We start from the raw sequence: 111,693 nt of genomic DNA, 5'->3' as shown, positions 1-111,693 counted from the left end.
CCGCCCGCGTGGTGGCTGACGAGCAGACCTTGCCATGTGATCGTCGGGCGCGCCAGGGGCCCCCGCCGTGGCACGGCGCGGCGCTGCGGCACCGCGGCGGCGGTCGGCGGCCGGAGGTCAGACCAGGTGGGCGTAGTCGCCGTTGAACCAGGCGTGGGCCACCCGGGTGTGGAAGGGGAAGGCCAGCCGGGACGGGGTGGGGAGGAACTGCCAGCCCTCGGTCTCGGATGTGGGGACGGAGGGCGGGAGGTCGTCGAGGCGACGGGCGGGGAGCATGCCGAAGAGGCAGAGGAATCCGCCCGCGGTGTCGGAGTCGGTGGCGACCAGGGTGACCCGGTCGTGGTCGGCCTCGATGCCGGTCTCCTCGCGGAGTTCGCGGACGCAGGCCTGCTGCCAGCTCTCGCCGTAGTCGATGTAGCCGCCGGGGAGGGCGAGCTCGCCGCAGCCCGGTTCGATGGTGCGGCGGATGACGACCAGGCCGTCGGCCTCGGGTGAGACGACGGGGAGCAGGGTGACGACCACGGGCAGCGGGTTGCGGTAGCTGATCTCGTTGCAGCCGGGGCACGTCCGGGGCCAGAGGGCGGTGCCGGGGCTGTAGGGGGTGCCGCACCAGTGGCAGTGCGAGCCGGGGCCGTAGGTCTTCCGGTCGGCCTGGTCTGTGGTCATGGGGTGGATGGTACTGCGGTGGGCGACGGCTCGACGGAGGTGTTTCTGACGGGACGTCGGGCCGTGGGACTCCAGGAGGACGGGGGTGCCGAGCCGGTCGGCGATCGCGTCGGACCAGTCCTGCGGGTCGGGGCCCGGGTCGGTGAGGGTGCCGGGTCGGGCGCGGAGCAGGGCGTCGGTGAGGCGGGCCTGGGCGTCGAGGTCGCCGGCCGTGCCGGTGGTGACGGCGTGCAGGGGTGCGCCGTCCAGTTCGTAGTCGTCGCAGAGGCGCAGCCCGCGGTGGCGGGCGGGGGTGTCGAGGTGGGTGAGGGCGAGGGCGTGGGCCCCGCCGGCGGCGGTGAGGGCGTAGCGGTGGCCGGGGGTGTCGAAGTGGCCGAGGCGGAAGGCGCCCTGCCAGCGGCCGGTGGTGTTGTGCGGCTCGGGGAGGTCGAGGGCCTTGTCCTCGGTGGGGAGCGGGCCGGGGCCGTGGCGGGTGGTGTAGGTGCGCAGGACGCCGAGCCGGAGGGCGGCGGGGGCGCCGGACTCGGCGAGGAGGGTCTCGGCGTTGGCGAAGGTGGTGGTGGACCAGGTGGTGTGGGGGTGGAAGCCGTGCTGTTCGTCGAGCAGGACGCCCTGGGCGCCTTCGAAGATCACCGGCCCGGTGCGGAGCAGCCGGGCGAGGTGGGCGGCGTCGGTGAGGCGGACGCGGGCGGCGAAGGCGGTGAAGGCCTCGGCGCAGTCGGCGGGCGGTGGGGCGGGGAGGTCGGCGGGGGCGATGCCGAGGTGGTCGGCGAGGCGGTCGCGGAGCCGGGTGAGGAGGGTGAGGAGGCGGGTGGGGCGGGTGCAGTCGTCGGCGGTCGGGGCGTCCTCGGGGTGGTCCAGGGCGTAGCTCGCGGTCTCGCCGATGCCGAGGCCGCAGGAGCCGTGGCGGTCGGGGCCGCGGCGCTGTTCGCGGATGCGGTTGGCGGCGGCGTGGTACGGGGTGGTGAGCAGGGCGCGGCGGTCGACGGTGAGCAGGGCGAACGGGTCGGGGACGCCGAGGGCGGTGAGGTGGCGGGCCTCGGCGGCGAGGGCGAGCGGGTCGACCAGCATGAACCGGGAGAGGTGGGTGGGGACGCCGGCGAGGGTGCCCGAGCCGAACTGGGCGAAGGTGTGGTGGCGGCCGTCGTCGGTGACCACGTTGTGGGCGGCCTGGGCGCCGCCGTTGTGGCGGACGACGGCGCGGGCCGGGTGGCGGCTGTCGGGGCCGAGCGGGCCGCGGCAGAGGTGGTCGACGACGGTGCCCTTGCCGGCGTCGCCGAATCCGAGGTCGCAGACGATGACGTGGCCGTCGAGTCGGGGGTGCGTCACGGCGGTGCCCGTTCTGTGCGCGGTGGGGCGGTCGGTGGTGAGGCGCTCGGTCGCGGGACGGTCGGTCACGGGACGGTCCGTCGCGGGGCGCTCCCGGCCCGTGCCGCGGCCGGCCGGGAGGGGGCGCGGCCGCGGCACGGGTGGGGCGGTGGCGGTCAGAGGCGGGTGGTGCCGGCTGCCGAGCGGTCGTCGGGGGCGAGCAGGGAGGCGCCGGGGACGGCGGCCGCCCTGCTGTGCCGGGCGAGCGGGTCGAGGGCCTTGCCGACGCTGGCGACGGCGCCGGACCCGATGTCGGCGAGGTCGTCGAGGCCCTCCTGGAGGTCGATGGCCTCCTCGCCGAGGCCGATGGTCAGTGCGATGGTTTCGCAGACGGCGTCGAGGTCGTCGAGTTCGAGGACGTTCTGGCCGAGCAGCTTGCGCCAGGTTTCGAGGACCTCGGTGTTGCCGGCGTGGGCGGCGCCCGCAGGGAGGATGAAGTAGACGTGGAAGAGCTGCCGGAGTTCGGCGAGGATCGCGGTGACCGGGACGTCCTCGGGGATGTCCTCGCCGAGGACGGCGCGGACCTCGCGGGCCTTGACCTTGCCGTAGGGCAGTTCGTCGCCGATGAGGAAGAGGTAGCCCTTGCGGCCGCGGCGCTCGACGCAGTCGAGGGCGGTGTGGCGGGCCATGGCGTACATGGCGAGCTCGTAGGACTCGGTCATCTGCCCGCCGCCACCGCCCTCCAGCAGGATGTTGCCGAGGTCGTCGTCCATCCGGTTGTCGGATTCGAACTGGCCGAGCTGGAGCGGGACGCGGTCGCAGGTGGCGTCACCGACGGCGCCGAAGAGGATCTGCGGGTCCTCGGTGTAGCCCTTGCGCAGGAGCAGGCCGAAGAGCTCGGGGAGCTTGGTCTGCAGCGTCCGCGGGACGGTCTGCATGGAGCCGGTGACGTCGAAGAGGACGGCGACGGCCAGTGAGGCGGGGTGCTCCGCGGAGTCGCGGCTCTCGCGGACGGTGAGGCCGTGCGGGTCGAGGGTGGGGTGGGCCTTCCAGCCGGAGCGGGCGCCGCGGGTGGTGGCGTCGCTGTAGGCGAAGGCGCTGGCGCCGGTGCCGGCGCGGTAGTGCGCGGCGGCGTCGTAGACGTCGGTGGACCAGGTGCCGCTGCCCATCGGGGCCTCCTCAGGCGGTGGGTGGTAGGTGGAACGGCCGGAAGGTGCGCGGGCCGTAGAGGGTGTGGAGCAGGTCGTCGAGCTCGGCGAGGAGCTTCCAGGCGTCGTGCGGTCGGCGGGGCTCGGCGGGCAGGGTGCAGCCGGCGACGAAGGCGCGGATCTGCCGCGGGGCGCGCTCGCCCATGAGCAGCTGGACGCAGCGGGTGGCGAGGTGGATGTCGGTGGCCTCGGTGACAGCCTGTCGGGCGGGGACCTCCGCCGGGTAGAGCGCGCGGTGGCGCTCCACCAGAGCGGGAGCGGGGCCGGGCGCGCCGGTGCCCGCGTAGCACCAGTCGACGAGGACCAGGCCGTGGTCGGCGGGGTGGACGAGGACGTGCTCGGGGAGGACCGCGCCGTGCCGGACGCCGGCGCGGTGGGCGTACCCGAGGGCGACGAGCAGGCGGCGCCAGATCCAGGCGGTGTCCCGCGGGTCGAGGCCGTCGGGGTGGGCCGCGAGGACGTCGGTCAGCGGGCGCAGGCCCTCGCGGCGGACGAGTGCGTTGACCTGGCGCGGGGCGCCGGCCGGGTCGGCGGTGTCCTGGTGGCGGAAGGTCTCCAGCAGGGTGGGGGCGTAGGCGTGGAAGCGGCGGTCGCCGTGGCGGGCGAGCCGGGTGAGGGCCTCGGCCTCGCGTTCGAGGAGGTCGTTGTCGACGGCGCTGCGCGGGATCTTGAGCAGCACCTCGGTGCCGGACCCGGTGGTGGCGGCGCGCAGGACGGCGATGTCGCCCGTGGCGGCGACCGGCCCCAGCCGGTAGGTGTGCCGGCCGGTGCGCAGCTCGGCGGCGGCACCGGCGGGCCCCTGGTACTGCTCCCAGAGCCGGCCGAGCGCGAGGAAGGCGGTGGTGGCGCGGGCCCGGTCGGCGGTGGACGCGGTGTCCGGGTGGAGGAGGCGGGCGAGGCGGCGGTACCGCCGGGCCGCCTCGGCCGGGTCGGCGGGGAGGACGTCCGCCGGGTCGGTGGCGGCGAGCACCGCGGCGGCCGCGTCCGCGAAGGTGCGCGGTGCGGGGCCCGGTCCGGTGGGCGGCCGGGCGGTGCGGGGTGCCGTCATCGGATGTCCTCCTCGTGGGAGGGGCGCAGCAGCGGCGGGTGGAGGAGGCGGGCGTCGCCCGCGTGGTAGGTGCGGGCGCGGGGGCCGCCCCGGGTGCCGCCGCGTTCGGTGGTGGCGCCGGTGGACTCGACGAAGCCGGGCACGGAGAGCACCTTGCGGTGGAAGTTGCCGGCGTGCAGCCGCTCGCCCCAGACGGCCTCGTAGACGGCGCGCAGCTCGGGGATGGTGAAGTCGTGGTGGAGGAAGGCGGTGGCCAGCGGGCTGTACTCGATCTTGGCGCGGGCGCGGTCCAGGCCGTCGGCGAGGATCACGGCGTGGTCGAAGGCGAGCCGGATGCCGGGCGGCCCGCCGACGCCACCCCCGTGGGTGTCGGCGGGCGGCCCGGCCGTTCGGGAGGCGGTCGGTTCGAGGGCGGAGACCGGGTGCCAGGCGGCGGCCGCGGCGTCGGTGCCGGCCTGCGGGTCGGGCAGGTCGGGGGCGAAGGCCAGGTAGGCCACGGAGACCACGTGCATGCGCGGGTCCCGCTCCGGGGCGCCGTAGCTGCCGAGCTGCTCCAGGTGGATCCGGCTGAGGGCCGCGGCGGCCTCCAGGGTGCCCTGCAGGCCGGTCTCCTCGGCGAGTTCGCGGACGGCGGCACCGGGGAGGTCCTCCTCGCCGGCGCGGAGGAAGCCGCCGGGCAGGGCCCAGCAGCCGCGGTAGGGCGGCTCGCCGCGCTCGACCAGCAGGACCTGCAGTTCGCCGGCGCGCAGCGTCAGGGCGACCACGTCGACGGTGACCGCGACGGGGGTGTAGGCGCGCGGGTCGTACTCGGCGAGCCAGTCGCGCTCGGCGCCGTGCCCGGCCTCGGCGGTGCGCCCCGCCGAGCCCTGGGTCGTGCCGTCGTTCCCGTGGTCGTCCTCGGCCGCCATGGTGCTCCTGCCTCCGGGTCGGTGCCGTTGTGCCGCCGCCGCGCTGCGCCCCGGAGTTGTTCTCCGAGTGAGAAGAACGTAGCGCAACCGGCGGACGCCCGCCAGCGGATATCGATCACTCGTACGGGTGGATCCGTCGGGACGGTCCCGTCGGCGCCCGTTCTCCGACCCCTGGCCACCGGACCCGCCGCAGCGGCTCTACAGTTCAGGCATCCACCCCCTTTCGGGCTTCCGCGCCGCGCCCCGCGGCAGCGCCGGAGCCCCACCGCAGCAGGAGGGACCGTGCCCGCCGCTCCCCCGCCCGCGGCCGCCCGGCCGGGCTTCGCCGCCGCCCTGGCGGCGGGGCCGCTGGTCCTCGACGGCGGCCTGTCGAACCAGCTGGCCGACGCCGGGCACGACCTCTCGGACGCGCTCTGGTCGGCCCGGCTGCTGGCGGACGCGCCGGAGGCGGTGACGGCGGCGCACCTGGGGTACTTCCGGGCCGGCGCGCAGGTCGCGATCACCGCCAGCTACCAGGCCTCCTTCGAGGGGTTCGCGCGCCGCGGGACGGGCCGGGCGGAGGCGGAGCGGCTGCTCGCCCTGAGCGTGCGGCTGGCCCGGGAGGCCGCCCGGCGGGCCGGGGAGGAACGCGCCGAACAGGAACGCGCCGAGGGGGAACGGGCCGGGGAGGAGCAGGACGGCACGTCCCGGGCCGGGGCCGGGCCGCGGGGCACGATCGCGGCCGGCCCGCTGTTCGTGGCGGCGTCCGTGGGCCCGTACGGGGCGGTGCTGGCGGACGGGTCGGAGTACCGCGGCCGGTACGGCCTGAGCGTGGCGGAGCTGGAGCGCTTCCACCGGCCGCGGCTGGAGGTGCTGGCGGCGGCAGGTCCGGACGTGCTGGCACTGGAGACCGTCCCGGACGCGGTGGAGGCGGAGGCGCTGCTGCGGGCGATCGACGGGCTCGGGGTTCCGGTGTGGCTGTCGTTCAGTGTCGAGGGCGGCCGGACCCGGGCGGGGCAGCCGCTGGAGGACGCGCTGCGGACGGCCGCGGGGGTGGACGGCGTGGTGGCGGTCGGGGTGAACTGCTGCAGCCCGGCCGACGCGGACGCGGCGGTGCCGGTGGCCGCGCGGACGACGGGCCTGCCGGTGGTGGTGTACCCCAACAGCGGCGAGGCGTGGGACGCGGCGGCCCGGGACTGGCGGGGCGGGTCGACGTTCCGTCCGGAGCGGGTGGCGGGCTGGCTGGCGGACGGGGCGCGGCTGGTCGGCGGCTGCTGCCGGGTCGGCGAGCGGGAGATCGCGGGGCTCGCCCGTGCGGTGCGCGGTGCGGGGTGAACGGGTCCGCGCGGGGTGCGGAGCGGTCGGAAAGGTGCGCGCCCGGCCGTCGGCCTGGCAGACTCGTGCCGTCAACACTTCGGTCGACAATGTCGACCGCCTGTCAGGGGAGGTAGCCAATGCCCGGCCCGATCCAGTCGCTCTCCCGGGCCGCCGCGATCATGCGCCTGCTCGCCGGCGGTGAGCGCCGGCTCGGGCTGTCCGAGGTCGCGACCGCGCTCGACCTCGCCAAGGGGACGGCCCACGGCATCCTGCGCACGCTGCAGCAGGAGGGGTTCGTCGAGCAGGACCCCGAGAGCGGGAAGTACCAGCTCGGCGCCGAGCTGCTGCGGCTCGGCCAGAGCTACCTCGACGTGCACGAGCTGCGGGCGCGCGCCCTGGTGTGGGCGGACGACCTGGCCAGGGCCAGCGGCGAGACGGTCTACCTGGGCGTGCTGCACCAGCAGGGCGTGCTGATCGTGCACCACGTCTTCCGCCCGGACGACACCCGGCAGGTGCTGGAGGTCGGCTCGATGCAGCCGCTGCACTCCACCGCGCTGGGCAAGGTGCTGCTGGCGTACGACCCGGTCGCCCGCGGGCAGCTGGACGACGGGCCGCTGCAGTCCTACACGCTGCGCACACTGACCGATCCGTCGGACGTGGACGCGGAGTGCGCGCTGATCCGCGAGCGGGGCTGGGCGGACTCGATCGAGGAGACCTGGGAGGGCGTGGCGTCGATCGGCGCGCTGATCCAGGACCGGCGGCGCAACCCGGTCGGCGCGGTCTGCGTGAGCGGCCCGGTGGAGACCGTCACCGAGGACGGCTTCGTCAAGCCGTCGCTGGTCGCCTCGGTGCGCAGCGCGGCCCGGGCGATCTCCCGGGACCTGGGCGCCGGACGGTTCTGACCCCTCCGGGGCCCTGCGGGGCACCGGGGACGTACGCGCGGGGCGCGGACGGGCGAGCGGCCCGTCCGCGCCCCTTTCGCATGCCCCGGGGCCTCGGGCACGTCCCCTCCGCGCGCCCGGAGGGCCCCGGTTCGCCCGTTCCACGGACTGTGCGGGCGCGTCCGGCGCGTCCCTGCGCCCTCGTCCGTCACAGGTGCGTAACCCTGCCTTGACGTGGAGGGTGACCGCGGTGGAAGCTTCCGCATGTCGGTCGACATTGTCGAACGGCGGCCGGGAAGATCCGCTCCCACTGCGCTCACCCGCACCGGATCGACCCGGCACACCTGCCCCCACCCGCACACGCACGTCCGGGCCATCAGGACAAGGGAGTCTCTGTGTCCGCTTTCTCCAACGGCGACATCTTCGTCGGCGAAACCCTCGGCACCGCCGCTCTGATACTCCTCGGCGGCGGCGTCTGCGCCGCGGTCACGCTGAAGAAGTCGAAGGCGATCAACGCCGGCTGGCTCGCCATCACCTTCGGCTGGGGATTCGCCGTCCTCATCGCCGCCTACATGTCGGCCCCCAAGTCCGGCGCCCACCTCAACCCGGCGGTCACCCTGGCCATCGCCGCCGACACCGGCGACTGGAGCAAGGTCCCGCTCTACATCGGCTCCCAGATGCTCGGCGCGTTCATCGGCGCCGTCCTGGTGTGGGTCACCTACCTCGGCCAGTTCCAGGCCAACGAGGAGCCCACCCTCGGCATCTTCTCGACCGGTCCCGAGATCCGGAACCCGATCCAGAACATGCTCACCGAGATCATCGGCACCTTCGTGCTCTGCCTCGCGATCCTCACCCAGGGCCTGAACAAGGGCCTCGGCCTCTCCGGCACCGGCATCCTGATCGTCGCCCTCACCGTGGTCGGCATCGGCCTGTCGCTCGGCGGCCCGACCGGCTACGCGATCAACCCGGCCCGCGACCTCGGCCCGCGCATCGCCCACAGCCTGCTGCCGATCCCGCACAAGGGCAGCTCGGACTGGTCGTACGCCTGGATCCCGGTCGCCGGTCCGGCCGTCGGCGGCCTGCTGGCCGGCGGTTTCTACCACCTCGTCTTCTGAGCCCGACCGGGGTTTGCCCCGCACCCGCCCACGGGGACTGACCCCACGTCAGGCCCGCCCGTCCCTGAAGCCCTCATCCAGATCCGAGGACCCCATGACTTCTGGCACCACGCCCACCGGGAACTACATCGCCGCGATCGACCAGGGCACCACGTCCAGCCGCTGCATCATCTTCGGCGCCGACGGCCGGATCGTCGCCGTCGACCAGCAGGAGCACTCGCAGATCTTCCCGCAGCCGGGCTGGGTCGAGCACGACGCCTCGGAGATCTGGACCCGCGTCCAGTCGGTGATCCGCGGCGCCCTCGAGAAGGCCGGCCTCACCAAGGACGACATCCGCGCCATCGGCATCACCAACCAGCGCGAGACCACCGTGCTGTGGGACAAGAACACCGGTGAGCCCGTCCACAACGCGCTGGTCTGGCAGGACACCCGGACCGAGGGGCTCTGCCGCGAGCTCGGCCGCAACGTCGGCCAGGACCGCTACCGCCGCGAGACCGGCCTGCCGCTGGCCAGCTACTTCGCCGGCCCGAAGATCCGCTGGCTGCTGGACAACGTCGAGGGCCTGCGCGAGCGCGCCGAGTCCGGCGACATCCTCTTCGGCACCATGGACACCTGGGTCATCTGGAACCTGACCGGCGGCGTCAACGGCGGCAGGCACGTCACCGACGTGACCAACGCCAGCCGCACCATGCTGATGAACCTCCACACGCTGGAGTGGGACGAGAAGATCGCCGAGTCCATGGAGGTGCCGATGACGGTCCTCCCGGAGATCCGCTCCTCCGCCGAGGTCTACGGCCACGCCGTCGGCGACCTGGAGGGCGTGCCCGTCGCCTCCGCGCTCGGCGACCAGCAGGCCGCGCTGTTCGGCCAGACCTGCTTCGACGAGGGCGAGGCCAAGTCGACCTACGGCACCGGCACCTTCCTGCTGCTGAACACCGGCGAGAAGGTCGTCAACTCCTACCACGGCCTGCTGACCACGGTCGGCTACCGGATCGGCGACCAGAAGCCGGTCTACGCCCTGGAGGGGTCGATCGCCGTCACCGGTTCGCTGGTGCAGTGGCTCCGCGACCAGCTGGGCATCATCTCGACCGCGGCCGAGATCGAGACCCTCGCCTCCACCGTCGAGGACAACGGCGGCGCCTACTTCGTCCCGGCCTTCTCCGGCCTGTTCGCCCCGTACTGGCGCTCCGACGCCCGCGGTGTGATCGCCGGCCTGACCCGGTACGTGACCAAGGGCCACCTGGCCCGGGCCGTCCTGGAGGCCACCGCCTGGCAGACCCGCGAGGTCGTCGACGCCATGCAGAAGGACTCCGGCGTCGAGCTGACCGCCCTCAAGGTCGACGGCGGCATGACCTCCAACAACCTGCTGATGCAGAACATCGCGGACGTCCTGGACGCCCCGGTCGAGCGCCCCTACGTCGCCGAGACCACGGCACTGGGTGCGGCCTACGCGGCGGGCCTCGCGGTCGGCTTCTGGAGCGACCTCGACACCCTGCGGGCCAACTGGCACCGCGCCGCCGAGTGGACCCCGCGGATGGACGAGGCCACCCGCGACCGCGAGTACAAGAAGTGGCTCAAGGCCGTGGAGCGCACCATGGGCTGGGTCGAGGAGGACGAGCAGGTCTGACGAACAGCCGGCCGGGGCAGCGCCGCCCCGGCCGGCCTTCGTGACGTTCCGGCCCGCCGCACCGGGCCGGCCCCGGTCTCCCCCGCGGAGACCGCACCGCACACCCCGAGAGGAGACACGGCAGCCCCGACCCGGGCCGCCGTACACACACCATGGCAACCATTCCGACTCTGGGCGCCGGCTACACCACCGGCCGCACCGCCTCCCGCGCCGAGACCCGCGAGCTGCTCGGCAAGGCCACCTACGACCTGCTGGTGATCGGCGGCGGCATCCTCGGCACCGCAACCGCCTGGACGGCGGCGCAGGCGGGTCTGAAGGTCGCCATGGTCGACGCCGGCGACTTCGCCGGCGCCACCTCCAGTGCCTCCTCCAAGCTCGTCCACGGCGGTCTGCGCTACCTGCAGACCGGCGCGGTCAAGCTGGTCGCCGAGAACCACAAGGAGCGCCGCGCGCTCGCCACCGACGTCGCCCCGCACCTGGTCAACCCGCTGACCTTCTTCGTGCCGGTGTACAAGGGCGGCCCGCACAGCGCCCCGAAGCTCGGCGCCGGCGTGTTCCTGTACTCGGCGCTCTCCGCCTTCCGCGACGGCATGGGCCGGGTCTCCACCGCCGCGCACGCCGCCCAGCAGGTGCCGGCGCTGCGCACCGAGGGCCTGCGCTCGGTCGCGGTCTACGGCGACCACCAGATGAACGACTCCCGGGTCGCCGTGATGACGGTGCGCGCCGCGGTCGAGTCCGGCGCGGTCGTGCTCAACCACGCCGAGGTCACCGGTCTGCGCTTCACCAGCGGCCGGGTCTCCGGCGCCGAGCTGCGGGACCGCCTGGACGGCACCGAGTTCGGCGTCTCCGCCCGCCTGGTGCTCAACGCCACCGGCCCGTGGGTCGACCACCTGCGAAAGATGGAGGACGCGGGCGCCGCCCCGTCCATCCGCCTCTCCAAGGGCGCGCACGTCGTCGTCAAGCGCCGCACCCCGTGGCGCGCCGCGCTCACCATCCCGATCGACAAGTACCGCGTGTCCTTCGCGATCCCGTGGGAGGACCACGTCCTGCTCGGCACCACGGACGAGGAGTACACCGGCGACCCGCTGGACGTCCGCGCCACCGAGGCCGACATCGACCAGATCATGGACGAGGCCGGCCACGCCATCCGCGACGAGCACCTCGACCGCGACCTGATCACCTACGCCTTCGCGGGCCTGCGGGTGCTGCCCGGCGGCCCCGGCGACACCGCAGCTGCGAAGCGCGAGACCGTCGTCAGCGAGGGCCGCGGCGGCATGCTGTCGGTCGCCGGTGGCAAGTGGACGACCTACCGGCACATCGGCCGCGCCGTGCTGGAGAAGCTCAAGCACGTGCCCGGCACCGGCCTGGCCGAGGACATGTCGCCCTTCCCGGCGACCGTCCCACTGCCCGGCGTCGGCGCGCCGAACGCCGTCGCGCACCGCCTGCTGGTCGACCGCGAGCCCGGCTCCCGGATGGAGCCGCTGGTCGCCAAGCACCTGGCGAGCCACTACGGCACGCTCTCCTTCGAGATCGCCCACCTGATCGCGCAGGACCCGGAGCTCGGCCGGCCGATCCACGCCGACGGCCCGGACGTCTGGGCGCAGGTCGCCTACGCCGCCGACAGCGAGTGGGCGTACACCGTGGACGACGTGCTGCGCCGCCGCACCACCATGACGGTGCGCGGTCTGGACACCCCGGAGGTCCGCCAGGAGGTCGAGGCCTTCCTCGGGAAGCGCGGGAAGAAGTAGGCAGTACCGGTAAAAGCGTTCGCCCCCTTCGCCGCCCGGCGCCTAGCGTCGGTGCGGGGAAGGGGGCGATGTGCATGGTGCGCAGGACGCCGCGGGAGAAGAAGCGGCTGAGCTACCTGAAGGACCGTCGGAACGCCTACGGCGAGAACGACAAGGGCTCGCGCACGAGCATCCGGCGCCGCAAGCGGGCGGTGAACAGCGCCAACCGCCGGCTGCACCGGACGGTGCTGGCGACGCTGAACGGCCGGCCGGCCGGTGACCGGGCTGCCGAGGTGGCGGAGCGGGCGGCCGGCCGGCGGCCGAAGCGGTGGCGCAAGGTGCCGGACGCGCCGCTCGGCGAGCTGCTCGCACAGCGGGCGGCAGCGGACGGCGGGCGCCGCTGACCGACGCGCCGGGGCCGGCGCACCCACCGGATCGACGGTGGTGTGCGTGGGCCCCGGCGCGTCCGCGGACGGGTCCTAGACGATCAGGCCGAGCGGCAGGATCAGGGCGATCGCGACCACCGAGATCACCGTCTCCATCACCGACCAGGACTTCACGGTCTGGCCGACGCTCATCCCGAAGTACTCCTTGACCAGCCAGAAGCCCGCGTCGTTGACGTGCGAGAAGAAGAGCGAGCCGGCGCCGATCGCGAGGACCAGCAGGGCGGAGTGGCTGCTCGACATGCCGGCGGCCAGCGGGGCGACGATGCCGGCCGCGGTGATGGTGGCCACCGTGGCGGAGCCGGTGGCCAGCCGGATCAGGACGGCGATCAGCCAGCCGAGCAGCAGCGCGGAGACGTGCCAGTCGGTGGCCCACTCGCTGACGGCCCGGCCGACGCCGACGTCGATCAGGGTCTGCTTGAAGCCGCCGCCCGCGCCGACGATGAACACGATGCCGGCGATCGGGCCGAGCGACTTGGCGACGCTGTCGGAGACCTGGCCCTTGGTGAAGCCGGCGGCCCGGCCGAGGGTGACCATGCCGAGCAGCACCGCGGCGAGCAGCGCGATCAGCGGCGAGCCGATGAAGTCGAAGAACCGCTGGACGCCGGCCTTCGGGTCGTCGACGACGACGTCCACCAGCGCCTTGCCGAGCATCAGCACGACGGGCAGCAGGATGGTGCCGAGCACCGCGCCGAACCGCGGGGCGTGCTCGGGGCGGACGGCCGCGGGCAGGGCCGTGCGGGTGGCGGTGGCCGTGCCGGTGCCGCCCGCGGTGGTCCCGTGCGGGGTGCCGTCGGCGGCGGGCCCGCCGGAGTCGGTACCGGACGCGGAGTCGGTGCCGGGGGCTGAGTCGGTGCCGGGGGCGGCGGGCACGTCGAGCGGGCCCACCCAGCGCTCGGCGATCCGGGCGAACAGCGGACCGGCGACGATCAGCGTGGGGACGGCGATCAGCAGGCCGAAGGCGAGGGTGACGCCGAGGTCGGCCTTGAGCGCGTCGACCGCGACCAGCGGGCCGGGGTGCGGGGGCACCAGGCCGTGCAGGACGGAGAGTCCGGCGAGCGCGGGGATGCCGATCCGCATCAGCGGGACGTTCCCGCGGCGGGCCACCAGCAGCACGATCGGGACCAGCAGGACGACGCCGACCTCGAAGAAGAGCGGCAGGCCGAGCACGGCCGCGATCAGCGCCATCGCCCAGGGCAGTCCGCGCTTGCCCGTCCGGGCCAGCACGGTGTCCGCGACGGTGTTGGCGCCGCCCGAGTCGGCGAGCAGCTTGCCCAGCATCGCGCCGAGGCCGATGAGCAGGCCGACGCCGGCGACGGTGCTGCCGAAGCCGGTGGAGAAGCTGGTGAGCAGCTTGTCGAAGGGGACGGCGGCGACGGCGGCGAGCAGGCCGGAGCCGAGGGTGAGGGCGAGGAAGGGGTGCAGCTTCAGCTTGGTGATCAGCAGCACGATGGTGCCGATGCTGAGCAGGACCGCGAGCAGCAGTCTGCCGTTGCTGTCGGTGTGCGGCAGGGCCGGTGCGGCGGCCGCGAGCAGGGAGGTGGGGGTCACGCGAGGTCTCCGTTGACATGGCCCAGCAGGGCTGCGGCCGACTCGACGAGGGTTGCGGGGGTGGCGCCGACGTCCAGTACGGCACCGTGCTCGTCCGGCTGGAGGGGTTCGAGCAGGGCGTACTGGGAGTCGAGGAGGGAGGTCGGCATGAAGTGGCCGACGCGGTGGGCGATCCGGTCCTGGACCAGTTCGTGACCGCCGCTGAGGTGCAGGAAGAAGGCGTCCGGGCAGTGCGCGCGCAGGGTGTCGCGGTACTGCCGTTTCAGGGCCGAGCAGGTGACGACCCCGCCGGTGCCGGCGGTGGCCCGGTCGCCGAGCCAGCGGCCGAGGGCGTGCAGCCACGGCTCGCGGTCCCGGTCGTCGAGCGGGACGCCGGCGCTCATCTTGGCGATGTTCTCCGCCGGGTGGAAGTCGTCGGCCTCGGCACCGGGCAGGCCGAGCCGCTCGGCGAGCAGCCGGGCGACGGTGGTCTTGCCGACGCCCGACACGCCCATCACGACGACGACGGGCGGCCGGGTCTCGACGCTGAGAGCCATGGGGTGGTGCTCCTCTTCTGCCTGTTCCGCGCTCACCTTCGCGCAAAGGTATGACTTATTCAAGCGGCCGCAACGCAATCGTCATACTTTTACTTCCCGATAGTCTGACCCGATGGAGATCCAGGGCCTGCCCGGCCGACTGCTCGCCGACCTCGGCCCCGCCATCGCCGGCGGCGAGATCCCCGAGGGGGCCGTGCTGCGCGGCGAGGAGCTGGAGGAGCGCTTCCGGGTCTCCCGCACCGTCGTCCGCGAGGCCGTCCGCATCCTGGAGTCGATGCGCATGGTCGCCCCGAAGCGGCGGGTCGGGATCACCGTCCGCCCGAAGTCCGAGTGGGACGTCTTCGACCCGCTGGTGATCCGCTGGCGGCTGGCCGGCGCCGACCGGGCGGCCCAGCTGCGCTCGCTCGGCTCGCTGCGGGTCGCGGTGGAGCCGGCCGCGGCCGCCCTGGCCGCCGTGCACGCCAGCGACGACGACCGGCGCGAGCTGAGCGCCCTGGCGGTGGAGCTGACCGTCACCGCGCGCGCCGCGGACCTGGAGACCTTCCTCGCGCACGACATCGCCTTCCACGCGATCGTGCTGCGCGCCTCCGGCAACGAGATGTTCGCCCACCTGAAGGACACCGTCGGCGCGGTGCTGACCGGCCGCACCGAGCACCACCTGATGCCGCACCAGCCCCGGCCCTACGCCGTGCAGTTGCACCGGGAGGTGGCCGAGGCGATCTGCGCCGGCGACGCGGAGCTCGCGGAACGGTCCATGCGCACGATCGTCGCGGGGGCGCTCGACGAGCTCAACGCAACACTGGACTGACGGTCCGCCACGGGCGGAGTGCCGGATTCCGGGGTGAATCGGGGATTTCCGGGCATGGCGGGCCGGAGGCGGGGCAGGGTGGTGGATACCGGTCGGGGTGCGCCGGAGCACGCCCGCCGCGCTCGTCACGTCCGCCGCGCCGGGGAGGCCCGCCGATGTCCGCCGTTGACCGCCGTCCGCCCCACGAGGTGCGCGCCGCCGCCGTCCGCGCCCTCTTCAGCCTCGCGCTGACGCTGGTGGCGCTGATCGTCGCGACGCTGGCCTCGTACGCGGGCAGCGGACTGCTGGCGCCCGCACTGCTGCTGATGGCCCTCGGGGTGTTCGGGACGGCGTGGAGCCTGTTGGAGATCCTGATCTCGCGCCAGATCGCGGCGCAGCGCCTGCGCGGCCCGAACTCCGCCTCGCCGCTCGCGGGCAGCCGGGAACCGCGGCGGCGCCCGGCGGGTCGCCGGGCGCCGCTGGAGAGCAGCCGGGTCTGGCGCTGACGGCCGGTCAGCCGCGCGGGCCGACCGCGTAGCCGTACTGGCGGGGCCAGGTGCGCTCGGCGCCCAGCTCGCGGGCGGCGTGCAGCGGCCAGTACGGGTCGCGCAGCAGCTCGCGGCCGAGCATCACGGCGTCGGCGCGACCGGCGACGACGACCTCCTCGGCCTGTGCGGGCTCGACGATCAGGCCGACCGCGCTGACCGGGACGCCCGCCTCGCTGCGGACCTGCTCGGCGAACGGCACCTGGTAGCCGGGGCCCGGCGCGATGGCGGCGTTCTGGACGTTGCCGCCGCTGGAGACGTCGACCAGGTCGATGCCGACGGCCTGCAGCTCCTTGGCGAGCAGCACCGTCTCCTCGGGCGTCCAGCCCGGCTCGCCGTCCAGCCAGTCGGTGGCGGAGACCCGGAAGAACACCGGCAGCTCCTCGGGCCAGACCGCGCGGACGGCGGCCGCCACCTCCAGCGCGAACCGGGCGCGGCCGGCGAAGGAGCCGCCGTAGCCGTCGGTGCGGTGGTTGGAGTGCGGCGAGAGGAAGGAGTGGATCAGGTAGCCGTGGGCGCCGTGCACCTCGGCGACCCGGAAGCCGGCCTCGCGGGCGCGGACCGCCGCGGCGGCGAAGTCCCGGACGAGTTCGGCGATCTGCTCGACGGTCAGCTCGTCCGGCACCGGGTAGCCGGCACCGAAGGCGACCGGCGAGGCGCCGACCGGCTGCCAGCCGCCGTCCGCGGCGGCCAGCGGCCTGGAGCCGTCGTTCGGGCGGCCGGTGGAGGCCTTGCGGCCGGCGTGGGCGAGCTGGATCGCGGGCACCGCGCCGTGGGCGGTGATCAGTGCGGCGACCCGGGCCAGCGCCTCCTGCTGCCGGTCGTTCCACAGGCCGAGGTCGTAGGGCGAGATCCGGCCGTCGGCGCGGACGGCGGTGGCCTCGGTCATCACCAGGCCGGCGCCGCCCGCGGCGCGCGCCCCGAGGTGGGCGAGGTGGAAGTCGGTGGCGACGCCCTGCTCGGGGCCGTCGGGCGCCGCGGAGTACATGCACATCGGGGCGAGCCACACCCGGTTGGGCACGGTCAGCGAGCGGAGGGTGATCGGCTCGAACAGGGCGCTCACGGCAGCTCCTTCGGCGGTGGCCCCGACGGGCCTGCGGGCTGATGCTGCTCAGTACGATAACTCTCGTACTACGAGAACTGTCAAACTACGATGATCCTCGTACCATGAGGGGGTGACCGAAACCCGCCACGACGCCTGCGTGCCCCTCCCGGAACCCGCCGTCGGCGAGATCCGCCTGGAGGCCGTGCTGCACGCGCTCGCCGACCCCGTCCGCCTGCGGATCGTCTCCTCGCTGGCGGGCTGCACCGACCAGGTCAACTGCCTCGCCTTCGACGTGCCGGTCGCCAAGTCCACGCTCACGCACCACTTCCGGGTGCTGCGGGAGGCCGGGGTGATCCGGCAGGTGCGGCGCGGCACGTCCAGGATGAACTCGCTGCGCGGCGAGGACCTGGCCGCGCGCTTCCCCGGCCTGCTCGACAGCGTGGTGGCCGGCCACCGGGCGTCCCACCGGCAGCCGGTCTGACGTCCCGCCCGCGCGGACCGGGCCTCAGGCGGTCGGGACGCGCCCGCCGCCGCGCAGTTCGGCCAGCAGCACGCCCTGGTCGGCGATCATCTCGGTGAGGATCCGCCGCGCCGCGCGCAGCAGGTCGGCGACGTCCGGGGTGCTCAGCTCGTAGACCACGGTGTTGCCCTCGCGGGTCGCCTTGACCAGGTTGGTGCGGCGCAGCACGGCCAGTTGCTGGGAGAGGTTCGAGGGCTCGATGTCCATCTCGGCGAGCAGCTCGCGGACGGGACGCGGACCCTCCTGGAGGAGTTCGAGGACACGGATGCGGGCCGGGTGGCCGAGGGTCCGGAAGAACTCCGCCTTGGCCTGGTAGAGCGGGACCGGCATGCTCAGTCGTCCTCGTCTTCCTCTTCGTCCGGCGTGTGGGGCAGCTCGACGCCGTGGCGCGCCGCGATCCGCAGCAGGCTCGCGATCCGCCCCCGGTAGGCCTGCACGCCGTCGTCGTCGCCCGCCTCCAGGGCGGCGGCGAGGTCGCCCCGGGCCCGGACCAGCTGCGCCCCGAGCTCCTCGCGGAACAGGTCCGTCACGGCTGACCTCCGATGCCGGCAGCGGCGCCGGCCCACCGCCCGGGTCAGGCCCGGGGGGTCCAGCATCCAAGACTGGGAAGACTTCTTCAAGTTTCCGACCGAGTACGACACCTCGCCCATCGGACGGTGTATCGGCCCGGCCGCACCGGCCACCGGCGGCCGGCGCGGCAGCCGCGCCGTCAGCCGCGGAAGCGGTGCGCGGCCCGGCCGCGGACCCCCGGGGTGCAGGCGAAGATCCCGCCGGCCAGCGGCTGCTCGGCAAGCTGGGCGGGGGTGAGGTTCTCGGTGGCGGTGGTGATGTACAGCGTGTCCAGGTCGGGGCCGCCGAAGGCGCAGCTGGTGGTCACGGTGGCAGGGACGGCGACGACCGTGTCGAGGGTGCCGTCCGGCAGGTAGCGGCGGACCGTGCCGGAGAAGGCCACGGCGACCCACACCCCGCCCTCGGCGTCGACCGCGAGGCCGTCCGGGACGCCGCCCTCGGTGGTCACGAAGGGGCGGGGGTCGAGCAGCCTCCCCTCCCGGTAGCGGTAGGCGCGGACCTCGCCGGTCGGGCTGTCCGCGTAGTAGGCGGTGGCGCCGTCCGCCGTCCAGTCGAGGCCGTTGGAGATGGTGACCCCGGACAGTGCGGTGTGCACAGTGTGGTCAGGGTCCAGCCGGTGCAGGGTGCCGCGGCCCGGCTCGTGCGAGTAGGCCATGGTGCCGGCGAGCAGGCGGCCCTCGGGGTCGCAGACGGCGTCGTTCATGCGCAGTTCGCCGCCCTCGGAGTCGAGGTCGGCGATCCGGGTCGTCCGCTCGCCGTCGAACAGCGCGAAGCCGTCGGCGACGGCCAGGACGAGCCCGCCGGACTCGCGCAGCGCCACCGCGCCGACCGGCAGGCCGGCCTCGAAGAGGGTCCGCCGGCCGGTCGCCGGGTCCCAGCCGTGCACCCGTCCGGCCAGGATGTCGACCCAGCGCAGGACCTGGTGGCGGTCGTCCCAGAGCGGGCTCTCGTTGAGGTGGGCGCGGTCGCGGACGACCGGCTCGGCGTGCAGGGTGCGGGGCATGGGGGCTCCTGGTCGGGCGGGTGCGGTGGCCGGTGGGGGCGGCCCGGTGTCAGGAGAGAACGATGCGGTGGTGCGTGGTCAGCCTGCGCTGCGCGTCCAGGATGTGGAAGGAAACCATCGGCGGGTGGTCGAATGCCAGCTCCTCGCCGCTCTCGAAGGGCAGCAGGGCGGTGGAGACCACGCCGGGCGCGACCGCCAGCGGCAGGCCGGCGAAGCGAGTGGCCGCCGGGGTGTGCGCGTGGCCGCAGAGGACGGCGGCGACCTGCGGGTGGCAGCGCAGCACCGCGGCGAGGCGCTCCTCGTCGAGGAGCCGGATCGGGTCGACGACCGGCACGTGCAGCTCCACCGGCGGGTGGTGGAAGGCGACCACGGCGGGGACGTCCCGGCGGGCGTGGCTGAGGGTGGTGTCCAGCCAGCCGAGGGTCTCCTCGTCGAACCGGCCCTCGTTCCGGCCGGGGACGCTGGAGTCGCACATCAGCACGGTGAGGCCGGGCAGTTCGTGCAGCCGGTTCACCGGCGCCGCGGACGGCTCCTCGCCGAGCAGCGCCGTCCGGTAGGTCGCGCGGTCGTCGTGGTTGCCCGGGCAGGTCAGCACCGGCCACCGGTCGGAGGCGAGCACCCGGGCGGCCGTGCGGTACTCCTCGGCGCTGCCGTGGTCGGCGATGTCGCCGGTGACCAGCACGGCGTCGATCGGGCCGGGCAGCGCCTCCAGGTGGGCCATCACCCGGGCGGCCCGGGCCTCGGCGCGGGCACCGCCGTCCGGCCCGTCGGGACCGGGCCGGTCCTGGCCGAGGTGGATGTCGCTGAGGTGGGCGATCACCGGCATGCGGCGCCTCCGGGCGTGGGTGCGAGGACGTCGGGCCCGCGGGCGGGCAGGTCGGGGCGGTGCGGCGGCCGCCGGGACGGGCGCCCGCGGACGGCGCGGACCGGGCGGGACGGCACAGCGGGTCCCGGCGCCCGTGATCCGGGACGGGCGACGCCTCCGTCTGCGCCGGCCGGTGCGGTGCCACCTGACGGACCTCCCCTGATCCCGCCGGACGGAAACCCGCGCCCGCACCCGGCCGGCACGGGCCCGCAGCACCGTCGCCGGCCCGACGCGGGGTCGGGCCGGCGGCCGTGGTCGCGCCCAGAAGGGGCCGACCGGAGACCGGGGTCAGCCGGCCGGGACCTCGGCGGGGCGCTTGAACATCCGGGTCGCGGTGATCTCGCCGTGGACGGTCGGGCCGTCCGGGTCCTGCGGGGCGGGCAGGCCGGGGCGCAGGTGCTCCTCGACCGAGATGTACTTCAGGCCGGCCCGCAGGTCGGCGTCGTTGCGCAGCCGGATGACCAGCGGGAACTCGGCGAGCGCGGTGGTGTCGAACAGGCCGGTGGTGTAGATCAGCTGGACGCCGAGCGCGTCGGCGACGGCCCGCTGCAGCTCCAGCAGGTAGGTGGCGTTGGCCCGGCCGATCGGGTTGTCGAGGAACAGCGTGCCGGCGTGCCGCAGCTGCGACTGGCCGCGGTCGTTGGCGCGCAGCGCGGCCATCGTGCAGTAGAGCGCGATGGCGGCGGTGAGCAGCTGGCCGCCGGAGAAGACGTCCGACATCTGGCCGACGCCGACGCGTTCGGCGCGCAGCACCGCGTCCGGCTTGAGGATCTCGACGCTGACGCCCTTCGGGCCGATCGCCGCGGCGACTCCGCGCAGCAGCAGCGACATGCCGTCGCGGCGCAGGTCGGAGTTCTTCTTCACGGCCGCGCGGGTGGCCTCGTCGATGACCTCGCCGAGGCGCTCGACCAGGACGGCGTGGTCCGGGTCCTCGAAGCGGATCCGGAGGAACTCCTGGCCGGACCACTCCCCCAGGCCCTCCGGGAGGCGGGAGAGCCGCTGGGCGGCGCGCAGCGTGGTGAGCGAGGACTCGACCATGCCGCGCAGCCGGTCGACGATCGAGCCGCGGTTGCGGTCCAGCTGGGCGAGCTCGTCCGTCAGCACGCGCAGCCGGGGAGCGAAGGCCGCGGCCCAGGCCGCGGCGTGCTCGGGCAGTGCGGCGGTGGGCAGTTCGCGGATCTGCTGGCGCGCCGGGGTGCGGACGGCCTCGTAACGGGCCGCGTTGGCGTGCCGGATCAGCGCGTCGGAGGCGTCGCGGACGGAGAGTTCGGCGCCGCTCAGCTCGGCGGCCGCCGTCCGCAGGGTGCGGCGGCTGTCGGTCGCGGCGGTGCGGGCCTCGGCGAGGTTGCCGAGGTACGGCTCGGTCTGCGGCTCGGCCTCGTCCGGGGTGTCGCGCAGGCCGTCGCGGAGCTGCGCCGCGGCCTCGTCGAAGTTCGCCGCGGCGGTCTGCGCGGCCTCGAAGGTGCGCAGCAGGTCGGCGTGTTCGGTGCGGGCCGTCTCCAGCCGCTCGCGGCGCTCGGCGAGCCGGGTGGTGGCGGTGCGCAGCAGCGTCTGGGCGTGCTCCGGGTCGGCGGGGACGAGGTCCTCGGGGAGTTCGGTGTGGGCCTCGCCGTCGGCCGGGGCGGAGCGCTCGGCGTCGCCGCGGAGCCGGCCGAGCTGTTCGCTGGCGGTGGCGGAGCGGGCCTCGATGGTGGCGACCAGTTCCTCCGCGCGGGCGGCGGCGGCCTGCCGGGCGGGGCCGTCGGCGCCGTCCGGGCTGGCGAGGAGCTCCTCGGCGCGGGTGCGGACCTTGTTGGTGAGCCGGTCGAGCTCGGCCGCGGCGGCGGCCTCGTCGCCCTCGGCGCGGGCCTGCTCGGCGCGCAGGTCGGCGCCGACGCCGACCTTCTCGTACACCTGGGAGGCCGCGCGGTAGGCCTCGCGGAGGGCGGGCAGCGAGGCGGGGGTACCGGTCGGCTCGGGGGCGTCCTCGGCGAGGGCGGAGAGTTCGACTCGCTCGGCGCGCAGGGTGCGGGCGGTGCGGCGGGCGTCGTCGGCGGCCCGCTGGGCGGCGCGGCGGTCCTCGTCGCAGGTGCGGGCGCGTTCGGCGCAGACGGCCTGGCGGCGGTCGCACTCGGCGGCGTCCTCGGCGAGTTCGCGCTGCCGGCGCGTCCAGGTGGCGCGCTCGCGGAGCCGGAAGGCCAGGCCGGCCAGGGCGTCGGCGCGGCGGCGGGCCTGCTGGGCGGCCTCGCGGCGTTCCTCGTGCGCGCCGGCCGCGGCGGCGTGGTCGCTCTCCGCCTCGGCGTGCTCGGCACGGGCGGCGGCGAGCACCGCGGCGGCGGTCTCGGCCTGCTCGCCGGCAGCGCTCACGGCGTCGGCGAGCTCGCCGAGGGTGCCGGGCGGGCACTGGGCGTGCCAGGAGGCCAGCCGGGCGGCGAGCGCCCGGTCGTGGCCGAGCCGGGCGGCGAGTTCGCGGATGTGCTCCTCGCGGGCGGTGGCGCGGCCGCGCAGCTCGCGGCGCTCGTCGTCGGCGGCCCGCTCGTCGTGCATGGCCGGGTTCGGCGGGACCAGGAAGAACGGCGGCTCGTCCTGGATCGGGGCGATCAGCGCGGCGGAGGTGCCGACGGCGACGGTGGAGCGCGGCAGCAGGGCGGCCGCCTGCAGCGCCTCGCGGGCGCGGTCGAGCGAGGACGGGTCGGTGACCACCACGCCGTCGACCAGCTCGGGCCGGGCGGCGAGTATCGCGTCGTGGTCGGCCGGGTCGACGGACTGCGCGAGGTAGCGCCAGCCGGGCAGCGCCGGGATGCCGTGCTCGCCGAGGTACTCGACGGTGGCGAGCACGTCGGGGCCGGGCGGCAGCAGGCCGCCGTCGCCGAGCGCGGCGAGGATCCGGGAGTCGTCGGCGGCCGCGGTGCGCAGGTCGAACAGCGTGCGCTCGGCGGTGGCGACGGCCCGGTCGAGCTGCTCGCGCAGGTCCTCCGCGCTGCGGTCCAGGACGGCGGGGGTGAGGAAGCCCTCGTCCTCCGCGGCGCCCTCCTGGTAGGGCGTCAGGGCGAGCAGTTCGGCGAGCCGGGGCTCGGCGGCGAGCAGCGCGGCGGTGCGCCGCTCGGCGGCGAGGGCGCGTTCGGCGGCGGCGCGGGCGTCCGTGGCGCGGGCGGCGGCGAGTTCGGCGCGGGCCTCGGCGGCGGCGGACTCGCGGAGCCGGGCGGCGGCCTGCTCGGCGGCGCCCCGGACCTGCTCCAGTGCGGCGGTCGCGGCCTTCTCGGCGTCGGAGGCGTGCAGGGCGGCGCGGGCCGGGTCACCCAGAGGATTGGACGCGGTTTCGGAGGCGTCGATCCAGCCGGCCTCCACGGCGGCGGCGGTCTCCTGCTCGACCTCGGCGAGGCGCTGGCGCAGGTGCTCGGCCTCGCTGCGGGCCTTCTGCGCGGCGGTGGCGGCGGCGGTCGCCTCGGACTGGGCGGTGGAGCCGTCCTCCTGGAGTTCGCCGGCGCGCAGCTCCTCCTGGTCGGCGCGGGCCTCGGCGGCGAGCGCGGCGGTCTCCAGGGCGCGGGCGAGGGCGCCGGCGGCCTGGGCGCGGGCGGCGAGGGCCGGGGCGGCATCCAGCTCGGCCTCGCGGATCGCGGCGGACACCCGGGCCGCCCGGTCGGCGGCGGCGCGGTGCCGCAGCACGGCCTCGGCGGCCTGCCAGGCGGAGTGCAGGGTGCGGGCCTCGGTCAGCTCGCGGCGCAGGGCGGCGGCCTCGCCGGTGGCGGCGGCCAGGGCCAGGGTGGCGTGCCGGTGGGTGAGTTCGGCGGTGATCAGGGAGTGCCGGGTGCGGTCGGACTCGGCGGCGGTGACGGCGCTCGCGGCGGCGGCGACCTCCACGGCGAGGTCCTGGGCGCGGTCCCGTTCGGCGCCGGCCCGGGCGCCGAGCGCGCCGGCCAGGCGGCGGGTGCGGCGCTCGGCGGAGCGGTGCGTCTCGCGGACGGTCTCCCGGGCGGCCGTGGCGTCGACGATCCGCTGCAGCAGGTCCAGCGAGCCGGCGGTGAAGTCGCGTTCGGCGGTGAGTTCGGCGCGGCGGCCGAGCTTGGCGGCGAAGCCGTGGACGAGGTCGGCGAGGCCGTCGGTGTCCCGGGTGTCCGTGACGGCGCGCAGCAGCAGGTCGGTGAAGTCGGCGTCGTGCTTCACCGCGAACAGGCCGGCCGCCTCGCCCTCGTCGGCGTTCATCTCCCGCTGGTAGCGGAAGAGTTCGGGGTCGAGGCCGAGGTCGCCGAGGTGCTCGTTCCAGCGGTCGTGGATCTCCTCGAAGGTGAGGTCGAGGTACGGGTAGGCCTTGCCGGCCTCCGTCATGGCGTCCCGGAAGCCCTTCATGGTGCGGCGGCGGCCGCGGGCCTTCTGGTCACCGGCCAGGCTCACCCGCTCGGCGACCGGCAGGGAGTCCAGGGTCAGCCCGGGGCCGGGCCGGAAGGAGTACCAGAGCTCGGCGAACTTCCGCGGGTCGGAGGAGACCTGGCGGCCGCGCCACTCGCTGACCTTGCCGACGACGATCAGCTCGCCGGTCACCGTGTGCTGCCACTCCAGGGCGACGTGGCCGCAGTCGTCCGCGAGCAGGAACTTGCGCAGCACGCCGGAGCTGGCGCCGCCCAGGGTGTTGCGGTGGCCGGGCAGCATCACCGAGAAGATCAGCTTCAGCAGGACGGACTTGCCGCCGCCGTTCTCCAGGAAGAGCACGCCGGCCGGGGCCGGGCGGCGGCGCGGCCCGTCCGGCTCGGCGCCGAACAGGCCGATCTGCTGCGGAACGGGCTCCGCCACCGGCTCGCCGACCCCGCGCAGGTCGAGGACCGTGTCGGCGTACCGGGCACCGGCCGGTCCGATCGAGTACAGGCGGACCCGGTTGAGCTCGTACATGGTGCTGCGGTTCTCCAGAGTGGGTGCCGGTCGGCGGGGACCGGCGCGGAGTGTCGGGGACGGGGTGTCGTCGGTGGGGTGTCGGGGTGGGCTCGGGCGGCGGGTCAGAGGGAGTGGAACGGCAGGCCGGCGTCGGCGACGAGTTCGTCGGAGTCGTCGGCGGGCATGAGCGTCGCCGTGCCGTCCGTCACCGGGACGACGCCGAGGTCGGTGAGCTCCGCCATCGCGGCCGAACCGGCCAGGTCGCGGACCTGCAACTGATAACGCGCCGTGGTGCGGAAGGTGCCGCCGGCGTCGTCCGAGGTCTTCTGCAGGAACCCGGAGTCGACCAGGAACAGCACCGCCTTGGAGACGATGCCGGTGGTGGAACCCGCCAGGCGGCGGGCGTCCTTCGTCGCACCGGTGGACGAGCGGCGGGCCCACACCCGCCAGGCCGCCTCCAGGCCGGGGGCGTCGCTGGCCGGGTCGGTGACCTCGCCCTGCGCCTCGGCCCGCTCCTCCAGCCGGCGGCACGCCTGCCGGACGAAGGCGTCCACGCCGTTGACCGTGACCCGGCCCAGGTAGCCGTCGTCGGCGAGGTCCTCGGGACGGGGGAAGGCCAGCGCCGCCACCGCGAGGTGCGCGAGGCCGTGCAGGAAGCGGTCGGCGGACTCGGAGGCCGCCCGGCGGGAGTAGTCGCCCATCCGCACCGCGAAGACCGAGTCCTCGGCGGCGGCCACGGCCATGCCGGCACGCGGCGACACCTCCAGGACCACCAGGCCCATGCCGGTGGCGACGGCGTCGGCGAGCCGCGCGAACGGAGGGTCCTCGCGGAAGCGGCGGACCAGCTCGGCGTACTCGGCGTCCCGCGCGGGGAGCAGCTTGGCCTGCAGCCCGAACGAGACCAGCCGGGCGGCATCGGCGACGTCGGCGGGGGTGACGGGCGCCGCCACCGGCTCGGCCTCGGGGGCCCACGCCGCATCGTGGTTGATCGTCACGGACGGGACTCCTTGCGGGAACGGGACACGAGCTGTCGAGGGGCAGGCGCCAGGGGCGCGGGAAACTGCGCAACCCGGGAGTGGCGCAGTCCGGGGGCAGGGGCAGCCGATGGTGGGGCGGGTGCGGGATGGGGGCCTTCCGCTTCGCGCGGTTCTCCCCCGGCCTGGCGGCCGGGAGGCGCCCCCACACGCCCCTGGAGGCGGGCCGTGCCCGTACGGTCGGCCACGGCCGAGTTGCGCGGTTCTCCCCCGGCCTGGCGGCCGGGAGGTGCCCCCACACGCCCCCGGGGGTGTCCCGCTCGTGTCAGCCGTGGCATCAGCCGGCCTCCTTGCGGTCGGCGGCCATGCCGGCGGCGTCGAGGAGGGCGCTGCCGACGATGAGGTCGGCGCCGCCGAATTCGGGGTCGTCGAGGTGGGTGCCGTCGTCGACGGCGAAGAGCAGGCGCTCCTCGCCCTGGCGGTAGGCGGTGCCGACCGGCGGGCTGGCGGCGTGGACGGCGAGCAGGGCGACCAGGTACGGCAGGTCCGGGTCCTGGCGGCGGGCGTCGGCGAGCAGTCCGGAGAGCCGGCGGGGTGCGTCCGCGGGCAGGTCGAGCAGGTCGAGCGCGGCTTCGAGCTGGGCCTCGCTGAAGCGGCTGTCGTCCGGGGTGGCGACCAGGTCCGGCTCCGGCAGCTCCGCGCCGAGGTGCTCGCGTTCGACGGGCGGGGTGAGCAGCAGGTCGACGAGGTCGGCGACCCGGACGGAGACGGGTGTCCGCAGTCCGGCGCCGCGCGCGAAGAAGGCGTCGGTGGGCCGGACGGCCTGCTCGACGGGCAGCTCCAGCAGCGGGGCGAGCAGGTGGCCGTACAGGTCGATGCCGCTGCGGGCGCTGGGGGCGGCGAAGGCCTGGCGGTCCTGTTCGGCGCGGAAGAGCGGGCCGGCCTCCAGCAGGCGGGTCTGCAGCTGGGTGTGCCGGCGGATGCAGTCCTTGACGATGTCGACGAGTTCGGCGGCGCGCCGCTTGTGCTCGGGGTCGATGCTCTCGTCGCGGGCCTTGCGGATGTTGGTGAGGATCGCGTTCTCGTGCCGGTACCGGTCGGCGATGTGGTCCAGGGCCTCGTCGATGAGGTCGGGGACGGTCTCCATCCAGTCGACGGCGCGGACGTTGCGGCGGGTGGCCTCCAGGGCGCGGCGCAGCGTCTCGGCGTACTGGACGGTGCGGTAGCGGGCCTGTTCGGCGGCGAGCTGGGCGTCGGCGAGGCGGCCGCGGCGGATCAGCACCTCCAGTTTGACCTCGGCGGCGATCTGGGCGGAGGTGACGTCGGTGTCGAGGGCGCCGACGAGGACGTTGACGGCCTCGTCGGTGGTGCGCAGGTAGACGCCGCCGTCGGGCCCGGGCACCTCTTCGACGAGCTTGAAGTCGTAGTCGCGGCGGACGTAGGCGCCGTCCGGGGCGAAGGTGCCGTAGACCGCGCGGAAGCCGCGGTCGACGCTGCCGACGTTGATCAGCGACTCCAGCACCCAGCGGCCGACCCGCTCGTGCTCGGCGGTGCTGCGGGTCGGGTTCTGCGCGGCGATCCGGGGGTGGAGGCGGCCGAGCACTATGTCGCGGTCGGCGCCGGTGTCGAAGTCCATGTTGAGCGTGACGAGGTCGATCACCGCGAGGCCGACCTCGGCCATGGTGTACGAGCTGTACTCGCCGGCCAGGTTGACCTTGCGTGCGTCGAGGTCGTGCAGCGGTGCGGTGCAGGCCAGCGCCTTGAGCCGGCGGGCGAGGCCCTCGTCGGCGGCCGGGCCGGGTGCGGGCCGGGCGGCTGCGGCGGGCGGCCGGAGCTCGTACTCGGCGGACTGGTCTGCGATGGCGGTCACGGTGGACAAGGTTAGAGGTTCGCACCGACAACATCCGAAACGAGCCTGCTTGCCCCGGTTCCGACGGCCCCGGGCGCCGCCCGCCGCCATGTTGAACATGTTCAGTTTCCTACTTGAACGTGTTCAATTCCCGGGTCTAGAGTCGGGCCATGACCAAGGACACCGACCCGGCGGTGGACCGGGACGCCGCGCTGCGGCGTATCCGCACCTGGCTGTGGATCTTCATCGTCTGCCTCGTCCTGAGCGGCCTGACCGCCTTCCCGCTGGAGTCCGAGGCCCGCTGGCTGGCCTCCGCGGTCGACGGCAGCGGCCTCGGCGGGCACTGGCCGGCCCTCGCCGAGCGGGCGGGCCTAGTCCGCGACGGCATCGCCGACACCAACGCGCGCTACCCCTTCCTCGCCTACGGCACCGACTGGCTCGCCTTCGCGCACCTGGTGATCGCGGCCGCGTTCTGGGGGCCGCTGCGCGACCCGGTGCGCAACGTCTGGGTGATCCGGTGGGCGCTGCTGGCCTGCGCCGGGATCCTGCCCCTGGCGCTGATCTGCGGCCCGCTGCGCGGCATCCCGCTGTACTGGCGATTCGTCGACATGTCGTTCGGAGTGGTGGGTGCCGTTCCGCTGCTGATCGTGCTGCGGGAGATCCGCCGCCTGGAGTGGTCCCGGGCCGTCACCGCGCCCAACGGCTTCACCGCCCCGGCGGCCGTCCGATGACCGCCGCCCCCACCGGCACCGGCACCGGCGCCGGCTCCCCGACCGGTCTCGACCGCCTGGACTTCGCCTGCTGGGTGGCGCACTTCACCGCCGAGGCGGCCTGGCGCGCCGGGCTGGGCGACCCGGACTGGTCCCGGGGCGCCCGGGCCTCCGCGGCCCTGCTGCGCAGCCTGCAGAAGTTCCAGGTCGGCGAGGACGGCGACGGGACCCGGCTGATCGCCAAGGCCGAGGCCGCGGGCGACCCCGACTACGCCGCCGCCGTCCGGCTGTTCGTCGCCGAGGAGCAGAACCACGCCCGGCTGCTGGCCGCACTCCTGGCGGCCGCCGGGACCCCGCTGCTCGGCTCGCACTGGAGCGACGCCCTCTTCGTCCGCTTCCGGCGGATGCTCGGCCTGCGGCTGGAGCTCATGGTGCTGCTGGTGGCCGAGGTGGTCGCCGTGCCGTACTACCGGGCCGTCCGGGACGGGGCCGCGGACGGGCTGGTCGCCGAGGTGGCCGGCCGGATCGCCGCGGACGAGCTGCGGCACATCCCGTTCCACTGCCTGCGGCTGCGGGAGTCGATCGGCCTGCTGCCCACCCCGCTGCACTCCCCCGCCATCGCCTTCTGGCGGCTGCTCGCCACCGCCGCGGCCGGGTTCGTCGCGCTGGACCACGGCCCGGCCCTGCGGGCGCTGGGCGTCGGCCGGCTGCACTTCGTCCTGCGGTCCGCCGCGGTGGCGGCCGAGGCGGCCCGGGCCCTGGGGCCGGCCCGGTGACGGTGCAGCCGGGCGGTCCGCCGCCCCGGGCACTCGGCGTGCTGGCCGCCGGCCTGGCGGTCCAGGTCGCGCTGTACATCGCCTGGTCGGCGGTGCCCTGGGTGGGAGCGTTCGCGCAGTCGCCGGTCGGTGTCCTGATGTGGTGGCTGTCGGTCTGGCTCGGCCCCGTGGCGAACGCGGTGCTGTCCCGGCGGTGGATCCGCGAGGGCGGCGGGCTCGGCCCCCTCGGGGTGGGGCTGTGGACCGTGCGGGCCTGCGCCACGGGCACCGCGGCGTGGGTCGTCGCCGTCGTGCCCCTGTTCGTCCTCGCGATCGTCCTGCTGTGACCGCGCGGCGCCGGCGGCCGGCGTCGTGCGCCCCAACTCCCCGGCGCCGCGGGCCCGTCCGGCGCTGTGGAGCACCGCCGGACGCGAACGGGTGACGACCGTTCGGCAAATCCCTGCACCCGGGTGACGGGCCCGTCACCGGGGCAAACGATCAGGCCCTACGATCACCACCAGGAGCTGCTGGAAGGCGGACGGACGCGTGGCGGACGCGGTGATCGATCTCAATGCGGACCTCGGCGAGGGGTTCGGGCGCTGGACCCTGACCGACGACGAGGCCCTGCTGTCCGTGGTGACGAGCGCCAACGTGGCGTGCGGCTTCCACGCCGGGGACCCGTCGACGATGCGCCGGGTCTGCGCGCTGGCCGCGGAGCGCGGCGTCCGGATCGGCGCCCAGGTCTCGTACCGGGACCTCGCCGGTTTCGGCCGGCGGGCGATGGACGTGCCGCCGGACGAGCTCGCCGACGAAATCGCCTACCAGATCGGCGCCTTGCAGGTCTTCGCGCGGGCGGCCGGCTCCCGGGTGTCGTACGTGAAGCCGCACGGGGCGCTGTACAACCGGGTGGTGGCCGACGACGAGCAGGCCGAGGCGGTGGTGTCCGGGGTGCTGCGGGCGGGTGCGGTCTGTGACGGCCCTCTGCCGGTGCTGGGCCTGCCGGGCTCCAAACTGCTGGCCGTGGCCGAGGGGGTGGGCCTGCCGGTGGTCGCCGAGGCCTTCGCCGACCGGGCCTACACGACGGCGGGGACGCTGGTGCCCCGGCGGGAGGCGGGCGCCGTGGTGCACGACCCGGAGGCGGTGATCACCCGCGCCGTGGGGCTGGCCCGGGACGGCTCGGTGGTGGCCGCCGACGGCGGGACGGTGTCCGTCAGCGCCCGTTCGCTCTGCGTCCACGGGGACACCCCGGGCGCCGCGCAGCTGGCCTGGCGGGTGCGCGGGGCGCTCGCCTCGGCCGGGGTGCGGGTGGAGGCGTTCACCTGATGGCCGGTCAGCGATCCGAGGAGCACGCACCACCGGCCCGGCCGGTGGTGCGCCCGGTCGGCGAGGACGCCCTGCTGGTCACCGCGGGCGGCGCCGCACAGGTCGCCGCCCTGTACGCCGAACTGCTGGCCCGTCGCGAGGAGTTGCCCGACATCGCCGAGATCGTGCCGGCCGCCCGCACCGTGCTGCTGGACGGGGTCGCCGACCGCGCCGCGCTCGCCCGGACACTGGCCGGCTGGGAACTGCCCGACCGGCCGCCCGCCGACGGGCCGTCGGTGACCGTGCCGACGGTGTACGACGGCGCGGACCTGGCCGAGGTCGCCGCCCTCTGGGACGTCTCCCCGGAGGCCGCGGTGCGGATCCACACCGGCGCCGAGTACCGGGTGGCGTTCTGCGGCTTCGCCCCCGGCTTCGGCTACCTCACCGGGCTGTCCGAGCGGTACCGCGTGCCGCGCCGGGCGACCCCGCGCAGCGCCGTCCCGGCCGGGTCGGTGGCCCTCGCCGGCCCGTACACCGGCGTCTACCCGCGGTCCTCCCCCGGCGGCTGGCAGCTGATCGGGCGCACCGCGCTGCGGCTGTGGGACACCGCGCGCGAGCCGGCCGCGCTGCTGGCACCGGGGACCCGGGTCCGCTTCGAGGCGGTGGCCGGTGGCTGAGCTGCTGGTGGTGCGGCCGGGCCCGCTGACGACCGTGCAGGACCTCGGGCGGCGGGGCGTCGCCCACCTCGGCGTGCCCCGGGCGGGCGCCCTGGACGAGCCGGCGCTGCGGGCCGCGAACCGGCTGCTGGGCAATCCGGTGGACGCGGCCGGGCTGGAGACCACCCTCGGCGGGACGGCCCTGCGGCCGTCGGAGCCGGTGCTGGTGGCGGTGACCGGCGCGCCCGCGCCCGTCCGGGTGGACGGGCGGCCGGCCGCCTGGGGTGCGGCGGTCAGGGTGCCCGCCGGCGCGCTGCTGGAGGTGGGCGCGGCGACCGCGGGGGTACGCAGCTACCTGGCGGTGGCCGGCGGCATCGCGGTGCCGCCGGTGCTGGGCAGCCGGTCGGCCGACCTGCTCTCGGGGCTCGGCCCGGCGCCGCTGGCCGAGGGCGACCGGCTGCCGGTGGGGGCGTTCCACCCGGGGCCGGCCGCAGAGCTGGTGCCGCTGCCCGGCCCGCCGCGGGAACTGGTGCTGGGCCTGCTGCCGGGGCCGCACGCCGACTGGTTCGCCGGACCGCCGCCGGGCGCCGGGTACCGGGTGGCGGGGGCCTCCAACCGCATCGCGCTGCGCACCGAGGGGCCGCCGGTGGCCCGTCTGCGCGGCGGCGAACTCCCCAGCGAGGGCATGCTGCTGGGCGCGGTGCAGGTGCCGCCGGACGGTCTCCCGGTGGTCTTCCTCGCGGACCACCCCACCACCGGCGGGTACCCCGTGATCGGTGTCGTGCCGCGGGCCGACCTGGCCGCGGCGGCGCAGGCCCGGCCGGGTACGCCGGTGCGCTTCGCGCCCCGCCGCGGCTGATCCGCGCGGACGGCGGGAGGGTCACCGGGCGAGGTAGCCGCCGTCCACCGGCAGCACCGCGCCGGTGACGAAGGAGGCCTCGTCGGAGGCGAGGAAGAGGATCGCCCGGGCGACCTCCTCGGGCTCGCCGAGGCGGCCCATCGGGTGCTGCTGGACGATCGCCTCCAGGTACTCCGGCCCGCCGGGCTCGTCCGGGAGCTGCCGGACCCGGTCGGTGCGGATGGTGCCCGGGGCCACCGCGTTGACCCGGACGCCCTGCGGGGCGCACTCCACGGCGAGGTGCTTGGTCAGCCCGGTGGCGACGAACTTCGCCGGGCCGTACACGGCCTGGCCGGCCTGGCCGGCGAGGCCGGAGATCGAGGAGAGGCAGACGATCGAGCCGCCGCCCGCGGCGGCCATCCGCTCGATCGCGTACTTGCAGGTGAGGAACATGCCGCGGCCGTCCACGGCCATGACGGCGTCCCAGTCCTCGGGCGTGGCCTCGGCGACGGTGTGCAGCGGGATCACCCCGGCGTTGGCGACGAGCACGTCGATCCGGCCGTAGGAGCTCACCGCCGCCTCGATCATCGCCCGGGCGTCCGCCGGCACCGAGACGTCGCCGGCCACCGGCACCGCTTCGGCGCCGTCGGCGGAGAGTTCGGTGCAGAGCGCCTCGACCGCGGGACCGTCGATGTCGGTCAGTACCAGCCGCGCGCCCTCGTCGGCGAAGAGTTCCGCGGTGGCGCGTCCGATCCCGCGGGCCGCGCCCGTGACCACCGCCGCCCTGCCAGCCAGCCGTCCGCCCATGCCGTCCGCTCCCGTCCGTGTGGTGACCCGGGGCCAGCATGCCGCAGCCCGCCGGCCGCACCGAGTCTGACATGCCGTCACGCCGGTGGGCGGGCGGGCGGACGGGCGGGCGCAGGCGGGGTTGCGGGGCGGCACCGGATCTTGACCCTGCGGAAAGCTGCCGGTCATCTTGAATGCCTATTCTCCAGCTGCGCCGGAGGGGGCCGGGCGCCGCAGCAGGCGGCGCCGCGGAACGGCAGGACCCGGCAGCCGCACCCGACCGCGTCGCGCCATCGGCGGACCGCGCACACCACGAACGAACAGGACAGCCCCCATGCACACCCACCGACGGACGCCCCAGGCGGGTGCCCGGTGATCGACTGGTTCCACGCGGCCGTGCTCGGCCTCGTCCAGGGGCTCACCGAGTTCCTGCCCGTCTCCTCCAGCGCGCACCTGCGCGTGTTCTCGGCGCTGGCGGGCTGGGACGACCCGGGGGCGGCGTTCACGGCGGTGACCCAGCTGGGCACCGAGTCGGCCGTGCTGATCTACTTCCGCCGGGACATCGCCGCGATCGTCGGCGCCTGGGCGGCCTCGCTGTTCAGCCCCGCGCGGCGCAGCGACCCGAACGCCCGGCTGGGCTGGTTCGTCATCGTCGGCACGCTGCCGATCGGCGTCTTCGGCGCGGCCTTCCAGGACACCATCGAGACCTCGCTGCGCGACCTGCGGGTCATCGGCACCACACTGATCGTGTTCGGCCTGATCCTGGCGGTCGCGGACCGCTCGCGGGCGGTCCGCAACGCCCGCCCGATCAGCGATCTGACGCTCCCCCACGCGGTGGCGTACGGCCTGGCGCAGTCGCTGGCCCTGATCCCGGGGGTGTCCCGCTCGGGCGGCACGATCAGCGCGGGCCTGCTGATGGGGTACAGCCGGGAGGCGGCGGCCCGCTACTCGTTCCTGCTGGCGATCCCGGCCGTGCTGGCCTCCGGCACGCTGGAGCTGTTCAAGATCGGCGAGGGCCCGGCGCCGGCCTGGGGGCCGACCCTGCTGGCCACCGCGATCGCCTTCGCGGTCGGCTACGCCGCCATCGCCTGGTTCCTGAGGTACATCTCGCACAACAGCTTCATGCCGTTCGTGGTGTACCGGGTGGCACTCGGCGTGGTGATCATCGGACTGGTCACCACGGGGGTGCTGGCCCCGGACGCCGGCACCGGCGGGTAGCCCCGCCCGGCAGACGCACGGGGCCCGGTCCGCTCGCCGGACCGGGCCCCGTGTCGTGCGCGGGTCGTACGGGTCGTCCGCGGGACCTGCGCGGTCAGTCGCGCGGGGCGGCCCGGCGGCGCCACACCACGACACCGATGATGGCCGCGGCCAGCAGGGCGACGACGACCACGGTGGCCGTGCCGCTGCCGGAGCCCTTGTCGGAGGCGGCCGGGGCGGTGGCCTCGGGGCTCGCCGAGGAGGGTGCGGCACTGGGCGTGTCCGAGGGGGCGGCGGACGCGGTGGTCGGCGCGGCCGAAGGGGTCGCGGACGGCGAGGCGGGCAGCGGCTTGGCCCCGGGCGAGGCGGCGGCGAGCTTCAGGACGGGTGCGGGCTTCGCGGGCTCGGCGCCGCCCTGCGGCAGCTCGATCCAGCGGTCGACGTGGCCGTCGGAGTAGGTGACCAGGGTCTTGAAGGCGACCGACTTCTCGTTCGGCAGCTGGCGCACCTTGATCGTGTACGCGGCGTTCTTGCCGGGGGCGAGCGCGGCGCCGGCCACCTGGTAGCCGTCCTCGGACGGGGTGAAGGTCCAGCCCTTGGGCGCCTCGACCAGTGCGACGTCGGACGGCGCGATCCCGGCCGGCAGCACCACCTTGACCTGCTTGATGCCCGCGCTCGACGACTCGCCCTCGGCGTCGAAGGCGACCACCGCGTCGGTCGCCAGCGCCTGCGCCGTCGCGGACTCGACCTCGACGTGGGCGAGGGCAGGCGCCGCCAGGGCGAGCACACCTGCTGCGGCGGCCAGCGGAACGGCGGCGCGGGCAAGGAGGCGGGATCGGTTCATCGCGGCGGTGCTCCCCGGGGTGGACGGCCGGCCTGCGGCCGGCTCGGCGTCCTGCCCATGATGCCGCAACGGGACGGGCCTCCCGTTCCCGATCGCCGATTCCGATGATCTAGTGGCGCTCGCGCGAAGTGAGCCGTACCCTCACGGCGGCGTGCACCTCGGCCTCTTCCGCCGGGTCGGCGGCGAGCCGGCGCAGCCGCTCCAGCACCCGCACATCACCCGTTGTGGTGACGTGGCGGGCGGCGAGTTCACGGGTCGACTCCTCGCAGTCCCAGAGGCATTCGACCGCGGGGCCCTCGGCGAAGTGCGGGTCGGTCGCGGCCAGCGCCCGGGCGGCCCGGCCGCGGAGCTCGGAGGAGACCGTCTCGCCGTACACGTGGCGCAGGGCGGGGACGGCAGCGGCGGCGGCCAGCCGCCCCGCGCCGTCGACCAGGGTCGCCAGACCCGCGCCGTCGGTGCCGCGCACGGAGATCCAGCGGCGCAGCGCGTCCACCACGAGCGGACCGTCGGCGGGCTCGCCGGCGTCGGCCAGGAGCTGCACGGCGGCCTCGCCGAGCGCGCTGTCGGCGCCGCCGGTCGCCGGGTCGGCCCAGCGCCGGGCGTGCGCCAGTGCCTCCGGTCCGCGCATCCGGCCGAGCACCTCCAGGGCGGCGGTGACGATCCGCTCGTCGACGTCGGCGGCGGCGGCCTCGATCAGGCCGGCCGCGGCCGGATCGTTCCGGTCGACGAGGTGGCGCAGGGCGGCGCCGCGTGCGCCGGGCGCGCCGTTCCGGGCGGCGTCCAGCACGGCCGGACGGTCCTCGGGGCGGACGACGGCGGCGAGGCAGCGGGCGGCCGCGGCGGCGCGGCGGGCGGCGGCGACAGGGTCCCGGCCCGGTCCGGCGGGGTCGGCCGGCTCCTGCTGGTCGGCCCAGGCGAGCACGTCGGCGGTGCTCCAGCCCGGGGTGACGCCGCCGCGGTTCATCTGGCGCTGCCACAGGTCGAAGGGGGACTGCTCGCTCGCCGCGGCGATCCGCGGGTGGTGCGCGGCCCACAGCCGCCAGGGCCGCGGCTCGTACGCGCCGCGGACGGCGGCGCGCAGCTCCGCGTCGCCCTCCGGGCCGGCGGGGAAGCGGCCGAGGACGGCGGGGGCGAGCGAGAGCAGGGAGCGGTCGTCGTCGCGCAGCGCGAGTTCGTCGAGCGCCCAGGCCCAGTTCCAGCCGGTGGCGGTGTAACCGCGCAGCAGGTCGAGGGCGTCGCGGCGGCCGTAGGCGGCGAGGTGGCCGAGCACGGACAGGGCGAGACCGGTACGGGCCTCGTCCTGGTCGAGGACGTCCTCGGGGGAGCGCAGGTGGGCCTCGATGCCGGCGAGCGGCGCCTCCAGCTCCATGTAGAGGCGTGCGTAGTAGAGCGAGCGGTTCTCGACCTGCCAGTCGGCACGGGGGTCGTGGGTGACGCAGGACTCGAGGGCGGCGATCGCCTCGGTGCGGTCGGCGGCCAGGGCATGCAGTTGTCCGTCGCCGCGGCCCCTCTGCAGGAGGCCGACGAGACTGGCACTGGGCGCTATCACTGGCTCGAACATGAGGTCAGCATCCGTTGCGGCGGTCGTCGAGGCAACGGCTTTTCCGTCGCCGGGGGTGGATCGGTCCTGGACAGGCGCCCGGGCGCCGGAATCACCGAAGGCTACCGCTTGGGGCCGTTATCTGCACACAGGGCAACGGATCGGCGGCGGAAAGCCGCCCCTGCCCGCCCTGCCCCGCAGCCGCTCCGGCATATGCCTCCGGAAAGTCCACGGACGATGTCCGCAAATCCCCCACATCGGACGGAACGCTGTGGCAGGCTCGGGGAACGGCCCCGCGCGGGCCGCACCCTCACCCTCCTCCGAACACGCAGCGAGCCCCGATGAGCCTGACCGCCGGCCACGCACCAGCCGTGAGCCGTCCGGGAGACGTCGCCGCCGCCGAGTGGGACCTGCTCACCGACGACGTGCACTGGTCGGACGGCGCCTACCGCCTGCTCGGCCGCGACCGCGGGCTGGGCCCGCTCACCCTGGACGCGCTCCCCGCCCTCCTGCACGCCGAGGACCGGCCGCAGCTCTGCCGCCTGGTCACCCGGATCCTGGTGCACGGGCAGACCGGGGCGGCGACCGTCCGAATACGCCGCCCCGACGGCCGCACCACCACGGTGCGCTGCAGCGGCACGCCCCTGCTCGGCCGGGACGGCCGGGCCACCGCGCTGCGCATGCTGATCCGCCCCGTCCGCACCTGACTCCCCGGAGGGCACGGCACCGTTGTCAGGGGGCCGTTGTCAGAGCGCCGTTGTCAGGGCACCCGGGAGACCGGTCCAGGGGGCGCGACCACCGCGGGCCGCCGAACACGACTCCTGGACCTGCCGGCGGCTAGACCTGCCGGCGGCGCTGCGGCATCACCGCGTCGATCTCCTCGCGCAGCTCCGCGACCTCCGGTACGCCTTGGTAGCGGCCCGCCAGCCGGTACATCTCGCGCAGCCGGTCCCAGGTCCGCAGCGAGGACGTCTGGTTGATCGCGTTCATCGCCAGCTTGGCCTGCAGGCAGGCCTCGTCCGGCTCGCCGGAGATCCAGTAGACCGAGGCCAGCGTGATCTGGTCGAGCAGCGCCGAGCGCTCCCGGCCGGCCGGCCGCAGGTCGATCGCGCGGCGGGCGTGCTGCTCGGCGAGCCGCACCGCGCCGGGGTCGTGCTCGGCCAGGGTGCGGTAGACCAGCGCCTGCATGCCGTGCAGCTCGGCCTCGTTGAAGAGCTGCATCCAGCTCGGCGGCGCCTCGTCGGTGTCCTGCACGAAGAGGTCCTCGGCCTCGCCCAGCACCCGCCTGGTCGCCTCGGAGCGGCCGAGCGAGGCCTGCGCCCAGGCCTCGACGGTGTGCAGCATGGCGCGCGTCCGCGGCTGGGCGCGGTCGCCGGCGCTGGCCTGGGCGAGCTGCATGAGCTCCAGGGCGTCGTCGGCGCGGCCGAGGTGGAGCATCTGGCGGGCGGCGCGGGAGATCGCCTCGCCGGCCCGGGGCCGGTCGTCGGCCTCCTTGGCGGCCTGCGCGGCGATCACGAAGTACTTCTGCGCGGTGGGCTCCAGGCCGACGTCGTGGGACATCCACCCGGCCAGGACGGCCAGGTTGGCCGCGACCGTCCACAACCGGCGCTCCACGGCCGGGGTGTGGCGGTGCGTCAGGATGCCGCCGACCTCGTTGAGCTGGCCGACCACGGCCTTGCGCTGGAGGCCGCCGCCGCGGGAGGCGTCCCAGGCCCGGAAGACCTCCACGGACCGTTCCAGGGCGGTGACTTCGTCGTTGCCGACCGGGCCGGCGTCGTACACGTCCACGACGGGTTGCGGGCCGCCCTGGGTCAGCACGTGGCGCGGGCCGGGCCGTTCGGCCGCGTGGGCGACGCCGTCGCCGGTGAGCCAGTCGTGCAGGTTGTCGGCGATGACGGTGCCGGCGGCGAGCGCCGCGCCCGCGCCGACCAGACCGCGTCGGTTCAGCATGAGGTCCATTCCCGTGAACTCGGTGAGGACCGCCGCTGTCCGATCCGGCTGCCAGGGCACGACCGCCGCCGTCTCCGTGGGGGTGCCCGCCCTGGTGGGCCGGTGTCGCTCCAGACCGAGGTCCTCTGTGGTGACGACACGGCCGAGCCGCTCCGTGAACACGGCGGCGAGCACCCGCGGCACCGGATCGCGGGGGATCTCCCCCTGCTCGATCCAGCGCCGCACCCGCGAGGTGTCGGTGGACAGCTGCTGCTGACCCATCGCCGCACCGCGCCGGTTGACCAGCCTGGCGAGCTCGCCCTTGGACCATCCGGTCAGGGCGAACAGGTCGGCGAGTCTGGCGTTCGGCCCCTTGCTCACGTGAAGCCCCCAGGTTCCTCGGCTGATTTCGACAGTAGTGGCTCTGTCACATGCCACGCGACCATTCGCCAGGGTTCGCCAGGGCACGCCACATGGTGTGCCAGTGCCGACGCGGTGTCAGGTAGGAAGGCGCCACCCCGACTTCGGAGCCGGGAGGCGGCCGGGACGTCCACGGTTCCGGCCCGACGGGTCGTCAGAGGCCCGTCCGAACGGCTCCGGGCGGACGCCTCCGGGACTCCCCGGAGGGGGTGGCGCGGCCGGGTGGCGCGGGGGCGTCGGGCACGGCGCGGCAGGCGGACACCGCATTCCCCAGGGTGCGGAGGAGGCCCGCCGGCACCGCGCCCGACGCCCGCACTCCACCCGGGCCGCCGGTCGCGCCAGGGGCAGTTCACGGGCCCCGGCCCGACCTGGCGAAGACGGCACCGCAGTCGGCCAGGAAGGGACCCTCACCAGCCCATGTACTCCACAGCCAGCACCGGCACCCGCCCGGCACCCGCCCCCGAACCGGGAATCGCGCGCCACCTCCCGGCGCAGGCCCGCCCCGCGCTGCGGCCGCCGACCGCGGCCGGCGGCCGACCCGCCCCGCGGGGCACCGAGCTGCGCGACCCCCGCACCGCCCTGGCCAGGACCGCGATCGCCGGTCGGCCGGAGGCCCCGCTGCGGTCGGTCCCCGGCCGACTGCTGACCACCCGCACGGGTGAGGGCTTCGTCGACCGGGTCGACCCCGCGGCGCTGCAGACGCCCGCCGTGAAGGCCGCCCTGGCCGCCGTCTCGCGGATATGTCCCGCCTTCCTCCCCCGGCAGGTGCTGCGGGAGGGCAGCCGGCACATCCTCGTCGCCGGCACCATCGGGCGGGCCCCGGTGGTCGCCAAGTGCCTGGCGCCGCAGGCCGCCCGGGACGAGCAGCTGGTCGAGCGGTTCCACCACGAGGTGGCGGTCTACCGGGCGTTCGTCCGGCACCGCCCGCCGGTGCGGCTGCCCCGGCTGGTGGCGGCCGACCACGACCGCTGCGTGCTGGTGCTGGAGCGGGTGCCGGGCCGGCCCGCGGCCCGCGAGCGGCACCCGGTGAACCCGCCCACCCCGGGCGAGGTCCGCGCGGTGCTCGGCGCGGTGCGCACGCTGAACCTCTGGCGTCCGCCGACCGACGTCTTCGGCAAGCCGCTGGACTACGCGATGGAGATCGCGCGCTTCCACTCGGTGGGCCAGCTCACCGACCGGGACGCGGGCGACCTGCGCCAGCTGCTGCACGGCCTGGCGAACACCCCCCGGCAGCTGTGCCACGGCGACGCGCTGCTCGGCAACATCCTGCTGGCGCCCTCCGGACCGGTGCTGCTCGACTGGGAGGAGGCCGGCTGGTACCTGCCGGGCTACGACCTGGCGGTGCTCTGGAGCGTGCTCTCCGGGGACACCGCGGCCCGCCGGCAGATCAGCCAGCTCGCGCAGTCCGGCGGGACGCTGGCCCGGGACGCCTTCCTGGTGAACCTCGTCCTGGTGCTGATGCGGGAGATCCGGCTGCACGACGTCCCGGGCGCGGGCGAGGAGCAGCGCATCATGATCCGCCGGCTGTACGACGACGCGGCGCTGGCCCGCCGCGCGGTGCGGGCGGCGGTCGGCACCCGCTGAGGAGGTCGCGGTCCGCGTCGGACCGGGTCGGGCCGGAGCCGCTCCGGACTACCCGGAGCGGCGCGGACCTCCGCGTTCCAGGGCGGCCGCGGCGAGCGCGTCCAGCACGGCGTCGTCCGGCGGGAAGTGCGTCCGGCTGCTGAGGACGTCCCGCAGGTAGCGCTCCAGCGGGTGGCGCCGGCTGAGCCCGGGGCTGCCGCTGAGGGCGACGGCCTGTTGGACGGCGGCGTTGGCGGCGCGTCCGGCGAGCAGGTGGGCGGCGGCGCTGCGGGCGGCGGCACCGGGGTCGCCGCGGTCCACGGCGGCGGCGACGGCGGTGAGCACCTCCTCGGCGCCGATCAGGGCGGCCTCGATCTCGCCGAGCGCGGAGCGGTGGCGCGGCAGGGTGGCGAGCGGTTCGGTGAGGTTGGCCGGGGTGCGCAGGCGCAGGAAGCGGACCAGCCAGTCCCGGGCGGCGTGGGCGGTGCCGAGGTGGACGGCGGCGAGGGCGAGGTCGTGCCAGGCCCGGGCGGTGTCGTCGGCGGCCCGCTGCTCCGGGGTCTCCCGGCCGGGCGCGGTCAGCCGGACGGCCAGTTCGGGCGCGACCCGCACCCGGTCGAGGACGACGTCGTGGCCGGCGCTGGCGCGCAGGCCGAGCTGGTCCCAGACCGGGTCGATCTCCAGGCCGGGGCTGTCGCCGCGGACGAGGAACAGGCCCGTCCGGGGGACGGCCTCGTCGGTGCGGGCCGGGACGGCCATCCAGGCGAGCGCCTCGGCGCCGCTGCAGTCGTGCTTCCGGCCCGTCAGCTCCCAGGCCTCGCCGTCCCAGTGGGCCACCGTGGCGGGTGCGCCGGGATCGCTGCGGAGCGCGCCGAGCAGGGCCGGTCCGCGGCGCGACTCGGTGAGCACCCTGCGGTACGCGGCGGCGGGCCACAGCCCGGCGCGGTCCTGTTCGGCGTGGAGCAGCAGGGTGTGGGCGGCGAGCACGGCGACGGAGGCGTCGCCGCGGCCGAGTGCGGCGAGCACGCGGACGGTGTCGGCGAGTCCGGCGCCGGCCCCGCCGTGCCGGCGGGCCACGGTGAGGGTGAGCAGGCCGGCCTCGTGGACGGCCTCGACGCCCTGGTACGGGAAGGTCCCGTCCCGGTCGTGCTCCTCCGCCCGGGCGGCGAGCAGGTCGGCGACGCGGGGCAGTCGGGCGAGGGCCTCGGTGACGGCGGCGCGCTCGTCGGGCGGGGCGGTGGCAGGTGTCATGGCGGGTGCCTCCGGGCTGGCGGCGGGACGCGGGCTGCGGGGCGGCAGGTGCGGGCCGGCGGCGGGGCGCTGCGGCGCGCGGCCGGCGGCGCGGGCGGCCTGGCGGCGGCCCGGTGCCGCGGGGACGTGGGGGCCTCGGGCCCCGGTCATCTGCCCGGACAGGTCCCGCCCGCGTCGCGTCGCAGGTCCAGGTGCCTGCGGCGGGTGAGCAGCGGAGGACGGCACGACATGCCGGTGACTGTACGAAGCGTTGATCGTCACCGTCAAGCGCGTCCGTACCGGTCGGTTCAGCCCTGCTGGAACATCTCCGCGGGCAGCGGCTTGAGCAGCTGGTAGAGGTCGTCCGCGATCGGGCGGTCCCAGGAGGCGATGGTGACCAGCACGCCGTCGCTGCGGCCGAACTGGGAGCAGAACACCCGCTCCTCGGAGACCTTGACCTTCTTCACGATCAGCAGGTCGTCGCCCAGCATCACCGGGAAGTCCTCGGCGGAGACGTAGTCCACCGGCTCGTCGTTCTCGAGGGCGGCGAGCAGCTGGCGGACCTCGAAGGGCACGCCGTCCTCGGGCTCCCGGGCGGGCGAGCCCTCCGGCAGGTTGCCGATGAACATGGCCGGGCCGCGGCCGCCGAAGAGGTCGTAGCGCAGGAAGATGCCCTGGCACGAGCCGTCCTGGGCGTTCATCGTCATGGCCCCGAAGTGCCCCGGCCAGTCGCCCGGGTCCATCGCGAGCACGTCGAAGTCCGGACCTGCGGGCGAGCCGGAGCGACGGCGGAGGAATGACATGACACCATCGTACGGGTCGGGGGCCGCGGGGCCCGCGCACGGGTGCCCCGGCGCACGCGGGCGCACGGCGGTGACCGGCCGGGCATCGACGCTCAGAGACCAATGTTGACTCTGAGCAACCGTCCGGGCTACGTTCGGTTCAGCACGACAGCCGCTGTGGGTTCGTCCCACCGGGGGGCGGCTTGTTCAAGCGTGCCATGTCACGCTTCCCTCGCTCAGCACGTCCTCGTGCGAACAGACCTGATCCACCGTCGCCGCTCCGCCGCCCGCCAGGGTGCCGGGCCGGAGGGCGGAGCAGTACGAACGACAATTCCACAAGCCAGGTTCGCGGGGCCCCGGCCCGTCGCACTCGCGGACCTGTCCGGGGCACCGCCGCGTGGGGGCGTGCGGATGACCCGGACCTTCGGTACCGCAGCCGAGTAGCTCTCGGCCCGGTGCCATCCTCCCTGCGACGACCGGCCCTTCGCGGGCCCGGGTGGCCGAACGCACTCCGGTGCGTGCGGGGACACCTCGGGAGGAGCTCGTCGCCGGCGCCGGTGACGGGCAGCACAGCGGGCGCCGTGCACGACCGCGTGGGGGCGGTCGGCACGGCGTCTGCCTGCTCCATACTGTGGGCCGCCGCTTGTCCAGCAGTCAACGAGTTTCGGTCCATCAGAATTCATTTGTGACCTCCGTGCCGTCACCGGGGGTTCAGCCGGAGGTCCGCCGGGCGCCGGCGTCAGGTGAGGTCGAACTCGCCGTCCCGGGCACCGAGCACGAAGGCCCGCCACTCGGCCGGGGTGAAGACGAGGGCGGGGCCGTCCGGGTTGCGCCCGTCCCGCATCGCGATGAAGCCGTCGACGAAGGCGATCTGGACGTCTCCGTCGCCCTGGCTGCTGGAGAGCCACTCCGCCCCGTCGAGGTCGAGTCTCGGCTTGGGCATGCGCCCCGCGCCGGTCACCGTGTCGGTCGCCATCCCCTGCTCCTCACGCTGTCGTCCGGGCTCCAATGTAGCCAGCGGCCGGTCGGCGGCGGGGCGACTTCGGCCCGTGGGCGGGCGATGCGGCGGATCGCCCGCCGGGCGGCGGCCGGCTGTGGTAGACACGGCCGCCATTGGCCCGTCCCGCGGCGCGGGGCTGCGAGAGTGGTGCCCGCACGATCGTTCAGCCACCAGGGAGCAGCCGATGGACCGCCGGGCCGGCACGCGCGCCGATGTGATCCCGATCTCCGACGCCCCGTCAGCCCCCGGTGCCGGGTCCGCGACCGCGACCCGGCCGGCGGCGGTGCCCAGGCCGACCCGGCCGTCGGGGCACGGCCGGGTCGGGGTGGTGCTGGTCTCGCACAGCCAGGAGCTGGCGCTGGCGGTGCGCCGGCTCGCGCTGACGCTGTCCGGCAGCGACGACCCGGCGCCGGTCTCGGCGACCGGCGGCACCCCGGACGACGGCCTCGGCACCAGTGCCGTCCTGGTGGCGGCCGCGGCCCGGCGGGTGGACCAGGGGCACGGGGTGGCCGTCCTCTCCGACCTGGGCAGCGCGGTCACCACGGTGCTGGCGCTGCTGGCCGACGCGGACGAGCACGGGCTGCCCTTCCCCGTGCGGTTCGCCGACGCACCGTTCGTGGAGGGCGCGGTGGCGGCCGTGGTCACCGCGACGGCCGGCGGCGACCTGGCGGCCGTGCTGGACGCGGCCGAGGAGACGTACCGTCAGCACAAGACCGGTCGGCCCCATTTGTGACGGAACGCCCTCCGGGTGACCGGTGCGCCGCTAGCATCGGCCGGGAGCGCGGGGCGGGGAGAGGCTCCGGCCGAACGGGGGGAGTCCCAGCATGCGCGTGGTCGTCACCGGCGGAGCCGGCTTCATCGGCGCCAACCTCGTCCGGGAGCTGCTGACCCGCCCGGAGGTCGAGGAGGTCCGGGCGGTGGACGACCTGTCGACCGGCGACAAGGCCAACCTGGACGGGCTCGGCGTGACGCTGCACCAGGGCACGATCCTCGATTCGGCGCTGCTGGACGAGGCCTTCGCGGGCGCCGACGCCGTGGTGCACCTGGCCGCGCTGCCCTCGGTGCCCCGCTCGGTGAAGGACCCGCTGGCCAGCCACCACGCCAACGCCACCGGCACGCTGGAGGTGCTGGAGGCGGCCCGCCGCGCGGGCGGCCTGTACGTGGCGGCGGCGTCCTCCTCGTCGGTGTACGGCGCCAACCGGGAGCTGCCCAAGCGCGAGACCATGCGCACCGCGCCGATGAGCCCGTACGCGGTGAGCAAGCTGGCCACCGAGGCGTACCTGGCGGCGTACCACCACTGCTACGGGCTGGGGGTGCTGCCACTGCGCTTCTTCAACGTCTTCGGCCCGCTGCAGCCGGCCGGGCACGCGTACGCCGCGGTGGTGCCGGCCTTCCTGGACGCGGCGCTGGCGGGGCGGCCGCTGACGGTGCACGGGGACGGCGGGCAGAGCCGGGACTTCACCTACGTCGGGACGGTCGCCCAGGTGCTGACCGGGGCGGTGCTGCGCCGGGTCGTCCACGCGGATCCGGTGAACCTGGCGTTCGGCACCCGGACGACGCTGATGGAGCTGGTCGGCGAGCTGGGCTCGGTGCTCGGCCGCCCGCTGGAGACGGAGCACACCGAGCCGCGGGCCGGGGACGTCCGGGACTCGCAGGCGGACAACGGGCGGCTGCGCGAGCTGTTCCCGGACGTCCGGCCGGTGCCGCTGCGGGAGGGCCTGGAGCGGACGGCGGAGTGGTTCAGCCGGCGCTGACCGGCGGTTCGAAGGAGAAGACGGTGTGCTCGGCGCCGGCGAGGGCGAGGTCCAGCCGGTGCCGGGCGTAGCCGTCCAGCGGGGGCAGCGCGTCCTGGGCGAACCAGCCGACCTCCAACGACTCGTCGTCGTTGACCCGCGGCTCGCCGGCCAGCAGCCGGCAGCGGAAGGTCAGGTCGAGGTACTGGGCGCAATCGCCGTTCGGGTAGTGCTGCATCGGGGAGACGGTGACCGAGGTGAGCCGCTCGGGCCGGACGCTCACGCCGGTCTCCTCCAGCACCTCGCGGGCGAGGCCGTCGGCGGGCTGCTCCCCCGGGTCGAGGATGCCGCCGATCAGCGCCCACCTGCCGTTGTCGCTGCGGCGGTTGAGCAGGACGCGGCCGTCGTCGTCGACGATCACGGCGGCGACCCCGGAGAGCCAGAGCGGGCGGGTGCCCACGAGGGCGCGGAGTTCGGCGAGGAAGCTCGGAATGGCCATGGACCGACCCTAACCCGCGGGGTCGGGCCGGGCCCGCGTCAGCCGCCGTCGGCCGTCCGGCGTGCGGTCCGGCGTGCGGTCCGGCGCAGCGGGCGGGCCGGGGAGCCGACCACGACGGTGCCGGCCGGGACGTCCTGGGTGACCACGGCGGCCGCGCCGACGAAGGCGTCCTCGCCCACCGTGCGGCCCTGGAGCACCACGGCGTTGGAGCCGACGGTGGCGCCGTCCGCGAGCCGGACGGAGCCGGAGACGTTGCCGCCCGGGTAGACGGTGACCCGCTCCCCCAGCACCGCGTCGTGGCCGACCGTGGCGTTGTAGTGCACCTGGCCGTGCGCCCCGAGGCGGACGCTGCTGGAGACGTACGCGCCGCCCATCACCAGGCAGCCGGGGGCGAGTTCGGTCTCCGGGGCGATCAGTGCCCGTGGGTGGACGAGCAGCGCGGGCTCGCCGCCCGCCGCGTCCAGCAGGGCGGCGAGCCTCAGCCGGACGTGCGGGTCGGCGATGCCGACCAGGTAGCGGCTGCCGGGCGGCAGGTCCTCGGGGGCGAGCACCTTGAGTCCGCGGACCTCGGTGCCGCGGGCCCGGTCGTCGAGGAATCCGGCCACCGGGACGCCGGCCGCGAGTGCGGTGTCGAGTGCCTCGCGGCCGACGCCCCCGGCGCCGGCGATCCACAGCTGGGCTTCGGTCATGGCTCCATCATCGGCCGGCGGCGGCGGGTGAGGCTGCGGACGGGGCGGCCTCCTCGGCCTCCCGGGGGGCGGGCAGCGGGACGACGACGCGGGCCGGCGGCTCGGCCGGGACGGGGAAGCCGGGGTTGACGCCGCCCGCCGCGGTGATGCCGGCCGGGCGGAGCAGCACCCCGACGGTGAGCAGCAGGATGCGCAGGTCGAGCAGGAGCGAGCGGTGCGCGATGTACCAGAGGTCGAGTTCGATCCGCTCCGGCCAGGTGATCGAGTTGCGGCCCCTGACCTGGGCCCAGCCGGTCAGGCCGGGGCGGACGGCGAGCCGGCCGCGCTGGTGCTCGGAGTAGTGGACGACCTGTTCCGGCAGGGTCGGCCGGGGGCCGATGACGCCCATCTCCCCACGGGCGACGTTCCACAGCTGGGGCAGTTCGTCGAGGCTGGTGGTGCGCAGGAAGGTGCCGAGCCGGGTGATCCGCGGGGCGTCCGGCTCGTCGGCGTAACGTTTCTCCCGCATGGTGCGGAACTTCAGGATGTCGAACTCCTTGCCGTGCCGTCCGGTGCGGGTCTGCCGGAACAGCACCGGGCCCCCCATGGTGCAGCGGATCAGCACGACGATCAGCAGGCCGAGCGGGACCGCGACGGTCCCGGCCGCCGCGGCGATCAGCAGATCGCCGCCGCGCCTGACTCCTCCCCCAACAGTCTGCATGCTCTCCCCCGAACGGGTGTGGTGGTGTGGACGGGCCCTCAGCCGACCGTCCAGGGCAGCCTTCTGGCCCTGGCCACGGCCGCGTAGGTCTCCAGCGAGACCCGGGCCACCGCACGCTGGTCGAACTCGGCGAGCGCCCGCGCGCGGGCCGCCCCACCGAGCCGCGCCCGCAGGTCCGGCTCGGTGAGGAGCCGGTCCAGCGCCGTGGTGAGTGCCCGGGCGTCCCCGGGCGGTGCGAGCAGCAGGTGCTCGCCGTCGGTGCCGATCTCCCGGCAGCCGCGGATGTCGCTCAGCACCATGGGCAGGCCGCTCGCGGCGGCCTCCATGGCGGAGCGCGAGAAGCCCTCGCGGTGCGACGGCAGGACGAAGACGTCCAGGGCCGCGTACAGCTCGGGCATGTCGGAGCGGGCGCCGAGGAAGTCGGTGCCGCTCTCGGCGCCGTCCAGTGCGTCCGGCTTGTCCGGGTCGGGCGGGCCGATCCAGACGAAGCGGGCCTTGCCGGCGAGTGCCCGCGCGGCCTCAGCGAACTCCCGGATGCCCTTCTCGGCGACCTGCCGGCCGACCCCGCCGACCAGCAGCTCGCCCTCGGCGACGCCGAGTTCGGCGCGGAGCCGGGCGCGTTCCGCCGAGCGGTCGGCGGTGAAGCGGGTGAGGTCGACGCCGTTGCCCACCACCCGCGAGCGGTACCGGGGCACCGCGCGGGCGAGGGTCCGCCGGTCCTCGGCGTTCTGGTACAGCTCTGCGTGCGAGAAGCGGCCGGCCACCGCCTCCGCGCTGAGCACGAAGGCCCGCTTCGCCAGCGGGTCGTGGGCCTGCGCCCACAGGCCGTGGCAGGTGTTCACCACGACCGGGACCCGGGCCAGCCGGCCGAGCACCCGGCCGAGCACGCCGGTCTTCGGGTTGTGGGTGTGCAGCACGTCCGGTTCGATCCGGCGCAGCACGGCCAGCAGTTCCCGTCCGGCGGCGGCGTCGGCCCGCGGGTGCCAGGCGCGGGTCAGGGCGTGCAGCGGCTCGTGGCGCACGCCGATCGCCTCCAGCTGCGGCACGTACGGGCCGGGGGCGCTGATGCCGTAGGTCTCGAAGCCGGCCTCCAGGTCGACGGTGAGCTCGGTGGCGAGCAGCAGCTGCAGGCTCATGTCGACGGTGGTCAGGTGGGCGACCCGCAGCGGGCGGCCGCCGGGACCGCGCAGTCGGGGCCCGGGCCGCGGGGCGCGGGCGGCGGTCTCAGGCACGGGCGCCCACCGCCTTGGCGGCGGCCACGATCCGGGCGTAGGCGCGCTCGGGCAGCAGCCGGCCGTGGAGCTTGGCGCGGAAGAAGTCGATCGGGTCGGTGCGGCGGACGGGCACCCGGCAGAACCGGGCCGGGTCCGAGCCGGGGAGGTTGCGGCCGACCTCGCCGGTGGCGGCCGTCCGGAAGCGGGCGCGCAGCGCGACCGCCATGTGCGGCACCGGCACGCCCCAGGTGTAGGCGAAGTGCCGGGGCCGGGTGCCGAGGTGCTCCTCGACGTCGTCGTTGCAGCCGTCCAGCTCGGCCGTGGTGAGGAGCACCGGCCGGGCGTGGCTGCGGGTGTGGTTGGCGACCGTGCAGAGGCCGGAGTCGGCCATCTCGCGCAGCTGCGCCCAGGTGAGACCGGGCGCGGCCGGGCCCTTCGCGGTGGAGCCCTCCCAGCGCATCTCGCCGCCGACGTGGCCGCTGGCCAGGTAGACGGTGAAGGGCAGGCCGCGTTCCTCGAGCAGCGGCCAGGCCCGCTCGTACACGTCGGCGAAGCCGTCGTCGAAGGTGAGCACGGTGCTCGGGGTGGGGCGGCCGGCGGCCAGCCGGTCGGTGGCCTCGTCGATGGAGACCACCCGGCCGGGCGGCAGGTCGGCGAGCAGGTCCAGCTGGGCGGTGAAGTCGGCGGTGGCGACGTCCAGTTCGTCGGCGGTGCCGCCGCCGATCCGGTGGTAGATGAGGTACGTGGCGCCCTCGCCCGGCACGGAGCCGGCGGCGCGGGCGAGTCCGCGCTTCAGCGTGGTGCGGAAGCCTCCGGCAGCCGCGGGCGCGGCGGTCGTCCCCATCGTTCTCCCCTCCGCGGCGCGCTCCCCGGCGCCGTCCGGCCGGCCCCTGCCCGGCGGCGGTCGAGGGCCGGGCGGGAACCACAGTAGGGGGAAGTGTGGGGCTGCTGCCCGTGAAATGTGAAAGAAGCGCGCAGGCGGGCCGAAAACCGGCCCGTCCGGTCATTCCGTCGGCACTTCCGGCCGGAAATCGGCGGGGTCCGCGGGAATTCGGCCGGGGAGTCGGGAAAAGCGCGGCACATGCCGGACGCCGCCGTCCGGAATTCGGTCGGGTGTCCCGTCCGGGTCGTCAGCCGACCCTGGCCGGCGGGCGCAGCACGGCCACGGCGACCCGGGCCAGCACCACCACGCCGGCGCCCAGGCAGCCCGCGACGGCCATCGCCCAGGCCGGGCCGCCGGTGTCCGGGACCAGCACGGCCACCAGGATGCCCACCGCGATGCAGGCCGCACCGACCACCGTGAGCAGCAGCTTGTGGCGCTCGAGCGCGCAACCGCTCCACATCCGCGCCCAGCGGGTCACCGCCTCGTGACGATCCGTGTGCACCATGTCCTCCACGCTACTCGGGCACCCCGCAGCGGGCACACCGCCAGTGTCCACGAGAAGGCCGGAAAGGCGCCCGCGCACGCCGGACGAAATTTCGCCGACGGCCGTACAACCATCCGTCGGGTCCGGTGGTCTCCATTACATTGAGCGATCCAGGAGCCGTCCGCGGCCGGGCAGGGAGTCCCCGGCAACGGACCGGATCACACCGGGGGCGGAGCCGCCGCACCCGGGGTCGGAGGCCGGGCTCCGCCTGCCGACGGTACCGCCACGCCGCACCGCGGCGACCGAGGGGGGAACCGCGTGCCGTACTCCGAGTCCACGACCTTCAGCGATTCCACGACCGTCCGCACCCCGTCGACCCGGACCCCCGTGCGCGGGGCGGTGCACGCCCGCCACGGCACCCCGGCGCTGCGGGACCGCGGCAGCTGGCTGCGGCTCACCCCCGTCCAGCCGCTCTTCCGGGCGCGCGCGGCGCAGCGGCTCGCCGTCCTCGCCTACCACGGGGTCACCGATCCCCGGTCCTTCGGCGCCCAGCTGGACCGGATGCGCCGGCTCGCCAACCCCGTCTCGCTGTCCGACGTCGAGCGGGCGGTCTCGGAGGGGCGGCCGCTGCCGCCGCGGTCGGTGCTGATCACCTTCGACGACGCGGACCGCTCCGTCTTCACCCACGCCCTGCCGATGCTCGCCGCCCGCGGCATCCCGGCCGCCGCCTTCGTGATCGCCGAGCTGATCGGCACCGACCGGGCGTTCTGGTGGCACGAGGCCGCCTACCTCGCCCGGCACGGCGGCCGGGCCCGCCTGCTGCCCGGCGGGCCGCCCGGGCGTCTGCTCGCCCGGCTGCGCGAACTGCCCGACCCGGACCGCCGCCGCTGCCTGCAGGAGCTGCGGGTCAGCGCGGACAGGCGGCCGCCGCGGCAGGAGCAGCTCCGCCCCGAGGACCTGCGGGCGCTGCGGGACGCCGACGTGGCGATCGGCAACCACACCCTCGGCCACCCCTCGCTGGCCCGCTGCGACGACTCCACCGTGCACACCGAGATCACCGGCGCCCACCTGGCGCTCAGCCAGTGGCTCGGGGAGGCGCCCACCGCGTTCGCCTACCCGGACGGGGGGTACGACCCGCGGGCCGACGCGGTGCTGCGGCGGCTGGGGTACCGGCTCGGTTTCCTCTCCGACCACCGGCTCGGGCCCCGGCTGCCGGCCCACCCGCTGCGGATCAGCCGGCTGCAGGTGGACTCCACGACCGGGACGCGCCGCTTCGACACCATCCTGTCGGGCCTGGAGCCGGCGGTGCAGCGGCTGCGCGGCGCGGCGGTGTGAGGGGCGGCGGTGTGAGGGGCCGGCCGGGGCGCGTGGGTGGCACCTCACGCGCCCCGGTGTGCGGCCCCGCGTGTCAGGGCGTGTCCAGCAGGCGGGTGCGCAGGGCGGTGACGAGGGCGGGGTCGGCGTCCAGGCGGGTGGCGGCGTAGTCGGCGACGGAGCCGTAGCGGTCGGCGAGGCCGGTCAGGAAGCGGCGCATGATCCCGGCGGGGGCGCGGCCGTAGCCCGGCCAGACGAGCGTGAGGTCGGGGTGGCGGGCGTGCCATTCGGCGACAAGGCGGGCGGTGGCGTCCTCGGTGCGGGCGAAGTCGGCCAGGACGTCCTCCTCCGGGACGCCCAGCAGGGTCAGCACCAGGGCCGCGACGATGCCCGTCCGGTCCTTGCCCGAGTAGCAGTGGAAGACCAGCGGCGCATCCGCCCCGGCGATCACCCGGAGCACCTGCGCCAGCTCGTCGGCCCCGTCCTCGGCGACCTCGGCGTAGCGCTCGGCCAGGTAGACCGCCGGGTCGACCTCGGGGCCGAGGGCGGCCTGGTCGTAGGGGCGGTGCTCGATCGACAGGTTGTGGAAGGCCAGCCCGGGGAGTTCCGGGACGCGGGCGGTCTGCGCGATCTCCCAGGGGTAGCGCAGGTCGATCACCGTGCGGACGCCCAGGGCCTCCAGACGGGCCAGGTCCGGGCCGTCCAGCTTGCCGAGCGAGTCGGAGCGGAAGAGCACGCCCGGCCGGAGGGTGCGGCCGTCGGCCGTCCGGTGGCCGCCCAGGTCGCGGAAGTTGCACAGCCGGTCGAAGACGATCGTGTCGGTCATGCCGTCACCCTACGAACCGGCCCGCCACGGCGGGCCGGAACGGGCGGATCCACCGGTCAGCGGACGGGCAGGCCCCGGGAGATCAGACGGCCCTCGGGGTAGGCGGCCGCGGCCTCGGCGAGCGAGGACGGGCGGCCGCTGTGCAGCACCGTCAGGGTGCCGGAGCCGGGGGCGAGGTCCCGGCCGTCGAGGCGGCGCAGGGCCTGGGCGGCCACCGCGTCCGCGGAGCCGTGGAACCGGAGGCCGGGGTCGGCGATGCCGGCGAGGGCGGCGGTGATCTCGTCCCGGACCAGTTCGTAGTGGGTGCAGCCGAGGACGACCGTGGTGGTGCCGACGGGGGTGCGGCCCGCGGCGTCCGCGACGGCCGCGGCGACGGCGGCCCGGTCACCGCGCTCCACGGCGTCGGCGAGTCCCGGGCAGGCGACCTCGGTGACCTCGGCGCCGCCGCCGAACTCGGCGATCAGCCCGCGCTGGTAGGCGCTGCCGGTGGTGGCCGGGGTGGCCCAGATCGCGACCCGGCCGCCCGCCGCCGCGGCCGGCTTGATCGCCGGGACGGTGCCGATCACCGGCAGCCCCGGCTCCAGCTCGGCCCGCAGCCGGGCGAGCCCGTGCACGGAGGCGGTGTTGCAGGCGACGATCAGCGCGTGCGGTTCGAACGCCGCGGCGGCCCGGGCGCAGGCCAGGGCGTGCTCGGCGATGTCCTCCGGGGTGCGCGGGCCCCAGGGCATGCCGTCGGGGTCGGAGGACAGCACCAGGTCCGCGTCGGGGCGCAGTGCGCGCAGGGCGGCGGCGGCCGCGAGCAGTCCGATTCCGGAGTCCACCAGTGCGATCTTCACAGGGGACGACTCTACCGAACGGCTCCGCACGGGAACCGCTGCGGAGGGGCGGTGGTGCGGCAGACTGCCGGAGTGACCGTGCTGCTGTGGGTGTCCGCGCTGTCCCTGGCGACCTGGGTGTGGCTCGCCTGCTGCCACGGCATGTTCTGGCGCACCGACCGGCGGCTGCCGCCCCGGCCCGCGCCCCGCCGGTGGCCCTCGGTGGCGGTGGTCGTCCCCGCCCGGGACGAGGCCGCGGTGCTGCCGGACTCGCTGCCCGGTCTGCTCGCCCAGAAGTACCCCGGCGCCGCGCGGGTGATCCTGGTCGACGACCACAGCTCGGACGGCACCGGCGCCCTCGCCGGCCGCCTCGGCGAGGGCGGCGGACTGCCGCTGACGGTGACCCTCCCTCCCCCGCTGCCGGCCGGCTGGACGGGCAAGCTGTGGGCCCTGCGGCACGGCGTCGAGCTCGCCGGCGACACCGACTTCCTGCTGCTCACCGACGCCGACATCGCGCACGGCCCGACCCTGCTCGCCGACCTGGTCGCCGCGGCCGGGGCGAACGGCCTCGACCTGGTGTCGCAGATGGCCCGGCTGCGGGTGGAGACCCGCTGGGAGCGGCTGATCGTGCCGGCCTTCGTGTACTTCTTCGCCCAGCTGTACCCGTTCCGGTGGAGCAACCGGCCCGGCTCCCGGACCGCGGCGGCGGCCGGCGGCTGCACGCTCGTCCGGCGGGTGGCGCTGGAACGGGCGGGCGGGGTGGCGGCGATCCGCGGGGCCGTCATCGACGACGTCAACCTCGCCCGGGCCGTCAAGCGGACCGGCGGCCGGACCTGGCTCGGGCTGGCCGAGCAGGTCGACAGCGTGCGGCCGTACCCGCGGCTGGCGGAGCTGTGGCGGATGGTGTCGCGCAGTGCCTACGCCCAGCTGCGGTACTCGCCGCTGCTGCTGGCCGGGACGGTCCTCGGACTGGCACTGGTCTACCTGGTGCCGGTCGTCGCGCTGGTCGCGGGGGCCGCCGCGGGGTCGGCGGCGGTCGCGGCGCTGGGCGGGGCCGCCTGGGCGGTGATGACGGGGACCTTCGTCCCGATGGAGCGGTACTACGGGAGGCCGTGGGCGGAGGCGCTGCTGCTGCCGTTCACCGCGGGCCTGTACCTGCTGATGACGGTGGACTCGGCCGTCCAGCACCGGCGCGGCCGAGGAGCGTCCTGGAAGGGCCGGAATTACGGACGGCCGTAGGGCGCGTGAATCCGCGCAATTCGGATCCGGCCCGCATTGTCAGATACGGCAAACCCGAAAAGAGGGGCGCGGGGAACTGCGCAATTCGGAAGGCACTGACCAGGTGCCTTTCCACTGCGTGCAGTTCCCCGCGCCCCCGGGGTCACCCAGTCAGGTCAGGCGGAGAAACGCTGGGCCTGCTCGGCGACGCGGCGGCCGAGGTGCTCGGCGGTGGCCAGGTCGGACTTGTGCATGGCGTCGGCGCCCTGGTCGCCGTTGGACTGGGCGGCGGCACCCAGCCAGACGCCGAGGCGGTTCAGGTCGAACTCGGAGGCGGTGGACTTGTTCCAGCCGGGCAGCAGGCCGAGGCTGACCCACATCATGCTGTGCTGGGCGGCGAAGACGGAGAGCGACTGCAGGGCGTGCAGCTTGTCGCCGCTCTTGGCACCGGAGTTGACGAAGCCGGCGGCCAGCTTGTCCTTCCACTGCTGCTGCATCCAGCGGCCGCTGGTCTTCTCGACGAAGGTGCGGAAGGCGGCGGAGACGTCGCCCAGGTAGGTCGGCGAACCGAAGATGATGGCGTCGGCGGCGTCCAGCTGCGCCCACTGCTCGTCGGTGATCTGGTCGACGGCGATCAGGTGGACGGTGGTGCCGGCGACCTCCTCCGCGCCCTGGCGGACGAACTCGGCCTGCCGGGCGGTGTGGCCGTAGCCGCTGTGGTAGGCGATGGCGACGCTGATCTCGCGTGACATGCTGTCAGATCCCTTGGATAGAAGGAGAGCAGAGCGGTCGCCGCGCGCTGCGCCCGCGAACGACCCGACGCCGTAAGGCTGCCAGCTGCGGCAACGCCGTCACAACGCCGGATCGACGGGTTCGATCACAGGGAATGACCGGCCGGGTGCTCACCGTTCCCGGCAGGCCCGGTGGTTCACCGCCCGAGCAGGCGGAGCGCGGTGGGCTTGGTGAACTCGTACCTGGCCATCTGTTCGAGGTCGCGGAGCCAGCGGGCGGGGCCCGGCGGGGCGGCCAGCACTTCGAGGTAGAGCTGCTCGAAGGCGGAGGAGACGCTCTCCAGCGAGAAGCGGCCGACCACCCAGTCCCGTCCCCAGCGGCCGAGTTCGGTGCGGCGGCCGGGGTCGTCGAGGAGGCCGCGGATCTGCTCGGCGAGCGGGCCCGGGTCGCGGCTGCCGTCGCCCCAGCCGTACATGCAGCGGGAGGCGTGCGGTTCGACCAGCGGGCCGGGTTCGTGGACGGCGGTGTAGCCCGCTGCGCCGTGCACGACGACCGGCTTGGCGAAGGCGAGTCCGCGCAGGGCGGAGCCGCCCATGCCGAGGACGACGTCGGCGGCGTCGTAGGCGGGCCGGGGGTCGGCCAGCTGGCCGGGGACGAGGACGGCCTCGCGGCCGAGGGCGGCGTTGGTCTCGGCGGCGCGCCGGCGGAGCCGGTCCAGGCTGGGGCCGGCACCGACGATCGCGAGGCGGACCCGCGGGTCGTCGAGGGCGCGGACGGCGTCGACGGTGAGTTCGGCGCCGGCGTCCTTCTCCAGGTCGGGCACCAGGCGGGTGACGATGGCGAGCAGCAACTCCTCGTCTTCGATGCCGTGTTCGCGGCGCCAGGCGGCGCCGTCGGCCCGGCCGGGGGCGTCGGTGGCCGTGTTGACGGGCGGTTCGACGAGCCGGACGTCGCGGTGGCCGAAGGCCCGGCCGTCGCCCACGAGGGCGCCGAGGCCGAGCACCAGCGGCTGGTGCCGGGGCATGCCGCGCAGCATCCGGATGCCGTAGAAGGTGGTGACCACGGGGATGCGGCCGAGCCGGCCGGGCCCGAAGTAGCCGTTGCGGGCGGCCCGGACCTCCCAGGCGTGGACGAGTTCACTGCCGTGCTCGTCCGCGAGCCGGTCCAGCCGGCGGCGGACCTCGCGGTGCGGGGTGTCCGGGCCGCCGGCCACCACGACGTCGAGGCCGTGCCCGGCAGCGACGCCAACCAGGGGGGCCTCGCCGGCCACGCCCTGGGCGAAGAGCACCGGGTCGTGGCCGCGGTCGCGCAGGGTGCGGGCGATGTCGACGGCGTTCAGCTGCGCCCCGCCGAGGGCCAGGTTGTTCAGGTGCACCAGCACTCTGACGGGTCTCACCGCGGTCACTCCTCCCAGTGGTGCGGGACGAAGACCGGCGCGGCCAGCACCACGGCCCGCGGCGGGGTGTCCAGCAGGGGACCGAACACGTCGAACTGCCCGACGGAGTGCCAGCTCATCAGCGTGCCGCCGTCGGTCCTGCCGATGGAGTAGACGCCGGCCCAGAGGGTGTAGCGGCCGCGGGGCAGCGGCAGCCGGGGGATCACGCAGGCGACGTGGTGGTCGCCGCCGCCGAGCCGGATCTCGTGGCTGATCTGGAAGATCGGGCTGGAGGTGCCCTCGCTGACGCCGAGGTGCAGGGTGGCGTCGCCGCGGTAGTCGCCGCCGAGGGTGAGTTCCACCGTCATCGGCTCGTCGGTGGTGAGGTTCTCCCCGTCCTCGCCGACGAGTTCGTGCTTGAGCAGCTGGAGCGGTTCGCCGGTGCGGGCGGAGGCCTCGGACTGGGCCTCGATCGAGTCGCGGTAGCCGGCCAGGGCGTCCTTGATGCCGGCGTCGACCCGGACGGTGCCCTGCTCCAGCCAGACGCCGCGGCGGCAGATCGACTGGACGGCCGGCAGGTCGTGGGAGACGAAGACGATGGTGGTGCCCTGCTCGGCGACCTCGCGCATCCGGTCCAGGCAGCGTTGCTGGAAGACGGCGTCGCCGACGGCGAGCACCTCGTCGACGAGCAGGACGTGCGGCTCCAGGTAGGCGGCGACGGCGAAGCCGAGGCGCATCTGCATGCCGGAGGAGTAGAACTTGACCTGCCGGTCGATGGCGCCGCCGAGCCGCGCGAACCCGACGATGTCGTCGAAGCGGGCGGCGACCTCGCGGCGCTTGAGGCCGAGCAGCGCGCCGAACAGGTAGACGTTCTCCCGGCCGGTGAGGTCGGGGTGGATGCCGGCCCGGATCTCGATCAGGGCGCCGATCCGGCCGCGGACGTCGATGATCCCGCCGTACGGGTACATGACCCGGGTCAGCATCTTGAGCAGGGTCGACTTGCCGGAGCCGTTGGAGCCGATCAGGCCGACGGACTCGCCGGGTTCGATGTGCAGGTTGATGTCGCGCAGCGCCCAGCGCCAGTCCTCGCCGCGGCCGCCGCGAAGCCGGCGGGCCATCGACTCGACCTTGTCGCGCAGCAGCATCCGCTGCTGGTCGGCCCTGAAGCGCTTCCAGACGTGCTCGGTGCGGATCGTGCCCGGCTCGTACTCACGCGACATCGGCGATCCCCGTTTCCAGCTTCTTGAAGAACAGGTAGCCGCCGACCAGGAAGACCACCGAGGAGACCGCGGCGATCGCGGTGAGGCCGGTGTCGGGGGCCTGCCCGTACAGCAGGGCGCGGCGGTAGCCCTCGATGACGGCGCCGAGCGGGTTGATGCCGCAGTAGACCTCCTGCAGCCGGACGGGGATCCGGGCCAGCGGGTAGGCGACCGGGGTCGCGAAGACGCCCATCTGCGTGATGATCGGCAGCAGGTGGCGGACGTCGCGCAGGTAGACGACGGCCACGGAGAGGATCAGGGCGACGCCGTAGGTGAAGGCGAACTGGATCGCGAGCAGCGGCAGCACCCACAGCGCGGTCGCGGCGGGGGCCGTCCAGGTGGCCAGGAAGAGCACGGCGAGCACGCCGACGCCGATCAGCATGTCGACGGCGGCGACCAGCATGGTGGCCAGCGGGAAGACCTCGCGCGGGCAGTACACCTTGTTGAGCAGGCTGAGGTTGTTGGCGAGGCTCAGCGCGCCCTGGTTCATGGTGTTGCTGAAGAACTGCCAGACGATCAGGCCGACGTAGGCGAAGAGCGGGTAGGACACCCCGCCGGTGTCGATCCTGACGGCGCGGTGGAAGACCAGGGTGAAGATGGCGCACAGCGCGAGCGGGGTGAGCACCGCCCAGGCGAAGCCGAGGACGGCCTGCTTGTAGCGGGCGCGCAGGTCGCGCTCGGCGAGGGCGCGGACGAGTTCGCGGGCCGCCCAGAGTTCGCGGGCGGTCTGCGCCGGGCGCAGCCGCCGCTTGAAGAGCAGCTCCGGCGGCGGTCCTTCGGGTACGGCGGGCCGGGCCGCCGTCTCCGTGTCGCGCCCGTCGACGACCTGCGCGCTCTGTCCCCCCACGGGCCCCCGCCCTCTCGCATGTGGCTGCCGGTGGGCCGCAGCTCAGGCGGTGCGACCCGGGCGACCCACTCTGGCACAAGGTGTGCGCGCCAGGGGCTGGTTCGGTGAAGGTGGATCGGGTAGGGGGCGGGCCGGATCCCGGGCCGCCGCCGGGCGGCTGCGCGGCCCGTCCGGGTCAGTGGTGTTCGACGAGGGTGTCCATGGCGTCCGGCATCCGTTCGACGCCGCCGGCGCCGGTGGGAGAGGTCCGGCCGGAGCCGACCAGGACGGTGGGGATCTCGGTGATGCGGTTGCGGGCCATCCGCCCGGGGGCGTCGGCGACCAGCCGGTCGACCTCCGGGGAGCGCCAGGCGGCGCGGAAGGCCGCGGGGTCCAGGCCCTGGGCGAGCGCCCAGGCGGCGGCGCCGGACTCGGTGGTGAGGTCCTCGTGGCGTTCGCGGACGGCCCGGAAGACCTCGGCCTGCAGGCGGTCGACCGCGCCGAGTCGCTCCAGGGTGTAGTAGAGCCGGGCGTGGCCGAGCTGGCGCTGCTCGTCGGGGCCGCCCTGCCAGACCGCGGGCACCCGGCGCAGCACGACGTCGTCGCGGTGCCGGGCCGCCCAGCGCTCCAGCGGCTGCTCGAACTGGGCGCAGTGCTTGCAGCCGTACCAGAAGAACTCGACGGCCTCCTGCCGCTCGGCGGCCGAACGCTGCGGGTGTCCGGGGTGCGGTGCGTGGGCGGGGAGCAGTGCGTGGGCGCCCTCGCGCGGGGTGTCCGGCGCGGCGGCCGCGGCGGTGGCGCCGGGGGCCATCGCGGCGGTGGCGGCGGTCGCGGCGAGCAGGGCGGTGGCGGTGCGCAGCAGCTTCACGGCGCCAGCCTGGCAGTGACGGTGCGTCAGTCTCCAGCCGAGGAGGGGCCGGTGGGGACGGATTCGCCCGATCGGCCGAGCAGTCGGCCGATCGGGCAGTCCGGGCACACCGTCGGGGTCAGGCCTCGGGGGTGTGCTCGGACTTCGTCAGGGCGGTGTGGTCCGGTGCCTGGGCGGGCCGGGGCAGCGCGGGGGTTCCGGCCTGCTCCCCCGCGGGCGCCTCGACGGCGGGCGTCCCGGCGGCGGGCTCCGGCGCGGCGGCGGGGGCGGCCCCGGCTGCGGCCTTGGCGCCGGCGTCGAAGAAGCGCAGCAGCTCGACCGGGAACGGCAGCACCAGGGTGGAGTTCTTCTCGGCGGCGACCTCGACGACGGTCTGCAGCAGGCGCAGCTGCAGGGCGGCCGGGGTGGCGTCCATGACGGTGGCGGCCTCGGCGAGCTTGGCGGCGGCCTGGAACTCGCCGTCGGCGGTGATGATGCGGGCGCGCCGCTCACGGTCGGCCTCGGCCTGGCGGGCCATCGAGCGCTTCATCGAGTCGGGCAGGGCGACGTCCTTGATCTCCACCCGGTCGATGTGCACGCCCCAGCCCACGGCCGGGCTCTCCAGCATGAGTTCGAGGCCGCGGTGCAGGTTCTCCCGGCCGGAGAGCAGGTCGTCGAGGTCGCTCTTGCCGATGATGGAGCGCAGCGAGGTCTGGGCGACCTGGGACATCGCGAACGTGTAGTTCTGCACGTCGACGGTGGCCCGGATCGGCTCCACGACGCGGAAGTAGACCACGGCGTCGACCCGGACGGAGACGTTGTCCCGGGTGATGCCCTCCTGGGCCGGCACCGGCATGGTGATCACCTGGACGTTGACCTTGCGCATCCGGTCGATCAGCGGGATCAGCAGCGTCGGGCCGGGGCCGCGGACCTGGCCGCGGACCTGGCCGAGCCGGAAGACCACGCCGCGCTCGTACTGCTGGACGATCCGGACACCGGTGAGCAGCCAGAGCAGACCGGCTCCGACGATGATCGCGAGCACTGCCATCGCGTACCTTCCCCCGTCGCGGCGCAGCCGTGCCGGGTCCGGGGTGGCCCTGTCGCGCGGTGCGAGCCGCGCAGGCCAGTATGCGCGCACCCGCCGGCCGCGGACAGGCGGGGGGCGGATTCGCCCGTGCGGGCCGCCCGGCGGCCCGTCAGGCGCCCGGGCGCGGGGCCTCCGGACGGTGCGTCGGGTCCGGTCGGACGGTGCGTCGGGGGCTGCGGGCGGTCTCGTCGAGCAGCTGCTGCCAGGCGTCGGCGACCACCGCGAGGTCGAAGCGCTCCCGTGCGTGGCGGCGCGCGGCGGCGCCGAGTGCGCCGTGCGCGTCGGCCAGCAGCTTCTCGACCGCGCCGGCGAGGGCGGCCGGGTCGCCGGGCGGGACGAGACTGCCGGTGACGCCGTCCAGGACGACGTCACGGACCCAGCCGACGTCGGTGGCGACCGCGGGCAGCCCGGCGAGCGCGGCCTCGACCAGGACACCGGGCACGCCCTCGCTGTCGCTGGTGAGCAGCAGGGCGTCGGCGGCCCGGTAGAGCGGGGCGGGATCGGCGAGGGTGCCGAGGAAGTGCGCCCGTCCGGTGGTGTCGCGGGAGGCCGCCGTGCTGCGCAGCGGGCCGTCGCCGGCCACCGCGAGGTGGACGCCGGGCAGCAGGGCGAGGGCGTCCAGGGCGAGGTCGGGGCGCTTCTCGCGGGCGAGCGCGCCGACCCAGGCGAGCAGCGGGCCCTCGGCGGGCAGGCCGAGGGCGGCGCGGGCGGCCCGCCGGTCGGCCTCGTCGGCGGCGGGCGGGTACCGGTCGGCGGCACGGCCGTTGGGGATGGTGCGGACCGTCCGGGCGGGCAGCCGGTAGTGGTCGAGCAGGACCTCGCGGGCGCCGTCGGAGATCGCGGCGACGGCGGCGGCCCGCCGCAGCAGCAGGCCGGTGCGGAGCCGGCGGACCGGGGAGGCCGTCCAGTGCCGGGGGTCGCCGATGTTGACGTAGACGAACGGGGTGCCGCTGCCGACCAGGGCGGCGGCGCAGGCCGGCAGGGTGGAGGAGCCGTGGGCGACGACCACGTCGGCGCGGCGGGCGGCGGCGCGCAGCGCCCGCAGGGTGGCCGGGTGGTAGCGGCCCGGGCCGAGTGGGCGGGCGTCCTCGGCGTCGGCGTCGGGGTGCGGCCGGAGCGAGCGCAGGTCGGAGCGGTGGCCCCGGTCGAGCAGTTCGGCGTGCAGGTCGCGGGCGAGGTTCTGGGCGCCGCGCCGCCGCGGGTCGGTGACCAGGTGCAGGACGGCGGGACGCACGGACTCGGCGGCTGGCATGCCCCGACCCTGGCACAGCGCGCGCACCCTGCGCAGGCGTTCGGGGAGGCGCACTCCAGGGGCAGCGGTCCAGGGGCAGCACTCCGAGGGCGCGGGGAACTGCGCAATCCGGATGGGGCTCGCCGTACGAATCGGGGCCGGCCCCTTCTGTTGTGGTAACCGCCCTCGGATTGCGCAGTTCTCCCCAGCCTTCGGCCGGGAGGTGCCCCCCACGCGCCCCTCGGTGGGCGCGCCGCACGGCGTCCTGGTGGATTTCCTGGCGGAGGCGGGTCCGGGCTGGGATGCTGAGCGCCTGTCAGGGCGTAGGACGGACGGGAGACCGGCCGCGCCGGTGTTCCCGGGGGGTCGCTGCTGTGCATGTGCTCTACGTGATCGACAGCCTGCACCGGATCGGCGGTGCCGAGCAGGGGTTGGCCTCGATGGCCCCGCACCTGGTGCGCTCGGGCGTCCGCCTGGACGTCGCGTACCTGAAGGACTCGCCGGGGGGCTTCCAGCCGGAGCTGGTCGCGGCGGGCGCCCGGGTGTTCGGCGTGCACGGCTCGGGGCGGGCCGGGCGGGCTGCGGCGCTGCGCCGGCTGGTCCGCGAGCACCGGCCGGACCTGGTGCACACCACGCTGTACGAGGCGGACGTGCTGGGCCGGGCGGCGGCGCTCGCCGCGGGCACGCCCGTGGTGTCGAGCCTGGTCAACTCCTCGTACGGGCCGGAGCACCTGCACGCGCGCGGGCTGTCGCCGTGGAAGGTGCGGGCGGCGCAGGCGGTGGACGCGGCGACCGCGCAGGGCACCCGGCGCTTCCACGCGCTGACCCGGCACGTCGCCTCGTCGATGGCGCGGCGGCTGCGGGTCTCGCCGGACCGGATCGACGTGGTGCCGCGCGGCCGCGACCCGGAGCTGCTGGGGTCGGTGACGCCGGAGCGGCGGGCGGCGGTGCGGGCCGCGCTGGGGCTGGCGCAGGACACCCCGGTGGTGCTGGCCGCCGCCCGGCAGCAGTACCAGAAGGGGCTGGACGTGCTGGTGGAGGCGTTCGCCGGGGTGCGCCGGCAGGCGCCGGAGGCGGTGCTGCTGCTGGCGGGCAGTCCGGGCACGGAGACCGCCCGGCTGGAGGCCCTGGCGGCCCGGGCCGGGCAGGTGCGGTTCCTGGGCCCGCGCGGCGACGTGTACGACCTGATGGCGGCCTCGGACGCGTTCGCGGTGCCCTCCCGGTGGGAGGGGTTGGGCAGTGCGGCGATGGAGGCGATGGGGGTCGGGGTGCCGCTGGTGTGCGCGGACGTCCCGGCGCTGCGCGAGACCGTCGGCTCGGAGGACTACGCGCTGCTGGTGCCGCCGGAGCGGCCGGCCGAGCTGGCGGCGGCGCTGGTGTCGGCCCTGGACGACCGGGCGGCGGCGCGGCTTCGGGTGAAGGCGGCCCGGGCGCGGTTCCTCACCTCGTTCACGCTGCCGCAGGTCTGCGGGCAGATGGTGGGCTTCTACGAGCGGTCGCTGCGCCGGGTGCCGGCCGGCCGCTGAGGCCCTTTCGGATCGACCACCGAAGTACCGCTCCGCACAACGGAGTTGACATGCCACGGAAAGCGGACAAAGCCGCCGCAACCATGGCAGGGCGCGCGGGAGGGCCGAAATGCGGCCGCCGAGAATCGCCAAAGCGCTTGCGCCGCAGGTCCGCGAAGGCAAGCATCGCAGGGGGTAAGCGGGCTGCCGGGGGGGGGGTACGGCTATCCGCGCGAGGCATCCGGGCCGGGGCGGCCGGGTGGGCAACGCCGTCAGGGGGCCTGATGTCACAACGACTGCCACGATGCGCCGTCCCGCCGGACGGTCCGCGCCGGTCCGCCGCGTTACCGGCCACCTCCACCTGATCGCGTCCGCCCCGGTGCCGGGGCCGCCGCACCCGACCCTGCCGCACCCGGCGGCACCGGGGTCCGCCGAGGCGGGCCGGCCCGGTGACCCGCGTGCCCGCACCACGATCGCGAGGGGAACCAACCGGTGGAACCGGCAAACCACTTCACCGTCCTGCGGCGCTACTGGCGGCTGCTCGCCGGGTGCACCCTCGCCGCCCTGGTCATCGGCTTCCTGCTGACGCCGGCGGGCGACGCCGTGGACGACGGCAAGTGGCAGTGCAAGGTGGCGATCACCCCGGTGGCCGGCGCGGGCGAGTCCGTCCGGGCCGACCAGGTGCTCAGCTACGCGCAGGGCTCGAACGTGACCACCACCGCCGCGAAGAAGCTCCACGTCACGGACGTGGCCGCGCTCGCCGCCCGGCGCACCGTCACCGCGGCCTCCACCCAGATGCTGGTCTTCACCACCACCGGCCCCACCCAGCAGTCCTGCACCGACCTGGCGGCAGCGCTGTCCGACGCCACCATCACCGGCTACGGCCAGGAGTCGAAGAAGAGCGCCGACGAGTCGATCAAGCGGCTCCAGGCGCAGGCCGACACCCAGCAGGAGCAGGTCAACAACCTGCAGCACGCCTTCACCAAGGCCGGCTCCGCCGACCAGCCGAAGCTCCAGCCGCAGCTGACCGCCGCGCTCAACGCGCTCACCAAGACGCTGACCGACATCAGCACCCTGCAGAACTACAGCCAGACCGACGCCGTCCAGCAGTGGGGCAGCATCGACGCCAAGGAGGCCGGCGGCAGCCTGCTCAGCTCGCCCAGCCGCGGCGTGCGGCTCGGCCTGGCGGTCGTCCTCGGCCTCGCGCTCGGCATCGTCGCCGCGGTGATGCTCAGCCGGATGGACACCCGGCTGCGCACCCGCAACACCACCGAGGAGGCGTTCAACCTGCCGGTGATCGGCGAGATCCCGCAGCTCGCCGGGCGGCTGCGCCGGCTGCGCGAGCCGCTGGTGGTGGCCCGGCCCTCCGACCCGGCGGCCGAGGCCTACCGTTCGCTGCGCTCCACCCTGCTGCTCACCGGCCCCGAGTCGCTCTCCGGCCGGCCCGGCAGCGAACCGGCCGCGCCGGGCCGCGCCGGGCCCGCACCGGTGATCCTGGTGATGTCCGGCCGCAGCGGCGACGGCCGCACCACCACCGTCGCCAACCTGGCCGCGGCGCTGGCCGAGACCGGCCGGGCGGTGCTGGTGCTCGACTGCGACTTCCGGCACCCGCAGACCCACCTGCACTTCGGCATCGGCGACGGCCCGGGCATGGCCGAACTCCTCAGCGGGGAGCGGCTGTCCGGGCTGGACGACCTGATCCGGGAGACCGGCACCGAAGGCGTCCGGCTGATCACCGGAGGCAACACGACGGCGTACCCGGCCGCGCTGGTGCTGCGGGCCGGCGAGGTGCTGCGGCGGGCCCGCGAGCACGCCGACGTGGTGCTGATCGACACCTCGCCGCTGCTGCACGCCAACGACGCCTACGACCTCGTCCAGCACGCCGACGCGGTGCTGGTCACGGCGATGGCCGGCAACGTGACGCCGGAGCAGGCCGACCGGGTCTCCGAACTGCTGGCCCGCACCGGCGTGCCGGTCGCCGGCGTGGCGCTGCTCGGCACGGTCGGCCCCTCCGGCCGCCGGCTGAAGCGGGACGGGCTGAGAACCGGTGCGCTGCTGGTGGGCCGCACGTCCGCCGCCGGGCCGCGGTCCGAGGAGGGCCGCCGCTCCCCCGCCGCGGTGCGCGAGGAGTCCGTCGCGCGGACCGAGCCGGCCGACCGCGGCGCGGCACCCGCACCCGCACCGGCGCCCGCGCCCGCGCCGGTCGCCGAGGAGCACCACCGGGCGGCGCCCAGCTGGGCCCGCCGCCCGTCCGCCGACTCGGTGGTGGAGACGACCCTGCAGCTGCGCGAAATCGAGGAGCGGTGAGCGGCCGGCGGCGGGTGCTCTGGCTGGCCAAGGGCCTCGGCCGGGGCGGGGCCGAACAGTTGCTGGTCAACTGCGCCCGGCACGCCGACACCGGGCGGTACGAGATCGAGGTGGCCTACGTGCTGCCGTACAAGGACGCCCTGGTGCCCGCGCTGGAGGCGGCGGGGGTGCCGGTGCACTGCCTGGGCGGGGCGCCGGGTGCGCTCTGGCCGCTGCGGCTGCGCCGGCTGCTCGCCGACCGGCGCTACGACCTGGTGCACTCGCACATGCCGATCCCGGCGGTGGCGGCCCGGCTGGCCGCGTTCGGGCCGCGGGCGCCGCGGCTGGTGCACACCGAGCACAACGTCTGGGAGCGCTACCGGACGGCCACCCGCTGGGCCAACGCACTGACCTACCGGCGCAACGACGCCGTGGTGGCGGTCTCGCACGCGGTGGCGGCGACGATCGCCCGGCGCCGCCCGGACGAGCACTGGGTCACCGTGGTGCACCACGGCCCGGACCTGGCCGGCGCCCCCGAGGGGCCGGCCGCCCGGGCCGCCGCGCGGGCCGGACTCGGCCTGCCGGCCGACGCCCCGGTGATCGGCACGGTCGGCAACCTGACCGCCAAGAAGGACCAGGCCACCCTGCTCGCCGCCTTCGACCTGCTGCGCCGCGAGCACCCCTCGGCGGGGCTGGTGGTGATCGGTGCCGGGCCGCTGGAGGCCGAGCTGCGCGCCCGGGCCGGCGCGGGCGTGGTGTTCGCCGGCTCCCGGCCGGACGTGCCGGCGCTGCTGCCCGCGCTCGACGTGTTCACCCTGAGCTCCCGCCAGGAGGGTCTGCCGGTGGCCCTGATGGAGGCGATGACCAGCGGTCTGCCGTCGGTGGTGACCCGGGTCGGCGGGATGCCGGAGGTGCTGGACGACGGTGCCGAGGGGCTGCTGGTCCCGCCCGGCGACCCGGCCGCGCTGGCCGCCGCGCTCGGCAGCCTCGTCGCCGACGAGGGGCTGCGCGAGCGGCTCGGGAAGGCCGCCCGGGAGCGGTCCCGGACCTTCGACACGGCCGGGGCGCAGCGTGCGATCGAGCAGGTGTACGCCCGGGTACTGGCCCGTTGACCGATGCGGTCACCGACCGGCAGCACCCGCCGAGCGAGACGACATGGAGCCGAAGACCCAGATGACCGAGTCAAGCGCCGGGCTGACGTACCGTCCGCTCGTGGACGAGGACACGCCCGCCGTGCTGGACCTGCTGACCGCCTCGCTGGCGGGCGGGCCGACCGGCACGCGCAGTGCCGAGTTCTTCGAGTGGAAACACCGGCGGAACCCGTTCGGCGCGAGTCCGGGCCTGGTCGCCGAGGGCCCGGGCGGGCGGCTGGCCGGGGTGCGGCTGTTCCTGCGCTGGCAGTGGCAGACGGGCGGACGGGCGGTGCCCGCCGTCCGCCCGGTGGACACCGCGACCCATCCGGAGTTCCAGGGCCGCGGGATCTTCCGCGATCTGACGCTGCGGCTGCTGGAGGAGGTCTCCGGCGACACCGAGCTGGTCTTCAACACCCCGAACGGCAACAGCCTGCCGGGCTACCTGAAGATGGGCTGGCGGGAGCTCGGCCGGGTGCCGATCGCCGTCCGGGTGGCCCGCCCGGCCGCTTTCGCGCGCGGTGCGCGGGCGGCGCTGGCCCGGCGCCCGTCGGATGCGGCCGGGCCGCCGGTGTGCGTGCTGCCGACCGCCGAGGACTGGTTCGCCGGCCCGCGCAAGGGTCTGGACGAGCTGCTGCGCGAGCGGGCCGCGGCGGACGTCACCGACACCCGGCTGGCCGTCCGGCGCACCGCGGACTTCCTGCGCTGGCGGTACGGCGACGCCCCCGGGCTGGACTACCGGGTGCTGACCTGCCACCGCAGCGGCGAGCTGACCGGGGTGGCCTTCGGCCGGCCGCGGCGGCGCGGGCCGCTGGCCGAGTTCACGCTCGCCGACGTGATCGTCCGGCCGGGCGACCGGGGCAGCGCCGCCCGGCTGCTGACGCAGGCCGCGAAGGCGGGCTGCGACCACGTCGCGGGCCACCTCGCGGCGGGCACCGAGGCCGCCGCGGCAGCCCGGCGCAGCGGCTACCTGACGGCCCCGCGGACCGGGATGGTGCTGGCCGCCCGCTCGCCGGCCGGTCCGCTCGCGGCGGGCCGGACCCCGGCCGACTGGCGGTTCAACCTGGGTGACCTGGAGGTCTTCTGATGGCCGCCGCGGCGGCCCGGCCGACGGTGACCGCGGCGGCCGCGCTGGCCCGGCGGGTGCCCTGGCCGTCCGCGGTGGCGGCCGCGCTGGTGGTCGGCTACGTGACGCTGTTCGTGCTGGCCATGGTGCACACCGGGTACGACACCTGGGGGGCGCTGCTGGTCCTGCCCGCGCTGATGGCGATCGGGACGCCGATCCTGGCGCGGGTCGCCGCCGCCAACCCTGAGAAGGACGTCTTCCGGCTGCTGATGCTGGCGATGGCGCTCAAGCTGCTGTGCGCCTTCCCGCGGTACCTGATGGCCTTCGTGCTGTACGGCGGCGCGGCCGACGCGAAGATGTACCACCAGCGGGGCAGCGAGCTGGCGCTGTTCCTGGACACCCACAGCCCGCTCTCCGGGGCGTTCCACTACGACCTGGGGATGAAGGTGGCCGGCACCGGCTTCGTCATCATCGTGACCGGCGTGGTGTACGCGATCACCGGACCGTCGCTGGTCGGTGGCTTCCTGGTGTTCTCCTGGCTGGGCTTCTGGGGCCTGCTGCTGTTCTGGCGGGCGCTGCAGATCGCCTTCCCCGAGGCGGACTCCCGGCGGTACGCGAAGCTGGTGTTCTTCCTGCCGTCGCTGCTGTTCTGGCCGTCCAGCATCGGCAAGGACGCCTGGATGATGTTCTGCCTGGGCCTGACCGCCTACGGCGTGGCGCGGTTGCTGGACCGCCGGTTCGGCGCCTTCCTCTGCATCGCGCTGGGCTCGCTGGGCACCGGCATGGTCCGCCCGCACGTCACCGTGCTGGCCGGCGCGGGCCTGACGGTGGCGTACGTGCTGCGCCGGCGGCCGCAGCAGGTGAGCGCGCTGGGGCCGCTGAAGACGGTGCTCACCGTCGTGGTGCTGGGCGTGATGGTGATGCTGATGCTGCAACAGGTGTCGACGTTCTTCGGGACGAGCGGCACCGGCGGCGACAGCGTCAACCAGGTGCTGTCGGAGACCTCGCGGCGGACCTCGCAGGGCGGGTCGGTGATCAACCAGGCGGCGGAGGACGAGTCGCCGCAGTTCAGCCTGAATCCGGCGGGGCTGCCGGTGGCGGTGGTCAGCGTGCTGTTCCGGCCCTTCCCGTTCGAGGCGTCGAACGTGCAGAACCTGGTGCAGTCGGTGGAGTGCTTCGCGCTGCTGGTGATGTTCATCCGCAGCTGGCCCCGGCTGAGCCAGGTGCCGCGGTGGTTCCTGCGGCGGTCCTACATCGCCTTCACGATCGTCTACACCCTGCTGTTCTGCTGGGCGTTCTCGACCATCAACAACCTGGGCATCCTGTCGCGCGAGCGCGTGCAGGTGCTGCCGCTGGTGCTGGTGCTGCTCGCCGTGCCGCGGCCGGACGCGGACCGCCCGAAGGTCCGGGCGCACTCCCGGCCGCCGCTGTGGCGGGTGCAGCCCGGCCAGTGGGGCGGCCGGCCGGAGCCGCCGCCCGGCGGTGCACCGACCGAGACCGCACCACCCGACGCCGTCGCGGCGGCACCCGGCTCCGCGCGGACACCCGGCAACCGACCGACCCTGGGGGGATCGACCCGACCATGACGACCACCGACCTGGACACTCCCGCCGCCCTCGGCGGCACCCCGGCCTTCCCCGGCGGCCTTCCGCTGACCCGGGTGAAGGTCCCGCACGCCGAGGAGGCGCTGACCCGGATCGCCGCCGTCCTGGAGAGCGGTCAGCTCACCAACGGGCGGACGGTCGCCGAGCTGGAGGAGCGGGCCGCCGAACTGCTGCGGGTGCCGCACGTGGTGGCGGTCTCAAACTGCACGGCCGGCCTGATGCTGGTGCTGCAGGCCGCCGGGGTGGACGGCGGCCGGCCGGTGCTGATGCCCGGCTTCACCTTCTCGGCGACCGCGCACGCCGCGCACTGGGCGGGCGGAACGCCGCTGTTCGCCGAGGCCCGCGAGCAGGACGTCACCCTGGACCCGGAGGACGCGGAGGCCCGGCTCAAGGCCGCCGACCGGCCGGCCGCGCTGATGGCCACCCACGTGTACGGCACGCCCTGCCAGGTGGAGCGGCTGCAGCAGGTCGCGGACGGCGCCGGGGTGCCGCTGGTCTACGACGCCGCGCACGGCTTCGGCAGCGCCCGCGGCGGCGTGCCGATCGGCGGGTTCGGGCTGGCCGAGGTGTTCTCGATGAGCCCGACCAAGGTGGCGGTGGCGGGTGAGGGCGGTCTGGTCGCCACCCGGGACGCCTCGCTCGCGGCGACCCTGCGCACCGCCCGCGACTACGGCAACCCGGGCGACTACGACACGCTCTTCCCCGGGCTGAACGCGCGGATGAGCGAGCTGCACGCGGCGGTCGGCCTGGCCTCGCTCGCCGGCCTGCCGGAGCGGGTGGCGCACCGCGGCGCCCTGGTCGCGGAGTTCGCGGCCGCGGTGGCCGGGCTGCCGGGCCTGCGGCTCGCCCTGCCGGAGCCGGGCGACACCTCGACCTTCAAGGACCTGACGCTGATCGTGGACCCGGCCGCCTTCGGCCTCGACGCGGCGGAGCTCGGCCGGGCGGTGAAGGCCGAGGGGGTGGACACCCGCCGGTACTTCCACCCGCCGGTGCACCGCCAACGGGCCTACGCGCACCTCGGGCAGGCCGGGTCGCTGCCGCTGACGGACCGGCTGGCCGGCTCGGTGCTGACGGTGCCGCTCTGGTCGCACATGGACGCGGCGGCGGTGCGCCGGGTGGCCGGGGCCGTGGTGAAGGTGCAGGGCCACGCCGATCGCCTGCGGGCGGCCGGGATCTGACGGGCCGTCGAAGGCCGTGGGGCGGGCCCGGGCGGGCCCGTGCCACGGCCGGGTACGAGCCGGTACGACGACTGGGCGGAACGGGTGATGGCGGTTGGACCGGGCCGTCCCGGCCTCGGCAGGATGGCCGGCGGGGCCCGCGGGTCCCGGCCGGGCCGGGGCCGGCGCGGTCCGACGCATTTCGAGGAGTCACCCGGTGTTCAAGGGATTCCGCAGCTTCCTGCTGCGCGGCAACGTCGTCGACCTGGCGGTCGGCATCGTCATCGGTGCGGCCTTCACGGCCGTGGTGACGGGCTTCGTGACGGCGTTCCTGACCCCGCTGATCGGCATCGCCAGCGGCGCGGTCGGCGACTACAGCAAGGAGGCCTTCACCGTCGCGGGCACGGTGTTCCCGTACGGGGCGTTCATGAACGCGCTGATCAGCTTCGTACTGATCGCCGCGGTCATCTACTTCGCCGTGGTGGTTCCGGTCGGCCGGCTGCAGGCCCGCTTCGAGCCGCGCAAGGACGTGCCGGTGGCGAAGGCCGACTGCCCGGACTGCCTGAGCACGGTGCCGGTCGCGGCCGTCCGCTGCGCGCACTGCACGACGGAGCTGGCGGGCCGTCCCGGCTTCCCGGCGCAGAGCGTACACGTCGGCTGACGTGCGCTTTCACCGGTCGGTCCGGTCCGTCGCCCGACGGCCTGGGCCCACCGGCGCGCGGTCCGGAGCGCACGCCCTCCGCCTCGGGCGGCGGAGGGTCCGACGGGCCGATGCCGACGGTTCGCCCGGCGTTCGACCGGCGGTCAGGAGGGTCGGATGGCTTGAACTGGTCGAGAGTATGTCTGATTTGCACACTTTCGAGCGCTTCGAGCGAGCGAAGACTGTGTGAACGGTCGAAATCCCACCTCTTCCACTCTCCTCAGCAGGCACGTTGTGGGCTTACGGTATGCCCCATGACCTCGCCCCGCTCCTACGACGGAGTCGGCTACCCCTCTCCGTCCTTTTCCTCCGGCACGCCCATCTACGACAGCCTTGTCGCAGAACGCGGCGTCCCGCAGATCGCGCCCATCAACGTGCCGGCGGCCCTGCCCCCGGCCACCTACGGCTCGAGCTACGGCAGCAGCTACAGCAGTGGCTACGGCACCGGCTTCGACAGCCCGGCCGGCGGCCTGCCCGCGCTCCCGCCCGCCCGCCTTGCCCTGGGCCCCGGCCCCAGCAGCGGCCCCGCCACCACGTACATCCCGGCGCAGACCGCGCCGTCGGTGTACGCGGCGGCCCCGCAGCCGGCCGTCCCCGGGTACGGCGGCCCGCAGCCGTACCTCCCCCCGCAGCGCCCGCAGGCCCCGGCCGCACCCGTCCCCCAGGTCGGGTACCCGTCCGGGCAGAGCTTCGGCGGCCAGAACAGCTTCGCGTCGGCGCCCTCGGGCATGACCGGCCAGCAGTTCGGTGCGCAGGGCTTCGGCCAGGGCACGCAGCAGGGTTTCGCCGATCAGAGCTTCGGCGGCAACCAGCTGCGCCCGGCCGCGCCGGTCGCTCCGGTCCGCCCCGTCCAGCAGCAGTACCCCGGCCCCGCGTACTACCCGCAGGCCGGCTGACCGAAGCCGCACCACCCCGGCGAACGAGGGCGCCGGGCGGAGCAAGGGCACGAGGTCTTCCTCTCCGGGGCCGTCCGGCCCGCCGTACCAGGCGGACCGGGCGGCCTCCGCGCATTCCCGGCCGCGGCACCGGAGCACCTCCGCCGACTGGCAGGATGGGGGCATGCCGCAGCTGACCGCCCTCCACGTCTATCCCGTCAAGTCGACCTACCGGCTGAGCCCGGACACCGCCGGGGTGGAGCCGTGGGGCCTCGCCGGCGACCGCCGCTGGATGCTCGCCAACCCGGCCGGCCGGGCCGTCACCCAGCGCGACGACCCCTCCCTCGGCCAGTACCGGACCCTGCCGCACCCCGACGGCTCACTGACCGTCACCGCCCCCGACGGCGCGAGCGTCCACGTCCCCGCGCCGAGCACCGCCGCGGGCGACCCGGCCGCGCAGGCCGACGTCTTCGGCACCTTCTTCCCCGCGGTCGAGGCCGCGAAGGAGGCCCAGGTCTGGTTCGGCGACCGGCTCGGCGACGTCCGTCTGCTGCACCTGGAGGACCCGGCCGGCAGCCGGCGGATCGACCCGGAGTACGCGCGGCCCGGCGAGACCACCAGCATGGCCGACGGCTTCCCGCTGCTGCTCGCCACCACCGCCTCGCTGGCCTCGCTCAACGAGCACCTCGCCGCCGACCACCCCGCGGGCGACCGCCGCGCCGAGCCGCTGCCGATGGAGCGCTTCCGCCCCAACCTGGTCGTCTCCGGCACCGAGGCGTGGGCCGAGGACGGCTGGCGGCGGATCCGGGTCGGCGAGGTGGTCTTCCGGGTGGCCAAGCCCTGCGGCCGCTGCGTGGTCACCACCACCGACCAGGAGACCGGTGAGCGCCGCGGCCCGGAGCCGCTGCTCTCGCTCGGCCGGCACCGCCGCTTCGGCAAGCAGCTGGTCTTCGGTCAGAACCTCGTCCCGGAGCGCCCCGAGGGCGTCACCGGCAGCCTGCTCGGCACCCTGCGGGTCGGCGACGAGGTCACCGTCCTGGAGGAGGGCCCGCGACCGCAGCCGGACGCCCGGCGCTGACCGGCACCGTGCCGTCGCCCACTCGTTGTAGTGCGCGGACGGCCCCCGTACCGCGGCCGGGGGTGCCCCCGCGGGCGGCCGACCATCGCAGGGCTCCGACGAAGGTGGGGATGACAGACCGCATGGCAGAGCAGAGGGTCCGGGTCACGCAGGACAGCGGGTCCCGCTGGCGGCGCCGCGCCGGCGAGTACGACACGCTCCGGGAGGCCCTGGAGGCCGCGGAACCGGGCGACACCGTGACGGTGCGGCCGGGCGTCTTCCGCGAGGCGGTGCTGCTCGACAAACCGGTCACCGTGCTGGCCGCCGAGGGCCCCGGCAGCGTCCGGATCAGCCCGCCCGCCGGGGTGCCGCTGACCGTCACCGCCGCCGCTACCGTGCAGGACCTGGTCGTCGAGGGCTCCGACCGCTCGCTGCCCGCCGTCCTGGTCACCGCGGACGGCGCCCGCCTCACCGGCTGCCGGATCGACACCCAGGCCTCCGCCGGGGTCGAACTCGGCGACGGCGCCTCCGCCGTGCTCCGCTCCTGCACCGTCGCCAACCCGGCCGGCCTCGGCGTGCGGCTGCGGCCCGGCGCCCGGGCCGGCCTCCAGGAGTGCGAGGTCTCCGCGGCGGGCCAGGCCGGCATCGCGGTGCTGGGCGGTGCCGCCGCCGTGCTGGACCGCTGCAAGGTCCACCACACCGGCGGCGCCGGGCTGCTGCTCACCGGCGCCGGCAGCGGCGCCGAGCTGACCGGCTGCGAGATCTACGAGATCCGCGGCAGCGGCGTGCAGGCCGAGGACGGCGCGGTCGGCCGCCTCACCGACTGCACCGTGCACCGGGTCACCGGCAACGGCCTCACCCTGGACACCGGGGCCGAGCTGGTGCTCGTCGGCTGCCGCATCCACGACCTGCCCGAGAACGCCGCCGACCTGCGCGGCCGCGCCCGGCTGCGGCTGGAACGCTGCACCCTGCACACCTTCGGCCGCGGCGCGCTCTCCGTCTGGGACGCGGGCACCGAGGTCGAGGCCGAGGGCAGCGAGATCCACTCCGCCGGCGGCGACTACCCGGCGCTGTGGGTGAGCGACGGCGCCCGCCTGGCCCTCGCCGACTGCACCCTGCACGACCTCCCCGACGCGCTGTTCGTGCTCGACCGCGACTCCCGGGCGAGCGCCGCCGACTGCTCGTTCAGCCGGATCCGCGCCTCCGCCGTCTCGGTCAGCGGCGGCGCCACCGCCGATCTGACGGACTGCCGGATCCAGGAGGCCGGCACCGGCCTCTGGTTCCGCGACCACGGCAGCGGCGGGCTGCTCACCGGCTGCGAGATCGCCGACGTCGCCACCGGCGTGATCGTGGCCAAGGGCGCCGACCCGGTGCTGCGCGCGTGCACGGTGCGCGGTGCGGGCGACGCCGGGGTGTACGTCTCGGCGCAGGGCCGCGGCACCTTCGAGGACGTCCGGGTCTCGCACGGCCGCGGCTTCGGCTTCCACGTCATCGACGGCTGCCGCACGGTGCTCACCCGCTGCCGGGCCGAGCAGAACGGCCGGGCCGGTTTCGAGTTCTCCGAGGCGGGCCCGGTCACCGAGGGCTGTGTCTCGGACGACGTGCCCCCGCCGCCGCCCGCCCTGCCGGTGCCGCGCACCGCGCTGCCCGCGGGCCCGCCGCCCGTCCCCGCCCCGGCGTACCCGCCGCTGCTCGCGCCGGCGGCCGGGCCCGCCCTGCTGCCCGCGACCACCCGGCTCACCAGTGCGGGCCCCGCCCCGGCCGCCACGGCCGCGATCGCGCCGATCCCCGACTGCCGCCCCGCCGACGAGGCGCTCGCCGAACTGGACGCCCTGGTCGGCCTGGCCACCGTCAAGCAGGAGGTGCGCACCCTGATCGACCTGATCAGCGTCGGCCGGCGCCGCCGCCGGGCCGGGCTGAAGGCGCCCTCGCTCCGCCGGCACCTGGTCTTCACCGGCGCCCCCGGCACCGGCAAGACCACCGTCGCCCGGCTGTACGGCGAGATCCTGGCCTCGCTCGGGGTGCTGCAGCGCGGGCACCTCGTCGAGGTGGCCCGGGTCGACCTGGTCGGCGAGCACATCGGCTCCACCGCGATCCGCACCGCGGCCGCCTTCGACCGGGCCCGAGGCGGGGTGCTCTTCATCGACGAGGCGTACGCCCTGGCACCGGAGGACGGCGGGCGGGACTTCGGCCGGGAGGCGATCGACACCCTGGTGAAGCTGATGGAGGACCACCGGGACGAGGTGGTGGTGATCGTCGCCGGCTACACCGCCGAGATGGAGCGCTTCCTCGTCGCCAACCCCGGCCTGTCCTCGCGGTTCTCCCGGACGGTCACCTTCCCCGACTACAGTGCCGACGAGCTGCTGGAGATCGCCCGCGCCCAGTGCGCCGAGCACGAGTACGCGCTCGCCGAGGAGACCGAGAAGGCGCTGCACGAGCACTTCGCCGGGCTGGAGCGCGGTCCCGGGTTCGGCAACGGCCGGACGGCCCGGCAGGTGTTCGAGACGATGGTGGAGCGGCACGCGATGCGGGTCGCCCAGCTCGCCGACCCGTCCACCGAGGAGCTGCAGTTGCTCGTCCCGGCGGACCTGCCGCGCTGACCGGCCCGGGCGGCCGCGGGCGTTCCCGGAACCCGGAGTCCCGGTGTTCCCGCGGGCTCCTCCGAGTCCCGGTGTTCCCGCGGGCTCCGGCGGCCGGGCCGCGTGCGAGGATGGGCCGGAGCCGACCGGAGGAGGACCCGTGACCGACAACGCCCAGATGCTCGCGGAGCAGCGCCGCGCGCTGATCCTGGACGAGGTGCGGCGGCGCGGCGGGGTCCGGGTCAACGAGCTCACCCGGCAGTTGAACGTCTCCGACATGACGATCCGTCGGGACCTCGACGCGCTGGCCCGCGCCGGTGCGGTGGAGAAGGTGCACGGCGGGGCGGTGCCGGCCGGTCCGGCCCGCACCCACGAGCCGGGCTTCGCGGTGAAGTCGGCGCTGGAGCTGACCGCCAAGGAGCAGATCGCCCGGGCCGCGGCCCGGCTGGTCTCCCCCGGCGCGGCGATCGCCCTTTCCGGTGGCACCACCACCTACGCGCTGGCCCGTGAGCTGACCGGGATCGAGCGGCTGACGGTGGTCACCAACTCCGTCCCGGTGTCGGAGGTCTTCGAGCAGGCGCACCGGGCGGGCGGCCCGGCCGCGACGGTGGTGCTGACCGGCGGGGTGCGGACGCCCTCGGACGCGCTGGTCGGCCCGGTGGCGGACCGGGCGATCCGCTCGCTCCGCTTCGACCTGCTGTTCCTCGGCACCCACGGGGTCTCGCCGGAGGCCGGGCTCTCCACGCCCAACCTGGCGGAGGCGGAGACCAACCGGGCGCTGGTCGCCTCGGCCCGGCGGACGGTGCTGGTGGCCGACCACACCAAGTGGGGCACGGTCGGTCTCTCCACCTTCGCGTCCCTGTCCGAGGTCGGCACCTGGGTGACGGACTCCGGACTGCCGGCGGAGGCGGTGGAGACGGCCCGCGAGCTGATCGACGAGGTCGTCCTCGCCTGAGCCGGCTCCCGGCGGCTCCCGCGGCCCAGGCACGGGTGGCCGCGGCGGCTCCGGGCACGGGTGGCCGCGGCGGTCGTCACCAGCGCGGGATGCGGCGCCGGTACGAGGGGTCGATCCGGCGCAGGTAGCCGGTGTCGTCGCGGGTGCGCAGACCGCAGGCGAGGTACTGCCCGTGCAATCGGGCCAGGGCGTCGCGGTCGAGTTCGACGCCGAGGCCCGGCCCGGTCGGCACCCGGACGGCGCCGTCGGCGAGGGTCAGCACGCCGGGCTCGATCACGTCCTCGGTCCGCCAGGGCCAGTGGGTGTCGCAGGCGTGGGTGAGTTCGGGCGAGGCGGCGGCCAGGTGGGTCATCGCGGCCAGGCTGATGCCGAGGTGCGCGTTGGAGTGCATGGACAGGCCGAGGCCGAAGGTGTCGCAGATCCCGGCGAGCAGCCGGGAGCGGTGCAGGCCGCCCCAGTAGTGGTGGTCGGCGAGCACGATCCGCACCGACCTGCGGGCGACGGCCGGCGGTACGTGCTCGAAGGCGGTGACGCACATGTTGGTGGCGAGCGGGATCGCCGTCCCCTCGGCCACCCGGGCCATGCCGTCCAGCCCCGGGGTCGGGTCCTCCAGGTATTCGAGGACGCCCTCCAGCCGGCCGGCGGTGTCGAGCGCCGTGCCGACCGTCCAGGCGGCGTTGGGGTCGAGCCGCAGCGGCAGCCCGGGGAAGGCCTCGTGCAGGGCGAGGACGGTCTCGACCTCCTCGCGCGGCGGGCGGACCCCGCCCTTGAGCTTCAGTGCGGTGAAGCCGTACGCGTCGACCAGGCGGCGGGCCTGGGCGAGGACCCCGGCCGTGTCCACCGCCTCGCCCCAGCCGTCCGGCGGCCCGCCGGGGTGGCCGGCCCACTTGTGGAAGAGGTAGGCGCTGTACGGGACGGCGTCGCGGACCCGGCCGCCGAGCAGATCGCTGACGGGCCGTCCGGCGGCGCGGCCCTGGACGTCCAGGCAGGCCACCTCCAGCGGGGAGAAGACCCGGTCCACCGTGGAGGCCGCGGTGATCGGCCCGGTCAGGCCGTGCCGATCGGAACCCGTCCGGCCGCCCAGCACGGCGGCGACCCGGGCGCGGATCCGGCCGAGGGCGTGCACCGGCAGGCCGGTCACCGCCGCGGCGGCGGTGCGCAGCCGCTCCAGGTGGCCCTCGTCGGCGGTGGTCTCGCCGAGGCCGGTCAGCCCCTGGTCGGTGGCGACCTCGACCACGGCCCGCAGGGCGTAGGGCTCGTGCACGCCCACGGCGTTGAGCAGCGGCGGCTCGCGGAAGGCGACGGGGGTGACGGTGACCGCGGTGATCCGCAGATCCGGCGGGCCGGGCGGGTGCGGCGGCACGTACGGGGTCGGCCGCACGGACGGGTGCGGCGACTCGGACGGCTTCGGCGGCTCGGACGGGTGCGCGGGGTCGGGCCGGGCGGGGGTCAACGGTCGGTGCTTTCCGGGAGGGTGGCGAGGGTGGCCAGTCCGGCGTCGACGAGGACGCGCAGGCGGTCGAGGTGTTCGGGCGTGGGATCGGTCAGCGGGGGCCGGACGCCGCCCACGGCCCGGCCGCGCTGCCGTACCCCCGCCTTCACCAGGGAGACGGCGTAGCCGGGCACCGCGGCCCGCAGCTCGACCAGGGGCAGGTAGAAGGCCGCCAGCAGCCGGCCGACCAGGGCCTCGTCCCCGGTGGCCAGGGCGCGGTGGAAGGCGAGGGCGATCTCCGGGACGAAGGCGAACGAGGCGGAGGAGTACTCCCGGACGCCGATGCCCCGGTAGGCCGGTGCGGTCGCCTCGGCGGTGGGCAGGCCGTTGAAGAACCGGAACGGCTTCCCGGAGGGACGCAGTTCCGTCTCCACGGCCGTGATCATCCGGGCGAGCAGTTCGAGGTCGCCGCAGCCGTCCTTGATGCCGACCACGTGCGGCAGTCGGGCGATCTCGACGGCGGTGGCGACGTCGAGCCGGGCCGTGTCGCGGTGGTAGGCGATCAGCGGGAGCCCACCGGCCTGGGCGACCTGGCGGGTGTAGGCGACCAGGCCGGACTGCGGCGGCCGGACGAGGTAGGGCGGCATGAGCAGCAGTCCGTCCGCGCCGGCCTCGGCGGCGGACCGGGCGAGGGCGCGGGCGGTGGGCAGGGGTCCGCCGGCCCCGGCGAAGACCGGCAGCCGGCCGGCGGCGACCCGGACGGCCGTCCGGACCAGCACGGCGTGCTCGTCGGGTGCCAGGGCGTGGAACTCGCCGGTGCCGCAGGCGGCGAAGACCGCACCGGGGCCGGCGGCGATGCCGGACTCCAGGTGCTCGGCGTACACCGCGGGGTCGACCTCGCCGTCCGCACCGAACGGGGTCACCGGGAAGAACAGCGGGCCGTCGTACATCGTCGCCTCCTCGTCACCCCCGTGCGTACGGCCGGCGGACCGGCCCGTGCGGCCAGCCTGTCCCCGCGGCCGGTGCGGTGGCGGGCGGCGCGCCGACGGTCACCCGGCAGGCGCAGCAGCGGATCGGCGGGCCCGGGCGGAGCCACCGGACGCGGCGGACGCGGCGTACGGGTGGCAGGCCCGGGGACGCGGGGAGCTGCGCGATCCGGCTCCCCGGTGCTCCAGCGTGCGGACCACCGGGGAGCCGGATTCGCCGTGGGCCCCGGTCAGCGGCGGCCGGCGAGGGCCAGGTCCTGGCGCAGTTCGGTGTAGGCGGGCTTCGGACGGTAGTCCTCGGTCAGCAGGTTGGCCGAGCCCTGGCCGGAGAAGGTGTTCGGGACCCAGGAGTACTTGTCGGTGAAGCCCCACACCGTGAAGTCGGTGCAGTGCGCGGTGAGCAGGCAGCCCTGCAGCAGCACGCCGTACCCCTCGGCCTGTGCCTCGGTCTTGGTGGCGTCGGCGGGCATCACCATCCGGACGTCGGCCTCGGTGATCGCGGTGTCCAGCCCGAGGGCGTCGAAGCGCGCCAGGTTGTCGGCGATGTCGTGCGGGGCGGGGTACTGGACGGCGAGGTGGCCCTGGACGCCGACGCCGTCGATCGGGACGTGCTGCTTCTTCAGGTCGGTGACCAGGGCGAGCAGCGCGGTGCTCTTGGGGTTGACGCCCTCGATGTTGTAGTCGTTGATGTACAGCTCGGCCTTGGGGTCGGCCTCGTGGGCCCAGCGGAAGGCGTCGGCGATGTAGCCCGGCCGAGGGTGCGCAGCCAGAGGGAGTCGCGCAGGGTGCCGTCGTCGTTGAAGGCCTCGTTGACGACGTCCCACTGCCAGATCCGGCCCTTGAAGTGCTTGACCTCGTCGGTGATGTGACGGTGCAGGACGTCGCGGAGCTCGTCCGGGGTGAAGCCGCCGGAGGTGAGCCAGCCGGGCAGCTGGCTGTGCCAGACGAGGGTGTGGCCGCGGACCAGCTGGTGGTTGTCCTGCGCGAAGTCGACGAGGTCGTCGGCGGGGCCCCAGGTGTAGGTGCCGCGGACGGCCTCGACGGACTCCCACTTCATGACGTTCTCCGGCGTGACGGAGCTGAACTCGGTGGTGGCCTTCTCCCGGTACGGGGTGTCGGCGGCCAGGGCGGACATGTCCACCGCCGTACCGATGCGCAGGCCCGCGCGGCGGCCGAGCTCGCCGAGGGTGCCTGCGGCCGGGCCCTTCGCCCGGGAGGCGGCCCGGGCGTCGCCGGCCTGGTCGGCGGCAGGTGGGCTGCCGGCGGGCGGGGTGGCCGCGGTGGCGGTGGGGAGGACGAGCACGGAGACGGCCAGGGCTGCGGCGGTGGCCGCCACGAGGGCGGTGCGGGTCGCACTGATCACGGAAGTCCCTTTCGCGAGATCACATGACGATGGCTCTCGAAACTTTTCGTAGATGGCTACGCAAGTTTCAGGCACGCTAGCGGCCCGAATTTTGGGCGGTCAATCCCCGTGCACGGCAGTATTTCGGGCGGCTGACGCCGGCTCATGCGGATGGAACCCGAGCGAGGAAGCCTCACGCAGACGTGCGCGAGACCGCGGGATCGCCCGGGGTCTGGTCGAAACTCTCGCCCTGGTCTACGATTCTGCCGCCCGGCGGGTCCGCGACTGGCGTCCGGCCGGTGGGCGCTTCGGCCCGGTGTGGGAGTGGCCGCGGCGCGGCTGCGGTGCGAGGGTCACCGCACACGTCGGCCCGGGGAGTACGTGGCGCACTCCCCGGGCCGTCATGGCTATCGCGCGAGGTGGGACGGGTGGCGTGGCGGGCGGAGGAGGCCGCCCGGGGGCCGGGCTGCGGCTCGGCCCGGCGGGACCGGACGGGCCCGGGTGGCTCAGCCCAGGCCGATGGACGTGCCGGCGAGGAACTCCTCCAGCTCGGCGACGTAGGGGGCGATGTCGATGCCGTGCTCGGCGAGCCAGCCGTCGGAGTAGTACTTGTCGAGGTAGCGGTCGCCCGGGTCGCAGATGAGGGTGACGACGCTGCCGGCCTGCCCGGCGGCGCGCATCTCCGCGACGATCCGCAGGGCGCTCCACAGCCCGGTGCCGGTGGAGGCGCCGGCCTTCTTGCCGAGCGCGTCCTCCAGGATGCGGACGGCCGCGATGGACGCGGCGTCGGGCACCTTCATCATCCGGTCGAGGGCGCCCGGGACGAAGCTCGGCTCCATGCGGGGGCGGCCGATGCCCTCGATCCGGGAGCCGCTGGCGCAGGTGGCGCCGGGGTCCTGGTTGACCCAGCCGTCGAAGAAGCAGGAGTTCTCCGGGTCCGCCACGCAGATCCGGGTGTCGTACTGCATGTAGTGCACGTAGCGGGCGATGGTCGCGGAGGTGCCGCCGGTGCCGGCGGTGGCGACGATCCAGGCCGGCTCGGGGTGAGGCTCCAGCTCCAGCTGGGCGAACACCGACTCGGCGATGTTGTTGTTGCCGCGCCAGTCGGTGGCCCGCTCGGCGTACGTGAACTGGTCCATGTAGTGGCCGCCGGTCTCTTCCGCGAGCCGGGTGGACACCTCGTAGACCTCGCAGGGGTCGTCGACGAGGTGACATCGGCCGCCGTGGAACTCGATCAGCTCGATCTTGGCCCGGCTCGTCGTCCGGGACATCACCGCGATGAAGGGCACGCCGATCAGCTTCGCGAAGTAGGCCTCGGAGACGGCGGTCGAGCCGCTGGAGGCCTCGATGACCGGCTTGCCGGGTCTGATCCAGCCGTTGCAGAGGCCGTACAGGAAGAGCGAACGGGCCAGCCGGTGCTTGAGGCTGCCGGTCGGGTGGGTGGACTCGTCCTTCAGGTACAGGTCGATGCCCCACTCCTCGGGGAGGGGGAAGCGCAGCAGGTGGGTGTCGGCGGAACGGTTGGCGTCGGCCTGGACCTTCCGCACCGCCTCCTTCAGCCAGGCCCGGTACTCCGGGTCGGAGCGATCCACGTCCACGGTGTGCAGAGCCATCGCGAGCCTCCTTGTCCTGACGTTGTCCTGACGACGTCACCTCCACCAAGCGTAACAGGCAACTACAATAAGTGACTGTTACGGCATCTCCAGCGAACCCTTATCGGGTGGCAGAGGGGTGAGACCGTGCGCTGTGCCGGACGACCCGCCGGAGGCCGCTGACCTGGGCGGGCGTCCTGCCCGGTGCCCGGCGGGTGGGGCCCGCCGGGTGGCCGGGCGCCCGGGTCGCCGGGCGCCCCGGGCGGACGGCCCGGGGCATCCGGCGGGACGGCGGTCAGTCCGTGGCGATCGCCCGGAGGACGTCCAACCTGGCCGCCCGGCCGGCCGGGCGGAGGCCGGCGACGGCGCCCGCGACCAGACCGGCCAGCAGCACCACCGCGAGCCGTCCGGGCGGCAGGTCGAAGGAGCCCGTACCGGCGCTGTCGGACGCCCGGACGAGCGCCCACCCCAGGAAGGCTCCGAGCCCCAGGCCGCCGACCGTGCCGAAGGCGGCGACGAGCACCGACTCCCAGCGGACCATCGACCGCAGCTGCCCCCTGGTCTGGCCGACCGCGCGCAGCAGGCCGAGCTCACGGGTGCGCTCGTGCACGGCCAGCGTCAGGGTGTTGGCGATGCCGAGCAGGGCGATCAGCACGGCCAGGGCGAGCAGGGCGTAGACCACGGAGAGCATGGTGTCCACACCGCCGGCGGCGCTCGCCGCGTACTCGGCACGGTCCTGCACCTGCGGGTTGCCGTAGGAGTCCGCCACCTTCTGTACGGCGGCCTTGCCGTCGGCGAGGGAGACGCCGGGCCGCAGCGCGACCGCGACCATGGTGCCGCTGTCCTGGACGCGGTGCGGGGCCCAGGCCTGACGGGTCATCAGGTAGTCGCCCGCCACCCCGCCGCCCTCGTACAGGGCCCGGACGGTGAACGGTTCGGTGCCGTCGGTGAAGCCGACGGAGACCGTGGAGCCCAGCTGCCAGCCGCGGGAGGCGGCCTCGCTGCGCGAGACGGCGAGGCCGTCGGTACCGAGGGCGGCGAGACTGCCGTCGACCCGCCCCAGGTCGACCACGCCGGGCAGCCGGGCCGGGTCGGTGATGTCCAGCTCGCGGCCGTGCCCGTCGACCCGGGCGACCCCGCGACCGAGGCCCACCGCCTGCTCGACCTGCGGCAGCTGCCGCACGGCCTCGGCGAGCTTCGGGCTGACCCCGCTGCCGCCGGCCCCGAAGGCGGGTGCGGTGACGGCGAGGTCGCCGGCGAAGGAACGGTCGACGGTGTCGTTCAGGGTGGCCCGGATCGACGCGGCGAACACGGTGAACAGGGTCACCACCGCGACGCCCACCATCAGGGCGGTGGCGGTCGCCGCCGTGCGGGAGGGGTTGCGGGCCGCGTTGCGGCGGGCCAGCGCACCGCTGACACCGCGCAGCCGCGGCAGCGGCGCACCGAGCACGCGGACGGCGAGCGCTGCGGCGACCGGGCCGAGCACCACCGTGCCGGCCAGTGCGCAGACCGCGCCGACGGTGGTGAGCAGCACCGAGGGCCCGCTCGTCGCGCCGCGCACGGTGAGCACGGCACCGCCGGCCAGCAGGGCCGCGCCGAGGACCGCCCGGACCCGGCCGGTGCGGCCGCTCGCCGCCTCGTCCACCGCGCTCTCGCGGAGTGCGGCGAGCGGGGCGGTGCGGCCGGCCCGGACGGCGGGCAGCAGCGCCGAGCCCAGGGTGACCAGGATGCCGACGGCCAACGGCAGCACGACGGAGGTGGTGGCGATCACCATGCCGCCGGTCGGCAGCGAGAAGCCGAGCGCGGAGAAGAGCGCGCTGAGCCCGGCCGCCACCCCGATGCCGCCGACCAGACCGGCCGCGGAGGCGACCACGGCGACCACGGCCGCCTCGGCGAGGGTCGAGCCGAGGACCTGTCGCCGGTGCGCGCCGAGCGCCCGCAGCAGCGCGTTCTCCCGGGTGCGCTGGGCGACCACGATGGCGAAGGTGTTGTGGATGGTGAAGGTGGCGACCAGCAGTGCGATCCCGGCGAAGACCAGCAGCAGGGTGGTGAACATGGTCAGGAACCGGCCGGAGACGTCCGCGGTGGACTCGGCGGTCGCGGCGTGCCCGGTCAGCGCCTCGACGCCGGTGGGCAGCAACGGCTTGACCCGGTCGACGAGCTGCTGCTGCGTCAGGGTGTCGGAGCGCAGCCGGATCGCGGTGGCCTGGCCCTCGCCCTTGGGCGTGAGGTAGCGCTCGGCGTCGCCGAGGCTCAGCCCGGTGAAGGTCGAGGGACCCATGCCGTCGGCGTCGGCGCCGAAGGTCGCGATGCCGACGACGGTGATCCGCACCGGGTCCGGGGTGCGCAGCACGGTGGTGTCGCCGATCCGGAGGTCGCCGGCCTCGGCCGCGCCGCGGTTGACGACGGCCTCGCCGGGCGCGGCGGGTGCCCGGCCCTCGGCGAGCCGGTAGGGGTTGAGCGTGCCGTCGGTGAGCCAGTTCCCGGCGAGGGTCGGCGGGCCCTTGCCGCCGATCGGCTCGCCGTTCCGGCCGACCAGCTGGCCGGCGCCCTGGACGGACGGCTCGGCCGCGCTCACGCCGGGAACGGTGCGCAGCCGGTCGGCGAGCGATGCGTCGACGGGTGCCCGGACGCCGCCGGGGACGTTCTGTGCGGGCAGCACGTCGGCGCTGCGGACGACGGCGCCGGTGCCCGCGTTGGCGTCGGCGAACAGGGTGTCGAAGTTGGCCCGCAGGGTGTCGCCGAGCACCATCGTGCCGGTCAGGAACGCGACGCCGAGCAGGACGGCGAGGACGGTGCCGACCAGGCGACGCCGGTGGGCGCGGGCGGAGCGGACTCCGATCCGCAGGGCGGTGTTCATCGCCGGTCACTCTCCCGTGGGCCGGTGGCCGCGGTCGGGACGGTGGTCGGGGAACTGGTGGTCTGGTTGCCGGTAGGAGGGACGGTGGTGAGGGTGGTGGCGCGGGTGGCGGCGGCCGGGGTGTCGAAGGCCTTCATCCGGTCGAGGACGAGGTCGGCGGTCGGTGCGTCCATGCTGTCGACCAGTCGGCCGTCGGCCAGGAACAGGGCCCGGTCGGCGTAGCCCGCGGCGGTCGGGTCGTGGGTGACCATGACCACGGCCTGGCCCATGGTGTCGACGGCCTGCCGGAGCAGGCCGAGCACCTCGGCGCCGGAACGGGAGTCCAGGTTGCCGGTCGGCTCGTCCGCGAAGACGACCTGCGGCCGGCCGGCGAGGGCGCGGGCCACGGCCACCCGCTGCTGCTGGCCGCCCGAGAGCTCGGCGGGCCGGTGGTGCAGCCGGTCGCCGAGGCCGACCACGTCGACGAGGGCGTCCACCCATTCCGCGTCGGGTGCCCGCCCGGCGAGGTCGAGCGGCAGGGTGATGTTCTCCCGGACGGTGAGCGTGGGCACCAGGTTGAAGGACTGGAAGACGAACCCGATGCGCTCGCGGCGGAGTTCGGTGAGCCGGCGGTCGTTCAGGGTGCCGAGTTCGGTGCCGCCGATGTGGGCGCTGCCCGCGCTGAGGGTGTCGAGGCCGGCGGCGCAGTGCATCAGCGTGGACTTGCCGGAGCCGGACGGGCCCATGATCGCGGTGAACCGCTCGGCCGGGAATTCGACCGTGACGTGGTCGAGCGCCCGGACCTGGGTGGCGCCGATCCCGTACACCTTCACCGCGTCGGTGACCGCGGCGGCGGGGTGCAGTCGGACGACGGTCACTTCGCACCGCCGGGACGGTCCGTGCGGTCGCTGCGCTCGGTGAGCACGGCCCGCTTGGCGCGGTACTCGTCCTCGTCGATCTCACCGCGGGCGTACCGGTCCCCGAGCGTGGCGAGCGGTCCGCCGCCGTGGTGCCAGCCGCCGGGGCCGTGGCCGCGGCGCCAGACGGTGCGCCGCAGGATCAACACGACGAGGAGGATCACGGCTGCCCAGAAGAACGGGATCAGCAGGATCCACGGACCGGGCCAGTGGCCGTCCGCGTGGGCGAGCAGGGTGTCCATGGTGTCCGTCTCCTCGGTGCAGGTCGGGTGTGGTGACTGCACCGAGCCTCTCGCCGCGGCCCCCTGCCGCGCGTCGTCCCACCAGCGGCTCCCGGGGTACTCCCGCCGTAGTACCGGGACCGGGCGGGCCGCCGCCGCGGACCGCGAGGAGGTGACGGGCCCACGGCCGCCAGACGGCACGGGCGGTGGTCGCGGCAGCCGCCAGGAGGAGGACGGGGACGAGGGTGCGCACCACGGTGCGCAGCAGGGTTCGCATGCGGTGAAGTCTTCTCCGCCGCCGCAGCCGCCACCATCCCCCTGGCATCCGGATCCGACCTGCACCCCACTGCAGTGCCGCCCCTGCAACCAGCACCACCCCCCGGCGCCGGTGCACCGGCCCGACGGCCCGGCGCTAGCCCAGCCAGCCCGGCCGGACGAGGCCGGACTCGTAGGCGAGGACGACCAGTTGGGCGCGGTCGCGGGCGCCGAGCTTCACCATCGCCCGGCTGACGTGGGTCTTGGCGGTGAGCGGGCTGACGACCAGTCGGCGGGCGATGTCCTCGTTGGAGAGGCCGAGGCCGACCAGCGCCAGCACCTCCCGCTCGCGGTCGGTGAGCGCCGCGAGCACGGCCGGACCGCCCTCCGCCGGGGCCTTGGAGCGTGCGGCGAACTCGCCGATCAGCCGCCGGGTCACCCCGGGCGAGAGCAGGGCGTCGCCGGCGGCGGCGACCCGGACGGCGCGCAGCAGTTCGGCCGGTTCGGTGTCCTTGACGAGGAAGCCCGCCGCGCCGGCCCGGAGCGCCTCGAAGACGTACTCGTCGAGTTCGAAGGTGGTGAGGACCACCACCCGGACGCCGTGGAGCGCCGCGTCCTCGCCGATCCTGCGGGTGGCGGCGAGCCCGTCCAGCCGGGGCATCCGGATGTCCATGAGGACGACGTCGGGCCGCAGTTCGGCGGCGAGGGCGACGGCCTGCTCGCCGTCGTCGGCCTCGCCGACCACCTCGAGGTCGGGCTGGGCGTCGAGCAGTGCGCGGAAGCCCGCCCGGACGAGCACCTGGTCGTCCGCGAGCAGCACCCTGATCACCGGGGTTCGCCTCCCGTCGGTTCCTGCGGGCCGCCGCCGCGGAGCGGCAGCCGGGCGAGGACCCGGAACCCGCCGTCGGGCCGCGGCCCCGCCTCCAGGGTGCCGCCGGCCGCGGCGACCCGTTCCCGCATGCCGAGCAGGCCGCTGCCGGAGCCGCCCGGCTCGCCCGCCCCGGCCGGGCCGGGGTCGTCGATCCGGACGACGAGCCCGTCCCCCGACCAGTCGAGCAGGACCTCGGCCCTGCGGGCCGCCGAGTGGCGGATGACGTTGGTCAGGGCCTCCTGGACGATCCGGAAGGCGGTCAGGTCGAGCCCGGGCGGGAGGCTGCGGGGTCGGCCGCGGCCCTGCACCGTGACCGCGAGCCCGGCCTGTCCGGCCTGCTCGGCGAGCTCGTCGAGCCGGTCCAGGCCCGGGGCGGGGCTGCGCGGTGCGGTGGCGTCCGGGCCGCGGAGCGTGCCCAACACCTGCCGCACCTCGCCCAGGGCCTCCTTGCTTGCGGCCTTGATCGTGGTGAGTGCCGTCCTGGCCTGTTCGGGCCGGGTGTCGAGGAGTTCGAGGGCGACACCGGCCTGCACGTGGATCAGCGAGATGCTGTGGGCCAGGATGTCGTGCAGTTCGCGGGCCATCCGCAGCCGTTCCTCGTCGATCCGGCGCCGCTGGGCCTGCTCGGCGGCGGCCCGGACGGCCTCCATCCGCTCGGCGCGGAACCGCAGGATCTCGGCGACGGCCATCACCAGGAGCAGCCAGGCGGCGATGCCGAGCTCCTGCCAGCCGTTGGGCTGTGCCGCCGGGCCGCGCAGCCAGTCCTGCGGGACCGCGAAGGAGATCAGCAGGTGGGCGGCGTAGAAGGCGCCCGCGCACGCCCACGCGGCCCGGCGGTGGCCGCGCTTCACGGCGGCGCAGAAGGCCACCACCAGACTGAGGAAGACCGGACCGTACGGGTAGCCGGCCAGCAGGTAGGCCACCGTGACGACGGTCGTGCCGACCACCACGGCGACCGGCCGGCGCTGCCGGAGGACGAGCATCGCCGGTCCGAGCAGGAGCAGCAGGTAGCCGAGGGCGTCCAGCGGGAGGCGTCCGCCCTGGTGGCGGGCGGCGGCGCCCGTCCCGGCCAGCTGCGCGACCGCGACCAGCACCGAGGAGGCGACCGGCCAGCCCGCCTTCGAGGCGCGGACCCACGGCGGCTGCCAGGGCGGCGGTTCGTCGGTCATGCCGGGAAGGCTAGCCGCCGACCGGCCGCCGGGGCGTCAGCCTGCCGGGGTGGGCGCGCCTACTCCCCCGGGAGTAGACGCGCCCACCCGCACCCGCTGCACGGCGCCGCCTCCGCGGCCCCGGGTCGGGACTGCGGACAGCTGCAGCACCCGGACGGTCCTCCGCGCCGAGCCCGGCCGGTCCTCAACGTCGGGCACCGGACGACGGCGCCCGTCAGCCCTGCGGCTCGGGGATGCGGACGGCGGCGCCGCTCACCCGCACCCGCCGCTCCCCCTCCCGCAGCTCGACGCGGAGCACGCCGGGACGGCCCATGTCCTCGCCCTGGTGGAGGGTGAGCACGGCCTGCCCGAGGCCCTCCAGCTCGCTCAGGTAGGCGCCGAAGGCGGCCGCGGCGGCGCCGGTGGCCGGGTCCTCGACCACGCCGCCGACCGGGAAGGGGTCGCGGACGTGGAAGACCGTGTCGGAGACCCGGTGGACCAGCTGCACGGTGGTCAGGTCGAGCCGCGTCATCAGCCGGGCCAGCCGGTCGAAGTCGTAGGCGAGGTCGGCGAGCCGCTTGCGGGTGGCGGCGGCCAGCACCAGGTGGCGGGCGCCCGCGTAGGCGATCCGCGGCGGCAGCGTCTCGTCCAGGTCGTCGGCGCTCCAGCCGAGGGCGGCCAGCGCCTCGGCGACGTCCGCGTCGGAGGCCGCTTCGACGGCGGGCTCGACGCTGGTCAGGGTGGCCACCGGCCGGCCCTCCGGGTCGACGGTGACCTCGACCGGCACCGGGCCGGCCTTGGTCTCGAACAGCAGCTCGCCGGGGCCGATCCGCTCGGCGAGGGCGACGGCCGAGGCGATCGTGGCGTGGCCGCAGAACGGCACCTCGGCGAGCGGGCTGAAGTACCGGACCTCGAAGGTCCGCGCCCCGCGGGCGGTGAGGAAGGCCGTCTCGGAGTAGCCGAGCTCGGCGGCCACGGCCAGCTGCGTGGCGTCGTCCAGCCCGGCGGCGTCGGGCACCACTCCGGCCGGGTTGCCTCCGGCCGGGTCGGCGGTGAAGGCGGCGTAGCGCAGGACCTCGGTACCGGGTGGAAGCGTCATGCCCGGCAGAACGTGCCGGGTCCTCCGGTGATTCCCGCCGGACCGGGGCCGGCCCCTCCGGAAGCCGTCGCCCACGGCCGCACCCGGACCCGGACGGCCCGCACCACCGCCCGCACCACCGCCCGCACCTCGGCCCGCACCTCGGCCCGACGACGGGTCACCGGGATGTAACCTCCGGTCCCCGATCCGCCATGAGAGCGAGACCCGCCTGCAAACCTGCTGTCATGACGGGCCGTCATCCTTGAGGTCAGAGGTAATCAGCCGAAAGGAACTCAGAATGAGCGACTACTCCGTACTCGTTGCCGCCCTCGTCGAGCTGTCCGGCGAGCGTGATCTCGGCATCGGCGCCCCCGTCGCGGTGCGCGGCCACGAGGCCGACCGGCTCGCCAGCCTGGCCCGGGGCAGCAGTGAACCGCCCGCCGACCGGCCGGCCCCGCTGCTGCGACTGCTGCGCCGCCGCACCACCGGCCGCCTCGGCTTCTCGGTGTGAGCCGCCGCGTCCGCGAGCCGTCGCAACGGCCACGGAGCCCCGCGGACGGTGGTCCACGAGCGGCGGTCCCGACGGCCCGTCACCGGTCATCCGGTGGCGGGCCGTCGTGCGTCCACCTCGATCTCGATCCTCATCCGGGGGTCGGCGAGGCCGCAGACCATCATCGTGGCGGCCGGGCGGACGTCGCCGAACGCGCGGCGCAGCACCGGCCAGCACGGTTCGAAGTCCTCGCGCCCGGGCAGCAGGTAGCGCACCCTGACCACGTCGGCGAGGGTGCAGCCGGCCTCGGCCAGGGCGGCGGTGATGTTGCGCAGGCACTGCTCGGCCTGGGCCACCACGTCCTCGGAGATGGTCATGGCGGTGTAGTCGAAGCCGGTCGTGCCGGAGACGTGCACCCGGTCACCGTCCACCACCGCCCGGGCGTACCCGATCCGTTCCTCGAATTGCGATCCGCTGAGGATCGTCCGGCGTTCTCCCATGGCCGGGACGGTAGGCGCAGCCGCCGCGATACGTCCAATACCGGACAGGCCGCGTTGTGATATGCCGAGGGATATGGAGGACCGTCCCGAACTCGCCCTGCACCAGCTGCACGCCTTCGCCGTGCTGGCCGAGGAACTGCACTTCGGCCGGGCCGCGGAGCGGCTGGGCGTGGCGCAGCCGCCGCTGAGCCAGCAGATCCGCCGCCTGGAGGAGCGGGTCGGCCATCCGCTGTTCGAACGGCGGCCGGGACGGGTGTCGCTGACCGCGGCGGGTGAGGAGCTGCTGCCCGCTGCGCGCCGGGCGCTCGGCGAGGTCGCGGCGGGGCTGGCGGCGGCCCGCCGGGTCGCGACGGGCGAGACGGGCCGGCTGCGGATCGGTTTCGCCGCCTCGCTGGCGCCGACGGTCCTGCCGGACCTGCTGCGGACCTTCCGCGAACACCGGCCGGGGGTGGAGTTGGACATCCGTGAGATGACGACGGCGCCGCAGGTCGCGGCGCTGCACGGGCACGCCCTCGACGTGGGGCTGATGCGCGAGCCCCCGGAGGACCCGGAGTTGGTGGTGGAGCCGCTCTGGTCGGAGGGGTTCGTCGCCGTCCTGCCGGCCGGACACCGGCTGGCGGGCCTGCGAGCCGTGCCGGTGGCCGAGCTGGCGGAGGAGCCGTTCGTCCTGCTGCCGCGGGACTGCGGGCCGACGGTGCACGACCGGATCGTCGGGGTGTGCCGGGAGGCCGGGTTCGAACCGCGGGTCGCCCAGCGGGCGGTGGAGTGGCAGACGGTCGCGGCCCTGGTCGGCGCGGGGCTGGGGGTGTCCCTCGCGCCGGCGGGCGTGCGCCGGGTGCGGATGCGCGGCGTCGCCTACCGGGCGATCACCCCCGACCGTGCCCGCACCGTCGTCGGGCTGGTCCGCCGGCGCGACGACCGCAACCCGCTGGTCGCCCGCTTCGCCGCCGAGGCCCGGTCGCTCGTCGGGGGCACCACGCGATCACGGCCGGCCGGCGCACCTCACGACTGGGACGTCTCTTCGAAGGCGACGGATACCACCCGGGGGCGCGGGGAACTGCGCGATTCGGACGCGGGCCACCGTGCGGACCAGGGGTGAGCCGGATCGGTCAGGAGCACCGATCCCGGACGGCGCAGCTCTCCCCCGGCCTTCGGCCGGGAGGTGCCCCCGCGCACCCCTGCCGAGTGCCCATGGCAGCCAACCCCTGACGCCGCACCCGCAGCGGCCGGCCTCACCCGTAGGAGCGGGCTTCCAGGACGTTGCCGTCCGGGTCGGCGAAGTAGTACGTCCGCGGGGCGATGCCGCGGGCCCCGAACGAGTCCTGCGCGTACGGGGTCACCGGGTGCCCGCCCGCCTCCAGCCGGGACCGCAGCGCCCCGAACTCCTCCTCCGAGGTGGACAGGCAGACGTGGTTGAGCCGGTTGCCCGCGCTGCCCTCGGCGCCGGGCGCGGCGTTCAGCTGCGGGGCGGCCGTGAGCGGCACCAGGTCGATCAGCGTCCGCTCGGTCACCCGCACGCTGACGAACGGTGCGAGGCCCTTCTCGAACTCGGCCAGCCGCACCGGCTCCAGGCCCACCACGTCGCGGTAGAACGCGGCCGACCGCACCGGATCGGCCACCCACAGCACCACGTGGTCCAGTTCGTACGGCATCGGCTCGCCACCCCTTCGTCCCACCCGTGCACGGCCCTCCCATCGTGCCACCGCCCGCCTCGGCCGTGCCGCCGTTCCGCACGGCGGAGCGCCGGACCCGGGGGAATCACCCACCGACCCGGGGGACCGTCGGGCCGGGGCTCCGGCGACCGGGGCCCTGTCAGCCGCGGCCGGCGTAGACCGCCTGCGGGTCGTGGAGGTAGGGCTGCCAGGCGAGTTCGGCGGCGCCGGCGAGGCCCGCGTGGTCGACCTGTGCGGGAACGATCGGGACGCGTCCGCTGCGACCCCACAGGCAGCGGTCGGCGACCACCGCGGCGAGCCGTTCGGGTGCCGCGGCAAGCAGGTCGAGGTGGAGGCCGCTGAGCACGATCCGGTCCGGGTTGAGGATGTTGACCAGCCCGGCGAGGCCGAGTCCGAGGCGGTCGACGACGTGGGCGACGGCGTCCGCGGCGCCGGGGTCGTCGGCGGCCGAGCGGGCGAGCCGGCGGGCCTGGTCGAGGATCGGGCCGCCGGGGTCGGGGGTGCGGCCGGCGGCGACGAACAGCGCCTCCGGGTCGGTCTCCGCGTTGAGGCAGCCGCGGTTGCCGCAGACGCACGGCCGCCCCTGCGGGTCGACGGTCAGGTGGCCGACCTCCAGGGCGAGCCCGGCACTGCCGGTGTGCAGCCGGCCGTCGATCACCAGGGCGCCGCCGACGCCGCGGTGGCCGGAGGTGACCAGCAGCAGGTGGCGGGCGTCGCGGCCGGCGCCGTGGCGGTGCTCGGCGAGGGCGGCGAGGTTGGCGTCGTTGGCGACGGCGGCGGGCAGTGGGCTGCGGGCGCGCGGGCCGAAGTCGGCGCGCTGCACCTCCTGGGCGAACAGGTCGGCCACCGGGGTGCCGCTGGGCCAGGCGAAGTGGAGGGCGGCGAGCGCGGTGCCGTCGGGTTCGGTGACCGGGTTCGGCAGGGCGAGGCCGGCGCCCAGGCAGCGGCGGGTGGTGGCGCGGGCGAGTTCGGCACCGGCCTCGGCGACGGCACGCAGCATCCGTACCGGGTCGGTGGCGTCCGGCAGCGGCAGGTAGCGGACCTCCTCCAGGCGGCCGCCGAGGCCCGCGAGCGCCACGCTCAGGCTGTCCGCGTGGATCTGCGTCGCCACGACGACCGGCCCGGCCGGGTTGACGGCGAGGCGGTGCGAGGGGCGGCCGCGGCCGCCGCCGGCCGGCCGGGAGTCGACGGTGATCAGCCCGAGCGCCTCCAGTTCGCCGGTGACCGCGCCCGCGGTGGCCCGGGTGACGTCGAGGGCGCCGGTGAGCGCGGACCGGGTCGGCGCCCGACCGGTGTGGACGAGTTCGAGCGCGGGGCCCAGCAGGCTGCGGCCGCGGTCCGGCGCCGGGCGGCGGTGCTCGGCGGCACCGCGACCCTCTGCGGCTGCGGCACCGCGCCCCCCGGCGACGGCAGCGCTGCGTCCTGCGGCGACCGCGGGGCCGCGTCCTTCGTCGGACGCCGGGCCGCGCGTTCCGGATACGGCTCCGTGTCGCCCGTGGACGTCTTCCGGGGGACGGGGGGCACTGGCGTCCGGCGCGGGTCCGCGCTGCGGCTCGGTCGGCGGCTGGGCACTTGTGGGTGAGGTCGGCACTCCTCTATTCTGACTTTGTGCCGCTACTGAACAAAACAGAAGCCCGGTCCTCCGCCGCCGACACCGTCACCGATCCCTCCGCCGGCCCCCGAGCCGCCGCCACCGTGACCCGTGCCCCGCGCACCTGGTCCGCCGCCCGGCTCGCCCTCACCGCCTTCTTCGCGGTGGACGGCTTCCTGTTCGCCGCCTGGGTGGTGCGCATCCCTGACGTGCGCGCCCAGGTGCACGCCTCGCACAGCGCACTCGGCCTCGCCCTGCTCTGCATCTCGGCCGGCGCGGTCGCCACCATGGCCCTGGTCGGCCGGCTCTGCCTGCGGTACGGCAGCCGCCGCGTCACCGTCGGCTCGGTCGCCCTGCTGAGCCTCGCCGTGCCGCTGCCGGCGCACACCCACTCGGTGGCCGCGCTCGGCGCCGTCCTGCTGCTCTTCGGTGCCGGGTACGGTGCCGCCAACGTCAGCATGAACAGCGCCGCCGTCGACCTGGTCGCCCGGCTCCGGCGTCCCGTGATGCCGAGCTTCCACGCCGGGTACAGCCTGGGAGGCCTGCTCGGCGCCGCGGTCGGCGGGCTGCTCGCGGGCACCCTCAGCACGGCCTGGGCGCTCGCCCTCGGCGGCGTGCTCGGCCTGCTCGTCACCGCGGCCGCCGGTGCGGTCCTGCTGCGCGACCCGGACGGCGACGGGCCCGCCCCCGCCGCCTCCCCCGCGGCCGGGACTCCCCGGACGGCGGCGGCGCCCCGGCACGCGCGCCTGCTGGTCGTCCTGCTCGGCCTCACCGCCCTGTGCACCGCCTACGGCGAGGGCGCCCTCGCGGACTGGGCGACCCTGCACCTGACCGACGACGTCCACGCGGGCGCCGGCCTGGCCGCCGCCGGCTACGCCGCCTTCGCCTTCGCGATGACCGCGGGGCGGGTCAGCGGCACCTGGCTGTCCATCAGGCTCGGCGCGACCAGGGTGATGCTGTTCGGCGGCCTGACCGCGGCCGTCGGCATGCTGATCGCGGCACTCGTCCCGTCGGTGCCCGCGGCCCTCGGCGGCTTCGTCCTGGTCGGCATCGGCCTGGCGAACATCTTCCCGCTGGCCATCGGCCGGGCCGGCGCCACGGGCGGCCCGCAGGGCGTGGCCACCGCCTCCGCCCTCGGCTACGCGGGCATGCTGATCGGCCCGCCGGTCATCGGCTTCCTGGCCGACGCCGTCGGCCTGCCGTTCGCCCTGACCAGTGTCGCCGCGGCGGCCGCCCTGGCCGGCCTGCTCGCCGTGACCGTCGGCCGCCCGCAGCGCACCGCCTGACCGCGCCGAACCACCGCCCGACCACGCCCGACCGCACCCACCGCTCCACCCGGCACACCCCGAAGGGCCGGCCCTCCCACCCCGGGAGGGCCGGCCCTTCGCCGCACGCGCGCTGCGAGCGGGGTACTCCCCCCGCCCGCGAACCGGCCGACCGGCCCCGGCCTCCCCGGGGACGCCACCCGCCGTCAGTCGGCGGCGAGCAGGGCCTCCTCGGCGACGTCCGGGTCGGGGTGCTGCTGCCAGGGGGCGAGCGCCGCCGGGAGGCCCGCGGAGTCCGTCCATTCGTGGTGGGCGGTCAACAGGCGGACGCCGAGCAACCCGGCCGCCGTGCCGCCGTCGGCGCGCAGCCGCTCGACGACCTGGTGCAGCAGCGCGGGGTCCGGTCGGAGTGCACCGGGGAAGGCCGGTTCCGGGAGCCGGTGCGGCCGGTCCCGGGTGAGGTCGAGCAGGGCGTCCCAGCGGTCCGGCGCCACGTCCCCGGCGAGGAGGGCGCCGAGGGCCGCGCCGAGGGCGGCCGCGGCGGCACGGCCGGGCAGGCCGGCGGCCAGCAGGGCCGGGACGAGCGGGTCGAACAGCACCGGCGCCACCGCGACGGCGGAATGCTGGCCGGCCAGGTCGGCGAGGCGGTGGCGCTGCCGCGGGTCGTGCCGGGCCTCGGCGGCCAGCCGTTCGACCAGGTGCGGCCACCAGGTGGCGACGGCGGGGTCGGTCGCCCGCCCGGCGAAGAGCGCGACGGCGGAGCGCCGGACCTCCTCCGGTTCGTCGGGGCGCCGCAGCCGCCCGACGACGGCCCGGGCGGTGTCCTCGTCGAGCGGCCCGCGCGTCCGGCGGACGGTGAGCGCGTGCACCGCTGCGGTGGCGCCGCCGTCCCGGATCGCGGTGAGCAGCAGCCCGTCGAAGGGTGCCCGGCAGCCGTCCGGGAGCCGCAGGTGCGGGATGCCGAGGACGGCCTCGCGGACCGCCGCCTCGTCGAGGGCGGCGGCCAGGCGCGGCGCGACGCCGGGGCGGTCGAGGTGGCGGGTGAGACCGGCCGCGAGGACGGCCCGGACGTCCCGGTGCAGGCCGGGGACGTCCCAGACGCGCAGGGCGAGGTCGGCGGCGGGCCGGTCGGGGAGGTCGGCGAGTGCGCGGGCGAGCTCCTTGCCGACGCCGACGGCGAGCCCCGGCCGGGTCAGCAGGTCCGTCAGCAGCCCGGTCCCGTCGGCCTCGGGGAGCCGCCCGAGCAGGCGGCGGACGCCCTGGACGGCGGCCCGGCCGCGGACGCCCCCGCCGAGGTGGGTGAGCAGGACGGGCAGTGCGGCCGACGGTTCGGCGCGGTCGGCCAGCCGGAGCAGGGCGGCGGCCGCGACCGGCTGCGGGGCGCGCTCGGCGAGGTCGGCGAGCCGGTCGGGGTCGGTGAGGACGGCGGCGGCCGCGGCCCGGACGGCGAGCGGTGCGCCCTCGTCGGCGGCGACCGGGCCGACCAGCGCGGTGTGTGCGGCCCGGACCCGCCGGTCGGCGCCGGCGGGCAGCACCGGCAGCCAGCGGCCGTCGCCGTCACCGTCGCCGAACCGTCCTCCGGGGTGCGTCCGGCCGGCGGCGAGGACGCCGGGCAGCAGGTCGGTACGTCGCCGGGCGAGGACGGCGAACACCTCGTCCACCCGGGCCCAGCCGGGGTCGGCCGCCACCAGGGCGGCGCAGCGCCGCTCGCGGACGCCGGGGGCGGCGGGGGCGGCGGGGGCGGCGGGGGCGGCGGGGGCGCGCAGCCAGAGCCGGGCGGCGCGGGCGAGCAGCGCGGGCGGGTGGTCGCCGGTCACCAGCCGTTCCAGCAGGGCGTCGACGGCGGTGAGCGGCGGGAGCAGTTCGGCGGCGGTGAGCAGGCGTTCGGGGCGTTCGAAGCCGGGGGTGCGGAGCAGTCGGCTCCAGACGGCGTCGGCCCGGGCCGGGGAGAGGCCGAGCGGGTCGGCGGGTGCCGTCCAGCGGGGGTGTTCGCGCAGGTGGACGGCGAGGACGAGCAGGACGGCGGCGCGGTCGGTGTCGCCGTCGGCGCCGGCCCGGCGCAGGGTGCGGCGGAGCCAGGTGTCGGCGGCGCTCAGGCATCCGACGGTGGTGTCCCGGGCCTGGGCGGTGGTGAGGACGGCGTCCCGCAGGACCTGTTCGGGGACGGCGGCCAGCAGGTGTTCGGGGGTGCGGGCGGCTTCGGCGAGCACCGCTGCGCGCGCCTCGGGGTGGTCGTGCCAGGCGCGTTCGATGCTACGCAGGACGCGGCCCCAGGTCGGCGCGTCCTGCTGGGCCGCGGCGCGCAGCAGGCCGGTGCGGCCCGTCATCCGGGTGGTGTGCCGGTGGTGGCCGGCCAGGGCGGTGAGGCCTTCCTCGGCCCGGTCGAAGGGCAGCAGCGCGAGCAGGCCGGCCTGCACGTACGGGCTGTCGGCGGTGCGCGCCAGGGCGGGGGCGAGGAGGTCGGCCCGCTCGGGCGCGTCGAGGCTGAGCAGGGTGGTGACGTCGGGGCGCCGGGTGTTCGGCCGGGCGGCGAGGCGTTCACGGGCGACCCGGAGACGGGTGTCGGGGTCGAGCAGGCGCAGGTAGGGCTCGGGGCCCCAGGCCTCCGCGTGGAACAGCGCCCGGGCGGGCCGGGGACGGCAGGTGTCGGCGAGGATGCGCAGGTCCTCGGGGGGCAGGGCGCGGGCGGCCCGTTCGGCCGCGGCGGGCAGCGGGCCGGCCGGCGTCCGCAGCCGGGTGACGGCGCCGGAGCGGATCGCGGCGAGCACCGGGCCGGGCCGGTCGAGCAGCCGGAGTACGGCGTCGGGCGGCAGGACGTCGGGGGCGGTGGTGAGCAGGTGCTCGGCGGCGGCCCGGTCGCGGGCGGCGACGCCGGCGAGGCGTTCGCGCAGCCGCTGCGGGAGCCGCGGGCCGGGCGGGTCGGCCGCGGCCTCCGTGGCGAGCAGGCGGGCGACGGCCCGGGGTGCGGTGCGGGCGAGCGACTGCAGCACGCCGTCGGGCACCGCGAGCAGCGGCAGCCAGTGGTCGACGGCGGCGGGGGTGCAGGCGGGCAGCAGCCGGGCGGCCTCGCGGGCGTCGTGGCGGTCGCGGACCTCCGGGAGCAGCCGTTCGGCGAGGGCGTGCCGCCGGGAGCGGCGCAGCAGCCGGTAGAGGTCGTGCCTCAGTTCGCGGGGTGCGGTGCGGGTGAGCTCGGCGAGGGCCCCGTCGGGGACGGGGAGGCGCCCGGCGGCGGCGAGCGCGCGGTGGGCGAGCAGCGGGTCGGTGAGGGCCGCGGTGACCCGGTCGAGGTCGCGGCGGACGACGGCGAGGAAGAGCGCGGTGTGCCGGTCGTCGTGGTCGCCGGCGTCCAGGGCGGCGTGCAGCCGCAGGTACCGGTCGGTGGTGAGGGCCCGGCCGTGGCCGGCCAGCGCGGCGGCGCGTTCGGGGCGGGGCAGACGGTCGATGTGCGCGGGGATCGGCGGGGCCATCGCGGTCACCGGGACTTCGCGGGGCCGGCCTTTCGGGTCGTCATGGCGGTGATCGTGGCAGCATGGCGCTCTGGGCGCAATGGGTTTTCGGATGCTCGGGGGTAGGTCGTGAAGGTCCTGGTGACGGGCGCGTTCGGGTTCGTCGGGCAGGCGGTGGTGCGGCGGTTGGCCGCGGCCGGGCACGAGGTGCGGGCGCTGAGCAGCAGTCGCACGGACGCCGGCGGGCTGCCCGTCCGGGAGGTGGTCCGGGCGGACGTCCGGGACTCGGCGGCGCTGGCGCCCGCGGTGGCCGGGGTGGACGCGGTCTGCCACCTGGCGGCGCTCACCCGCGGCCGGGAGTCGGTGGTGGACCCGCAGGCGCACCGCGCGGTCAACCTCGGCGGCACGGTCGCCCTGCTGGACGCGCTGCGGGACGGGCCCGGCCGCGCCGGTGTCCGGCCGCTGGTGGTGTTCGGTTCGACGGCGGCGGTGTACGGCGCGCCGGAGCGGCAGCCGATCGACGAGTCGGCGGAGCCGGCGCCGGGCAGTCCGTACGGCGAGTCCAAGCTGGCGGCCGAGCGGGAGCTCGCGGGCCGCGCGGCGGCGGGCGAGGTCCTCGCGGTGGTGCTGCGCTGCTTCAACGCGGCCGGCGCCGGGGACGTGGACGAGGCCCGGATCCTGCCGCGGGCGCTGGCGGTGGCGGCCGGGCGGCACCCGTACCTGGAGCTGAACGGGGACGGCAGCGTGGTGCGGGACTTCGTGCACGTGGACGACGTCGCCGAGGCGTACCTGCAGGCGCTGGACGCGCGGGAGGAGGCGGCGGCGCACGGCGGCTGCCGGGTCTACAACGTGGGGGCGACGCCGGCGAGCATGCGGGAGGTCGTCGCGGCGGTGGAGCGGCTGACCGGGCGTCCGGTGCCGGTGCGGCGGCGGCCGGCGCTGCCGGAGTCGCCGCGGCTGGTGTCGGACTGCAGCCGGATCGGGCGGGAGCTCGGCTGGCGCCCGGAACGGTCGGCGCTGGACCGGCTGGTGACGGACGCCTGGGCCGCGGCCGGCGCGGGGGCCTGACGCCTCCTCCGGTCGAGGCGAACTCCCGACACCCCGGCGGCGCTGCCGCGGCGGCGCGCGGCCGGGGTGGGAAGCTCGACGGATGATCGACCTGATCCGCCGGGGCCTCGTCCAGTGGACCGTCGCGGTGCCGGTACTGGCGCTGGTGATGCTGATCCTGACCTGGGGGCGGTCGCTGCCCGGCCCGGTGGTCGCCGTGGTGGCGCTGTTCCTGGCCGGGGCCGTGCTGGCCGCCGTGCACCACGCCGAGGTGATCGCCCACCGGGCGGGCGAGCCCTTCGGCTCGCTGGTGCTGGCCGTCGCGGTGACCGTCATCGAGGTGGCGCTGATCGTGACGCTGATGGTGGACGCCCCCGTCAAGAACGCCACCCTCGCCCGGGACACCGTCTTCGCCGCCGTCATGATCACCTGCAACGGGGTGCTCGGCCTGTCGATCCTGCTGACGGCGCTGAAGCACCGGGTCGCGGTCTTCAACGCCGAGGGCACCGGCGCCGCGTTCGCCACCATCGCCACGCTCGCCACCCTGAGCCTGGTGCTGCCGACCTTCACCACCAGCACGCCCGGACCTCAGTTCAACACCGCGCAGCTGACCTTCGCCGGGATCGCCTCGCTCGGCCTGTACGGACTGTTCGTCACCACCCAGACGCTGCGCCACCGCGAGTACTTCCTGCCGGTCGGTGCCGAGGGCGAGCTGCTGGACGAGGACGACCACGGCGAACTGCCGAGCCGCCGGTCCGCCCGGGTCAGCCTCGGCATGCTCGCGGTCGCGCTGGTCTCGGTGGTCGGCCTGGCCAAGGGGGTCTCCCCCACCATCGAGTCGGCGGTCGCCGACGCGGGCCTGCCGGCCTCGGTGGTCGGCGTGGTGATCGCGCTGCTGGTGCTGCTGCCGGAGACGATCGCCGCGCTGCGCGCCGCGGCGGGCAACCGGGTGCAGACCAGCCTCAACCTGGCGCTCGGCTCCTCGCTGGCGTCCATCGGGCTGACGGTGCCCTCGGTGGCGGTCGCCTCGCTCTGGCTCAGCGGTCCGCTCGTCCTCGGTCTCGGCGCCTCGCACATGGTGCTGCTGGCGCTCACCGTCGCGGTCGGGACGTTGACCGTGATCCCGCGCCGGGCGACGCCGCTGCAGGGCGCGGTGCACCTGGCGGTGCTGGCCGCCTACCTGGTCCTCGCGGTCAGCCCCTGAACATCGCGGTCAACCCACCGAACACGGGCGGCCCGGCCGGGCCGGGTCCCTCGGCTGCGCGGCCGGGTCACTCGGCGGCGCGAGCGGTGGTCTCGTCGGCGCGGGCGGGGCTCTCGTCGGCGGGCCCGGCCTGGCCGGGGATCCGCAGGTCCCAGCCGACCAGGGCGCGCAGCTGCTCGGCGGTGACGCCGTCCGGGATCGGCTGCGGCGCGTCGTGGCGCAGCGGCGGCTGCCAGCCCTCGTCGGCGGACCAGCTGCGGACGACCTTGGCGGGCGCACCGGCGACCACGCTGTGGTCGGGGACGTCGCCGCGGACGACCGCACCGGCGGCGACCACCACGTTGCGGCCGATCCGGGAGCCGGGCAGGATCACCGCGCCGGTGCCGATCCACGAGCCCGCGCCGATCTCCACCGGCTCGTTGCGCGGCCACTGCTTGCCGATCGGCAGGTCGGTGTCGCGGTACTCGTGGGCCTGGTCGGTGATGTAGACGTTCGGGCCGGTCCACACGTCGTCGCCGAGGACGATCGACTGGTGGCCGACGATGTGGCTGCCGCGGCCGATGACGCAGCCGCCGCCGATCCGGACGATGGGCTCGGGGCCGAGGTCCAGGCCGGGCAGGAAGCCGGCGGAGATGGTGACCCGCTCGCCGATGATCGAGAACGGCCCGATGGTGATCCACTGCTCGTTGAAGACCGCGCCGAGCGGGAAGGCCAGCTTGGTGCCGTCCCCGAGCTCGCCGAACCGGTACGGGCCGGGGGCGCGGTTGGTGACCGCCCCGGTCTCCTGCACCCACTTCCACGCCCGGTGCACGACGTGGCCGGCGGCGCGGCGGCCCCGGAGACGGGCGGCGGCGAGGAGGGTACGGGCGGTCGGCATGCGATCACCGTAGCGGGCGGGCACCCCCGGCGAGGTGCCCGGGCGATCAACATCACACCGGGCCGGGACGGGGCCTGGCAGACTCGCGCCATGGAGATTCCCGAACTCGTCGACGTCCTGCGCCACGAGGGCGCGCTGCTGGCCGACACCGCCGCCGGGACGCCGCTGGACGCGCCCGTGCCCACCTGCCCGGACTGGCGGCTGCGCGACCTGCTGCTGCACACCGGACAGGTGCACCGCTGGGCCGCCGCCCACGTCAAGGGCGGCCTGACCCGGCCCCTGGACGAGGCGGGCCAGGAGGCCGCCTGGGGTCCGGCGCCCGCCGACGCGGACCTGGTGGAGTGGTTCCGCACCGGGCACGCCGACCTGGTGACCGTCCTGCGGTCCGCCCCCGCCGGCCTGGAGTGCTGGAGCTTCCTGCCGGCACCCTCGCCGCTCGCCTTCTGGGCCCGCCGCCAGCTGCACGAGACCACCGTGCACCGGGTCGACGCGGAGGCCGCCGCCGGCACCGCCGCGAGCCCGGTCGCCCCGGCCGTCGCGGCGGACGGCCTGGCCGAGCTGCTGACCGGCTTCGTGCCCCGGCCGAAGTCCCGGCTGCGCAGCGAGTCGCCGCGCACCCTCGCCGTCCGGCCCACCGACGCCCCGGAGAGCTGGCTGGTGACGATCGGTCAGGAGCAGCCACAGGTCCGGCCGGGCGCCGGGCCCGCCGACTGCACCGTCAGCGGCCCCGCGCACGACCTCTACCTGCTGCTGTGGAACCGCCGCGGGGCGGACGCCGCGGACGTCTCCGGCGACCGCTCGGTGCTGGACCTGTGGCGGACGGGCGCCGCCGTCAACTGGAGCTGACGACCGTCCTGCCGCGGCCCGGCCCCCTGCCGGCTACTGGGCCCAGGGGGCCGGGCGGCGCTCCAGGAAGGCCCGCATGCCCTGCTGCGCCTCCTCCGAGCCGAACAGCCGCGCGGACTGCGCGACCCGCTCGTCGGCGTCCCGCTCGAAGGAGTCCACCACGGCCGCGTTCGCCAGCCGCTTGGACTCGGCGAGGCCCTGCGGCGAACCCTGCCGGACGGCGTCCAGCAGCACCTTCAGCGCACCGGCGACGTCGTCGGCGGCCTCGGTGATCAGGCCGATCCGGGCGGCCTCGGCCGGGCCGAAGGTCTCACCCGTCAGGTAGTAGCGGGAAGCGGCCCGCGGGTCCAGCTTGGGGCGCAGCGGCAGCGAGATCACCGCGGGCGCGAGGCCGAGGCGCACCTCGGTGAAGGCGAAGGTCGAGGCGGGGCCGGCGATCGCGATGTCCGCCGCGCCGAGCAGGCCGAGGCCGCCCGCGCGGGCGTGCCCGTCGATCGCGGCGATCACCGGCTTGGGGCAGTCGACGATCGCCCGCTGGATGTCGACCAGGCCGCGCGGGCCGACCGTCGGGTCGCTGCCGGTGGCCTCGGAGAGGTCGGCGCCGGCGCAGAACACCTTGCCGGTGTGGCCGAGCACCACCGCCCGGACGGCCGGGTCGGCCGCGGCCTCGGTCAGACCCTTCACCAGTTCCGCCATCAGGCGGGTGGAGAGGGCGTTGCGGTTGTGCGGGGAGTCGAGTTCGAGGGTCGTCACCGCATCGGCGGTGGTGATGCGGACGAGAGGGCTCTCGCTGGTCATCGTGGATGGCCTGCTTTCCGGCTGAGGGTGGGTCGGACGCGCTCGGGAGGACTCTGGCACGCCGACCGTCCGGTCGGCCAGTACGACCCGGGAAATCCGCTGGCCGGGACGGGTCCGGCCGGGCCAGCATGAGGGCCCATGACGCTCCTCCTGCTCGCTCCCCGGATCAACGAGACCGGTCTGCAGTTGCTCACCCGCGCCCGCCTCCGCGGGCTGCGGGCGCACACGGCCGTGCGCTGGGAGGTCCCGGACGAGCTCGCCGGCCTGCGGCCCGCCCACCTGTACGGCGGACCGCTGTTCGCCGACGTGGCCGCCGGGGCGCTGGACGTCGCCCCGCTGGAGCCGCCGGCCGACTGGCTGGCCACGCTGCCCGCCGAGCTGCTCGGCCGCCGGGTGGAGTGCACGACCCTGGCCGAGGCCCGCCGGCTGCGGCGCCCGGCCTTCCTCAAGCCGCCGGTCGACAAGCTCTTCCCGGCCCGGGTCTACCCGGACGGCAGCGGACTGCCCGGCCCGGACGCCCTCGACGACGACACCCTCGTGCAGATCAGCGACGTGGTGGCGTTCGCCGAGGAGTACCGGCTCTTCGTGCTGGACGGCGCGGTGCGGACGGCGAGCCGGTACGCCGTGGACGGCAGCCTGGCCGTCTCCCCGGAGGTCGGACCCGAGGTGCTCGCCTTCGCCGCCGACGCGCTGGCCGCCGGCGGCCTGCCGAGCGCCGTCGTGGTCGACGTCGGCCGCCTCGCCGACGGCACCTGGGCCGTGGTCGAGGCCAACCCGGCCTGGGCGAGCGGCGGCTACGCCTGCGACCCCGACCACGTCCTCGACGTCGTCCTCCGCGCAGCCGGCCCCACCACCGCCGTCACCCCCGCCGACCGTTCCTACGCCCGCCCGATCCCCGACGTCGTCCGCTAGCGGGAAGGATGCACCCGCGTCTCAGGCCGCCGTCGCGGCCTTGCAGCGCAGTGCCCACCCCACCGCCGGGACCATCGCTGCGCTGGCCGCGGCGAAGAGCCCGGCGAGGGCGGCCCAGCCGAGGGTGCCGTGGCCGATGACCGCGGTGGTGATCAGGACGGGGCCGAGCATCATCGCCGCGGAGAACCCGGTGTTGAAGACGCCCTGGTACTCGCCGTGCGCGCCCTCCTCCGCGAGGTCGTAGCCGAGGGCCCAGCCGGCGGCCTGGCCGAGCACCTCGCCGAGGGCCTGCAGCGCCGCTCCGGCGAGCAGCACCAGCACCGCGGCCCACGCGGGCAGCCCGCCGGCGAGGGCGAAGGCCGCGCAGGAGAGCGCGACGAGCACTCCGCCGCGGCGGAAGATCCGGGCGGCGGCGGTCGGCTCCTCGGTGCCGCGGGTGGCCCGCACCTGGAGCGCGACGACGAGGATCGTGTTGACGACGAGCGTGCAGGCGACGAGGACCCGCGGTGCCTCGGTGCGGTCGACGATCCACAGCGGCACGCCGACCTCGATCATGGCGAACTGCAGGCCGAGCACGCCGCTCAGTCCGGCGACGACGAGGTAGGGCAGGTTGCGCAGGGCGGAGCCGGTCCGCGGCCCGGCCTCGTCCGCGGTGCCGCGCGGCCCGGCCTGCGGGGTGGGCAGCAGCGCGTACATCGCGAAGACGGCGGCGAAGGTGGCGACGTCGGCGAGGATCGCGGCGGTGTACGCGCCGCGGGTGTCGGCGACGAGGACGAGCGCGGCGATCCCGGTGCCGACGCCGATGCCGACGTTGGTGACGACGCGGAGGTAGGCGCGGCCGGCGACCCGGCGGTCGGGCGGCAGCACCTCGGCGTACAGGGCGTTGCGGACGGTCGCGCTGCCTCGGTCGGTCGCGGTGACGGCGCAGGCGAGCAGCACGAAGGCGGTGAAGCCGGACACCAGCGGGTAGCAGGCGGTGCCGACGGCTTCCCCGCCGACCAGGGCGAGCAGCACGGGCTTGGTCCCCCAGCGGTCCGCGGCGCGCCCGGCCGGGACGCCGATCAGGACGCCGCACAGGCCCGCCGCGGTGAGGCCGATGCCGACCTGAGCGGCGGGGAGGCCGAGCATCCGGGTGAAGTACAGCGCGCCCAGGGTCATGAAGAGGCCGTTGCCGAGCGTGTTCACCAGGGTGATGGAGGCGAGCCTGCGGACCGTCGGATCGGGGTGCAACAGGCGTGAGGATGCCCGGGACGCCGTGGGCGCCCCCGTGGAGGTCGTGGTCATGGCATCATCGCACCGCATGCGGATCAGTCACCGGTATTGATTTAGCCCGGGGCTGACGAATGGGGGATCACGTGCACCGTTTCCGGCTCGGCCTGGAGGACCTCGCGGCGGCGTCCTTCGCCTGTTCACCGATGCAGGAGACGGTGCTCAGCCTGCGGATGTGGACGCACCCGGGGACGTACGTCCACCAGACGCCGGTCTTCGAGGGGATCCGGCCGGTGTTCGAGCAGCTGGACTGCGCGCCGCTGCTCCGCTCGCTGGTCGCGACCAACCGCTATGTGCCGGACTTCCTGACCCCGCGCCCGAACACGCCCTTCCCCGAGTTCCCGGCCGAGCTGGCCGCCGTCCGGGCGCTCGCGCCGGACCGGCTGCGCGGCGAGCTGGAGCGGACCTTCCTGCCGCACGACCGGCGGCTGCCGCCGCCGCTGGCGGACGGGCTGGCCGATCCGGCCGGGCTGATCGCCCGGATCGCCGACGCGCTGGAGACCTACTGGACGCACTGCCTGGCACCGCAGTGGTGGCCGCGGGCCCGGTCGGTGCTGTACGCGGACATCGTGCACCGCTCCCGGGTGCTGGCGGAGCGCGGCGCGGCGGCGCTCTTCGAGGACCTGGACCCGCGGCTGCTCTGGCAGGACGGCGTGCTGACGATCCGCCGGGACTGGGGCGACGGCGACACCGACATCGCCGTGGGCGGCCGCGGCCTGGTGTTCACCCCGACGTTCTTCGCCCGCGGCGCCATCACCAGCATCAGCGACGACCATCCACCGGCGATCAACTACCCGGCGCGCGGGCAGCGGACGATGGCCGGCCCGGCCGCACCACCGCCCACCCGGCGGGCCCTGGAGCAGCTGGTCGGGGCGCCCAAGGCACGGCTGCTGACCATGCTGGACGAGCCGACCAGCACCACCGAGCTGGCCCGACGGCTCGGCGTCACCCCGGGTGCGGTCAGCCAGCACCTGGCCGTGCTCTCCGAGACCCGCCTGGTGAGCCGGGCCCGGCACGGCCGGGTGGTGCTGTACGCGCGCAGCCCGCTCGCCGACGAGCTGCTCCGGCAGGTCGTCCGACCGATCGTCAACTTCGAGTCCTGACGGCACCGTTGACCGCATTGGTCCATACCACCTACAGTCGTCGACGGCTTCCCGGCACCCCTGTACGGCACCCCCACACCAGACAGGGAGACCACCATGCACGACCGGCCGCCACGGCGCGCCAGGGCCCGTACCACCGCCCTGCTCGCCGTGCTCGCACTGCCGCTCGCCCTGCTCGCCGCGGTCCCGGCGCACGCCGCCGGCCGCCTCACCGCGAGCTTCACCACGGCCGACAACGGCTCGTGGTGGAAGGGCACCTTCGTCGTCCGCAACGACAACGCCACCGCCGTCACCGGCTGGACCCTGGAGTTCGACCTGCCCGCCGGGGTGACGGTCTCCAGCAGCTACAACGGCCAGGCCACCGTCACCGGCCGGCACGTCACCGCCGTCAACGCCTACTACAACGGCACCGTGCAACCGCACGCCACCACCGAGCCGTACAGCTTCTGGTTCGTCGCCAACGGCCCGATCGGCACGCCCACCGGCTGCCGGATCAACGGCGACAAGTGCGACGGCAGCGCCGACGTGCCGCCCGGCGCGCCCGGCACCCCGCAGGTCACCGACACGACCGCGCACACGGTCGCCCTGAGCTGGCACGCCGCCGGCGCCGGGGACTTCCCGGTCGCCTCGTACGAGGTGCTGAACGGCTCGACCGTGCTCGGCACCTCCGCGACCACCTCGGCGACCCTGACCGGCCTCACCCCGGCGACGGCGTACGGGCTCACCGTGCGCGCCAAGGACAGCCGCGGCAACACCGGCCCGCTCAGCCCCGCGGTGACCGCCCGGACGGTCGACCCGGCGAGCGACACCGTGCCGCCGACCGCGCCGGCCGCCCTGCACACCACCGCCGTCACCTCCAGCAGCGTCGCGCTGGCCTGGACGGCCGCCACCGACAACCAGCGGGTCGCCGCCTACGACGTGTACCGCGACGGCACGCTCGCGCAGACCGTCACCGGCACCGCCGCCACCGTCACCGGCCTCTCCCCAGCCACCGCGTACGGCTTCACCGTCCGCGCGCGGGACGCGGCCGACAACGCCTCACCGGCCAGCCCGGCACTGAACGTCACCACCGCGGACCTGGTCGGCACCGGCAAGTACGCCCGGGTCGGCTACTTCACCCAGTGGGGCATCTACGGCCGCCAGTACTTCGTGAAGAACCTCGACACCTCGGGCAGCGCCGCCAAGCTCGACGTGATCAACTACGCCTTCGAGAACATCGACCCGGTCAACCTGACCTGCCTGTCCGGAGTCACCAAGGGCACCACCGCCGACCCGCAGGACCCGGACCAGGGCACCAACGCGGGCGACGCGGACGCCGACTACTCCCGCCCGTTCAGCGCCGCGCAGTCCGTCGACGGGGTCGCCGACGACGGCTGGGCCCCGCTGCGCGGCAACCTCAACCAGCTGAAGAAGCTCAAGGCCAAGTACCCGAACCTCAAGGTCGTGGTCTCGCTCGGCGGCTGGACCTACTCCAAGTACTTCTCCGACGCCGCCGCCACCGACGCCTCCCGCAAGAAGCTCGTCTCCTCCTGCATCGACCTCTGGATCAAGGGCAACCTGCCGCTCTACAACGGCGCGGGCGGCCCCGGCGCCGCCGCCGGGATCTTCGACGGCATCGACCTCGACTGGGAGTGGCCCGGCTCCCCCGACGGCCACGCCGGCAACCACTGGTCGGCGAACGACAGGACCAACCTGACGGCGCTGCTCGCCGAGTTCCGCACCCAGCTGGACGCCCTCGGCGGCCCGCACCGGCTGCTCACCGCCTTCACCCCGGCCGACCCCGCCAAGATCTCCCAGGGCTGGGACCTCTCGAAGATCTTCCAGTCCCTCGACATCGCCAACGTCCAGGGCTACGACTTCCACGGCGCCGGCAGCGACAACTCCTGGGAGCCGAACCGCACCGGCCACCAGGCCAACCTCTACACCGACGCCCAGGACCCGTACGGCTTCCACTTCTCGGTGGAGTCGGCCGTCCAGACCTACCTGGACGCCGGGGTCAACCCGCGCAAGCTCACCATCGGCCTGCCCTTCTACGGCCGCGGCTGGCAGAACGTGACCGACGGCGGGGCCAACGGCGAGTGGCAGGCGGCGGGCGGCGCGGCCCCCGGTCAGTTCGCCGAGGAGGCCGGCACCCGCGGGTACAACAACCTGCTCGCGAGCGTGCCCAACCTGACGGTCCGCCACGACGAACAGTCCGTCTCCACCTACGGCTACACCGGCGCCGGCGCCGGCGGCCAGTGGTGGACCTTCGACGACCCCTGGTCGATCGGCAGGAAGACCGCCTGGCTGAAGTCCAAGGGCCTGCTCGGCGCGATGATCTGGGAGATGTCCGGCGACACCCCCTCCGGCACCCTGATCACCGCCCTCGACACCGGCCTCAAGCAGTAGCCCGGCCACCGACCCAGGGGCGCGGGGAACTGCGCAACCCGGATGCGGGCGCCGTCCGAATGACGGCCCACCCGGGTGTGCGTCAGTTCCCCGCGCCCTCGGTCCTCACCGCCCGGCGACCGACGCCAGCTTCCGCGCGGCGCGGTGCTCCCGCATCACCTGCGCGAACGTCGTGTGCCCCTGCGTGGTCCGGGCGAAGGCCCGCCACGCGGGGTTCACCAGGCAGACCGCCGCGTGGAACAGGTGCGGCCGGCGCTCGAAGGCACCGAGCATCACCTTGCCGGCCCGCATCTCCACGCCCAGCCCCGCCTTGATCGCGAAGGCGTAGTTGAGCGCCTGCCGCCGCACGTCCGCGTTGCCCTCGGCCTCGGCGAGCTTCACCGCCCACTCGCCGGCCAGCCGGCCGGACCGCAGGGCGTACGAGATGCCCTCGCGGGTCCACGGCTCCAGCAGTCCGGCGGCGTCGCCGGCCACCAGCACCCGCCCGCGGGAGAGCGGCGAGTCCTCGGCGCGGCAGCGCGTCAGGTGCCCGGACTCGATGCTCGGCTCGAAGCCGGAGAGGCCCAACTGCCGGATGTAGTCCGCGAGGTACTGCTTGGTGCGCTCGCCGTCACCGCGTGCCGAGATGACGCCGACGGTCAGCGTGCCCGAGTCGGTCTTCGGGAACACCCAGCCGTACGAGCCGGGCAGCGGGCCCCAGTCCAGGTGGATCCGGCCGGCCCAGGCCCGGGAGACCTCCTCCGGCACCGGGATCTCCGCCTCCAGGCCGAGGTCGATCTGGTCGAAGGAGACGCCGACGTGGCGGCCGATCCGGCTGGCCGAGCCGTCGGCGCCGACCACCGCGCGGGCCTCGATCCGGCGGCCGTCGGCCGTGGTGACGAACACCGTGCGGCCGTCGCCGTCCTGCTCGACGCCGGTCGCGGTCACGCCGGTGACCAGCACCGCGCCGGCCTGCTCGGCGGCCTGCACCAGGCGCAGGTCGAACTCGTCCCGGTTGACCAGGCCGAACAGCATGCGCTTGGAGCGCCGGGTCCGGGTGAAGCGACCGCCGAGCGCGAAGGTGACGGCGTGGACGCGGTCCTGCAGCGGCAGCTTGAAGTCGGGCGGCAGGGTGTCCCGGGAGGGGCCGATGATGCCGCCGCCGCAGGTCTTGTAGCGGGGGTGCTCCGCCTTGTCGAGGAGCAGCACCCGGCGGCCCTGGGTCGCTGCGGCGTACGCGGCCGAGGAGCCGGCCGGGCCGGCACCGACGACGACCACGTCCCAGACGCCGCCGAGCGGGTCGGGCCCGGTGGCCTCGGGGTCCACGGCGGTCTGGCCGGAGGCGTCGGGAACGGCCTCGTTCCCGACGGCCTCGTGCTCGTCGGAGTGCGGGTCGAGGGAGCTACCGGTGTCAGTCACGATCGCATCCTAGACCCGTCCGCCACCGCCGCGACCAGGGATGACTCGGGTCACGGCGAGGTGCCGACCTATGATCGGACAAATCACCCGCACCTCGTCAACAGGAGACACCTGATGACCCAGCAGCACCTGGCGGCGGCAGTCCGATCCCTGATGCCGCGCGCCAAGGCCGACCTGGCCGAGCTGGTCGCGTTCCCGTCCGTCGCCGACCCCCGGCAGTTCCCGGTCGAGGAGTGCGAGAAGGCCGCCCGCTGGGTCGCCGACGCGCTCGCCGCCGAGGGACTCACCGGCGTGCGGCTGCTGGACACCCCCGACGGCACGCAGTCCGTCTACGCCGAACTGCCCGGCCCGGCCGGCGCCCCGACCGTACTGCTGTACTCGCACTACGACGTCCAGCCGCCGCTCGACGAGAGCGCCTGGCTCAGCCCGCCCTTCGAGCTGACGGAGCGTGACGGCCGCTGGTACGGCCGCGGCGCCGCCGACTGCAAGGGCAACATCCTCATGCACCTCACCGCACTGCGGGCGCTGCGCGAGGTCGACGGCGGCCTGCCGGTCGGCCTCAAGGTCATCGTCGAGGGCTCCGAGGAGCAGGGCACCGGCGGCCTGGAGCGCTACGCCGAGGCCCACCCCGAACTGCTCACCGCGGACGTGATCGTCATCGGCGACACCGGCAACTTCGCCCCCGGCCTGCCCACCGTCACCGCCAGCCTGCGCGGCATGACGGTGGTCGAGGTCGCCCTCACCACGCTGGGCGGCAACCTGCACTCCGGCGCCTTCGGCGGCGCCGCCCCGGACGCCCTGCAGGCCATGGTCAGGCTGCTCGGCACCCTGCACGACGAGCACGGCGACGTCGCCGTGACCGGCCTGACGGCCGACCAGGTCTGGCCGGGCGTCCAGTACGACGAGGCGCAGTTCCGGGCGGACGCCAAGGTCCTCGACGGCGTCGGGCTGACCGGCACCGGCACCGTCGCCGACCGGCTGTGGGCCCGCCCCTCGGTCACCGTCCTCGGCATCGACGCCCCGCCGGTGATCGGCGCCACCTCCTCCGTCCAGGCCGCCGCCAAGGCCCTGGTCAGCCTGCGCATCCCGCCGGGCATGGAACTCAAGGGCGCCCAGCAGGCGCTCGTCGCCCACCTGGAGGCGGCGGTCCCGTGGGGCGCGCAGGCCACCGTCACGGTGCTCAGCGGGGGCGAGGCGTTCAGCGCCGACACCTCCGGGCCCGCCTACGAGGCGATGGGCGAGGCCATGCAGGAGGCGTTCGGCCGCCCGATGGTCACCTCCGGCGAGGGCGGCTCGATCCCGCTCTGCAACACCCTGCGCACCCTCTACCCGCAGGCGGAGATCGTCCTGATCGGCGTGGAGGAGCCCACCACCCAGATCCACGCGGTGAACGAGAGCGTCGACCCCGAGGAGCTGGAGCGGATGGCCCTCACCGAGGCGCTCTTCCTGCGCGCCTACGCCCGGCTGCGCTCGGTCTGACGCACCGCCCGACGCGCTGTGGCACCGCCCCGGGTGCCGTCCCGACGGACGGCACCCGGCCGCGGTCCGCGGCGAGCACCGCGTACACCGTCGCCCCGACCGCCAGACCGGCCCCCGCCCCGAAGCAGAACTCCGGAACCAGCGAACGCTGCCGCCGGGCCAGCCGGTGCACCGCCCCCACCGCCGCGGCCGCCACCAGGCCCACCGCGGCGGTGGGGTGCGGCTGCGGCGCCGACGGCAGCTCCGCCCGGCGCCCCCGGGCCCGCAGCACGGCCAGGCCCAGCAGCGACGTCCCGTACTGCAGCACCGTGCAGAGCGGCAGCCCGGCCGCCACCGGCCGCTCCAGCACCGGGAACGCCCGCACCCCGGCCCGGCCGGGATGGGTGAACGAGTCCCAGAGCACATGGCTCGCAGCACCGACCGCCGCCGACAGCACGAACGTCCCGGCCCCCGCGGCACCCCGCGGCAGCGGCTCCTCCGCCGGCAGCGGCAGCAGACCGGCCAGCGGCTCGCGCAGCAGACCGTGCCAGGCCGCCACCATCCCGGCGGCGATCCCCGCGTCCACGGTCGGCACGGCCCACCAGCGGTGCGTGATGGCCCCGTACCGGTAGACGCCCGGCAGCAGTGAGTCCGCGAAGAACGGCACGTCCGGCGCCATCGACCCCGCCACCAGCCCCGACGCCACCCACACCCCACCGTCCCCCCGCCCGATCAGCGGCAGGACCGCAGCAACATGGCTCAACGTGAACGGCACCCCTCCATCCTCCCCGCCCCTCATCGCATCCCGCACCGGCAGAGGCACGGGCACGGGCACGGGCAGGGGCACGGGCGCCTACCGGCGCGACCTCCGACGGGCGCGGAGTTGCACCCCCGGCCGCCAAGTCGGGTAAGCGCCACGGAACCCGAATAGCGCTAATTCAAATAAATCGCGCCACCCCACCAACGTCCCGCTTTCCCCACCAACTGGTGCCGTGCCAGGGACGCCCGGGGGCATCCCAGCCGCCAGACCGAGTGAGCGCCACGCAACCCGAATGGCGCCAAACCACAAAATGGCGCCCCCAGGCACCACCCCCAGGGGCATGTGGCGGCACCCCCCAACCGTCAGCCCGGAGGACCGCGCCACCCCACCAGCGCGAACCTGCAGAATCGCGCCCGCCCCGGTCCAGCCCCACCACCTCGCACCCCCACACGCCCGCCGCGTACCACCCCTC

General features: G+C 75.6%; 97 protein-coding genes and 1 pseudogene. 43 read left to right on the top strand and 55 right to left on the bottom strand.

Annotated elements, in window-relative coordinates; translation table 11 throughout:
- Positions 1–117: 117 nt before the first annotated feature.
- The 4 genes from IE98_RS52285 to IE98_RS0123055 form a co-directional block, all read right to left on the bottom strand.
- Complete coding sequence (locus tag IE98_RS52285; protein WP_063748989.1) at positions 118–2,064, bottom strand: adenylosuccinate synthetase; 1,947 nt, start codon at positions 2,062–2,064, stop codon at positions 118–120.
- 86 nt (positions 2,065–2,150) lie between these two features.
- The gene (locus IE98_RS0123065; RefSeq protein ID WP_043174849.1) at positions 2,151–3,143 is read right to left on the bottom strand and encodes a hypothetical protein; all 993 of its coding nucleotides are present in this window, start codon (positions 3,141–3,143) and stop codon (positions 2,151–2,153) included.
- Between the two features lie 10 nt (positions 3,144–3,153).
- Positions 3,154–4,230, bottom strand: coding sequence for a molecular chaperone DnaJ (locus tag IE98_RS0123060; protein ID WP_030271843.1), 1,077 nt, complete (start codon positions 4,228–4,230; stop codon positions 3,154–3,156).
- A complete protein-coding gene (locus tag IE98_RS0123055) occupies positions 4,227–5,138 on the bottom strand; it encodes an NUDIX hydrolase (RefSeq protein ID WP_078661217.1) in 912 nt (303 codons plus the stop codon). The genes IE98_RS0123060 and IE98_RS0123055 overlap by 4 nt, the downstream gene beginning before the upstream one ends.
- A 282-nt stretch (positions 5,139–5,420) precedes the next feature.
- On the opposite strand from IE98_RS0123055, the gene mmuM reads away from it, so the two are divergent.
- From mmuM to IE98_RS0123025, 6 genes are all read left to right on the top strand, one after another.
- On the top strand, positions 5,421–6,452 hold the full coding sequence (gene mmuM / locus IE98_RS0123050; RefSeq protein ID WP_030271838.1) for a homocysteine S-methyltransferase: 1,032 nt from the start codon (positions 5,421–5,423) through the stop codon (positions 6,450–6,452).
- 119 nt (positions 6,453–6,571) lie between these two features.
- Positions 6,572–7,336 carry an IclR family transcriptional regulator gene (locus IE98_RS0123045; RefSeq protein ID WP_030271836.1) on the top strand — a complete coding sequence of 255 codons (765 nt, stop codon included), beginning with the start codon at positions 6,572–6,574 and terminating at the stop codon, positions 7,334–7,336.
- A 374-nt stretch (positions 7,337–7,710) separates the two neighbouring features.
- On the top strand, positions 7,711–8,430 hold the full coding sequence (locus IE98_RS0123040) for an MIP/aquaporin family protein (RefSeq protein ID WP_030271834.1): 720 nt from the start codon (positions 7,711–7,713) through the stop codon (positions 8,428–8,430).
- A gap of 94 nt (positions 8,431–8,524) precedes the next feature.
- Positions 8,525–10,057 carry a glycerol kinase GlpK gene (gene glpK / locus IE98_RS0123035; RefSeq protein ID WP_030271832.1) on the top strand — a complete coding sequence of 511 codons (1,533 nt, stop codon included), beginning with the start codon at positions 8,525–8,527 and terminating at the stop codon, positions 10,055–10,057.
- A 152-nt stretch (positions 10,058–10,209) separates the two neighbouring features.
- Positions 10,210–11,805 carry a glycerol-3-phosphate dehydrogenase/oxidase gene (locus tag IE98_RS0123030; protein WP_030271830.1) on the top strand — a complete coding sequence of 532 codons (1,596 nt, stop codon included), beginning with the start codon at positions 10,210–10,212 and terminating at the stop codon, positions 11,803–11,805.
- A gap of 74 nt (positions 11,806–11,879) precedes the next feature.
- Positions 11,880–12,188, top strand: coding sequence for a hypothetical protein (locus IE98_RS0123025; RefSeq protein ID WP_159401029.1), 309 nt, complete (start codon positions 11,880–11,882; stop codon positions 12,186–12,188).
- 75 nt (positions 12,189–12,263) lie between these two features.
- Here IE98_RS0123025 and IE98_RS42905 read toward each other — a convergent pair whose 3' ends face one another.
- Both IE98_RS42905 and IE98_RS0123010 read right to left on the bottom strand, forming a co-directional pair.
- The gene (locus IE98_RS42905; RefSeq protein ID WP_052390844.1) at positions 12,264–13,778 is read right to left on the bottom strand and encodes a GntP family permease; all 1,515 of its coding nucleotides are present in this window, start codon (positions 13,776–13,778) and stop codon (positions 12,264–12,266) included.
- A complete protein-coding gene (locus tag IE98_RS0123010; RefSeq protein ID WP_030271827.1) occupies positions 13,775–14,314 on the bottom strand; it encodes a gluconokinase in 540 nt (179 codons plus the stop codon). The genes IE98_RS42905 and IE98_RS0123010 overlap by 4 nt, the downstream gene beginning before the upstream one ends.
- Before the next feature lie 112 nt (positions 14,315–14,426).
- Between IE98_RS0123010 and IE98_RS0123005 the strand changes: the two genes are divergently transcribed.
- Together IE98_RS0123005 and IE98_RS0123000 are read left to right on the top strand one after the other, a co-directional pair.
- Complete coding sequence (locus IE98_RS0123005; RefSeq protein WP_030271824.1) at positions 14,427–15,122, top strand: FadR/GntR family transcriptional regulator; 696 nt, start codon at positions 14,427–14,429, stop codon at positions 15,120–15,122.
- A 155-nt stretch (positions 15,123–15,277) separates the two neighbouring features.
- Positions 15,278–15,607: a hypothetical protein gene (locus IE98_RS0123000; protein WP_030271823.1), complete on the top strand. Its 330-nt coding sequence runs from the start codon at positions 15,278–15,280 to the stop codon at positions 15,605–15,607.
- Between the two features lie 7 nt (positions 15,608–15,614).
- Here the strand turns inward: IE98_RS0123000 and IE98_RS0122995 are convergent, their stop codons facing one another.
- Positions 15,615–16,709: an NADH:flavin oxidoreductase/NADH oxidase gene (locus tag IE98_RS0122995; protein ID WP_030271821.1), complete on the bottom strand. Its 1,095-nt coding sequence runs from the start codon at positions 16,707–16,709 to the stop codon at positions 15,615–15,617.
- A 112-nt stretch (positions 16,710–16,821) separates the two neighbouring features.
- Between IE98_RS0122995 and IE98_RS0122990 the strand changes: the two genes are divergently transcribed.
- Positions 16,822–17,172, top strand: coding sequence for an ArsR/SmtB family transcription factor (locus IE98_RS0122990; protein ID WP_052390843.1), 351 nt, complete (start codon positions 16,822–16,824; stop codon positions 17,170–17,172).
- 24 nt (positions 17,173–17,196) lie between these two features.
- Here the strand turns inward: IE98_RS0122990 and IE98_RS0122985 are convergent, their stop codons facing one another.
- From IE98_RS0122985 to IE98_RS0122955, 7 genes are all read right to left on the bottom strand, one after another.
- Positions 17,197–17,541, bottom strand: coding sequence for an ArsR/SmtB family transcription factor (locus tag IE98_RS0122985; RefSeq protein ID WP_030271817.1), 345 nt, complete (start codon positions 17,539–17,541; stop codon positions 17,197–17,199).
- A gap of 2 nt (positions 17,542–17,543) precedes the next feature.
- Entirely contained in the window at positions 17,544–17,741 is a 198-nt protein-coding gene (locus tag IE98_RS0122980; RefSeq protein ID WP_030271815.1) for a hypothetical protein, read from the bottom strand.
- A gap of 179 nt (positions 17,742–17,920) precedes the next feature.
- Positions 17,921–18,784, bottom strand: a complete 864-nt coding sequence (locus IE98_RS0122975) for an SMP-30/gluconolactonase/LRE family protein (protein WP_030271813.1) — start codon at positions 18,782–18,784, stop codon at positions 17,921–17,923.
- Between the two features lie 49 nt (positions 18,785–18,833).
- Positions 18,834–19,610 carry a metallophosphoesterase gene (locus tag IE98_RS0122970; RefSeq protein ID WP_030271811.1) on the bottom strand — a complete coding sequence of 259 codons (777 nt, stop codon included), beginning with the start codon at positions 19,608–19,610 and terminating at the stop codon, positions 18,834–18,836.
- Between the two features lie 327 nt (positions 19,611–19,937).
- Positions 19,938–24,512, bottom strand: a complete 4,575-nt coding sequence (locus IE98_RS0122965; protein ID WP_030271809.1) for a hypothetical protein — start codon at positions 24,510–24,512, stop codon at positions 19,938–19,940.
- Between the two features lie 104 nt (positions 24,513–24,616).
- The gene (locus IE98_RS0122960) at positions 24,617–25,489 is read right to left on the bottom strand and encodes a membrane protein (protein ID WP_030271807.1); all 873 of its coding nucleotides are present in this window, start codon (positions 25,487–25,489) and stop codon (positions 24,617–24,619) included.
- 316 nt (positions 25,490–25,805) lie between these two features.
- On the bottom strand, positions 25,806–27,338 hold the full coding sequence (locus IE98_RS0122955) for a hypothetical protein (protein ID WP_030271805.1): 1,533 nt from the start codon (positions 27,336–27,338) through the stop codon (positions 25,806–25,808).
- 149 nt (positions 27,339–27,487) lie between these two features.
- On the opposite strand from IE98_RS0122955, the gene IE98_RS0122950 reads away from it, so the two are divergent.
- From IE98_RS0122950 to IE98_RS0122925, 6 genes are all read left to right on the top strand, one after another.
- Complete coding sequence (locus IE98_RS0122950) at positions 27,488–28,048, top strand: hypothetical protein (protein WP_030271803.1); 561 nt, start codon at positions 27,488–27,490, stop codon at positions 28,046–28,048.
- The gene (locus tag IE98_RS0122945) at positions 28,045–28,803 is read left to right on the top strand and encodes a ferritin-like domain-containing protein (RefSeq protein WP_159401028.1); all 759 of its coding nucleotides are present in this window, start codon (positions 28,045–28,047) and stop codon (positions 28,801–28,803) included. The genes IE98_RS0122950 and IE98_RS0122945 overlap by 4 nt, the downstream gene beginning before the upstream one ends.
- Positions 28,800–29,129: a hypothetical protein gene (locus tag IE98_RS0122940; RefSeq protein WP_030271800.1), complete on the top strand. Its 330-nt coding sequence runs from the start codon at positions 28,800–28,802 to the stop codon at positions 29,127–29,129. Before IE98_RS0122945 ends, IE98_RS0122940 begins: the two co-directional genes overlap by 4 nt.
- Before the next feature lie 211 nt (positions 29,130–29,340).
- The gene (locus tag IE98_RS0122935) at positions 29,341–30,105 is read left to right on the top strand and encodes a LamB/YcsF family protein (RefSeq protein ID WP_030271798.1); all 765 of its coding nucleotides are present in this window, start codon (positions 29,341–29,343) and stop codon (positions 30,103–30,105) included.
- Entirely contained in the window at positions 30,105–30,761 is a 657-nt protein-coding gene (pxpB, locus tag IE98_RS0122930) for a 5-oxoprolinase subunit PxpB (RefSeq protein ID WP_052390841.1), read from the top strand. The genes IE98_RS0122935 and pxpB overlap by 1 nt, the downstream gene beginning before the upstream one ends.
- Entirely contained in the window at positions 30,754–31,599 is an 846-nt protein-coding gene (locus tag IE98_RS0122925; protein WP_030271795.1) for a biotin-dependent carboxyltransferase family protein, read from the top strand. The genes pxpB and IE98_RS0122925 overlap by 8 nt, the downstream gene beginning before the upstream one ends.
- A 21-nt stretch (positions 31,600–31,620) precedes the next feature.
- Here IE98_RS0122925 and IE98_RS0122920 read toward each other — a convergent pair whose 3' ends face one another.
- Positions 31,621–32,385, bottom strand: a complete 765-nt coding sequence (locus IE98_RS0122920) for an SDR family NAD(P)-dependent oxidoreductase (protein WP_030271793.1) — start codon at positions 32,383–32,385, stop codon at positions 31,621–31,623.
- Between the two features lie 354 nt (positions 32,386–32,739).
- Between IE98_RS0122920 and IE98_RS0122915 the strand changes: the two genes are divergently transcribed.
- Positions 32,740–33,582, top strand: coding sequence for an undecaprenyl-diphosphate phosphatase (locus tag IE98_RS0122915; protein WP_030271790.1), 843 nt, complete (start codon positions 32,740–32,742; stop codon positions 33,580–33,582).
- 94 nt (positions 33,583–33,676) lie between these two features.
- On the opposite strand, the gene IE98_RS0122910 is transcribed toward IE98_RS0122915, so the two are convergent.
- Together IE98_RS0122910 and IE98_RS0122905 are read right to left on the bottom strand one after the other, a co-directional pair.
- Positions 33,677–34,405, bottom strand: coding sequence for a DUF1775 domain-containing protein (locus IE98_RS0122910; RefSeq protein WP_030271788.1), 729 nt, complete (start codon positions 34,403–34,405; stop codon positions 33,677–33,679).
- Between the two features lie 109 nt (positions 34,406–34,514).
- On the bottom strand, positions 34,515–35,966 hold the full coding sequence (locus tag IE98_RS0122905) for a hypothetical protein (protein ID WP_030271786.1): 1,452 nt from the start codon (positions 35,964–35,966) through the stop codon (positions 34,515–34,517).
- Positions 35,967–36,316: 350 nt separating this feature from the next.
- Between IE98_RS0122905 and IE98_RS0122900 the strand changes: the two genes are divergently transcribed.
- Positions 36,317–36,652, top strand: coding sequence for a PAS domain-containing protein (locus IE98_RS0122900; protein WP_159401027.1), 336 nt, complete (start codon positions 36,317–36,319; stop codon positions 36,650–36,652).
- A 130-nt stretch (positions 36,653–36,782) separates the two neighbouring features.
- Here the strand turns inward: IE98_RS0122900 and IE98_RS0122895 are convergent, their stop codons facing one another.
- On the bottom strand, positions 36,783–38,255 hold the full coding sequence (locus IE98_RS0122895; protein WP_030271782.1) for a hypothetical protein: 1,473 nt from the start codon (positions 38,253–38,255) through the stop codon (positions 36,783–36,785).
- Positions 38,256–38,711: 456 nt separating this feature from the next.
- On the opposite strand from IE98_RS0122895, the gene IE98_RS0122890 reads away from it, so the two are divergent.
- Positions 38,712–39,878, top strand: coding sequence for an aminoglycoside phosphotransferase family protein (locus tag IE98_RS0122890; RefSeq protein ID WP_106976670.1), 1,167 nt, complete (start codon positions 38,712–38,714; stop codon positions 39,876–39,878).
- A gap of 48 nt (positions 39,879–39,926) precedes the next feature.
- Here the strand turns inward: IE98_RS0122890 and IE98_RS0122885 are convergent, their stop codons facing one another.
- The 3 genes from IE98_RS0122885 to IE98_RS0122875 form a co-directional block, all read right to left on the bottom strand.
- Positions 39,927–41,108, bottom strand: a complete 1,182-nt coding sequence (locus IE98_RS0122885; RefSeq protein ID WP_030271778.1) for an acyl-CoA dehydrogenase family protein — start codon at positions 41,106–41,108, stop codon at positions 39,927–39,929.
- A gap of 287 nt (positions 41,109–41,395) precedes the next feature.
- Complete coding sequence (locus IE98_RS0122880) at positions 41,396–41,890, bottom strand: hypothetical protein (RefSeq protein ID WP_030271776.1); 495 nt, start codon at positions 41,888–41,890, stop codon at positions 41,396–41,398.
- 718 nt (positions 41,891–42,608) lie between these two features.
- Positions 42,609–42,845 (bottom strand): DUF397 domain-containing protein, encoded by a 237-nt coding sequence (locus IE98_RS0122875; protein ID WP_030271775.1) that lies wholly within the window; start codon positions 42,843–42,845, stop codon positions 42,609–42,611.
- A gap of 208 nt (positions 42,846–43,053) precedes the next feature.
- On the opposite strand from IE98_RS0122875, the gene IE98_RS0122870 reads away from it, so the two are divergent.
- Together IE98_RS0122870 and IE98_RS0122865 are read left to right on the top strand one after the other, a co-directional pair.
- Positions 43,054–43,602, top strand: coding sequence for a PTS-dependent dihydroxyacetone kinase phosphotransferase subunit DhaM (locus IE98_RS0122870; RefSeq protein WP_078661215.1), 549 nt, complete (start codon positions 43,054–43,056; stop codon positions 43,600–43,602).
- Between the two features lie 91 nt (positions 43,603–43,693).
- Complete coding sequence (locus IE98_RS0122865) at positions 43,694–44,623, top strand: NAD-dependent epimerase/dehydratase family protein (RefSeq protein WP_030271773.1); 930 nt, start codon at positions 43,694–43,696, stop codon at positions 44,621–44,623.
- On the opposite strand, the gene IE98_RS0122860 is transcribed toward IE98_RS0122865, so the two are convergent.
- The 6 genes from IE98_RS0122860 to IE98_RS0122835 all read right to left on the bottom strand — a co-directional run bounded on the left by IE98_RS0122860 (position 44,610) and on the right by IE98_RS0122835 (position 49,092).
- Positions 44,610–45,101 carry an NUDIX hydrolase gene (locus tag IE98_RS0122860; RefSeq protein WP_030271772.1) on the bottom strand — a complete coding sequence of 164 codons (492 nt, stop codon included), beginning with the start codon at positions 45,099–45,101 and terminating at the stop codon, positions 44,610–44,612. The genes IE98_RS0122865 and IE98_RS0122860 overlap by 14 nt on opposite strands.
- Positions 45,102–45,139: 38 nt before the next feature.
- The gene (locus IE98_RS0122855) at positions 45,140–45,790 is read right to left on the bottom strand and encodes a NeuD/PglB/VioB family sugar acetyltransferase (protein ID WP_052390840.1); all 651 of its coding nucleotides are present in this window, start codon (positions 45,788–45,790) and stop codon (positions 45,140–45,142) included.
- 7 nt (positions 45,791–45,797) lie between these two features.
- Positions 45,798–46,490 carry a sugar transferase gene (locus tag IE98_RS0122850; RefSeq protein WP_030271769.1) on the bottom strand — a complete coding sequence of 231 codons (693 nt, stop codon included), beginning with the start codon at positions 46,488–46,490 and terminating at the stop codon, positions 45,798–45,800.
- Positions 46,491–46,528: 38 nt separating this feature from the next.
- Positions 46,529–47,722, bottom strand: coding sequence for a glycosyltransferase (locus IE98_RS0122845; RefSeq protein ID WP_234443636.1), 1,194 nt, complete (start codon positions 47,720–47,722; stop codon positions 46,529–46,531).
- Positions 47,715–48,548 carry a polysaccharide deacetylase family protein gene (locus tag IE98_RS0122840; RefSeq protein WP_030271765.1) on the bottom strand — a complete coding sequence of 278 codons (834 nt, stop codon included), beginning with the start codon at positions 48,546–48,548 and terminating at the stop codon, positions 47,715–47,717. Before IE98_RS0122840 ends, IE98_RS0122845 begins: the two co-directional genes overlap by 8 nt.
- Before the next feature lie 286 nt (positions 48,549–48,834).
- Positions 48,835–49,092, bottom strand: coding sequence for a hypothetical protein (locus tag IE98_RS0122835; RefSeq protein WP_030271763.1), 258 nt, complete (start codon positions 49,090–49,092; stop codon positions 48,835–48,837).
- Between the two features lie 297 nt (positions 49,093–49,389).
- On the opposite strand from IE98_RS0122835, the gene IE98_RS0122830 reads away from it, so the two are divergent.
- A complete protein-coding gene (locus IE98_RS0122830) occupies positions 49,390–50,406 on the top strand; it encodes a polysaccharide deacetylase family protein (RefSeq protein ID WP_234443635.1) in 1,017 nt (338 codons plus the stop codon).
- 73 nt (positions 50,407–50,479) lie between these two features.
- Here IE98_RS0122830 and IE98_RS0122825 read toward each other — a convergent pair whose 3' ends face one another.
- Positions 50,480–51,211, bottom strand: a complete 732-nt coding sequence (locus IE98_RS0122825; protein ID WP_030271760.1) for a tyrosine-protein phosphatase — start codon at positions 51,209–51,211, stop codon at positions 50,480–50,482.
- A 56-nt stretch (positions 51,212–51,267) separates the two neighbouring features.
- The gene (locus IE98_RS0122820) at positions 51,268–52,047 is read right to left on the bottom strand and encodes a glutamate racemase (protein ID WP_030271758.1); all 780 of its coding nucleotides are present in this window, start codon (positions 52,045–52,047) and stop codon (positions 51,268–51,270) included.
- A gap of 72 nt (positions 52,048–52,119) precedes the next feature.
- Here IE98_RS0122820 and IE98_RS0122815 point away from each other — a divergent pair, with 72 nt between their 5' ends.
- Complete coding sequence (locus IE98_RS0122815) at positions 52,120–53,265, top strand: glycosyltransferase (protein WP_030271756.1); 1,146 nt, start codon at positions 52,120–52,122, stop codon at positions 53,263–53,265.
- Between the two features lie 155 nt (positions 53,266–53,420).
- Here the strand turns inward: IE98_RS0122815 and IE98_RS0122810 are convergent, their stop codons facing one another.
- From IE98_RS0122810 to IE98_RS44910, 7 genes are all read right to left on the bottom strand, one after another.
- The gene (locus IE98_RS0122810) at positions 53,421–53,996 is read right to left on the bottom strand and encodes a flavodoxin family protein (protein ID WP_030271754.1); all 576 of its coding nucleotides are present in this window, start codon (positions 53,994–53,996) and stop codon (positions 53,421–53,423) included.
- A gap of 176 nt (positions 53,997–54,172) precedes the next feature.
- On the bottom strand, positions 54,173–55,372 hold the full coding sequence (locus IE98_RS42900; RefSeq protein WP_159401026.1) for a glycosyltransferase family 4 protein: 1,200 nt from the start codon (positions 55,370–55,372) through the stop codon (positions 54,173–54,175).
- A gap of 5 nt (positions 55,373–55,377) precedes the next feature.
- The gene (locus IE98_RS0122800; RefSeq protein WP_043174841.1) at positions 55,378–56,571 is read right to left on the bottom strand and encodes an ABC transporter ATP-binding protein; all 1,194 of its coding nucleotides are present in this window, start codon (positions 56,569–56,571) and stop codon (positions 55,378–55,380) included.
- Positions 56,561–57,457: an ABC transporter permease gene (locus tag IE98_RS0122795; RefSeq protein WP_030271748.1), complete on the bottom strand. Its 897-nt coding sequence runs from the start codon at positions 57,455–57,457 to the stop codon at positions 56,561–56,563. Before IE98_RS0122795 ends, IE98_RS0122800 begins: the two co-directional genes overlap by 11 nt.
- Before the next feature lie 175 nt (positions 57,458–57,632).
- On the bottom strand, positions 57,633–58,304 hold the full coding sequence (locus IE98_RS44915) for a thiol:disulfide interchange protein DsbA/DsbL (protein WP_052390838.1): 672 nt from the start codon (positions 58,302–58,304) through the stop codon (positions 57,633–57,635).
- A 118-nt stretch (positions 58,305–58,422) separates the two neighbouring features.
- Entirely contained in the window at positions 58,423–59,331 is a 909-nt protein-coding gene (locus tag IE98_RS0122785) for a slipin family protein (RefSeq protein ID WP_078661214.1), read from the bottom strand.
- Between the two features lie 148 nt (positions 59,332–59,479).
- Entirely contained in the window at positions 59,480–60,622 is a 1,143-nt protein-coding gene (locus IE98_RS44910; protein ID WP_052390837.1) for a glycosyltransferase family 4 protein, read from the bottom strand.
- Positions 60,623–60,975: 353 nt separating this feature from the next.
- On the opposite strand from IE98_RS44910, the gene IE98_RS0122775 reads away from it, so the two are divergent.
- From IE98_RS0122775 to IE98_RS0122725, 11 genes are all read left to right on the top strand, one after another.
- Entirely contained in the window at positions 60,976–62,127 is a 1,152-nt protein-coding gene (locus IE98_RS0122775; protein WP_030271742.1) for a glycosyltransferase family 4 protein, read from the top strand.
- 471 nt (positions 62,128–62,598) lie between these two features.
- The gene (locus tag IE98_RS44905) at positions 62,599–64,413 is read left to right on the top strand and encodes an AAA family ATPase (protein WP_052390836.1); all 1,815 of its coding nucleotides are present in this window, start codon (positions 62,599–62,601) and stop codon (positions 64,411–64,413) included.
- Positions 64,410–65,504: a glycosyltransferase gene (locus IE98_RS0122765; RefSeq protein ID WP_030271738.1), complete on the top strand. Its 1,095-nt coding sequence runs from the start codon at positions 64,410–64,412 to the stop codon at positions 65,502–65,504. Before IE98_RS44905 ends, IE98_RS0122765 begins: the two co-directional genes overlap by 4 nt.
- Positions 65,505–65,565: 61 nt before the next feature.
- A complete protein-coding gene (locus IE98_RS0122760) occupies positions 65,566–66,609 on the top strand; it encodes a GNAT family N-acetyltransferase (RefSeq protein ID WP_030271736.1) in 1,044 nt (347 codons plus the stop codon).
- Positions 66,609–68,174 (top strand): hypothetical protein, encoded by a 1,566-nt coding sequence (locus IE98_RS0122755; RefSeq protein ID WP_052390835.1) that lies wholly within the window; start codon positions 66,609–66,611, stop codon positions 68,172–68,174. The genes IE98_RS0122760 and IE98_RS0122755 overlap by 1 nt, the downstream gene beginning before the upstream one ends.
- A complete protein-coding gene (locus tag IE98_RS0122750) occupies positions 68,171–69,370 on the top strand; it encodes a DegT/DnrJ/EryC1/StrS family aminotransferase (RefSeq protein WP_030271732.1) in 1,200 nt (399 codons plus the stop codon). Before IE98_RS0122755 ends, IE98_RS0122750 begins: the two co-directional genes overlap by 4 nt.
- 196 nt (positions 69,371–69,566) lie before the next feature.
- Positions 69,567–70,010 carry a large conductance mechanosensitive channel protein MscL gene (gene mscL, locus IE98_RS0122745; RefSeq protein ID WP_030271730.1) on the top strand — a complete coding sequence of 148 codons (444 nt, stop codon included), beginning with the start codon at positions 69,567–69,569 and terminating at the stop codon, positions 70,008–70,010.
- Between the two features lie 293 nt (positions 70,011–70,303).
- On the top strand, positions 70,304–70,945 hold the full coding sequence (locus tag IE98_RS48175; RefSeq protein ID WP_052390834.1) for a DUF6643 family protein: 642 nt from the start codon (positions 70,304–70,306) through the stop codon (positions 70,943–70,945).
- Positions 70,946–71,108: 163 nt separating this feature from the next.
- Positions 71,109–72,002 (top strand): MOSC domain-containing protein, encoded by an 894-nt coding sequence (locus tag IE98_RS0122735; protein ID WP_030271726.1) that lies wholly within the window; start codon positions 71,109–71,111, stop codon positions 72,000–72,002.
- Between the two features lie 122 nt (positions 72,003–72,124).
- Positions 72,125–74,581, top strand: coding sequence for a right-handed parallel beta-helix repeat-containing protein (locus IE98_RS0122730; RefSeq protein WP_030271725.1), 2,457 nt, complete (start codon positions 72,125–72,127; stop codon positions 74,579–74,581).
- A 139-nt stretch (positions 74,582–74,720) separates the two neighbouring features.
- Complete coding sequence (locus tag IE98_RS0122725) at positions 74,721–75,515, top strand: DeoR/GlpR family DNA-binding transcription regulator (protein WP_030271723.1); 795 nt, start codon at positions 74,721–74,723, stop codon at positions 75,513–75,515.
- Positions 75,516–75,591: 76 nt separating this feature from the next.
- Here the strand turns inward: IE98_RS0122725 and IE98_RS0122720 are convergent, their stop codons facing one another.
- The 10 genes and pseudogenes from IE98_RS0122720 to IE98_RS0122675 all read right to left on the bottom strand — a co-directional run bounded on the left by IE98_RS0122720 (position 75,592) and on the right by IE98_RS0122675 (position 88,217).
- A complete protein-coding gene (locus tag IE98_RS0122720; RefSeq protein ID WP_030271721.1) occupies positions 75,592–76,848 on the bottom strand; it encodes an enolase C-terminal domain-like protein in 1,257 nt (418 codons plus the stop codon).
- 116 nt (positions 76,849–76,964) lie between these two features.
- Entirely contained in the window at positions 76,965–77,897 is a 933-nt protein-coding gene (locus IE98_RS0122715) for a 5-dehydro-4-deoxyglucarate dehydratase (protein WP_030271719.1), read from the bottom strand.
- A gap of 266 nt (positions 77,898–78,163) precedes the next feature.
- Positions 78,164–79,296: pseudogene (locus IE98_RS42880) on the bottom strand (endo-1,4-beta-xylanase).
- 485 nt (positions 79,297–79,781) lie between these two features.
- Positions 79,782–80,888, bottom strand: coding sequence for a PLP-dependent cysteine synthase family protein (locus IE98_RS0122705; protein WP_030271717.1), 1,107 nt, complete (start codon positions 80,886–80,888; stop codon positions 79,782–79,784).
- Between the two features lie 274 nt (positions 80,889–81,162).
- Complete coding sequence (locus IE98_RS0122700) at positions 81,163–83,727, bottom strand: ABC transporter permease (protein ID WP_030271715.1); 2,565 nt, start codon at positions 83,725–83,727, stop codon at positions 81,163–81,165.
- Positions 83,724–84,584, bottom strand: a complete 861-nt coding sequence (locus tag IE98_RS0122695) for an ABC transporter ATP-binding protein (RefSeq protein ID WP_078661213.1) — start codon at positions 84,582–84,584, stop codon at positions 83,724–83,726. Before IE98_RS0122695 ends, IE98_RS0122700 begins: the two co-directional genes overlap by 4 nt.
- The gene (locus IE98_RS0122690; protein WP_030271710.1) at positions 84,581–84,865 is read right to left on the bottom strand and encodes an SHOCT domain-containing protein; all 285 of its coding nucleotides are present in this window, start codon (positions 84,863–84,865) and stop codon (positions 84,581–84,583) included. The genes IE98_RS0122695 and IE98_RS0122690 overlap by 4 nt, the downstream gene beginning before the upstream one ends.
- 391 nt (positions 84,866–85,256) lie before the next feature.
- Positions 85,257–85,928, bottom strand: a complete 672-nt coding sequence (locus IE98_RS0122685) for a response regulator (protein ID WP_030271708.1) — start codon at positions 85,926–85,928, stop codon at positions 85,257–85,259.
- Positions 85,925–87,139 carry a sensor histidine kinase gene (locus tag IE98_RS0122680; RefSeq protein WP_052390833.1) on the bottom strand — a complete coding sequence of 405 codons (1,215 nt, stop codon included), beginning with the start codon at positions 87,137–87,139 and terminating at the stop codon, positions 85,925–85,927. The genes IE98_RS0122685 and IE98_RS0122680 overlap by 4 nt, the downstream gene beginning before the upstream one ends.
- Positions 87,140–87,353: 214 nt before the next feature.
- Positions 87,354–88,217, bottom strand: coding sequence for a PhzF family phenazine biosynthesis protein (locus IE98_RS0122675; protein ID WP_030271700.1), 864 nt, complete (start codon positions 88,215–88,217; stop codon positions 87,354–87,356).
- A 277-nt stretch (positions 88,218–88,494) separates the two neighbouring features.
- Between IE98_RS0122675 and IE98_RS0122665 the strand changes: the two genes are divergently transcribed.
- Positions 88,495–88,707, top strand: coding sequence for a hypothetical protein (locus tag IE98_RS0122665; protein WP_030271699.1), 213 nt, complete (start codon positions 88,495–88,497; stop codon positions 88,705–88,707).
- A gap of 86 nt (positions 88,708–88,793) precedes the next feature.
- Here the strand turns inward: IE98_RS0122665 and IE98_RS0122660 are convergent, their stop codons facing one another.
- Positions 88,794–89,186 carry a RidA family protein gene (locus IE98_RS0122660; RefSeq protein ID WP_030271697.1) on the bottom strand — a complete coding sequence of 131 codons (393 nt, stop codon included), beginning with the start codon at positions 89,184–89,186 and terminating at the stop codon, positions 88,794–88,796.
- Positions 89,187–89,259: 73 nt separating this feature from the next.
- Between IE98_RS0122660 and IE98_RS0122655 the strand changes: the two genes are divergently transcribed.
- The gene (locus IE98_RS0122655) at positions 89,260–90,285 is read left to right on the top strand and encodes a LysR family transcriptional regulator (protein WP_063748988.1); all 1,026 of its coding nucleotides are present in this window, start codon (positions 89,260–89,262) and stop codon (positions 90,283–90,285) included.
- A gap of 133 nt (positions 90,286–90,418) precedes the next feature.
- Here IE98_RS0122655 and IE98_RS0122650 read toward each other — a convergent pair whose 3' ends face one another.
- Positions 90,419–90,838: a VOC family protein gene (locus IE98_RS0122650; RefSeq protein ID WP_030271693.1), complete on the bottom strand. Its 420-nt coding sequence runs from the start codon at positions 90,836–90,838 to the stop codon at positions 90,419–90,421.
- Between the two features lie 160 nt (positions 90,839–90,998).
- The gene (locus IE98_RS0122645; RefSeq protein ID WP_043174854.1) at positions 90,999–92,183 is read right to left on the bottom strand and encodes an ROK family protein; all 1,185 of its coding nucleotides are present in this window, start codon (positions 92,181–92,183) and stop codon (positions 90,999–91,001) included.
- A gap of 284 nt (positions 92,184–92,467) precedes the next feature.
- Here IE98_RS0122645 and IE98_RS0122640 point away from each other — a divergent pair, with 284 nt between their 5' ends.
- Entirely contained in the window at positions 92,468–93,736 is a 1,269-nt protein-coding gene (locus IE98_RS0122640) for an MFS transporter (RefSeq protein ID WP_063748987.1), read from the top strand.
- Positions 93,737–93,921: 185 nt separating this feature from the next.
- Here the strand turns inward: IE98_RS0122640 and IE98_RS49320 are convergent, their stop codons facing one another.
- Positions 93,922–97,191 (bottom strand): hypothetical protein, encoded by a 3,270-nt coding sequence (locus tag IE98_RS49320; RefSeq protein WP_159401025.1) that lies wholly within the window; start codon positions 97,189–97,191, stop codon positions 93,922–93,924.
- A 99-nt stretch (positions 97,192–97,290) separates the two neighbouring features.
- Here IE98_RS49320 and IE98_RS0122630 point away from each other — a divergent pair, with 99 nt between their 5' ends.
- A complete protein-coding gene (locus tag IE98_RS0122630; RefSeq protein ID WP_030271686.1) occupies positions 97,291–98,229 on the top strand; it encodes an NAD-dependent epimerase/dehydratase family protein in 939 nt (312 codons plus the stop codon).
- 82 nt (positions 98,230–98,311) lie between these two features.
- A complete protein-coding gene (locus tag IE98_RS0122625) occupies positions 98,312–99,412 on the top strand; it encodes a calcium:proton antiporter (protein WP_030271685.1) in 1,101 nt (366 codons plus the stop codon).
- A 67-nt stretch (positions 99,413–99,479) separates the two neighbouring features.
- On the opposite strand, the gene IE98_RS0122620 is transcribed toward IE98_RS0122625, so the two are convergent.
- Complete coding sequence (locus IE98_RS0122620) at positions 99,480–100,289, bottom strand: acyltransferase (protein WP_043174839.1); 810 nt, start codon at positions 100,287–100,289, stop codon at positions 99,480–99,482.
- Between the two features lie 90 nt (positions 100,290–100,379).
- Here IE98_RS0122620 and IE98_RS0122615 point away from each other — a divergent pair, with 90 nt between their 5' ends.
- The gene (locus IE98_RS0122615) at positions 100,380–101,135 is read left to right on the top strand and encodes a maleylpyruvate isomerase family mycothiol-dependent enzyme (protein WP_030271681.1); all 756 of its coding nucleotides are present in this window, start codon (positions 100,380–100,382) and stop codon (positions 101,133–101,135) included.
- A 33-nt stretch (positions 101,136–101,168) separates the two neighbouring features.
- On the opposite strand, the gene IE98_RS0122610 is transcribed toward IE98_RS0122615, so the two are convergent.
- Positions 101,169–101,933 (bottom strand): enoyl-CoA hydratase family protein, encoded by a 765-nt coding sequence (locus IE98_RS0122610; protein WP_030271679.1) that lies wholly within the window; start codon positions 101,931–101,933, stop codon positions 101,169–101,171.
- A 138-nt stretch (positions 101,934–102,071) separates the two neighbouring features.
- Here IE98_RS0122610 and IE98_RS0122605 point away from each other — a divergent pair, with 138 nt between their 5' ends.
- Positions 102,072–102,845 (top strand): ATP-grasp domain-containing protein, encoded by a 774-nt coding sequence (locus IE98_RS0122605; RefSeq protein WP_030271677.1) that lies wholly within the window; start codon positions 102,072–102,074, stop codon positions 102,843–102,845.
- 21 nt (positions 102,846–102,866) lie between these two features.
- Here the strand turns inward: IE98_RS0122605 and IE98_RS0122600 are convergent, their stop codons facing one another.
- On the bottom strand, positions 102,867–104,075 hold the full coding sequence (locus IE98_RS0122600; protein ID WP_030271675.1) for an MFS transporter: 1,209 nt from the start codon (positions 104,073–104,075) through the stop codon (positions 102,867–102,869).
- Between the two features lie 125 nt (positions 104,076–104,200).
- Here IE98_RS0122600 and IE98_RS0122595 point away from each other — a divergent pair, with 125 nt between their 5' ends.
- Positions 104,201–105,217: an ArsR/SmtB family transcription factor gene (locus IE98_RS0122595; RefSeq protein WP_199922948.1), complete on the top strand. Its 1,017-nt coding sequence runs from the start codon at positions 104,201–104,203 to the stop codon at positions 105,215–105,217.
- A gap of 96 nt (positions 105,218–105,313) precedes the next feature.
- A complete protein-coding gene (locus IE98_RS0122590; RefSeq protein ID WP_030271672.1) occupies positions 105,314–107,605 on the top strand; it encodes a glycosyl hydrolase family 18 protein in 2,292 nt (763 codons plus the stop codon).
- A gap of 105 nt (positions 107,606–107,710) precedes the next feature.
- Here IE98_RS0122590 and IE98_RS0122585 read toward each other — a convergent pair whose 3' ends face one another.
- Positions 107,711–108,910, bottom strand: a complete 1,200-nt coding sequence (locus tag IE98_RS0122585) for a geranylgeranyl reductase family protein (RefSeq protein WP_030271670.1) — start codon at positions 108,908–108,910, stop codon at positions 107,711–107,713.
- A gap of 207 nt (positions 108,911–109,117) precedes the next feature.
- On the opposite strand from IE98_RS0122585, the gene IE98_RS0122580 reads away from it, so the two are divergent.
- Complete coding sequence (locus tag IE98_RS0122580) at positions 109,118–110,482, top strand: dipeptidase (RefSeq protein WP_030271668.1); 1,365 nt, start codon at positions 109,118–109,120, stop codon at positions 110,480–110,482.
- Here IE98_RS0122580 and IE98_RS0122575 read toward each other — a convergent pair.
- Entirely contained in the window at positions 110,433–111,260 is an 828-nt protein-coding gene (locus IE98_RS0122575) for a DUF4184 family protein (RefSeq protein ID WP_030271665.1), read from the bottom strand. The genes IE98_RS0122580 and IE98_RS0122575 overlap by 50 nt on opposite strands.
- Positions 111,261–111,693: the final 433 nt, after the last annotated feature.

Origin of the sequence: Streptomyces sp. NRRL B-24484 (genome assembly GCF_000717715.1) — a bacterium.
Lineage (GTDB): Bacteria > Actinomycetota > Actinomycetes > Streptomycetales > Streptomycetaceae > Kitasatospora.
The sequence above is the reverse complement of the archived record's forward strand: the minus strand, read 5'-3'. Positions and strand labels throughout refer to the sequence as shown.

What these genes read in the sequence shown, in the direction of transcription:
- IE98_RS0123065 (WP_043174849.1), bottom strand. Translation starts at nt 3,143, where the DNA reads ATGGGCAGCGGCACCTGGTCCACCGACGTCTACGACGCCGCCGCGCAC.
- IE98_RS0123060 (WP_030271843.1), bottom strand. Translation starts at nt 4,230, where the DNA reads ATGACGGCACCCCGCACCGCCCGGCCGCCCACCGGACCGGGCCCCGCA.
- IE98_RS0123055 (WP_078661217.1), bottom strand. Translation starts at nt 5,138, where the DNA reads ATGGCGGCCGAGGACGACCACGGGAACGACGGCACGACCCAGGGCTCG.
- IE98_RS0123045 (WP_030271836.1), top strand. Translation starts at nt 6,572, where the DNA reads ATGCCCGGCCCGATCCAGTCGCTCTCCCGGGCCGCCGCGATCATGCGC.
- glpK (WP_030271832.1), top strand. Translation starts at nt 8,525, where the DNA reads ATGACTTCTGGCACCACGCCCACCGGGAACTACATCGCCGCGATCGAC.
- IE98_RS0123030 (WP_030271830.1), top strand. Translation starts at nt 10,210, where the DNA reads ATGGCAACCATTCCGACTCTGGGCGCCGGCTACACCACCGGCCGCACC.
- IE98_RS0123025 (WP_159401029.1), top strand. Translation starts at nt 11,880, where the DNA reads ATGGTGCGCAGGACGCCGCGGGAGAAGAAGCGGCTGAGCTACCTGAAG.
- IE98_RS0123010 (WP_030271827.1), bottom strand. Translation starts at nt 14,314, where the DNA reads ATGGCTCTCAGCGTCGAGACCCGGCCGCCCGTCGTCGTCGTGATGGGC.
- IE98_RS0123005 (WP_030271824.1), top strand. Translation starts at nt 14,427, where the DNA reads ATGGAGATCCAGGGCCTGCCCGGCCGACTGCTCGCCGACCTCGGCCCC.
- IE98_RS0123000 (WP_030271823.1), top strand. Translation starts at nt 15,278, where the DNA reads ATGTCCGCCGTTGACCGCCGTCCGCCCCACGAGGTGCGCGCCGCCGCC.
- IE98_RS0122985 (WP_030271817.1), bottom strand. Translation starts at nt 17,541, where the DNA reads ATGCCGGTCCCGCTCTACCAGGCCAAGGCGGAGTTCTTCCGGACCCTC.
- IE98_RS0122975 (WP_030271813.1), bottom strand. Translation starts at nt 18,784, where the DNA reads ATGCCCCGCACCCTGCACGCCGAGCCGGTCGTCCGCGACCGCGCCCAC.
- IE98_RS0122970 (WP_030271811.1), bottom strand. Translation starts at nt 19,610, where the DNA reads ATGCCGGTGATCGCCCACCTCAGCGACATCCACCTCGGCCAGGACCGG.
- IE98_RS0122965 (WP_030271809.1), bottom strand. Translation starts at nt 24,512, where the DNA reads ATGTACGAGCTCAACCGGGTCCGCCTGTACTCGATCGGACCGGCCGGT.
- IE98_RS0122950 (WP_030271803.1), top strand. Translation starts at nt 27,488, where the DNA reads ATGACCAAGGACACCGACCCGGCGGTGGACCGGGACGCCGCGCTGCGG.
- IE98_RS0122945 (WP_159401028.1), top strand. Translation starts at nt 28,045, where the DNA reads ATGACCGCCGCCCCCACCGGCACCGGCACCGGCGCCGGCTCCCCGACC.
- pxpB (WP_052390841.1), top strand. Translation starts at nt 30,105, where the DNA reads ATGGCCGGTCAGCGATCCGAGGAGCACGCACCACCGGCCCGGCCGGTG.
- IE98_RS0122920 (WP_030271793.1), bottom strand. Translation starts at nt 32,385, where the DNA reads ATGGGCGGACGGCTGGCTGGCAGGGCGGCGGTGGTCACGGGCGCGGCC.
- IE98_RS0122910 (WP_030271788.1), bottom strand. Translation starts at nt 34,405, where the DNA reads ATGAACCGATCCCGCCTCCTTGCCCGCGCCGCCGTTCCGCTGGCCGCC.
- IE98_RS0122905 (WP_030271786.1), bottom strand. Translation starts at nt 35,966, where the DNA reads ATGTTCGAGCCAGTGATAGCGCCCAGTGCCAGTCTCGTCGGCCTCCTG.
- IE98_RS0122890 (WP_106976670.1), top strand. Translation starts at nt 38,712, where the DNA reads ATGTACTCCACAGCCAGCACCGGCACCCGCCCGGCACCCGCCCCCGAA.
- IE98_RS0122885 (WP_030271778.1), bottom strand. Translation starts at nt 41,108, where the DNA reads ATGACACCTGCCACCGCCCCGCCCGACGAGCGCGCCGCCGTCACCGAG.
- IE98_RS0122880 (WP_030271776.1), bottom strand. Translation starts at nt 41,890, where the DNA reads ATGTCATTCCTCCGCCGTCGCTCCGGCTCGCCCGCAGGTCCGGACTTC.
- IE98_RS0122875 (WP_030271775.1), bottom strand. Translation starts at nt 42,845, where the DNA reads ATGGCGACCGACACGGTGACCGGCGCGGGGCGCATGCCCAAGCCGAGA.
- IE98_RS0122870 (WP_078661215.1), top strand. Translation starts at nt 43,054, where the DNA reads ATGGACCGCCGGGCCGGCACGCGCGCCGATGTGATCCCGATCTCCGAC.
- IE98_RS0122865 (WP_030271773.1), top strand. Translation starts at nt 43,694, where the DNA reads ATGCGCGTGGTCGTCACCGGCGGAGCCGGCTTCATCGGCGCCAACCTC.
- IE98_RS0122860 (WP_030271772.1), bottom strand. Translation starts at nt 45,101, where the DNA reads ATGGCCATTCCGAGCTTCCTCGCCGAACTCCGCGCCCTCGTGGGCACC.
- IE98_RS0122855 (WP_052390840.1), bottom strand. Translation starts at nt 45,790, where the DNA reads ATGACCGAAGCCCAGCTGTGGATCGCCGGCGCCGGGGGCGTCGGCCGC.
- IE98_RS0122850 (WP_030271769.1), bottom strand. Translation starts at nt 46,490, where the DNA reads ATGCAGACTGTTGGGGGAGGAGTCAGGCGCGGCGGCGATCTGCTGATC.
- IE98_RS0122840 (WP_030271765.1), bottom strand. Translation starts at nt 48,548, where the DNA reads ATGGGGACGACCGCCGCGCCCGCGGCTGCCGGAGGCTTCCGCACCACG.
- IE98_RS0122835 (WP_030271763.1), bottom strand. Translation starts at nt 49,092, where the DNA reads ATGGTGCACACGGATCGTCACGAGGCGGTGACCCGCTGGGCGCGGATG.
- IE98_RS0122825 (WP_030271760.1), bottom strand. Translation starts at nt 51,211, where the DNA reads ATGACCGACACGATCGTCTTCGACCGGCTGTGCAACTTCCGCGACCTG.
- IE98_RS0122810 (WP_030271754.1), bottom strand. Translation starts at nt 53,996, where the DNA reads ATGTCACGCGAGATCAGCGTCGCCATCGCCTACCACAGCGGCTACGGC.
- IE98_RS0122800 (WP_043174841.1), bottom strand. Translation starts at nt 56,571, where the DNA reads ATGTCGCGTGAGTACGAGCCGGGCACGATCCGCACCGAGCACGTCTGG.
- IE98_RS0122785 (WP_078661214.1), bottom strand. Translation starts at nt 59,331, where the DNA reads ATGGCAGTGCTCGCGATCATCGTCGGAGCCGGTCTGCTCTGGCTGCTC.
- IE98_RS44910 (WP_052390837.1), bottom strand. Translation starts at nt 60,622, where the DNA reads ATGCCAGCCGCCGAGTCCGTGCGTCCCGCCGTCCTGCACCTGGTCACC.
- IE98_RS0122760 (WP_030271736.1), top strand. Translation starts at nt 65,566, where the DNA reads ATGACCGAGTCAAGCGCCGGGCTGACGTACCGTCCGCTCGTGGACGAG.
- IE98_RS0122755 (WP_052390835.1), top strand. Translation starts at nt 66,609, where the DNA reads ATGGCCGCCGCGGCGGCCCGGCCGACGGTGACCGCGGCGGCCGCGCTG.
- IE98_RS0122750 (WP_030271732.1), top strand. Translation starts at nt 68,171, where the DNA reads ATGACGACCACCGACCTGGACACTCCCGCCGCCCTCGGCGGCACCCCG.
- IE98_RS48175 (WP_052390834.1), top strand. Translation starts at nt 70,304, where the DNA reads ATGACCTCGCCCCGCTCCTACGACGGAGTCGGCTACCCCTCTCCGTCC.
- IE98_RS0122735 (WP_030271726.1), top strand. Translation starts at nt 71,109, where the DNA reads ATGCCGCAGCTGACCGCCCTCCACGTCTATCCCGTCAAGTCGACCTAC.
- IE98_RS0122730 (WP_030271725.1), top strand. Translation starts at nt 72,125, where the DNA reads ATGGCAGAGCAGAGGGTCCGGGTCACGCAGGACAGCGGGTCCCGCTGG.
- IE98_RS0122715 (WP_030271719.1), bottom strand. Translation starts at nt 77,897, where the DNA reads ATGTACGACGGCCCGCTGTTCTTCCCGGTGACCCCGTTCGGTGCGGAC.
- IE98_RS0122705 (WP_030271717.1), bottom strand. Translation starts at nt 80,888, where the DNA reads ATGGCTCTGCACACCGTGGACGTGGATCGCTCCGACCCGGAGTACCGG.
- IE98_RS0122700 (WP_030271715.1), bottom strand. Translation starts at nt 83,727, where the DNA reads ATGAACACCGCCCTGCGGATCGGAGTCCGCTCCGCCCGCGCCCACCGG.
- IE98_RS0122690 (WP_030271710.1), bottom strand. Translation starts at nt 84,865, where the DNA reads ATGGACACCCTGCTCGCCCACGCGGACGGCCACTGGCCCGGTCCGTGG.
- IE98_RS0122680 (WP_052390833.1), bottom strand. Translation starts at nt 87,139, where the DNA reads ATGACCGACGAACCGCCGCCCTGGCAGCCGCCGTGGGTCCGCGCCTCG.
- IE98_RS0122675 (WP_030271700.1), bottom strand. Translation starts at nt 88,217, where the DNA reads ATGACGCTTCCACCCGGTACCGAGGTCCTGCGCTACGCCGCCTTCACC.
- IE98_RS0122665 (WP_030271699.1), top strand. Translation starts at nt 88,495, where the DNA reads ATGAGCGACTACTCCGTACTCGTTGCCGCCCTCGTCGAGCTGTCCGGC.
- IE98_RS0122660 (WP_030271697.1), bottom strand. Translation starts at nt 89,186, where the DNA reads ATGGGAGAACGCCGGACGATCCTCAGCGGATCGCAATTCGAGGAACGG.
- IE98_RS0122655 (WP_063748988.1), top strand. Translation starts at nt 89,260, where the DNA reads ATGGAGGACCGTCCCGAACTCGCCCTGCACCAGCTGCACGCCTTCGCC.
- IE98_RS0122650 (WP_030271693.1), bottom strand. Translation starts at nt 90,838, where the DNA reads ATGCCGTACGAACTGGACCACGTGGTGCTGTGGGTGGCCGATCCGGTG.
- IE98_RS0122625 (WP_030271685.1), top strand. Translation starts at nt 98,312, where the DNA reads ATGATCGACCTGATCCGCCGGGGCCTCGTCCAGTGGACCGTCGCGGTG.
- IE98_RS0122620 (WP_043174839.1), bottom strand. Translation starts at nt 100,289, where the DNA reads ATGCCGACCGCCCGTACCCTCCTCGCCGCCGCCCGTCTCCGGGGCCGC.
- IE98_RS0122615 (WP_030271681.1), top strand. Translation starts at nt 100,380, where the DNA reads ATGGAGATTCCCGAACTCGTCGACGTCCTGCGCCACGAGGGCGCGCTG.
- IE98_RS0122610 (WP_030271679.1), bottom strand. Translation starts at nt 101,933, where the DNA reads ATGACCAGCGAGAGCCCTCTCGTCCGCATCACCACCGCCGATGCGGTG.
- IE98_RS0122605 (WP_030271677.1), top strand. Translation starts at nt 102,072, where the DNA reads ATGACGCTCCTCCTGCTCGCTCCCCGGATCAACGAGACCGGTCTGCAG.
- IE98_RS0122590 (WP_030271672.1), top strand. Translation starts at nt 105,314, where the DNA reads ATGCACGACCGGCCGCCACGGCGCGCCAGGGCCCGTACCACCGCCCTG.
- IE98_RS0122580 (WP_030271668.1), top strand. Translation starts at nt 109,118, where the DNA reads ATGACCCAGCAGCACCTGGCGGCGGCAGTCCGATCCCTGATGCCGCGC.
- IE98_RS0122575 (WP_030271665.1), bottom strand. Translation starts at nt 111,260, where the DNA reads ATGAGGGGCGGGGAGGATGGAGGGGTGCCGTTCACGTTGAGCCATGTT.